The following is a 115,343-nucleotide window of genomic DNA, read 5'->3' as shown; positions in this document are numbered from 1 at the left end:
TCCGAGATCGCCGGCTGGCTCAGGTGCAGGTCATGCGCTGCGCGCGAGAAGCCGCCGGCAATGGCGACATGGTGGAAGGCGCGAAGCTGAACGTAGCGCATGGAGACATCCAAACTCATGCCGGCAGCAGCGAGCCTCTCGTCGCTTCGGGCAACACGCAATGTATCGATAAAATTTATATGTAGATACGAAATAGCGATTTTTCAGATGGCCGGAACTGGGTGATGGTGGCGTCTACAGGCCGGGGCGCGGCGCCTTTCGATGCCTTGCCCTCCATTCTCACGCAGGAGACCCGCATGTCCGCTGCCCTGGTCCATACCGAAGGCGAGTCGAACACGTCCGCAGCGCGGAGCGCCTGGTCGGCTCGCCTCGACGATTCCGCAACGCGCCAATTGTTGAAGCGGGACTCCGATGCCTTCCTGCACCAGAGCCTGTCCAGCCCCTGCGTCACGGCGATCGCCAAGGCCGAGGGCATCTGGATCGAGGATACGGCCGGGCGCCGCTACATGGATTTCCATGGCAACAGCGTCCATCATATCGGCTATGGCCACCCGCGCCTGAAAGAGGCGATCAAGGCGCAGATCGACGAACTCTGCTTCGCGCCACGCCGCTTCACCTGCGAACCCGCCGTTGAGCTGGCGGAAACGCTGGGACGATTGGCGCCGGGCGATCTCGGCAAGGTGCTGTTCACGACAGGTGGCTCGGATGCGGTCGAGGTCGCGCTGAAGCTGGCGCGCGCGGCGACCGGCCGCTTCAAGACCCTGTCCTTCTGGGACGCCTTTCACGGGGCGGGTTTCGGCGCCTCGAGCGTCGGCGGCGAGGCGACCTTCCGCTCGGGGATCGCCGGACCGCTATTGCCGGGAGCCGAGCATGTCGCGCCCTGGGCAAACCATCACTGCGCCTATGGCTGCAACAGCCTGGAGGATTCGGCGCGCGCCTGCGCCAGCATGATCTCCTATGTGCTGGGCCGTGAAGGCGACTTCGCCGCCCTTGTCGCGGAGCCGATGCGCGCCACGCCGAACCCGCCGGCGCCCGGCTTCTGGAAACTGGTGCGCGAGGCCTGCGACCGTCACGGAACACTGCTGATCTTCGACGAAATCCCGACCGGCCTCGGCAAGACCGGTAAGTTCTTCACCTGCGAGCATGACGGCGTCACGCCCGACATCCTCGTCGTCGGCAAGGCGCTGGGCGGTGGCATTCTGCCGATCGCGGCCGTCATCGCCCGGCGCGACCTCGATGTGGCCGGTGATTATGCGATCGGCCACTACACCCATGAGAAGAACCCGGTCACGACGCGGGCGGCCCTGACCACCATCGCCATCATCCGTGAGGAGGGACTGGCGGAGCGGGCGGCCGAGCTCGGCGCCTACGCCATGAGCCGCCTGAGCGATTTCGGTGCAGGTTCGCCCTGTGTCGGCGATGTCCGGGGGCGTGGCCTGATGTTCGGCGTCGAAATCGTGGCCGACAAGGCCGAGATGGCCCCAGACAACGCTCTAGCGGAGCGGGTCTATTATCGCTGCCTGGATGCCGGGCTCAGCTTCAAGATCAGCCAGGGCAACGTGCTGACGCTGTCGCCGCCGCTGACCATCTCCCATGCGGATCTCGACAGGGCTCTCGGAGCCGTCGAGACCGCGATCAACGCGGGCTGAGCATGACCGAAGCTTTTGGCCTACGGGGGAGAAACATGATGAAGGCGGTGCGCACGGACCGGGAGCTGGAATGCCCCGAGATCGATGCCGGCCTGCGGGCGCGCGGTGTCGAACTGGTGACGCTGCCGGATGGTATTCCCGAGGCCGATCTCATCGCGGCGGTCGCCGATGCCGACCTCCTGCTGATGTGCTACACGCCGGTCACGGCCGCCGTCATCGCGAATGCGCCAAAGCTCAAGGGCATCGTCAAATACGGCGTGGGTATCGACGCGATCGATATTCCCGCCGCGATCGAACGCGGCATTCCCGTCGTCAACGTGCCTGAATATGCCGAGGAGACGGTGGCCGAAGGCGCTTTCGCGCTGATGATTGCGCTGGCCAGGCGCATGCCGCAGATCGGGCGCGCCATGGCGGCGGAGGGCTGGATCTGGCCGGAGCAGCGCTGGCTCGGGCGCGACATCGCGGGCGCGACGCTGGGGCTGGTCGGGGCGGGCAAGATCGGCCGGAGCATGGCGCGGATGGCTGGGCAGGGCTTCAGGGCCTGTGTGCTCGGCTACGACCCCAGTCTCGACGCGGCGACGATGGTCGCCGCCGGTATCGAGAAGGTCGACAATCTTCACGCCATGCTGCGGCAGTGCGACTTCATCTCGTTGCACTGCGTGCTGAACGCGGCGACACGGGGCCTGATCGGGCGAGCCGAACTCGCATGCCTGAAGCCCTCAGCCGTGCTGGTGAACGTTTCGCGCGGGGCGCTGATCGATGAGCAGGCGCTGGTCGAAGCCATTCTCGCCGGGCGTCTAGGCGGCGTCGGGCTCGATGTCTATTCGGTCGAGCCCCTGGCGAAGGCCGGCCACATGCTGAGCCCGCTCTTTGGCCGCGACGACGTCATCCTCTTCCCGCACCTGACCTTCTTTACGGTCGAGGCGATGCGGCGGCTCTCGGAGGATACGCTCGCGCGCTGTTTCGAAATCCTTGAGGGGAGCCCCGTTCAGGTGCGATCGCATGATCCCCGCCTTCGCGCGCAACGGCAGAATGTCGTCTTCGCCTGAGCAGGCATTGCTTCAACCGCCTATCGCCTGTTCCCTCAGCCGACTTGGTCTCAGAACGCCGTTGCGCTCCAGCAGGTCGTGCACGGTTGCCGCGATATGCCCCTAGATCCGCTTGAGATCGCGGGTGACGTCGAGCTGGAAGGCGCTGACGATGATCCGCTCGGGTCGGCCGGAGCGCATTTCGTCGACATGCCGAAGGGTGGCCTCTCGTTCGAGTTCGCGGAACATCTCCTTCTCGCGGACCAGGCGCATCGCCGCATCTTCATCGCCCGAGATGAACACCGCGATGGCGAGCCGCAGATGCGCGCACAGGCTTTCATGCATGTCCTCGATCCGTCGCAGGGCCGTTTCCGGCAGCCGCCGCTGGTCCTTGATGCGTTTGGCCGCCATCTCCATGAGGTTCTTATCGACGATGTCGCCGATGTGCTCGAGGTTGATCGCCAAGGCGAGCACGCTCATCAGCCGCTGCCTCTCGCCATCGTCGAGCGCCCTATGGTCGATCGCTCCGACATAGAGCTGAATGCGGTTGTAGAGCGCGTCGAGCACGTCGTCGGCGCGGCACGTTTCGGCAACCTTGTGAGCGTCGTCCAGGCCGAAGGCCGCCTGCGAACCATGCAGCATCTCCTCGACGACATCGGCCATGCGCAACACCTCGCGTGAGGCGTTTGCAAGTGCAAGCGCAGGGGTCTTGAGCGCGGCTTCGTCGAGATAGCGAGGCTGCGAGGGATCGGCCGCGTCGGCCTGCTCCGGAAGCAGGCGCTTCAACAGGGCGGCGAGCCAGGGCAGGGCGCCGAGAAACAGAGCCGCCATCACGATGTTGAACAGCAGGTGAAAGGTGGCGGCGACCTCCGATGGCCGCAGGCCAGACTTGCCGAATGCGGCCGCGAGAAGCGGCAGGAGCATCAAGCCGATGACGCAACCGAGCAGGCGGTTCGCGAGATTGCCCAGCGGCGCTCTTTGCGCAGCCGGTTCGCGGCCGAAGGCTTGTAGGCACGGGTTGAGCGCGCTGCCGAGATTACAGCCGAGGACCATCGTCAGCGTTGTCTCGATCCCGATGACGCCTGCTCCGGCAAGGGACATGACGAACAGGATCGCCGCAACCGAGGAATGGGCCGCCCAGGCCAGCAGGGCGGCAAGCAGCAGCGTCATCAGGCTGTCCTGCGACAGCGAAGCCAGCAGCGAGCGCAGGATCTCGGAATGCTCGACGGGACGCATCGTCGCTTGCAGCAAGTGAAGCGTCAGCAGCATGAGCCCGAGACCCATGGCGGCTTGACCGCACTCGCGCAGTAGCAGGCTGCGCCCGCGCTTGATCGTCGTCAGGCCGACCAGCAGGAACAGCGGCACCACGTAGCTGAAATCGAACGTCATGATCTGCACGATCAGGGTCGTCCCGATATTGGCACCAAGCATCATCGCGAGCGCCGGGACGAGCGCCACAGCCCCGGCTCCCGACAGCGACGAGATCATCATCGCCGTTGCCGTGCTCGATTGCAGTCCCGTTGTCACGAGCAGCCCGGCCGAAAATGCGCGCCAGCGACTGGCAAGTCCGGTCGCCAGAAGATGGCGCAGGCGACTGCCGAAAGCACGCGTCACGGCGGCTGTGACGACCTGAATGCTCCACAGCAGCAGGGCGACCTCGCCTGCCAGCGTCAGCAGGGTATGCGTGGCGGAGGTGGGGCTCATCTCGACGGACCGTCAGCTCGCCGGCACGACCGCTCAGCGGTAGCGCCAACGCTGCAAGCGGCCGAGCACCATTCGGTCCAGGAAGAGATGCAGAAGCTTCACGCTGATCGCGGTCAGCATGATCACCGTCGCCATGCCCGCGGCCGATGCCACGGCGCCGGCCTCGTCCATATGGACGATCGCGATCGAGGCCAGCTTGGTGTCGGCGCCATAGAGGAAGATGACGGCAGAGACGGTCGTGAGCGCGTTCACGAAGATGTAGACCGCGATGTCGAGAATCGCCGGCAGGCAGATCGGCACGGTCACCCGACGGAATGTCGACCAGAACGGAACCTGGAGCGAGGCCGAGACGGTTTCGAACTCGCGGTCGATCTGCTTCAGGCTCGTCAGCGCGGTGATATGCCCGACCGTGTAGAAATGGGCGATCGTGTTGACGACGAGGATCGTCAGCGTTCCGTAGAACAGGCCGAGCGGGTTCCACGAGGCGTTGAAGAAAAACACGTAGCCAAGGCCAAGCACGAGACCCGGAACCGCCATGGGCAGCATCGCCAGAAATTGTGCGAAACCGCGCAGGACCGGAAAGAATTTGAGCTTCTCGATCAGGTAGGCGCCGGTGAAGATCAGTGCCGTGCCGATCGTCGCCGTCAGGAAGGCGAGTTGCAGCGACGTCCAGTAAGGTTCCCAGCCGCTCGGCTCGACCGCAGAGAAATCGTAGTTCTTGAGGGTCAGCGACAGGTTGTAGGGCCAGTAACGGACGAAGGAACCCCAGACCGCCGTGCCGTAGATCGCGATGATCGTACCTCCGATCGCCATGGCAAGCGTCAGGAGCGCGAGGTCGCGCTTGCGCTCGGGCTGCGGCACATAGGGAACGGCGCGCGCCGAGAGCAGGGCGGTCTGCCGCCGCTGGACCGCGCGGTCGACGAAATAGGCAACGACAGCCGGAACGAGCAGGATGATGCCGACGACGGCGCCCATTGGAAAGTTCTGCTGGCCGACCACTTGCCGATAGGCGTCGGTCGCGAGCACGCTGAACTGGCCGCCGATCACCTTTGGAATGCCGAAATCGGTGATGACAAGCGTGAAGACGACGAAGCCGGCGCTGATCAGGCCATAGCGCGCGCCCGGCAGGGTGATGGTCCAGAACATCCGGCGCCTGGTGGTGCCAAGCGCTTCGGCCGCCTCCCGCAACCGCCCATCCGACAAGGCGAGCGCCGTCACGAGGATCAGCACCGCATGGGGAAAGGCGTAGAGCGATTCCGCCACGACGATCCCGATCGGCCCGTAGAGCGGAGCTCCCATCATCCAGGATTTGAGCAATCCCTGATTGCCGAAAACATAGATCAGCGCGAGGCCCGACAGCAGCGACGGTGCGAAGACCGGCACGAGCGCGGCCGCGTAGAACGCGCCCTTCCACGGAATGCAGCTGCGGCGAAGGGCATAGGCGTAGAAGAAGGCGAGCGGGATCACGATCACCGTCGTGATGCTCGCAATCGTCAGGCTGTTGAACAGCGACGAGACGAGCGTCGGCGTCGTCGCATAGGTGACGAAATTGGCCAGTCCGACAAAGTGCCCGTCGCTGCTCTCCAGGCTCTTCGAGAGCAGCGCCCAGAGCGGCAGGGCGATGATCAGCACCAGGACGAGGCAGAGCGCGATGATCAGTGCGCCGGCGACATGGCGCTCGCCGACCACGAGGCGCTTCTCGGCGAAGGAACTCGTCGCCACGGACACGCGCTGAACCGCTGTGCTCACCGACCCACCTCCTGGAAGACGCGCAGCGCTTCCGGCGGAAAGGCGACCGGAAGGGTCTCGCCAGCCGTGATCGACAGATCACGCATGGCATTGGCCGAGAAATCAGCTGCGATGCTGGTGCCGCTGGACCCGACCGGCTCGAGCCTGGCGCGGCAAAAGGAGCCGAGGAACGATAGCTCGCCGATCCGAGCCTCGAAACGGTTTGGCGTATCCAGAGTGATCGAACGCGTCCGCACCTCTTCCGGCCGCATGGCGAGGCGGACAGCCGTGCCGATCGCCGCCGCCGAGGGCTCGGCGACGATCAGGTCGAGCGCGCCGACGCGAACGCTATTGGGACCGGTGACCACAGCGTCGAGGAAGGTCATGTGGCCGACAAAATCCGCGACGAACGGGGTTTCGGGACGGCGATAGATCTCTTCGGGCGTTCCGACCTGCTCGATCACGCCCTGGTTCATCACCACGATGCGATCTGCCATCGCCAGCGCCTCCTCCTGGTCGTGGGTGACCATGATGGTGGTGACGCCAAGCCGCTGCTGCAGCGCCCGGATCTCGTCGCGCAGGCGAACGCGGACCTTGGCATCGAGCGCAGACAAGGGCTCGTCGAGCAGGAGCAGGCCGGGCGATGTCGCAAGCGCCCGGGCCAGGGCGACACGCTGCTGCTGGCCGCCCGACAACTGGATCGGGAACTTGTCGCCCTGTTCCGGCAGGCCGACCATGGCCAGCAACTCGGCAACCCGCTTGGCGATGTCGCGCGACGGCATGCGGCGATTGACCAGCCCGTAGCCGACATTCTTCGCGACCGTGAGGTTCGGGAACAACGCATAGGATTGAAAGACGATGCCGAAATCGCGTTCCGACGGGGGGGCGCGCGTAACATCGCGGCCGCCGAGATGGATCGTGCCGCCATCCTGCAGGTCGAGCCCGGCGATGGCGCGCAGCAGGGTGGTCTTGCCGCAGCCCGACGGGCCGAGGAAACACACGAACTCGCCGTGCTTGACGTCCAGATCGACGTCGCGCAGCGCGCGAAACGTTCCGAAGCTCTTGTTGAGATTGCGGACGGTGAGAAGCGACGGATGGTTGGGCTGCTTCGACGACATGGCCGGCCTTTCGCTGATGAGCGTGGGGCGTGGAGACTCGGCGCCGTGGACTTGCGTTCCGCGGGCTTTCCGAAGAGGGACCGGCCTGCCTTGCAAGTGGCAGGCCGGGCGTAGCTAACCCCGTGATCCGGGGTGCCTCATCTCAGTTCTTCGGAGCCGCCTTGGACTCGTAGCGCTTGGACCATTCGGCCAGGACGCGGTCGCGATTATCGGCCATCCAGGACAGGTCGTTCTTGATCATGCCGGCTTCCGCACCTGCGGGATAATTCGGCGGGGTATTCTTGACGTTCGGCGAGGCGACGATCGCATAGGTCTGGGAGTAAAGCTTGTTGGCCTCCTCGGTGACGCCCCAATCGGCGATCTTCTTGGAGAGCGCCAGGTTCTTGGTGCCCTTGACGATGGCGCTCGCTTCCATCTCCCAGCCGACGCCCTCCTTGGGTACGATGACCTCGATGGGTGCGCCCTTGGCCTTCTCGGAGGCGCCACGCATGTCGAGGGCGAGGCCCACGACGCGCTCGCCGCGCGCCGCCTGCACGCAAGGTGCGGAGCCGGAGTGCAGATAGGCCGCGATATTCTGGTGCAGCCCGTCCATGAACTTCCAGCCTTCGGTCTCGCCCATGCTCTGGAGCCAGCCCGCGACCATGAGATAGCCGGTTCCCGACGAGGCCGGATGCGGCATCACGATCTTGCCCTGAAGCGCGGGGTTGAGCAGGTCCTTCCAGCTCGAGGGGACGGCGACGCCTTTCGCTTCAGCGGTGTTGAAGCAGACGACCCCGAGATAGGCGTCCATGCCGGTCCAGGTATAGGGCTCCTTGGGGTCGCGAAAGACCTCCTTGAGCTTGTCTACGCCAGCTGGCTTGTACGTCTCCAGCAAGCCGGCCTTTTCGAACATCAGCAGGCTCGAGGCCGCCAGTCCCATCACCATATCGGCCCGGGGATTGTCCTTTTCGGCAAGGAAGCGGGCCGTGATCACGCCCGTGGAGTCGCGGACCCAGACGACCTCCGCCTCGGGGACCGCCTTCTCGATCGACTGCTTGAAGGGGCCGAGCTGGTCATTCTCCAGCGCTGTATAGATCGTAACCTTGGTCTTCTGTGCCATGGCCATCGTCGGTGCCACCAAAGCAATGGCGCCGAAAACGCAGGAGGTAAACCAGCTCTTCATATTCTCATCCCCTATTATTGAATGGTTTGATACAGCAGGCGCCTCATCCCCGAATTTTCTTGGTTTTTTCAGGCGCTGCGCCGTTTCACGCAGTCCACGGCTGGGACCATGTCTTGACGTTTGTGAAGCTTTTCATGGCTTCGACGACGCCTTCCTTGTAGCCGAGGCCGGAATCCTTGATGCCGCCGAAGGGCGACATTTCGATGCGGTAGCCCGGGACTTCCCAGATGTTGACGGTGCCGACCTCGAGCTCGGCGACGAAGCGGCTGGCATAGTCCATCCGGTTGGTGCAGATGCCCGAGGACAGGCCGTAGGCGGTCGAGTTCGAGATGGCGATGACCGCGGCGATGTCGTTGGGGCAGCGCACGATCGGGATCACCGGGCCAAAGGTCTCCTCATGCACCAGCTCGCAATCATAGGGCACGTGGTCGACCACGGTCGGGTGGAACAGCGCGCCCTGGCGTGGGGCGCCGTGCAGCACCCGGGCGCCATGTCTCACCGCATCCTCGACCCGGGCCTCGAACAGCTGTGCCGAGCGCTCGTTGATGACCGTGCCGACATCGGTCTCAGGGTCCATCGGGTCGCCGCACTTGAGCTTGCGGGCCTTCTCGACCACGAGCTTCGAGAACGCATCGGCGACGCTCTCGACGACCAGGATGCGCTTGACCGCGGTGCAGCGCTGGCCGGAGTTCTTGGTCGCGCCGGTGACGGCGAGCTCGGCCGCCTTGTCGAGATCGGCATCCTCCATCACGATCAGCGGATCGTTGCCGCCGAGTTCGAGCACGATGCGCTTGTAGCCGGCGGTATTGGCGATGTGCTTGCCGACCCTGACCGAGCCGGTGAAGGTCACCAGATCGGCATCGGGATCGGTGATCATCGCATCGCCCATGGTCGAGGGATTGCCGGTGACGACCGAGAGCATCTCGGGCGGCAGGCCGGCCTCGTAGAGCACGTCGGCAAGCGCCAGCGCGGTCAGCGGCGTCAGCTCGGTGGGTTTCAGCACGAGGCGGTTATTGGTCGCGATCGCCGGCGCCAGCTTGTGGCTGACCATGTTGAGCGGGTGGTTGAACGGGGTGATCGCCGAGATCACGCCGAGCAGCGGCTGGCGCGTCGTGAAGATCTTGCGCGCCTTGCCGTTGGGCGAGATGTCGCAGGCGAACATCTCGCCATCGTCCTTGATGGTGAGCTGGGCGGCAAAGGACCAGACGTCATAGGCGCGGCTCGCCTCATAGAGCGAATCCTTCCAGCACAGCCCGGCTTCCGCCGTGATCAGCCGGGCGAACTCGTCCTTGCGGTCGCGCAGCAGTTCGGCCGTCTTCTGCAGGATCTGCTGGCGCTCGTAGCGGGTCAGCTTCGGCTTGAACGCCTTGGCCTTGGCGAAGGCGTCGCGGACATGTTCGGGCCGCGCCGCCGGGATCAGGCCGACGACCGTGTTGTCATAGGGGTTGCGCACCTCCAGCATGTCGTCGGTCGAGACGAGCTTGCCGGCGATCCGCATCGCTTCGCGGCGCACCGGCGGCTTGATGTTGACGGTCATGATCAGCGCACCAGGTTGAGGGCGACGTCGAAGACGTCGAAATTGCGCAAGGTCCGGCCGTCGGGCACGGCAATCGCGCCATTGGCGATCATCGGCACGACCTGCTCGGTCAGCCCGCCATGCGAGCGCAGCGGCTCGGTCAGGCCCGACAGATCGTGCTTCTCGGCTAAGGTGCCCAGAACCTTGTGGCGGGTCGAGACGACGACGACATCGCCGATCCGGTCGGCGGGCAGCTCGAAGCGCTCGCAGGCCTGCGGCGAGGTCAGGGCGACCTCGATGCCGTCGAGCCCCGCGATGCGGCCGGCGACCTCCTGCTGGCTGATGCCATCGGGCAGATAGATCGTGGCAAAGGAGCCGAGCGCGCCGTGATGCACGACATAAGGGTCGGTGATCGGCAGGATCACCCGCATCGTGCCGACGCCGTACCAATCGTCCATCAGCGTCTGCAGATAGATCACATCGGGCTCGCCATTGGCGAGATGCTTGTCGTTCATGCCGTGGTCGGCGGTGATGACGAGCGTGCAGCCGGCGGCGTCGAGCTGCCCTACGTAAGCGTCGAACATCGCGTAGAAGGCGTTGGCCGTGGCTGAGCCCGGCGCGGCCTTGTGCTGCACGTAATCGGTGGTCGAGAGATACATCACATCGGGCCGGAAGCTCTGCAAAAGCTTGACGCCGGCCGCGAAGACGAACTCCGAGAGATCGGCCGAATAGACCGACGGCAGCGGCTGCCCGACGAAATCGAGCACGTTCTCGATGCCGTTTTGCGCCAGATCCGCCTGGTCGGCCTTCTCCGAGGAAAAGGCGATCGCGGTGCCGCTGGTGAAGTCGAGCCCCTTGCCCAGAAGCGTCCTGAGCTTGTCCTTGGCGGTCACCATCGCGACCTTGAGGCCGGCTTTCTGGAATTCGGCGAGGATCGTCGGCGCGCGCAGGAAGCGGGCATCGTTCATCATCACCTCTTCCTTCGCCTCGCGATCGTAGAAGAAGTTGCCGGCGATGCCATGCACGGCCGGCGGCCGGCCGGTGATGATCGAGAGATTGTTGGGATTGGTGAAGCTCGGGATCACCGAGAGCGCCGTGGTGTTGGCGCCCGTCTTCATCAGCCGGTCGAGATTAGGCGCAAGCCCCGCCGCGATCGCCTGCTCTATATAGCCAGGTTCCGAGCCATCGACGCAGATCACGACCACAGGCCGCGAAGGACGACGATAAGACCGACCGTTCGCGACAACGTCAGAACCAATGGCGGCACGTATGTTCATGATGTCTCTCCTCACGCGGCCGATTTCAGGCCAACGCCCATCTGCGCCAGCACGTCGGAAACGGTCGCAACGAAGCTGCGCATGTTCTGGGCGTCGAGAGCGCCGATGCAGCCGATGCGGAAGCTGTCGGCCACGGTGAGCTTGCCGGGATAGATCACGTAGCCGCTGTCCTTGAGCGCGTCGTAGAAGCGCTGGAAGACGAAATTCTTGTCCTGCGGCATGTGGAAGGTGATGATGATCGGCGCCTGCCGCGCGGCCGGCAGCAGCGTGCGGAAGCCGAGTTCTTCCATGCCTTCGATCAGGATGCGCGCATTATCGCTGTAGCGCTCGCCACGGCCCGAAACGCCGCCCTCGGCCCAGAATTCCTGCAGCGCCTGGTGGAAGGCGACGATGACATGGATCGGCGGGGTGAAGCGATACTGGCCGGTGCGCTCGAAAACGGCGTGCTGGTCGTGCAGGTCGAGCACCAGCGTCGTGGCATTGCCCTTGGTCTCGGCCAGGGCGCTCTTGCGGGCGATCACGAAGCCCAGACCCGGCACGCCCTGAATGCACTTGTTGGAGGAAGCCGCGACAGCGTCGAAATAGGTTTCGCGGCTGTCGAGCGGCAGCGCGCCGAAGGCGCTCATCGAGTCGATCAGCAATCGCCGGCCATGGCGCTTCACCAGCCCGGCAATGGCTTCGATCGGGTTGCGGATACCGCTGGTCGTCTCGCAATGGACCGCGAAGACGTGGCCGATCGCGGGGTCGGCGACCAGCAGCTTTTCGACCTCGGTCAGGTCCGGAGGCGTGTCTTCCGCTGTTTCGTGGATGACGGGCTCGCGGCCTGCGATTTCCAGGATGCGTTTCGCACGCTGGCCATAGGCGCCGTTGATCAGGACGAGGATCTTGCTGCCGCGCGGCACGAAGGTCGTGAGCATGGCTTCGACGGCGAAAGTGCCGGAGCCCTGCATCGGCACGGTGACGAAATCGGCCTCGCCATGAATGATCTTGGGAAGCTCTTCCATCACCGCCCGGTTGATGGCGATGAAGGTCGCATCGCGCGAACCCCAATCATGCACCATGGCCTGCTTGACCGCCTTGCTGGTGGTCAAGGGACCGGGCGTCAGGAGCAGCGGATCGCCGGTTTCTGAGACGGCAGGGTTTCGAGCCTGGGACATGAAAATCTCGCCTTGCGCTGAAGCAGTTGCCTGACGCTAGGGCGCGGCTTGACATAGTACAAATACGTCATTTCCATAGAAGCTATAGATAGGATCTATAGCACATGGCGATCAGCTATTCCGGGCTTGCGGCTTTCCATGCCGTCGCGCAGGCCGAAAGTTTCACGGGCGCGGCGAGAGCCCGCAATGTCAGCCAGCCGACGCTGTCGGCGCAGGTGCGGGGGCTGGAAGACGCCTATGGCGTGCGCCTGTTCGACCGCATCGGCCGTCAGGTGAAGCTGACGCCGCTTGGCCAGAGCCTGTTCGTGATCACGGCGCGGCTCTTCACCGCCGAGGACGAGGCGCAGTCCTTGCTCGCGGGGACGCGAACCCTGATGCGCGGACATCTGCGGGTCGCGGCCGACAGCGCCAGGCATGTCATGGCCGCCCTGGCGCGCATTCGCGAGCGCTATCCCGGGCTGACCTTCTCGCTGACCATCGGCAACTCCTCGCAGGTCGTCGAGCAGGTGATGAACTACGCGGCCGATGTCGCGATCACCGCCCGGCAGAGCTCCGATCCGCGCCTGCATACGGTGAAGCTCAGGGCCGATCGCCTCGTCGCCTTCGCGCCGGCAGCGCATCCGATCTCCCGTCATGACGCCGTTCCGATCGAGGCCTTTGCCGGCCAGGACCTGGTGCTGCGCGAGCGCGGATCGATCACGCGCGAGGTCTTCGAGCAGCGCCTGTCGGAAGCCGGCATCAAGCCGGCCAATCTCCTGGAGGTTCAGACGCGAGAGGCTGTCCGCGAGGCCGTCGCGGCCGGGTTCGGCATCGGTGTCATCTTCGACAACGAATTCCAGCCTGATGACGGCCTGCATCGCCTCGTCGTGACCGGCGCCGATTTTTCCGTCGGCGAATATGCCGCCTGCCGCGAGGAGCGGCGCCGTATCCCGCTCGTTCGGACCTTCATCGAGGTTGTTCAAGGGCTCTTCGGCGAGGAGCATCCCTGAGCGTCGCCGTGAGAAACAGCACCGGCCAGCTCGGGGGGCCTAAGTCAAGAATCGGGCTATAGCGCCGTCCCGGTCAGCAGCGCGTGCGCCCATTCCGGGCGGCCGTTCTCGGCTGCGCGTTGCGCCGCGCGGGCCCAGTCATAGGTCACGGCATGATGCTCGACTGCGATCTCGCCGCCATGGATCGTCACGACCGCGAAACGCGCATGTGGCGATCCCGATTCCGAGACATGCGCGGGCGTCGTTGCGTCGTCATAGGCGGGGCAGCCGATGCTGCCGGGATTGACGATGACAGTGCCATCGGCGAGCTGCGCCAAACGTGGCTGATGGCTGTGTCCGCACAGGATCAGCCGGGCCGTCGCAGCGCCCAAGCGGCTTGCAATCTCGACAGGAGGTGCCGGCTGAAGCCGGCCGCCTGTAACCGTCTCCATCAGATAGGTTTCATCGCTCGCGGGCGTGGCGTGGAAACATGAAACGCCGTCCAGAACGAGGCTGAAAGGCAGGCTGCTGAGCCAGTGGCGCGCGTCCTGGTCGAGTGATTGCCAGGCGTAGGCATCCGAGAGCCCGAGACCGGTATCGGTCTGTGCTCCCATCGCGCGGTCGTGGTTGCCGCGAACATGCCGGAACCCGCTGTCGCGCAGGATTTTGGTGGCCTCGGCAGGCCAGAGCGGGCCGGAGGCGCAGTCGCCCAGATTGACCGTCATATCCAGGCTCAACCGGTCCATCCGGTCGAGCACGGCTTCGAGCGCCAGCGCATTGCCATGAACATCCGCGATCACACCCAGGCGCATGACTTCTTTCACCGGCAAATCGGGATGGAAGGAGAGGGGCGGCGCGCATCGCGAGCGATGCGCAGATGATCATCAGGTTCTCCGGAAGCCGCCGACATTGCAACAACTCGATTAGCCGGAGAAGCAGGCGCCCGGGCGTCTTACGCGTTTTGCATCGCGAGGGCTGTCATGGGCGCGGGTTCGGGCGGGCGCCGATCGAAAATGCGGTCGTTCTTGGGGTCGAAGAACGGCCTGAGAGAGGCCTGCGCCGAAACGATTTCTCCCGCGAGATCAAGCGTGACGGCCTGTGCGGCAAGCCACATCTGATCGAAGGCAAAGCCGGGTTTGATGTAGCCCAGGGCAATGATCCCTCCCAGCGCGGCCGAGTAAGCCGCCGAGGTCACTTCTCCAACGGGCTTGCCATCGATGGCGATCAGCTCTCCGCCCCAGGCCAGCGTCTGCGTTTCGCCGCGTGCGAGCAGGCTGACCAGTTGCCGGGTCCGAGGTGCGCCGCGCGCCGCCGCAAGGGCCTCGCTGCCGATGAAGGGACCCTTGTCGAGCTTGACTGCAAAGCCGAGCCCGGCCTCGTAAGGGTTGTAGTCGGGAGTCAGCTCGCGGCCCCAGGCGCGGTAACCCTTCTCGAGCCGGAGGGCCTCGATCGCGTAATAGCCGGCATCGCGCAGTCCGAAAGCGGCACCGCTCGTGTTCAGCCTGTCATAGACGGCAGCGGCGAATTCGACGGGGACATAGAGTTCGTATCCGAGTTCGCCGACATAGGAACGGCGCATGGCGAGGCATGTCGCATAGCCCAGACTGATCGGCTTGATCGCACCGAAGGGAAAGGCCTCGTCGCTGAAATCGGCATCGGAGACCGATGCCAGAAGTTCGCGCGAGCGCGGTCCCATCAGCGCCAGTACGGAGTGGCCCGCGGTTACGTCCGTGATGGTGGCGCGTGCACCGGCCGGCATGTTGCGGGTCATCCAATCGGCATCCCGCGTCGCCTGGCCGGAGCCGGTCACGAGCATGAAGGTCTGGTCGGCGAGCCGCGCTACGGTGACGTCGCTCTCATAGCCGCCGCGCGCATTGGCCAGAGCGGAATAGACCGTTCGCTCGACGGGAACGTCGATGTCGTTGGTGCAGAGATGCTGCAGCGTCGCCAGGGCGTCGGGGCCCTCGATCCTGAACTTGGCAAAGGACGTCATGTCGAACAGGGCCACGCTCTCGCGACAGGCATGCTGCTCGGCGACAACGGCATCGAACCAGTTCTGCCTGCCGAAGCTGTAGGCGATCTCGCGCTCGTCCGGGGTTCGGGCAAAGTAGTTCGGTCGCTCCCAGCCCATTTTCGAGCCGAAGACCGCGCCCTTGGCAGCGAGCCGGTCATAGAGCGGAGAGCGCCGGAACGGCCTGGCGCTTGCAAGTTCGCGGTTCGGCCAGGGCATCATGTAGTGCAGGCCGAGCGTCTCCTTGATGCGGTCATGCAGCCAGGCGCCATTGCCGTTGAACGCGGCGAAGCGGCGGATATCGACGGGCCAGAGATCCTGCGTCGGCTCGCCGGCGACGATCCATTCGGCCAGCGCCTGCCCGGCCCCGCCGGCCGAGGCGATGCCGGCCGAGTTGAAGCCCGCGCCGACAAAGACCCCGCGCGTTTCCGGGGCTTCGCCGAGAATGAAGTTGTTGTCGGGGGTGAAGCTCTCGGGGCCATTGACGAAGGTCTTGACCGGGGTGTTTTCCAGCGCGGGGACGCGGATCAGTGCGTTCTCCATCAGGATCTCGAACTGGTCCCAATCATCGGGGAGAAGCTGGAAGGCGAAGTCGCGCGGAATGCCTTTCATGCCCCACGGTTTGGCGTTGGGCTCAAAGCCACCCATCACCAGGCCGCCGACCTCCTCCTTGAAGTAGATATAGCCGTCGGGGTCGCGCATCACCGGCAGGTCCGGATGCACCCCCGCCATCTTTTCGGTGACGATGTACATATGTTCCGCCGAATGGAGGGGGACGGTAACGCCGCACATCCGCCCGACCTCGCGCGACCATTGCCCGGCACAGATGCAGACGATCTCGCACTCGATCCGGCCCTTGTCGGTCTCGACGGCCCGCGCACGGCCCTGGTGAACGTCGATGCCGGTGACATGAGTGTTCTCGAAAATGGCAGCCCCGCCCGTGCGCGCGCCGCGCGCCAGCGCCTGGGTGATGTCGCTGGGATTGGCCTTGCCGTCTCCCGGCAGCCAGACCGCGCCTTCGAGATCGTCGGTGCGCATGAGCGGCCATTTCTCGCCGGCCTGAGACGGGCTGAGCTCCTCGATCGCCACCCCTTGCGCGCGTGCGGCTGAAATCGTCCGGCGCAGCTGCACCATGCGCTCGGGCGTACGGGCCACCGATAGCGAGCCGCATTGCTTCCAGCCCGTCGCGAGACCGGTTTCCTGTTCGAGCCCGGCATAGATTTCGGTCGATCTGCGGATCATCCGGGTCATCCCGGAGTGGCTGCGCAACTGCCCGACCAGACCGGCGGCATGCCAGGTCGTGCCGCTGGAGAGGCGGCCCTGTTCGAGCAGCACGACATCCGGCCAACCGAGCTTGGTCAGGTGATAGGCAACCGAGCAGCCGACAATGCCGCCGCCGATAATGACGACGCGGGCGTGAGTTGGGAATGAGCGGGCCATTGCGAGATCCTCATCGAGAGCACTACGCTAAATCCGCAATCTCACATTTTCAAATTAAATATCACATTTTCGGTCATTATGTTGCCGCTCCACAAAGCTCCGGCATGCGGCCAGCCGGTCTTATCTCGCATGGATGGCGTTCACGCCCGCGGCAGCGAGGCTGTCGACTACGGGCTGTTCCACCGCGGCGTCCGTAATCCAGCCAAACCGCGCCGGGGGAGGGATGATCGCGGGGCAGACACGCCCGAGCTTGCCGTGATCGGCCACGACGTAACCCTGCCGCGCCGCCGCCAGCATCGCTCCGCGCTGCAACGCCGCAACCCGGGTGAAATCGGTGATCACGCCGTCGAGGCCGATGCCGCCGACACCGACAAAGGCGCAGTCCACGCTATAGCGGGCCAACGCCTCGATCACGTCGATGCCGGTCGTCGCCTCGTCATCGCGATCGACAGTTCCGCCGAACAGGGTGACGCGATGGCCCGCGCGCACCAGCACCTGTGCATTGGCCAGGGATGTCGTGCAGATCGTCAGCCCCTTCCGGCCTGACGCCGCGATCGCGCCGGCAAGCGCATGGGTCGTCGTCCCGGAATCGAGCAGGACCACCATGCCATCGGCTATCAGCCCGGCGCCGAGCGTTGCGATCCTGGCCTTGCCGGCAGCGTTGGCCCGCTGGCGCTCGGAATAGGGCGGCTCGACCGCATCAGGAATCAGCGCGCCGCCATGCACGATCTCGACGCGCCCCTGGCCGGCCAACACCTTAAGGTCGCGCCGGATCGTCTCATGCGAGACGTCGAACCGCTGCGCCAGCGCCTCGACGCTGACCGCTCGCGTTCCCTCGATCAGGCTCATGATGTCGCGATGTCGTTGGACGGCGATGGGGCGCGGCATGGCGCCTTCTAGCGCGAGAGCCAGGGGAAGACAAAATCGATCACGGTCCGCAAGGGACCGAGATCGTGGAACGCCAGTGTGAACAGATGCCCGCCTGAAATGCAGGCGGGTATCTGGAGCCTCAGCCGTCGGAGAGGCGGCTGAAACGGACGATCGCGTCCGCGCGTTTCTCGAGCCCGGGCAGCAGTTCGATTCCCAGGCCTGGCGCGTCTGAGACGGTGATCATGCCGTTCTCGACCTTCGGCAGCTCTGTGACGAGTTCGGTGTACCAGCCGGTGTAGAAAGCGCGCACGGATTCCTGGATCAGGGCGTTGCGGGCGTGCATCGAGAAATGGCAGGAGGCTGCGTAGACGACGGGCCCGGTGCAATCATGCGGCGCGACCGGCGTATGCCAGGCTTCCGCCATGCCGGCGATCTTGCGGGCCTCCGAAAGGCCGCCGCACCAGGACAGGTCCAGCATCACCACGCCAGCGGCGCCAGAACTGAGATAGTCCCGGAAGGAGTGGGTGTAGGCCAGTGTCTCGGAGGCGCAGACCCAGGCCTTGGAATGGCGCGCGTATTCGCCGAGGTCCTGGACATTGTCGAGCCGGAACGGGTCCTCGTGCCAGTAGGTGTCGAACTCGGCCAGCCGCTCGGCCAGCTTCTTGGCCATGGGCAGGCTCCAGAGCGAGTGGAACTCGACCATGATGTCGATCTTGTCGCCGACGGCCTTGCGGATCTTGCGGAACGGCTCGAGCGCCGTGTTCAGCTCCTGCGGACTGATGTCCCAGCCGGCGCTGCGCTCGGCGGCAATGTCGAAGGGCCAGATCTTCATGCCCGTGATCCCCTGCTCAAGCAGGGAATGGGCGAGCTCGTCGGCGCGGTAGAGGAAGCCTTCGAGATCCTCATAGGGGCCGCCCTGCTCGCCGACATGCCAATTGGCCACCGATTGCGAGCGGGAATCGCGGATGTATTTGTAACCCGCGCAGGTGTTGTAGGTGCGGATCGTGTCGCGCGTCTTGCCGCCCAGCGCGATCGAGACCGGCTGGCCGATCGCCTTGCCGTAGATGTCCCAGAGCGCGATGTCGACGGCGGAGTTGCCGCGCGTCTCGACGCCCGAGCCGCGCCAGCCGAGATAGTTGTTCAGGCTTGCGTTGCGCGCCTCGATCTGGAGCGGATCCGTGCCGAGCAGCTTCGGCGCGACGGTTTCGTGCAGGTAGGCCTCGACTGCGGCGGCCCCCATGAAGGTCTCGCCGAGGCCGATGGGACCCTGGTCGGTGTGAAGGCGGACCCAGATGATATTGCCGAATTCGGCCAGGCGGATCGTTTCGACGGCGGTGATTTTCATTTTCGAACTCAGGCCAGCGTCTCGGCGTAGCGGGAGAGGGCATCTGCCGTCGGCGTCGTGCCGGCGCCGGGATGCTGTGGCCGCAGAAAATACCCATCGGTCACGTCGGCGGGCTCCGCGAAGGCGTCCTTGATCCAGGGAATGTATTCCAGCAGCGGCGTCGCCTGGTGCCAGTAAGCGAGATGGACATGGACCTGGCTCATCTCGCCGGCATGCGGCGCGACCGGCAGCCGATGGGCGAGCGCCAGCTCCGCGACCTGGATATATTCGGTGATCCCGCCCAGCCGCGTCACGTCGGGCTGGACGTAGTGGATCGCATCGGCCGCGATGAAGCTGCGGAATGCGTCGACCGAATAGAGCTGTTCGCCCAGCGCCACCGGGATCGAGGTCGACCGCGCCAGCGCCGCATGCGAGCCGACATCGTCATACCAGAGCGGCTCCTCGAACCAGAAGATGTCGAGCGCCTCGGCGCGGGCGCAGAAGCGCTTGCAGGTCGGCAGGTCCCATTTGCCGTTGCCGTCGATCGCCATGGTGACATGGTCCCCGACTGCGCGCCGCACAGCCTCCAGCCGGTCGAGATCGGTGCCGATATCGGCATGCCCGACCTTGATCTTGATGCGGCGGAACCCGTCGCGCTCGACCGCCATGCGGGCGCCCTCGACGAGTTCGTCCTTCGGGATCGAGAGCCAGCCGATATCGGTGTTGTAGGCCTCGAGCTTCGGCTTGGTCGCACCACCGAGCAGATGCCAGAGCGGCACACCCGCCGCCTTGGCCTTGAGATCCCAGAGCGCGATATCGACGGCGGCGAGTGCGAGCTGCGTGATGCCGGCACGTCCGACCCATTGCAGCGCCGGGTGGCGGGCGAGCTTGATCCAGAGGCGCGTGGTCTCGGAGGCGTCCTCGCCAATCAGCAGCGGGGCGTAGCAGTCGCGGATACAGGCGGTGATCAGGCGGTCGGAGGCGATGTCGGCATGGGTGCCGGTGAAGCCGTAGCCTTCGAGGCCGTCCTCGGTGACGATTTTGGCGCCGACGACACCCCAATGGCTGATGCGGTGGGTCGAGTCGGAAATCGAGCCGCCGGTCACCGGGATGTGCAGGATGAAGGGTTCGATACGGGTGATGCGCATGGCGGGCGCCCTGGAGCCGCTTGCGCTGCTCCAGGGACTCTCCTGTTCAGTTGCTGCGGATCTTGGCGAGGTCGGCCTTGAGGCGCTCGATCGTCTCCTTGCCGATCGTGGCCTCGTGGCGCTGATACACGGCGGCCGTGGCCTCGCGCATCTTGGTCAGTTCTGCCGGCGCGACCTCCGCGACCTGCATGCCTTCCTTCTTCAGGTTGGCGAGCGACTTGTCGTTGAGCTCGCGCGAGACGCGACGCTCTTCGTCGCGGCCGACGGCTGAGCAATCCGAGAGGATCGTCTGCTCCTCCGGCGACAGCTGGTCCCAGAGCTTCTTCGAATAGAGCACCAGGAAGGGCGTATAGGCGTGGCGGGTCAGCGTCAGGTGCTTTTGAACCTCGTAGAGCTTGGAGGTATCGATCGTGACGAGCGGGTTCTCCTGGCCGTCGATCGCATGCGTCTCCAGCGCCGCGAAGACCTCGCCGAAGGCCATTGGCGTGGCATTGGCGCCCATGCTCTTGAAGCTGTCGAGGAAGATGTTGTTTTGCATCACGCGGACCTTGAGGCCGGTGAGTTCTTCCGCCTTGGAGACGGCGCGCTTCGAGTTGGTCAGGTTGCGGAAGCCGTTCTCCCAGTAAGAGAGATTGACGACGCCGAAGCCCGGCAGCTTGCCGGAGATGTACTTGCCGAAGTCGCCGTCGAGGATGGTGTCGGCCTCTTTCTCGTTGGTGAAGAGGAAGGGCAGGTCGAACACGCCGAGCTCTGGCATGATGCCGACCAGCGGCGAGGAGGAGGTGATCACCATCTCCTGCGTCCCGGCGCGGAGCGCCTGCGTCGCCTGCAGGTCGCCACCGAGCGCGCCGCCCCAGAAGGCCTGGAGCTTGAGCTTGCCGCCGGACTTCTCGGCCATGCAGGCGCGCATCTTGGCGACGCCGTTGCCGACCGGATGGTCTTCGTTGATGCCGTTGGAGACGCGGATGTTGCGCTCCTTGATCTGGGCCTGAGCCTGACCCGCGAGCGCTGCGAGCGCCACGCCGGCGAAGATCGAGACGAGACGTGTATTGAACATGGCTTTCTCCCTGTGCCTTTGTTGTGATTTGGGATCAGCGACCGCTCAGCCAGGCGAGCGGAACGGTCACGAGTTGGGGGAAGAAGACGAGAAGCAGCATGGCGAGGATCTGGGCGATCAGGAACGGCCAGACGCCCTTGATCACCAGGCTCATCGGGATGCGCGCCACGCCGCAGACGACGTTGAGCACGATGCCCACCGGCGGCGTTATCAGGCCGATGGCGTTGTTGATGATGAAGAGCACGCCGAAATAGATCGGGTCGATGCCGGCCTGCTTGATCACCGGCATCAGCACCGGCGTCAGGATCAGCACTGTCGGGGTGAAGTCGAGCGCGGTGCCGACGACCATGACGAGCGCCATGATGACCAGCAGCAGCACCGTCTTGTTGTCCATGAAGGGCGCGAGCAGGCTCGTCAGCTCGGCTGGAATGTTGGCCTGGGTGATGAGCCAGGCCGAGACCACTGCGGCTGCCACGAGCAGCATGACGGCGCTCGTGGTCTTCGCGGCCGTCAACGCGACGCGGTAGAGGTCGCGGGGCTTGAGCTCGCGATAGACGAACATGCCCACGACCAGCGCATAGACCGTCGCGACGACGGCGGCCTCGGTCGGCGTGACGATGCCGAAGCGAATGCCGCCGAGGATCGCGATCGGCATCAGCAGCGCCAGCGCGCCGTCCCATGTCGCCTGCAGCTTCTCCTTGCCGCTTCGCCGCGGCAGGACCGTGATCTTGTCATGGCGGCAGACGATGAACCAGGCGATGACCAGCGACAGGCCGATGAGCAGGCCGGGGAAGACGCCCGCAAGGAAGAGTTTCGTGATCGAGAGATTGGCTGCGACGCCGAAGACGATGAAGCCGATCGAGGGCGGAATGATCGGGGCGATGATGCCGCCGGACGCAATCAGGCCAGCGGAGCGGCCGGTATCGTAACCGGCCTGGCGCATCATCGGCAGGAGGATCGAGGCGAGCGCGGCGGTATCGGCTGCGGCCGAGCCCGAGAGCGAGGCCATGATGATCGAGGCGAAGATCGCGACATAGCCGAGGCCGCCATGCAGGTGGCCGACCAGCGAGAGCGCGAAATTGACGATCCGCTTCGAGAGGCCGCCCGCATTCATCAGCTCGCCTGCGAGCAGGAAGAACGGGATCGCGAGAAGCTGGAACGAATCCGCGCCGACGATCATGTTCTGCGCGATGATCTGGGTGTCGAAGACGCCGAGCCAGAGCATCAGCGCGACCGCGCAGACGATCAGCGCAAAGGCGATCGGCATGCCAAGCGCCATCGCCCCGCAGAGCGAGAAGAGAAAGACGGCGATCGTCATTCGAGGTGGCCCTTCAGGTTATGCGAAGGATTGCCGCTGTAGTCGCCGGCGAATTCGGCGAGTTCGTAGGGACCAAGCCGGCCGGTAAGGGCCCGGATCAGCCGGCCCAGCGTGATCAGGCCGACGCCGATGCCTGCGAAATACAGCACGCCATAGACGTAGCCCATGCTCAGCCCGGTCACCGGCGCGACAGCCGTCGCGTTGATCTCATGCTGGCTCCATGTGCCGTCGAGCAGCATGACGCAGCAGGCGAGAATGATGGCGTCGCTGAGGATCATGCAGATCAGCCGTCCGCGCGGGCCGATCGCGCCGACGAGCGTGTCGACGCCGAGATGACCGTTCTCGCGCATCACCACGACCGCGCCGATATAGGTCAGCCAGACGAAGAAATAGCGCGACAATTCCTCGGACAGGTCGATGCCGGAATTGAAGGCGTAGCGCAGGACGACATTGCCGAAGACCATCACGACCATCCCGGCGAGCAGGATGACCAGGATGGCTTCAAGCCCCCGTAGGATCCATCTTTCGGCTGTTGCGAGCATCGGGCGTTTCCTGTGGTTTTTTTGTTGTGCGGTGTATTGGGCCAACCGGAACGTTGCGGGTCGGGCCTTCGTGGATATCGAGCTGAGCGATCTGCAGCAGCGCGACCATCATTGCGCGCGCCTCGGCGGGCTGGCGTGCCGCAATCGCCACGGCGACGCGGCGGTGGATGGCGATCGACGCCTGGGCGCGGTCATGGTCATGCATCGACAGGCGGAATGAAGCCTTCAGCACCGCATGCAGGATTGGCATGAGCTGCAGGAGCAGGATGTTGCCGGATGCTTCGAGGATCGTCTCGTGGAAGCGGAAATCCGCCGCCTCATGCTCGGCCTTGCTCGGCGCGTTCACCATGGCCTCGAGCGCCCCGGTAATGGCGGCAATCTGGGCGTCGGAGCCGCGCTCGGCGGCGAAGCTTGCGGCCGCCGGCTCGATCATGCCGCGCAGTTCGAGCAGATCGCGCTCGAAGCCGCTCGCCATATCGGCATCGGTGATCCAGTCCATCACCTGCGGATCGAGCAGTCGCCAGGACGAGAGCGGTTGGACGCGCGACCCGACTCGTGGACCGGTCGTGATCAGGCCAAGGGCCTGAAGCGTCTTCGTGGCCTCGCGGATCACGGTGCGGCTCACCGCGAAACGCGCCGCGAGATCATCCTCCCGCGGCAACGTCCCATCCGCCCCGATCTGCCCGGCGACGATCAGGCGGCCGAGCTGGTCGACAAGATGGGCGTGAAAGTTCGATGGCCGTACCATACGATGATCATATCATCATATGAATGAGTCGCAAGCTTCAGAGAGCGATCCTCGTTCTTGGATGACTCGTCGAACGGCCGCGTCCGTCCGCAGGTGGGTGGAAGGATGAGGTTGATCGCCTACATGTCGCTGGCATGCGGCCGGACTGGACGCGATATGCCGGTTTGGGCAAGCGTGTCGCGACGGGGCGTCGCCAGCGCTGGACGCCCTCTGATCGCAGGGGTCTGGTCAGATGAGAGCCCCGATCGAGGTCAGCTTGCCCTTGATGTCGTCTATCGATCCCTCATACTCCCACGTCTGAACGGTGTCGTGTGGGCATTCGATGAAGATATAATCCTCGGTAAAAGACAATATTCGATCGAGTTTTATGATTTTTTCGACAAAATTCGCCGAGGGAACTGGATCTATGATCAGCTTTCCGTCCTCGTCGTAGCCGTGATAAACGGATTTTGCTCGAATCTTCAGGGCGATATACATTATATTCTCTCTCGCTTTGTGGATATGGATTGCGTCGATCTGCTGCTACAAAAGCTTGAATTCGGCGTAGATTGAGTTGTCCAGCGCCTTGCCGCGCAGTTCGACTCCGAAGCCGGGCGCGTCGCTGACAGGAATGACGCCGCCCCTGACAGAGGCTTCGATCGGATTTTCCAGGACTTCGACATGGCCGGGGATGCGCGCCCAATAGGGGAAATGCTCCTGGATGTAGAAATTCGGGATCGAGGCGGAAAAATGCATGCCGACCGCCGTAGACAGCGCGCTGGCGCAGATATGGGGCTGCACCTTCATGCTGTAGGCCTCCGCCATGGCCGCGATCTTGCGGGCTTCGAGCAGGCCGCCGGTGTTGCCGATATCGGGCTGGAGGATGTCGACGGCCCGGCTTTCCAGGATGTCTCGAAAGCCGTAGCGAGAATAGACGCGTTCGCCGACCGCTATGCGCTGGGATATCCCCTGGGCGATCTTCACGAGCGCGCCGACGTCGCCGGGCACTGCGGGCTCCTCGACATAGGTGATGTCGTAGTCCTCGACCGCGCGGCAGAACCTTATCGTGTCGTCGGGCGTCAGGCCGGCGGAGAGATCGAGCATGATCTCGACATCAGGCCCCACGGCGCGCCGGATCTCGCTGACGGTGGTGATTGCGCGCTTGACGACGCTGCGGTCGCTGGCGGCGCGGAAGGAAGGATGACGTAGCCGCCCCTCGGGCAGGATGGTGACGAAGGGATAGAATTTCAGCGCGTCATAGCCGTCCGCCACGGCCTTTTCCGCGGCCGCCGGAAGCTGGCTGTCCTGCGTGCAGCCGAAATACCAGCCATTGCAATAGGTCCGCAGCGAGTCGTGCACGCGCCCGCCGAGCAGTTCGTAGACGGGAATGCCGAGGCTGCGGGCCTTGATGTCGAGCATGGCCTGCTCGATCGCGCTCATCGCTGCATAGACGATCGGACCGCCGCCCTTGGCCCAGAAGCCGTGATCGTAGATCTCGGTCCAGAGCGCTTCGATGCGAAAGGGATCGATCCCACCCATCATATAGCGTTCGATGATGTCCTTGATCATCCCGGCCGAGGCCGTGCCGCCGATGCCATAGGCGATGCAGGCCTCGCCGAGGCCTACGATGCCGTCATCCGTGGTGAGTTCCAGAATGACCGGGCGGATACCGCCGCTCTCGACCAGATAGATGCGTGCCGATGTGATCTTCATGTCGCTTTCGCCATTGGGAACGACAGGCCGCGCTGCTTCACGGCCCGATATCAGATATACTTAGCCGGCTTTGTTAGATGTCTTTGCACAGCCGCATCGCATCCAGCATCGCGGCATGGATGTCGCGCGATGAGATCGAGTCCCCGATGCGGTGCAGTTCGTAGCGCCCGCCGGGGTTGAGCGAGAGTGCCTGGTGGCCGCCGGCGACGAGCGTGTCGAGATCGGTCACGCCGTCATTCACCGCGCCGGCGCGCAACTCGTGATAGAGTTCGTCCATCGGGATCGTGCCGCGCTCGATTACCATGCGATCGCAGGACATGGTCTCCTCGACCTCGGTGTACTCGTTGACGAAGGTCGCCTCGATGCGGTTGCCGTTGCGCGCGATCCGCTTGAGACGGCGGTCGGGATGCAGGGCTGTTCCGGCGCGGTAGAGTTCGCGCATGATGAAGGGGCGGTCGAGATAGCTGGTTTCGATGCCGGCCTGCTTGTCCGGCGTGACATAGACCAGATGCGCGCCCTGATCGGCCAGCATTTCGGCGCTGGCGGCGCCGGTGATGGTGCCGAGCCCGTCATAGAGCAGCACGGTGCCCTGCGAGACGCGCGGCGTCTCCAGCATCTCCCAGACCGTTTCCGCGAGGTCGGCGCCCGCCACCTCGTCTTCCATGCGGTCGGGAAGACCACCGGTTGCGATGATGACGACATCGGGGTTTTCGGCCTCGATCGTCGCCTGGTCGGCATAGCTGTTGTAGTGGAAGGTGACGCCGAGCCGCTCGGCCTCCGCCAGGCGCCAGTCGACGATGCCGATCAGATCGCGCCGACGCGGGATGCGCGTGGCGAGGAGCACTTGGCCGCCGGCCTGCGAGGCGGCTTCGTGGACGATCACTTCATGGCCGCGCTCGCCACAGATGCGCGCCGCCTCCAGCCCGCCGGGGCCTGCGCCGACGATGACGACCCGCCGCCTCGTTTCGGCCCTGGCGATCAGATGCGGCAGCGTCGCCTCGCGCCCGATCGAGACATTATGGATGCAGCGGCGCTGCCAGGAGCAATAGGTCGCCCCGACGCAGGGGCGGATGCGCTCTTCCTCTCCGCGCGCCAGCTTGTTGACGATATGGGGGTCGGCGATATGGGCCCGCGTCATGCCGACGAGCGAGAGCAGGCCTTCCTGCACGGCGTAGCGCGCCGTCGCCAGGTCCGTGATGCGCGCGGCGTGAAAGACCGGCAGCGAAAGCTGTTTCTTCACGGCTGCCACCGGTGCCAATTGCGGCGCCAGCCCGACATGCATGCCCGGCATGTAGTCGGCCAGGCCGACTTCCGTGTCGATGCGGCCGAAGGTGAGGTTGAAGAAGTCGATCAGGCCCGAGCGCTCGATCAGCTTGGCCATGTCGAGATATTCTCCCCCCGGCATGCCCTCCTCATGGCCTTCGCCCACCGCCATGCGCACGCCGACGAGGAAATTCTCGCCGACGCGACGGCGGATTTCCTCGAGCACCAGCAGGCCGAAGCGTGCGCGGTTTTCGAGCGAGCCGCCGAATTCGTCGGTGCGGCGGTTGACCATCGGGTTCCAGAACTGGCCGACGAGATGGCCATGGACATGGACCTCGCAGCCGTCGAGGCCGCCCTCCCTGCAGCGCCAGGCCGCATCGCCGAACTGGCGGACGATGCGCGCGATGTCGTGGCGATCCATCTCCTTGGTGAAGCCGCGATGCGACGGCTCGCGATAGCGCGAGGGCGACACGGTCGGCAGCCAGTTGTCGGAGCGCCAGTGGCTGCGCCCGCCAAGATGCGTGATCTGGCACATCAGTGCCGCGCCGTGCTGGTGCACCCGTTCCGAGAATTCCCGGAAATGCGCGATGATGCGATCGTCGCCGACGCTGAGCTGGCCGAAAACCGAGCCGGAATCGGGCGACACATTGGACGAGCCGCCGAACATGGTGAGCCCGATCCCGCCCTTGGCCTTCTCCTCATGGTAAAGCTGGTAGCGCTCCTTGGGCATCGCATCCTCGCCATAGCTGATGGCGTGGCTGGTGCTCATGATTCTGTTCTTGAGCGTCAGATGCTTGATCTTCAGCGGCTGCAGCAGCGGATCGGAGGACATGAGCGGGCTCGTTCTGGGAGCGGAAAAGGGAGTCAGCGGCGGTCAGTCGAGGCGAGGCGCCCCAGGAGATGGCTGGCAAGGAAGAGGTCGAGATGGCCGGCGCCGCCATTCTTGAACAGCGTCGGAGTGTCGTCGGGCACGGCTGGAATTTCGCCGCGACAGAGCGCGAAAAGATCACCGCGCACATCCGCCCGTGAGATCACCCCGGTGCGCAGCGGCTCGATGAACTCGCCCGACCGTTCGAGGCAGGCATAGTCGTCGACGAAGATGGCGGCGCGGCGCAGCAGAGCGTCGTCGCCCTCGCGCATGTCCGGGGTGAAGGAGCCGATCAGGCCGATATGAGCCGTTCGCTTGACGAGATCGCCCTTGACGAGTGGCTGGCTGGCCATGGTCGCAGCGATGATGATGTCGGCTTTGGGCAGCTCGGCGTCGAGGTCGAGACAGGCTTGCGCCGGCTTGCCCGCAGCCCGCAGCGTCTCCGCCAGAGCCTGGGCGCGCTCGGCTGTCCGGTTCCAGATGACGATCTGCTTCAGCGAGGGCCGAACGCTGAGCATCGCGTCGATGACATAGGGCGCCAGCGCGCCGGCGCCGACCATCAGCAGCCGTTCCGCCGCAGGCGGCGCCAAGAAGCTTGCGCCGAGCGCTGTATCCGAAGCGGTCTTGCGGAAGACCAGCGCTTCGCCGTCGATGACGGCCTGGGCCTTGCCTGTCTGCGGATCGAAGACGAGGTAGAGCGCGTCGACCGTCGGTAGACCGAAATCCTCGACGTTGCGGGGAAACGAGGTCACGACCTTGATGCCGAGCGCCTCACCCGCTTGCCAGGCCGGCACAGCCAGCAGCATGTCGGGGTGGCCGCCCTCGCGCGGTTGGTCGAGCGCAAGCCGCGCGATCTGCGGCCTGGCCTTGAGATGGCCAAGCCGCATGGCCTCGATGGCGCCTTGCCAGTCGAGCAGGCGGTGCACGGTCTGGGCGTCGACCATACGCATCAGGCGGCGACCTCAGAAGAGCCGGCCCGTGCCGCCAGCGCGCTCGGCTCGAAATTCTCCCCGACGAACCGGCGGTAGGCCTCGACTTCGGATGCGATCCGCGCTTCGTCCCAGCCGAGCAGGTCGGCGACGGTCTCGGCGGCCTGGCGCGCATCGGCAAGGCCCATCCCGGGTGTCCAACCGACGGGCACGCGGCGGAACAGCAGGTCGATCAGCGTCTCGACATGCTCGTTGGCGGCGGCGTGCCGTAGCCGCTCCGGCGAGAGCGGTCCGTCGCCGGGCATCGGCTTGGCGGCATAGGAGAGTGGCGTCGGCGTACCCGTGGGCTTGCCCATCTGCGCGACGCGCGCGGCTATCATCCGCCCGGCATGGCGGTGCGTCATGATCGGACATCCCGTGACGGTGAGGGCGCCGGGCATGCCTTCCGCCGCCATGTCGTGAATCGTCAGGGATTTCACGCCCGAGGCTTTTTCGCTCGTCGTGCGCGGACGAACGCCGGCCCAGAGATAGACAATGTCATTCGTCGTCAGATTGAGCGAAGGCAGCGCCCGATTGGCCTCGGAGATGATGAAATCCACCTCCTCCGGCAGGACGCGAACGGAATCCGGATCGCCCTCGAAGATCGTCTCGGTCGGGCCGAAGAAGTGATGATCGCCCCAGGGCATGCAGTAGAAGGGCTGTCCGATGCTGCTGATCATCTCGAAGCCGGTGCCGCGACATGAATCCGGCAGCTTGACGACGAGGTTGACGCCCTTGATGCCGACGAGATGCTTCTTCTGCGGCACCGGACCCGAGGTCTTCAGCAGCAGGCGGTCGGCCCAGGGACCGGCCGTGTTGACGAGCGTGCCTGCCTCGACAGTCGCCGTCTCGCCGGGGCATGCGGGATTCTCGAGCGTGACCCGCCAACCGCCTCCAGGAAGCGGATCGAGCCGGGTTACCGTGGTGTAGTTGCGGATCGTGGCGCCGCAGCGCTCGGCGTCGAGCATGGTATCGAGGCAGATGCGCTCGGCCCATTGGTACTGGTACTCGTCGAAGACGGCGACGCTGCTCAGCCGCGAGCGGTCCATCAGCCCGACCAGCCCGAACTGGCTGGCGGCCTCCGCCGCCGGCAGGCGCCGATAGGCCAGCGGCACCTTCGACGAGCCGAACAGGCCCAGCGCCCGATAGCCGAGATCGACCTTCCAGCCGGGATAGTCTCCGCCTTCGAAGACCGGGAAGAAGAAGGTGTGCCGGCTCACGCGCTCGGGCATCGTCGTTGCGAGTTCGGTACGGCACTGCATCGAGAGCCGCGCCATGCGCACGCGCTGAAGCAGGTCCATGGGACGATAGGCGAAGCGCCAGAGCGCGTGGTCGGGCGAGAAATAAGCCAGCCCCGAATAGAGCAGCCGGCTGGAACGGCTCGATGTACCCGCGCCGAAATCGCCCTTGTCGACGAGCAGGGTGGTCCGGCCGCTCGAAGCGATGTGCTGGGCCGCGCTGGCCCCGACGGCTCCGCCGCCCACCACCACGACGTCGAAGGAGCGCCGGTCGAGTTCCGCAAGAGGAGTGCGCATCAGGTTATCTCCGCTTTCGTCGCGTCACGCGGCGCCAGGCCGTGATGTTTCGAGTTCGGTAGCGAGGGTTGCGCGCATGGCCGCCGCATCCTCGAGCCAGCCCTGGCGCAGCTCCGGAACGGAGGCGACGAGCAGGCGCGTATAGGGATCCTTCGGCGCGCTCAGCACCTCGGCGCTCTCGCCGGCTTCGACGACGCGGCCATGGCGCAGCACCGTGACGCGGTCGGCGATCGAGGCGACGGTCGCTAGATCATGGCTGATGAAGATGATGGTGAGGCCGAGCTCGTCGCGCAGGCGCTTGACCAGCGCGATGATCTGCCCGGCCACGATGGTATCGAGCGCGGAAGTGATCTCGTCGCAGATCAGGATTTCAGGCTCGGCGGCCAGTGCACGGGCCAAATTGATGCGCTGCTTCTCGCCGCCCGAAATCTCTGTCGGATAACGGTCGAGATAGTGCGGCGGGAGGCTGACCATCGCCAGCAGCTCCAGCATGCGCGCCTCCGCTGCAGCGCCTTTGATTCCGTGGAAGAACGCCAGCACGCGTCCCAGGATCCGGCGTAGCCGGTGTTTGGGGTTGAGTGCGGTATCGGCCATCTGGACGGCGAGCTGAATCCGGCGCCGCTGGGCGGCCGTGCGTTGCGCGTCGAGGCCGGCGAGCGTTTCGCCGCTCATCGTGACCGCGCCTGAAGCGGGCGCATGCAGGCCGGCGATGACCCGAGCCAGGGTCGTCTTGCCCGAGCCCGATTCTCCGATCACCGCGACGATCTCGCGCTTGCGGACCTCGAGGTCGACGCCATGCAAGGTCGCGATCGAAGGCTTGCCGTTGCTGACCTTGCCGTAGCCGGCGACCACGCCTTTCACCGAAAGCGTTGCATCGGCGCTCGCAGGCAGGCGGGCCGGCCGCTGCGCCAGAGCGCCGAGCGAGAGATGCTGGCAGGCGGCGATGAGCTCGCGCGTATAGTCCTCGCGCGGCGCGTTGATGATCTGCTCGGTGTCGCCGATCTCGACGATTGCGCCGGCGCACATCACGGCGATGCGTGTGGCAATCTGGGCGACGACGGCGAGGTCGTGGCTGACGAACAGAGCCGCTGTGTCGTTGTCGAGTATGGCCTGCTTCAGCAGGCGCATGACCTCGACCTGCGTGGTGACGTCGAGCGCGCTGGTCGGCTCGTCGCAAACCATCAGCAACGGCTCCTCCTGCAGGCCCATGGCGATCATGAAGCGCTGCAGCTGCCCGCCCGAGACCTGGTAGGGAAAACGGGTTCCGATCCTGTCCGGGTTCGGCAGGCTGAGATAGCCGAACAGATCCTGCGCGCGGGCGCGGGCCTGCACGGCGCTCTGGCTGCGATGCAGCAGCGCCGACTCCACGACCTGGTCTCCCAGGCGCATGCGGGGATTGAAGGCCGCTGCCGCGCTCTGGGCGATATAGGACGCGACCCGGCCGCGCATGCGATTCAGGACCGGCTGCGGAGCTGTGAGCATCTCGACACCGTCGAGCCGCACGCTGCCGCCTGTCGCCCGCAGGCCCGGCCGCAGATGGCCGAGTGCGGCCAGGGCCAATGTGGTCTTGCCCGAGCCGGAGGCACCGATCAGCGCGAGCACTTCGCCACGGCAGACCCGCAGCGAAATGCCGTCGAGCACAGGCATTCCGGTCGTTGTTGCGATGCGCAGGTCATCGACGGTGAGGATGTTGGTGCTCATGACCGCCGCCTCAATGCCGTGCATCGCCGTCGAGCGCGTCGACGAGCAGGTTGAGCGCGATCGAAACCAGCGCGATCGCGAGTGCTGGTGCGACCGCGGCCAGAGGATTGGTCGAAAGCCCGCCGAGATTCTCGCGCGCCATGCCGCCCCAATCGGCCATCGGCGGCTGAACGCCGAGCCCAACAAAGCTCAGGCTGCTCATGAATAGGATCGCGAAACTGGCGCGGATGGCGAAATCGGTGGCGAGGGGGCGCACCACATGCGGCAGCATCTCCCCGAACAGGATCCAGCCCATGCCTTCGCCGCGCGAGCGCGCCAGCTTGATGTAGTCCATTTCCTTCAGATCGTTGCCGAGAGCGCGCGCGATCCGGAACACGCCGGCTGCATAGACCACGGACGCGATGCCGATGATGACCCAGACCGAGGAACCCAGCGCCGCCACGACCACGAGGCCGACGATGATCTTCGGCAAGGCGAGCACGATATCGACGATGCGGCTGAGGACGGTGTCAACGAAGCCGCCCCGCGTGGCGGCGAGCAGGCCGAGGGTGTCGCCGATGAGATGGGCCAGCAAAGTCGCCGTCAGCGCCATGAACAGCGTGATGCGCGTGCCATCCATCAGACGCGACAGCACATCCCGCCCGAGATAGTCGGAGCCGAGCCACATGCCCACAGCCGGCGGCATCAGGGGCTCGTCGGTGATGAAGTCGAACGGATCTTGCGGGAGGGCGACGAGCGAGACCAGCGCGATCAGCGCGAACATCGTCAAAACGACAGTGCTGAAGGCAAGCGTCGGCGACAGCCGGAGCGAGGTGGAAGCGCCGGTCATATCGTATCCATCGGGCGTTGCGGCAGGGAGCGCGGATCGAAGACGCGCGCCATCACGTCGGCCAGCAGGATCAGCAGGACATAGGTCGCGCAGAAGATCATGGCGCAGGCCTGCACCACCGGCAGATCGCGCGACTGCACGGAATCGATCATCAGCCGTGCCAGGCCGGGATAAGCGAAGATGGTCTCGACGACGACGATGCCGCTGACGAGATAGGCCGTGTTCAGCGCCACGACATTGGCGATCGGCCCCACCGCATTGCGCAGGGCGTGGCGCGCGACGATGCGGCGGTCGGGCACACCCTTGAGGATCGCCATCTCGATATAGGGCTGGGTCAGGATGTTGCCGAGAATGGCGCGCGTCATCCGCGCAATCTGCGCGGTGACGACCACGACCAGGCTTGCGGTTGGCAGCAGGAGCGCGCGTGCCGTCTGGCCTATGCCGGATCCCGTGCTGAGATAGGCGACGGCCGGCAGCCAGCCCAGATTGACCGCAAACAGCAGGACGAGAAGCGTCGCCAGCAGGAATTCAGGGGTGGCCGACAGGGCGAGGATCACGACGGATGCGCCCCGGTCCAGCGCGCGGCCGTTCCACATCGCCATGGCGACGCCGAGCAGGATGGCGAGCGGCACGGCGATGACCGTCGTGATGCCCGCCAGCAGCGCCGTATTGGCGACGCGCTCCGACAGCAGGGCGCTGACAGGCGATTTGGTCACCATCGACCGTCCCCAATCGCCCTGTACGGCGCCCGCCAGCCAGTGCAGGTAGCGCTGCGCCGCCGGTTCGTTCAGGCCCATCTCCAGCCGCAGCGCCTGCACGTTCTCGGGCGTCGCGTATTGCCCGAGAGCGACCTGCGCGACGTCGCCAGGCAGGATCTCGCAGGCCCAGAACACCAGCAGCGAGACGATGAACAGCAGCAGGAGCGTGGCGAACAAGCGCCAGATGATGAAGTTAACCACGCCCTGCGACCCCAACCGAACCCCGACCCTTCGTCATCGGGTCAGGCGTCGATCCAGATGCGGTCGGTGAAGTTGAAGCCGCCCAGGCTGCCGATAGGCAGCGGCGTCAAGCCCTTGATCTTCTTCGATACGCCATCGACATAGTTCAGGAAGGTCGGGATCATGATCGCTCCCGAATTATGAATGATCGTCTGGATCTCGCCGTATTGCTCCTTGCGCTTGGTAAGATCGAACTCGGCGCGGGTCATGTCGATCAGCTTTTCGAGCCGCTCGTTCTCGTAATGCGAGAAGTTCCAGACCGCCCCCTTCTTCCAGCTCAGGTTGAGCAGCATGTTGTAGGTCGGGCGCGGGTGAAAATTGGTCGCGAAGAACGGGCGCTTGCCCGCCACGGCCGTCCAGTAGCTTTCGGCCGGCTCGCGCTTGATCTGCAGATTGAGCCCGGCGCGCATGGCCTCGCGCTGCATTAGCTGGCCGATATCGACGCTGTAGAGCACGCCGTCGCCCATCGAGAGCTCGATCGGGCTCTTGCCGATGCCCGACTTACCGAAATGGAACTTGGCCTTGTCGATGTCGAGCTCGCGCTGCGGCAGCGCCGCATTGAAATAGGGGCTCGTCGCGCCGATCGGATGATCGTTGGCTATGGAGCCGTAGCCGCGCAGGACGGTATCGAGCACGCGCTTGCGGTCGATCAGATAGGATAGGCCGAGCGCAAGATCGGGGTTGTTGGAGGGCGCGCGGTCGACGGCGGCCTGGATCGCGGTGTAGCGCGTGCTCGGCGTGACGAAGACCTCGGCATTGCTGGATTTAGCGACCTGCTCGATGGCGTTGCCGCGCAGTTCGAGGATCATGTCCACATCGCCCGACAGCAGCGCATTGGCGCGTGCCGATGCGTCGGGGATCGGGAACATCTCGAATTGGTCGATATAGGGCTGGCCCTGTTTCCAGAAGTTCGGGTTGCGCACCAGCACTGTGCGGATGCCCGGCTGGAACTCCTTGACGGTGAAGGCGCCGGTGCCGATCGGCTTGGCGAAGTCATAAGTGCCGCTCTTGACCAGCGCGAACTGGAAGATGCCGACGAGGATCGGCAGATCGACATCGGGCTGCGCCAGCTCCATGACGATCTTGTTCGGCCCGTCTGCCGTGATCGAGGTGATATTGGCGATCAGCTGCTTGGCGGTCGATGCGACCTTGTCCTCGCGGTGGCGCAGCAGCGAGAAGATGATGTCGTCGGTCGTCAGCGGGGCGCCGTCGCTGAAGGTGACGCCCTTGCGGATCGTGAAGGTCCAGCGCGTGGCCTCCTTGTTGGCTTCCCAGGATTCGGCGACCTCCGGCTGGGCCTGCCCCAGTTCGTCCATGCGGGTCAGATAGCTGTAGACGCTGGTGCCGCGGATATAGTCGTTGCCCTTGTCGTAGCGCGCGGAATCGAAGGTGTCGCCCGTCGACTGCTGGAACAGCGCCAGCCGCACGGTGCCGCCGCGCTTGGGCGCAGTTTGCGCCAGGCCTCGCCCCGTGCCTGCGAGCAGCCCCGTGGTCAGCAGGCCTGCATTGAACGCGCGTCGCGAAAAGCCGCCGGCCGGCCGTGAATTGCCGGTCGTCATCGAACCGTCTGCCATTGCATTCACCCTCTATTGTTTGACGGCGTCTTTGACGCTCGCTTGCGGTCGCTTCATCCTGCCCGCCAGCGGCGGACTAAAAAGCAGAGTTGCCTCGCATGCGAGAGGCATGTCGCGAATTGGACTTCGGCGCCCAAGTCATACGAAGCTCTATTCTTGCGAATTCAATATTCGCCAAACGCTTTTGCTAATTAATCAAAATCAACGCCAAGGGATCATTAGAAAATCAGCGGCGGGCGGATACTCTCGCCTTGGACATTCAAAGTTCCCGATATGGACATCTGAGACGTTTGGGGAACAGGCGCCGGATATCCCGAACCTCAGACCATGCGCTTGGGATCGAGCTGGGTCTGGTAGGGGTGGAGGTCTGTCAGAGGAGAGACCCGGTCCGGCTGGGTCGGCTGAAGCAGTTCCGAGGCGCGGTCTTCCGAGGGGGAGACGCCATAGGCCTCGCGATAGCGCTCCAGGAAGCGCGGATAGGAGCGGAAGCCGCAGCGCATCGCTATGCTCGTGAGCTCGATTCCGGTCGCCTTCACCAGTTTGCGCGCGCGCGCAAGGCGGATCATCCGATAGTAGTCGAAGGTCGAGCAATTGAAGGCGATCTCGAAAAGCCGGTCGAGATGACGGCGCGACAAGGCGAGATGTTCGGCGATCGTCTCGATGTCGAGGGGCCGATGAATCGCCTCCTCCATCATGCGGCAGGCCTCGCGTACCGGCTGCGGAAAGCCGTTATAGGCCGAGGTGAACAGGTCGTCCTGATAGGCGCCGATTTCCCGCCGGTAGGGGAAGATGATGATGTTGGCGACGCGGGCCGCGACGGCCTTGCCGAGACGCTCGGAGACGAGATGCAGCATCATGTCGGTCGCTGCGGCGCCGCCCGCGCAGGTCATGCGCTTCTCGGTCCAGGTGTAGACCTTCTTGACGAAGCTCACTTCCGGAAACAGTTCGGCGAACATCGGCAGGTTGTTGAAATGCGCCGTTGCCACATGGCCATTGAGCACGCCGGCCCGCGCGATGTGATAGACGCCGCTCTCGATCGAGCCGATCGTCTTGCCATGCCTGTCGAAGCGCCGGATCAGGCTTTGCGTGTCGGTATTCTCATAGCTGTCATGGCGGAAGCTTGAGATGACGACGAGCGCGTCGAATGTCTTGAGGTCGCGGACATGCATGTCCGCCTGAAGCGGAATGCCCGAACTCGACACGACCCACGGCTGCGTGTCGTGCACGAAGAGATATCGGAAAGGCGCCTCGGGGTAGAGCGAGTTTGCAACCCTCAACGTCTCGGTCGCCGAGACGGCGCCAAGCAGTGAGAACTCCGGAAGCAGCAGAAAGGCTATGGTGTACATTCAAGGCTCTCGTTGACCGCTTGCAACGGTTAACGAGCGGATCCGTAAGTCAATGGCGCTCGGAGAAATCATGACACATGAGTGCTCGATCGCGCTTTGGCCTGAGCGAGCACCCCTCGTTCATCTCCGGATCGATGCAGGCCCCTGCCTGCATCTGCCGCGCCCGTTCTGAAAAAGCGCTCGCGGCTTTCTCAACCCGCCCGGGAATCCGAGCTGTCGACCTCGCCGGTCTGAGCGTCGTCTTGCTGAAGCTCCTGCGGACGCGGAACAGCTAGCCGTGCACCTATCACATCAAGCAGCTCACGCACCGTGGTGCATTGTTCGAGTTCGCTGTCGCCCAGCATGTCCCGGTCGAACTCACGCTCGATCGCATTGCCGATCAGGACGAGGTCGTCGGCGGAAACCCCGATTTCGTCGAGACGGGCATGGGGCTCCAGCTTGCCGCGATCGACCAGGCCTTCATCAGCGATGATCTGAAGAAGACGATCGATGATACCGGCCTCTTCAACGCTGAGTTCTGCCATCGCGGCGTCCTTTCCGTTTCAAAATCCAATGGGCGCTCGCGCACCGCCGATGAGCGGGCGCGAGCGTTAAACTCATCAGTAGCGATAATGGTTGCGTCGGCCGTAAGCCCGCGCGTGCGGAGGCGGCCCATGGTAGCGACGTCCATAACCGTTGCCGGGTCGGTCCCAATGGCGGCGGCTATAACGCCAGTCACGACGATACTCGCCGCGGCCATATTGTACCACCTCGACATCCGTCTGCGTCGTCATTGCGTTCTGGGTGGCGACCGGTGCTGCGATTGTCGCAGACGGCATCGCGGCGAACGCGCCGACGGCAATACCAGCGGCCATGATCAGTTTTCGCATGTGCGGTTCTCCCTGTTTAGCGTGCGTCCATTAAGACAGGGTCAGAGCGCAATCGCACGTGAACGAAAAAGACGGCTGTTGTTCATCTGGACGCACGTGCGGGCATGGCGCGATCCTCCGTCAAATGGGACTTGGCTTCGGCAGCGTTCATCGCACGATTGGCGGGGCAGACAGACCCTGTCGTAGTTTTGCCGCGACACCGCTAATGATGCGGCCGACGTTACCAGCCCCGGATCTTCGACATGACAGAGCCTGCAACGATCGTATTGAGCGCCGTCAATGGCCACGGCGCCTCGCCGGGCGGCAAGAACAGCTGCCTCGACCTGACCGACAGCAATGGGCGCCGCTTCATCCTTCACATTCCTCATCTGCTCGAAGGCGAATTCCTCTCACGCTTCGAAGGGGCCGCCATGCATGCCGCCGAGACCCGGGGCACAGTGTCGAAGGCTGACGTTCTGAGCGCCGTCATGGCCGAGCGGACAAGTTTCGCGATTGCGGATGACGGGACGTTGATCCTGAGGACCAAGACGCGAGCCGGGATAGACCTCGATATCAGCTTCGATGAAAGCATGGTTTCCGAGCTGCGCGCGATGTTGGATGCCCGAGCCTGAAACCGATCTCCACAGGGTCGAAAACCCGGCCTCCGCTCGCGCATGCGACGACGTGCCGGCAATCGCCGTCATTCTTTGTAAACCCTGCACGGTCCCTCTTGGCGGCGCCCGGCCCCGGTGGGGGAGCCAGAAGGAGAGAAGCATTGGATAGACGTTCGTTTTTGACGGCCCTGTTGGGCGGTATCGCCGCGAGTGCCGTGGGCGCCGTCGCGCTGAGTGAGACGGCGAAGGCCGAAGCCCTGCCGGCCGCCAATGCGGCAGCGCTGGACGAGACCGATGCGGAATTCTCGCAGTATCATCGCCTCCGCCGTCGTTATCGCCGGCCGTTGCCGCCACGCCATCGTCATCGCCGCCGTCACTATCGGTAATCGCGATGCGGCCCGCATCGGATGTCCGGGGCGGGCCGGGTACATGTCGTCCAGTTAATTCGACCGTAATCGGCGCGATTGCAGGCATTGCTTAAAAGATCGGCCGCTCGTCTTCCAACTTCGGAATGGGCCAGGCGGCACATGGCACTCGAAGGTAGGGGCCGAGCGCAGGCGGGTGCCTGCGGAGAGGGAGCCCGCTGTTGGGAGGCAGCGGCGCTCCCTCTCCATACCCTGCTCCGCGGGCTGAAGCTGATCGATAACCTCGGGGCGACATGCGGGAAACGCTGCCGCGCGCCTCTCGCTTCTCGCACCGATACGCGGTAGCCGTGGCTGCAGCATAGGCGCAGCCGGCGCCGCGCCGAGGTCATTCAGGAACTCGGCGCCCTCAACGCATATGTCGAGCGCAACCGCTGCCCGAGCGAGAGCCCCCGGCGGCGTTGATTCCCTGTCCCCGAGGGCTCGCGGCTTGCGTCAGGCATAGGCTGTCGAACCGTCGGGGCGGCGCGGCACCTTGCGCTCCCAGTGGACGTAGTCCTCCTTGGCGAGCACATCCATGTCCATCTCGACACCCCAGCCCGGACGATCGGGCCGCAGTTCGAGATGGCCATCCTTCGGCAGATAGGGGTCCTTGACGTACCAGGCTCCCTGCGAACGGTCGGGTTGCGCGTTGGCGTCGCCGCTGCCGTCGCCGAAGGCGTAGTTGGGACCATGCGGGAGCCTGTATTCGAGAATTCGGAAATTGGGCTGCGCGGCCGAGAAATGCAGGTTCACGGCGGTGGCCAGGGGGCCCATCGGGTTGTGGGGCGCGATGGTCACGTAGTGCGCCTCGGCGATGGCGGCGATCTTGCGCATCTCGAGCAATCCGCCGACGACGCAGATGTCGGGCTGGATGATGTCGCAGCCCTTGACCGAGAGCAGCCGCAGAAACTCGAACCGGCTGTAGAGCGACTCGCCCGTCGCCAGCGTGCAGGCGAGCCCGCGATTCAGCTCGCCCCAGGCCTCGATATTCTCGGGCCGGATCGGCTCCTCGAAGAAGAGCGGGTCGTAGGGTGCCAATGCATTGCCGAGCTGCATGGCCTGCTGGGGCTCGAAGATCTTGGCATGAGCGTCGAAGGCGATGTCGTAGTCTGATCGCACCGTCTCGCGCAGGCTTCGGAAATAGTCGGCGCTGGTGCGCACGACCTCGCCCCAGCGGTGCGCATGCATGTCAATTCGGTAGGGGCTGAGCTTGAACGCCGTCAGACCCCATTGCGCGTTCAGCGCATCGAACTGGTCGCGCGCGATGGCCGCGTCCGGCGCGGTATAGACGCCGGCATAGACGCGCACGCGGTCGCGCACATGGCCGCCGAGCAGCATGTAGACGGGTACGCCCAGCGCCTTGGCCGAGATGTCCCAGAGGCAATGATCGATCGCCGAGATCGCCGCCAGCCCGAGCGCTCCGGGCGGGAAGCGGCTCTGCTGGAGCAGATAGAGGATGAGATGCTCGATCCGCCGCGGGTCCTGTCCGCGGATGAACTCGAACAGATAGTCGAGCAGCGGCGGGAGCGCCTTGTCGGGGCCGTGATTGTAGCATTCGCCCCAGCCGGTCAGGCCGTCATCGGTGTCGATGGCGACGACGACGCGGGGCCGGTCCTTGTCGCGCGACATGTAGACTCGCAGGCGGTCGATCTTCATCGGCTCAGTCCTTCGGAAAATAGACGCCCCGCCGCCAGCGGGTCTGCACATAGACATGCTCGCGGAAGGTACCCTGCGCATAGGAGCCGGCCCCCTCGGTGACGGGGATCGAGACGTTCATCTCGCTTGGCCATTGCGCGACGAAATCCTCGTCGATCTCGACGCCGAGACCGGGAGCGTCGGGGACGTCGATATAGCCGTCGCGTGAAACCGGATGCGGGATGACAGTCTTGGCGCGGCCCTCCCAATCATCCTCGATGCGTTCGAGAACGAGCCCGTTCGGGCAGCTCGCGAGGAGATGGAGGGCGGCGTATTCCGCGACCGGCCCGAGCGAGCCGGAATGCGGCGCCAGCATGATGTGGTGCGCCTCCGCCATCGCCGCGATCTTCTTCATCTGCGTGATGCCGCCGGCGCGCCCGGTGTCGGGCTGCACCACATCGATCAGATCGCGCTCGATCAACTCGCGCTCGCCGAAGATCGTCGCCATACGTTCGCCCGCCGCCAGCGTCACGGAGGAATGGTTGCGGATGCGGGCATAGCCGTCGAGATTGTCGGGCGCGATCGGGTCCTCGACCCACATCATCCTGTACGGCTCGAGGGCGCGGCAGAACTGCGTCGCGTCCGCCGGTGTCAGCCATGGCGGGCCATGCAGGTCGATGGCGATGTCCATCTCCGCTCCAACAGCCTCGCGCAGGCTTGCAACTTTCCTGACGGGATCGGAGACGCCGCCGCATTTGATGGCGGTGACGCCGCGCTGTTTCAGCGAGAGCGCCGTCTCCGGCGTGTTGGCGTGGCCGTAGATGCGGATCCTGTCGCGCAGCTTGCCGCCGAGCAGATTCCAGACCGGCGTGTTCAACGCCTTGCCCTTGATGTCCCACAGCGCCATGTCGATGCCGGTCATCGCGCCGGCACCGACGACGCCGGTCATGCCGTGGCCCATGATGGCGATCTGCATCTTCTGCCAGAGCCGCTCGATATGCGTGGGATCCTCGCCGACGAGCAGCGACTTCAAATCCTCGACCGCCGTCCTGATGACGCGAGGCCAGCCCGAGCATTCGCCGATCCCGGTGATGCCCTCGTCCGTGACGACCTTGACGAACAGCCAGTTGCGGCTGCCGGTGAGGTTCTTCGAGAATTGCTGCGCGCCGAACGATCCGTCGGATGCCCAGCTCTTGAGGCTGGGCGCGCCCGCATGCATCAGGAAGGTCTTGATATCGACGATCTTCATGGGAGGTTCCGCGGTTTAATCAGCCGACATAGCGATGGCGCCGATGGATGCTGCGGGACCTGGGGTCCGGTCGCGGAATGGCTGAGAGCAGGGCCTGCGTATAGGCATGGGTCGGCGCATCGCAGACCTGTTCGGTCGGCCCAGTCTCGACCACCTTGCCGCGATACATCACCGCCACCCGGTCGCACATGTAGCGGATGACGCCGATATCGTGGCTGATGAAGACGTAGGACAGTCCGAGTTTGTCCTGCAGGTTCATCATCAGGTCGAGCATCTGCGAGCGCAGCGAGACGTCCAGCGCCGAGGTCGCTTCGTCGGCGACGATGACGCGGGGGTTGAGCGCGATGGCGCGTGCGATGCCGATGCGCTGGCGCTGGCCGCCGGAGAAGGCATGCGGATAGCGCTCTCGCCAGGAGGGCTCCAGCCCCACCTGCCGCAGCAATTCGGCAACCCGGTGGTCGAGCTCCCGACCCTCCGCGATCTTGTTGACGAGCAGCGGTTCGCCGATGATCTGGGCCACCGTCATGCGCGGGTTGAGCGAGCCGACCGGGTCCTGGAAGATCATCCGGATCTCGCGCCGGCAGGCCTTCAGGGTGTCCTTGTCGGCCTTGAGCAGATCGACGACATGGCCGTCTGCGCGGCGATAGTCGATCACTCCGGCATTGGGTTCGTAGACCCGCAACAGGCAGCGCCCCATCGTCGTCTTGCCAGAGCCGGACTCGCCGACGATCCCCAGCGTTTCGCCTGGCCTGACTTCCAGCGAGACGTCGTCGACGGCCTTGAGCGGGGCCTTGGGCGAGCCGAAGTGCATTTCCAGATTGCGGACCTGCAGGACAGGCAGGGCCTCTTGCTGGATCGGCGCGCGCTTAAGCCGGATCTCCGCCTTCTGCTCGAGCTTCAGCACGGAGCCGATCAGCATGCGCGTGTAGTTGTCCTGCGGCGCGTGGAAGATGGCGTCGACCGGGCCGGTCTCCTTCACCTTGCCATGGTGCATCACCAGCACGTCGTCGGCGATCTCCGCCACCACCCCCATGTCGTGGGTGATGAACATCACGGCCATGCCGTGCTGCTGTTGCAGCCGCTTGATCAGGTCGAGGATCTCCGCCTGGGTGGTGACGTCCAGCGCGGTCGTGGGCTCGTCGGCGATAAGCAGGGAGGGGTTGCAGGCAAGCGCCATCGCGATCATCACGCGCTGGCGCATGCCGCCCGAGAACTCGAACGTGTAGCGGTCCACCGCAGCGTCGGGCTTGGGGATCTCGACTTGGCCCAGCAGCTCGACACAGCGCGCGCGCGCCTCCTTCTTTCCCATCTTCAGGTGGAGCTGGAGCACCTCCATGATCTGGTCGCCGACCGTATGCACCGGCGATAGCGACGACATCGGCTCCTGGAAGATCATCGCGATCTCGCGGCCGCGAACCGCACGGATCTCGCGCCCCCGCGGGTTGAGCTTCGCCAGATCGACCGAGCTGCCATCGGGACGATGCAGGACCATCGCGCCGGAGACGATGCGCCCGGGCGCATCGACGATCTGCAGGATCGAGCGCGCGGTCACGCTCTTGCCCGAGCCGCTTTCGCCGACGATGCAGAGCGTCTTGCCGCGTTGGAGGGTGAAGGAGACGCCGTCGACGGCCCTGACGACACCGTTGCGCACCGGAAAATGCGTCACGAGCCCGGTGACTTCGAGGATTGTCGGGGCCAGCGCGGCAGCGCGCGTCTCAAGGCCGGTGGCGAGATCGATGACGCTCATTTGTTGTACGGATCGGCTGCGTCGCGCAGTCCGTCTCCCAGGAAGTTGAGGGCGATCACGGCGATCACCACGGCGACGCCGGGAGCAAACAGCCAGGGCGCGGTCGCGATGGAGCGGATGTTCTGGGCTTCGCGCAGCAGCACGCCCCAGGAGATGGTCGGCGGCTGCAGTCCCAGGCCGAGAAAGCTCAGCGAGGTTTCGGCCAGGATCATCGCGGGGATCGCCAGGGAGATCGACGCGATGATGTGGCTGGCGAAGCTGGGCAGCATGTGGCGAAAGATCACCCGCCCCTCCGAGGCGCCGTCGAGGCGGGCCGCGGTGACGAACTCCTCGGTGCGCAAGCTCAGGAAGCGGCCTCGCACGACCCGGGCAAGCTGGGCCCAGCCCGTGAGCGACAGGATCAGCGTGATCATGAAATAATTCAGTGTCGCCGGCCAATCCTGGGGCAGGGCGGCCGACAGAGCGAGCCAGATCGGGATGCTCGGCAGAGACAGCACGAATTCGATGACGCGCTGCACCGCGAAGTCGATCCGCCCGCCGAAATAGCCGGAGATGCCGCCGAGCAGGATGCCGATCGTCAGGGAGAGCAGGACGCCGACCAGGCCGACCGACAGGGAGATCTGGGCGCCCTGCATGATGCGGCTGAAGACGCAGCGGCCGAGGCGGTCGGCCCCGAGCAGGAAGATCGGCTGGGTCTTGTTCTCCGAGGCGATGAGGTGGGCTGTCGTGCTGAACAGGCCGAAGAGCTTGTATTCGTAGCCTTCGCCGAAGAACCTGACATAGCTCCGGCGGGTCTTGTCCTCGCTATAGACGGCCGAGAGCGTTTGCGGGTCGCGCTTGAACACGTTGGGGTGGATGAAGGGGCGAAACGACCAGCTCCCATCCGCCCCCCTGTCGATGAAATGGATCGTCTGCGGCGGATGAAAGGCTGCCCGCGCATTCTGTTGCGAGGGATCGTTGATGGCGAAGAAGCCCGGCGCGATGGCGATGATGTAGAGGAACACCGTGACGACAAGTCCGGCCATGGCGAGATGGTGGCGCTTGAATGCCCACCAGACGAGTTGCCATTGCGAGGCGACGGCCAGTCGCTTGCTGTCGATGGATGAAAGAGCGCTGTCGGTCATGGCTTATTCCAGCCTGATGCGAGGATCGACGAGGGCGAGCAGGATGTCGCTGATGAGCGAGCCGATCAGGGTCAGCGCGCAGATCAGCAATACGAAGGCGCCGGCCAGATACATGTCCTGGCTCATCAGCGACTGAAGCAGGAGCGGTCCTGCGGTCGGCAGGCTCAGCACGATGGCGACGATGATCGAACCGGAGACCAGGTTCGGCAGCAGCCAGGAAATCGTCGAGATGAACGGGTTGAGGGCGAGGCGAACCGGGTATTTCACCAGCAGGTGGAATTCGGAAAGGCCCTTGGCGCGCGCCGTCGTCACATAGGGCTTGTGCAGTTCGTCCAGCATGTTGGCGCGCATGACGCGGATCAGGCTGGCTGTGCCGGAGACGGCCAGGATGATGACGGGGATCCAGAGATGCTGGAGCAGGTCGATGACCTTGCCGATGCTCCACGGCGCCGTCAGGTACTGTTCGGAAAAGAGCCCGCCGACCTCCTGCCCGAACTCGACCGCCGCGACATACATGAGCACGAGTGCAAGCAGGAAACTGGGAACAGCGAGGCCTAGGAAGCTGAAGAAGGTGACGATGTAGTCGCCGATCGAGTATTTCTTGACCGCCGAGAAAATGCCGATCGGCAGCGCGATGCCCCAGGTGGCGAGCAGCGTCGAGAAGGTCAGCACCAGCGTCAGCGCCATCCGTTCCCAGATCAGGTCTCCGACCGGCTGCTGCCACTCGAAGCTCAGGCCGAAATCGCCCCTGAGCAGGATGTTGGTGATCCATTTGAAGTACTGGACGATCATGGGCTGATCGAGCCCGAACCGGGCACGCAGATCGGCCGCGGTGTTTTGATCGACGACTTCGTTCGAGGCTGCGAGCGTCGCGATATAGGTCGTGACGTAGTCGCCCGGAGGTAGCTGGATCAGCACGAACGCCAGAAAGCTGACGACGACCAGAGAAGGCACCATCCAGAGGAGGCGCTTTGCGATGAAGCGGAGCATGGCACTTCCTGTTTCGGAGGAGGAGCCCGATCACGCCCGAGGCGTAGCCGGGCTCCTGTCGCTCATGTCGCGAAGAAGAACTGCTGTGGCAGAGCCGGGCCGGGATTGGGCCAGGTCCAGGCGTTGGGGTATCGCGCCGGCACGTTCTGCAGGTTGTTCTTGCAGATGCCGAAGGCGTTGACCGCAAGGCAGATGCCGACGGTCTCGAATGCATCGGCCGTGAGGTCGAAGACCTGCTTCATCAGCGCGGCGCGCTTCTGCAGATCGGCCGTGGCGCGGGCCTGGTCGAACAGCTTCATCCGCTGCTTCTGGCTCTCCGGCGGCTCCTGGCCGTCCTTGCCGCCCGAAACATACCATTGCGCCCAGGGAACGGCGTAGCGCGAGCCCTGCGTATGCTGGGCAAAGTAGTCGCGCGGATCGAGCATGGGGTCGAGCCCGCCGGGCCCCGGCCACACCGCCGCGTCATGGTCGTTGTTGTCGCCCCGCGTGTAGTAGAGCGCGCGCTCGATCGTATTGACCTTGATGTCGACGCCGATCTCGGCCCAGTGGCGCTTCACCAGCTCGAGCGCGTCGACCTGGTCGGGATACAGGGTCGGGATCACGTCGATGGCGAAGAAGACCTTTTGTCCGTCCGGCCGCAGCCTGATGCCGCTGCCGTCCTTCTTGGCGTAGCCGAGCTTGTCCAGGATCGCGTTGGCCTGGGCCGGGTCGTGGTCGGTGAACTGCTCCGACAGGCCCGCATGATACCAGGGGTGCCCCGGACGCGGCCCGGTCTGGTGCGGCTGCGACTGGCCGAGATAGACGAGGTCGATGATCTCCTTGCGGTTCATGCCGAGCGAGAGCGCCTTGCGGAACTCCTTGTTGGCGAACATCTCCCTGACCTTCGCGTCCTTGTGGGTCATGTTCAGGTAGATCTGAACCTGCTGGGACGAGGAGCTGATCAGCTCGATCAGGCGGTAGCCGCCCTTCTGCATGTTCTGCGACAGCGTCGGCTTGTTCTGCAGCGTGTCGAGATGGCGTTCCTGGATGTCGAGACGCCCCGAAATCGCGTCGAGCATCAGCGACTCGACGTCCTGCGAGATGTTGAAGGTGAGCCGGTCGATATAGGGCAGCTGGTTGCCGGCGGTGTCGACCTGCCAGAAATAGGGATTGCGCTCCATCACGACGCGGGTTGCGCCGCCGGTATAGGCCTCCTTGACCACCCAGGGGTCGAGCGTCGGCTTGTCGACATTGCCCCAGCGCGAGGGAATTTCGATATCGCCGCATTTGTTGCGGAACAGCGTGCCCCAGTCGGACAGGTTCGCCGCCTTGACCAGATCCGCGATGCCGGAATTGTATTTGGGGTGGAACTGGCTGCAGTAATGCTTGGCAAAGAGCGTCGGATATTGGCCGAGCGGCGTCGCCATCTGCTCCAGGAACAGCGCATAGGGGCTGGCGAAGGTGAATTTCACCGTCGTTTCGTCGACCTTGGTCGCGGTGCACGACTTGTTGTCGATGACGATCGCCGAAGGCGCGGATTTGTAGAGTTCGGTGTTCTTGGCACAGTCCTCGATCGAGAAGACGACATCATCGGCCGTGAACGGCTTGCCGTCGGACCATTTCATGCCCTTGCGCAGGTAGAAGGTGAATTCGGTCGAATCCGGGTTCACCTCCCATTTGTCGGCGACATTGGGCAGGACTTCGGTAAAGGCGAGGTTCCAGCGCACCAGGCCCTGGTTGCCGACCATCCGCAGGATGCCGTTATGGTCGGAGGAGCCGCGCAGGCCGCGCCTAAGCGAGCCGCCATAGCGGCCGACCTTCTCGACCTTGATGACCAGGGGATTGGCCGAGATGCGCTCGGCCAGCGGCGGCAGCTTGCCGTCCGCCGCCAGTTTGGCGAGAGCCGGCGCTTCCTTGGCTGCCTGCGCTAAAGCCTGATGGGGCAGGGCCGAAAGCGCGGTTGCGCCGGCAAGCCCCTTCAGCATGTCGCGGCGGTCGAGACCTCGGCGCCGATACGGTCCTCGTTGGGTGTCCTTGCTCATGCCATCCTCCCTCTCTGAGATGTTGCCGGCCTTTTGGCCTTGTCGTTCAGGGTCGAAAGCTGTCGGGCGGCGGCTGGTGCGACCGCCCGGTTTGTTCACATCATGCCACTCCGATCCGCACCGTGGCCCGAAGGGCTTCGCCGGGGTTCAGCACGCGCATCCCGGTTTCCGGCTGTCCGGCTGCCGCGAGATTGAAGGCGTCCGCGACATGGCTCACGGGCTCGAGGCACAGATAACGCCCGCCAGCCGGCACGTGGAATACGAGATGGTCGAGCGGGGCGCTGGTCTGGATCGCAATCTGAGTGCCGTCATGACGTTGAATCCAGGCATTCCCGTCCCAGCCGGCATAGTAGCTCGTGATGTCCTTCTCGCCATGACCCGAGTCGTATTGGCGGGCGCTGCCGGAAAGCCGGAGACGCTGCTTTCCGCACCCGTCGGCATCGGCCTCCCATAAGGCGTCAGCGGTGAAGCGGATCCGGTCGCCCTGCGACACCGCGAAATAGGGATGAACACCCAGACCCATCGGCATGGCCGAGTCCGCGCGGCTTTCCACGCCGATCTCATGCGTCAGGCCCGACGGGCCAAGTGTGATCAATTGCACCGCCTCGAACGCCCAGGGCCAGCCACTGGGATCATTTTGCGGATCGTGGCGGTAGCGCATCTCGATCTGAGCTGCGGCCTGCCGGGCCACGGTCCAGGGTCGCATCTGGGAAAAGCCGTGCAGCGCATGCGGAGCCGCGGCCGGGTGCGGCGCCAGTTCGACCCTGGTCTCGCCGAAGCGGAAGGCGGCATCACGAATGCGGTTGGAATAGGGGACGAGCGGATAGCTGCCGGCCTTTGGCCAGATGGCAGGGTCGTACGCGGCTTCGGGCATCGGCACCAGCAGGTCGGTGCGATGGCCGCTGGGCTCCTCGCGCCAGAACGAGGCGATCCGGCCGCCGTCCAGAGGCCTCACTGTCGCTCTCATCGGCCCGGCCGCGAGAGCAAGGACAGACGGCGAGGCCTGCGCAGAACGAAGCTGTGCCGTCGTCGCGTCCGCCATAGTCACGTTTCGTCCCATGAGCCGGGATGTCCCCGATCTTGAGTGAAAGGCTAGGAGCGGTGTCGGGCTCTGTCAACGGCCGTTCTTACTATGTGTGAAACCATGCCTTATCTCGCAGTTGCAGCATCGATATTTCTTACATCGTGGTAATTCATCGTTGCGAGCTGCCGGGCGCCTGCGTAAGTTGCGGCCTTCGCCGCTTCATCTCGCTTCGACAGGCCCGGCTTCCTTTCATGCGCAATCGTGTCGCCAGCCTCGAGAAGGACGCCGGGCCCGACGATGAGGGCCCGCGCGACGAGGCCGTCGCCGAGGTTCGCGGCACGCGACTGGTCGGCAAGGCGCTGAACCTGATCGACCTGATTGCCGCCTCGCCCGGCGAGCACCGGGCACAGAGCCTGGCCGATGAATTGGGTCTGCCGCGCAGCACGGCCTACCGCATCATCAATACCTTGCAGCAGCGCGGCCTGGTTCGCGTCGATGCTGCCGGGCAGGGCTATTTCCCCGGTTTCAAGTTTCTCGAATACGCCCAGGCCGTCTGGCCGATCCCGGATCTGCCGATGCTCGCCATGACGGAGATCCGCTGGCTGCACGAACTCAGCGGGGAAACCGTCTATTTCGCCGCGCCCGGTGGCGCCAGCATGATCATCCTGCAGAAGATCGTGAGCCTGTATCCGATCAGTACGGGTGCGCCTTTGGGCAGCCTGCGGCCGTTCTACTGCTCGGGAATGGGCAAGGCTCATCTGGCAGCATTGGCCCCGGCCCAGCGCGAGGCCCTGATCGGCCGCATGAGCTTCGAGCGCGTCACGGACCGCACGATCACCGACCCGACCCAGCTACGCTCGCAGCTCGATGTCTTCCGGTTGCGAGGCTATGCCATCGACGACGAGGAGTTCATGGAGGGCGTGCGCTGCGTCAGCGCAGCCGTGCCCGGCGATGGCGACGTTCCGATCGGAGCCTTCACGGTATCGGGGCCCTGTTACAGGATGACGCTGGAGCGCGCTCATCAGCTCGGACCCGAGGTTGCAACCGCAGCCCGGCGGCTTGGCGAGGCCGTGAGGCGGCGCGGCGGCACGCGTCCACGTGGCCGGCCCGATGGCGGGGAGATGCCGCTCGCCTCGAGCGCCCGCTCGTTCCTGGGGAAGTCGCCGAGCTGGGATGCCGAGACCGGCTCCTTGCTCTGGCTGGACGCGCTTGCGCCCGCCATCATGCGTTCGCGCGACGAGGAGCCCACGGCTCCGCCCCGGTCGGAGGTGATGGCCCGGTTTACCTCGCCGGCGATGGCCCTGACTTCGATCGGCGAGGGCCGGTGGTTCGTCGCAACGGAAAAGGGCGCCATGACCGTCGACCGGGATGCGCGCTTGACCCCGTTGAGCCCGGAGCTGTCGCCGGAGGTGCTCGCCGGCATCACTTGCGCCTGCCACGGGCGCGATGGGCAGATCTGGCTCGGCGTCGGGGAAACATCGGCTCCCCAGATCCGCCCGGGGCTGTACCGTCTCATCGACGGTGAGGCCGTGCTGGAGGCCAAACTGCCCTCTGCTCCCACCGACATCCTGATCGATTCCTCCGGGCGCCATCTTTACGCCGCCCTCAGGGATGCCGGTGACATCGTCCGTTTCCGCATCGGGCCGCGCAACGGGCTCGGGAATCCGGAACTGGTCGCGCGCGTCGATGCCTTGCACGGCCGCCCCATGGCGCTGGCTCTGGAAGAGCCTGACCATCTGTGGGTCGCGTTGTGGGATGGCTGGAGCCTGGCGCGGCTGCGGCGCGACGGCTCCGACACGCGGCTTCTGTCCTTGCCCGTGCCGCGCCCGACAGGGCTGACATTCGGCGGCCCCGATGGCGACCTGCTCTACGTCACCAGTGGCCGGATCGGTTTGACTCCGCAGCAGATTGCCGAGGCTCCGACCTCCGGCAATGTCTTCGCCCTCGACGGCCGCCTTCGGGCGGCCTTGCTGCGCTGAGCCGGGGAGCCGCCAAGTCTATCGCCAAGTTCAGGTCTATCGCCAAGCTCAAGTCTATCATCTCGCTCAACGAAAAAAGCCGGGAGACGACGCATGGAAGAGCAACCGCCGACCGCCCTTCGCAACCTGCTGATCACGGGCGGGGCCGGCAATATCGGGCGGAAACTGCGCCGGGAACTGGGCGCCCGCTTCGCGCGCATCCGCATTCTCGATGCCGTGGCACCGGCTGAACTGGCTGCGAACGAAGAGGCCGTGCTGGCCGATATCGGCGACATCGCCGCCGTCGAACGGGCCATGGAGGGGATGGACGGGGTGATCCACATGGCGGGTGTCGTGCGCGAAGCACCGTTCGAGGACATCTTGCAGACCAATGTCATCGGCACCTGGAATGTCTACGAAGCGGCGCGGCGTCAGGGCGTGCGCCGCGTCGTCTTCGGCTCCAGCAATCACGCCGTCGGCTTCTATCCCCGCACGCAGCGCATCGACGAGACGGTCCTGCCGCGGCCCGACGGCCGCTATGGCCTGAGCAAATGCTGGGGCGAGGCGGTGGGCGCCCTCTATGCCGACAAATACGGCATCCGCAGCATGCATGTGCGGATCGGCAATGCCGCCGACATCCCCGGCAATGCCCGCACGCTCAAAATCTGGGTCAGCGGGCGCGATCTCGCCCAGCTCTGCCTGATCGGGCTGGAGCATCCCGACATCCACAACACCATCGTCTACGGCGTTTCGGACAATGCCGGCGGCTGGTACGACAATGCCGTCGCCCACGGGCTGGGCTACCGGCCCCAGGACCATGCCGAGGATTATACCGAGGAGGCGATGGCGGGAGAGGCCCAGCTGACGCATGAGCCGCCGGCGCTCTATTTCCAGGGCGGCGGCTTCTGCTCCATCGAATATGCCGGCGCACCGGTTCCGCCACCTGCCTGAGGCGCGGCTCCCTGTGCGATCCCGACTCTTCCCCTCCTGACCGTCACGAGGCCGCCGATGCGCATCACCGATGTCCGGGTCACCCCGATCGCCTTCCGGGATCCGCCGCTTCTGAATGTCTCCGGCGTGCACGAGCCTTGGGCTCTGCGCAGCATCATCGAAGTCGAAACAGCCGATGGCCATGTCGGGCTCGGCGAAAGCTATGGCGATCTCGAAACCCTCACCAATCTCGGCAAGGTGAAGCCTGGGCTGATCGGGCTCGATCCATTCGACCTGAACGGGCTGACGCGGGTCGTCTATGCGGCGGTCGGCGGAGATCCCGATCCCGGCCAGACCTTCGCGCCTGCCGGCGACAAAGCCCGTGCCTCGGCGCTTGCGGCCTTCGAAGTCGCCTTCCTCGATCTCCAGGGCCAGCTGACAGGCCGCCCGCTCTACGAAATCCTGGGCGGCAAGCTGCGTGACCGGGTGCCCTACAGCGCCTACCTCTTCTACAAGTTCGCTGGGCATAAGGACGATCCCGGCTATCCGGCCGATGATTGGGGCGAGGCGCTCAGCCATGAGCAGATGGTCGAGCAGGCGCGCCGGATGGTGACGGAGTTCGGGTTCGGCTCGATCAAGCTCAAGGGCGGCGTATTCGAGCCGGATTTCGAGATCGAGACGCTCCGGCACCTGCGCAAGGCGTTCCCGGATCATCCGTTGCGGATCGATCCCAATGGCGGCTGGTCGGTCGAGACGACGCGGCGCGTCATGCCGCAACTGGAGGGGCTGCTCGAATATCTCGAGGACCCCGCCCGGACGCTCGCCGAAATGGGGCAGATCGCGACATTCGCGCCGATGCCGCTCGCCACCAACATGGTCACCATCGCCTTCGGGCATATTCCCGAAACGATCCGGTTGAACGCCGTCCAGGTCGTCCTGTCAGACCATCACTATTGGGGCGGCTTGCGCGCGACCCAGCATCTGGCCCATCTAGGCCGCGTCTTCGGCTTTGGCATCTCGATGCACTCGAACTCTCATATGGGCATCAGCCTGGCGGCGATGACCCATGTCGGTGCCACCATTCCCAACCTCGCCTACGCCTGCGACACGCATTACCCGTGGCAGGTCGAGGATGTGATCGAGGGCGGCAAGCTCAGGATCGAGAATGGCTCCGTCGCGCCGCCGGAAGGGCCGGGCCTCGGCGTGCGGCTGGATCACGCGGCGCTAGCGCGCCTCCATCGGCAATATCTCGATTGCGGCATCCGGGTGCGCGACGACACCAAGGAGATGCGCAAATACCAGCCCGACTTCAATCCGGCGCGCCCACGCTTCTGAAGCCGGCTACAGCACAGGCTCGCCGCGCCCCCGGGGGCTGGCGGAGAGTGCCAGCAAAAAAACAGTTTAGACTCTGCTGTTCAGGCTCGGAACCACGCCGTCATCCTGGACAAGCGGCGAAGCCGCGCAGATCCGGGATCCATCGTAGAGCTTCGGAGCCCTCCGATGGATCCCGCGTCTCCGCTTCGCTACGCCCAGGATGACGGCGCGGTTCCCAGCCAATACAGCTCGGTTTAGCTCTCCAGCTCGACCATTTCCACCCAGTCCGGTCCGCTCCCGACTGCGATGCGGTCGGTCATGCTGAGCGCCCCGTCCGCGCCATCGATCGCATAGACCGTGACGTGGTCGGTCAGCTGCCCGAGCGCGAGCAGATAGCGCCCGGTCGGGTCGATGCCGAAGCCGCGCGGCTGGGTTTCGGTCGGGACGTTCTGCAGGGGCCGCAACCTGCCATCCGTCTCTACGCCGAAACTCGCCAGGGCCGAGCTGCGCCTCTCCGAGGCATAGAGAAAGCGGCCATCGGGTGTGATGTGAATATCCGAACCCCAGGCCGCTCCGTCGAAGCCGGCTGGCAGAGTGCTGACGCTTTGCTTGCTGTGGAGCGTGCCCTTTTCCGCATCGTATTCGAACACCGTAATCGAAGCGTCGAGTTCGCCCAGCAGATAGAGATACCGCCCGTTTGGATCGAAGACGAAATGCCGAGGGCCGGTACCCTTCGGCAAGGACGTGGTTCGAGGTTGCGCCAGGGCACCGCCGACATGGTCGAAATCGAAGCTGTAAACCAGGTCACCGCCAAGGCTTGTCGCCAGTACCCGACGGTTGGCCGGGTCGCTCATGATGCCATGGGCGTGCGGCGCGGTCGCAACGCGCTGCGTCACGTCCTGCGCCATGCCATCGGGTCCGATCGGGCCGACCGTGACGAGATTGCCGTCATAGGAGGCGCCGAACAGAAAGCGGCCGCTGCGATCGGTGTGGATATAGGCGACGCTTTCGGCCATCGCTGCGAAACCCAGAGCGGAAAGCGCGCCCGTGCTCGGGTCGATCGAAAAGCTTGCGATGCCTCGCGGCGTTCCACGCATGGCTGCGTAAAGGAACTCCCGCCCGGGCGACAGCGCCAAAGGCAGCGAGCGTCCGGGCTCCTCCAAACCGGGAAATGGCTGGCGCTGGACGAGGCTCAGCTTACCGTCGCCCACTGACAGCCTGAGGACATGGATATCGCCGCTCTGGCCATTGCCGATATAGACGGCGATATCGGCCTGACCGTTGGGATGATGAGACGACATGCTCGGCTCCAGTCGCTGTCAGGCTTCTGACGGGTATTTGGCTTGCCCCCACCGGCCATGGACGCTTGGACATAGCTGAGATTCCGCGCGGCAGCCAACCGGATAACGACCTGCTGCGCTAGCATTGAGCTGCCGACCCGTTGCTCTCATGCGATGTCGCCGGGCCGATCTGCCCGGCGGACCGCGGCATGAGCGCGGCCAACCGCGCCATATCGGCCTGTACGGTCGCTGGTGCGACACGCGAGATGCCAAAGACCAGCCCGGGCCGCGCGCGCCCCAGTTGGAAGCGCGACATCGGCTGCATCGCGAAACCATGCGCCTTCATGTTCCGGGCGATGGCCTGATCGTCGGCACGCAGGTCGCGGAACCATGTCGCCAGCTGGAGCCCGCCCGATCCGTCGCCGATATGCAGGACGTCGCCGCAATGGCGCTGAAGTGCGGTGACGCTTGCTGCCATGCGCGCTGCATAGAGGGCTTTCATCTTGCGGATATAGCCGCGCAGGCGGCCATCGCGAATGAAGTCGGCCAAGGCCGCCTGGATATGGATCGGCACGACGGCGCCTCGCAGCTGCAAAGCGGCCGAAACCTCCTGCAGCAGCCGCAGCGGCACGATCGCGTAGGCGACCCGAACCCCCGGGGCGAAGATTTTCGAGAAGGTGCCGAGATAGGCGACGATGCCGTTGCGGTCGATGCCCTGAAGCGCCGCGATCGGCCGCGAGCCATACTGGAACTCGCTGTCGTAATCGTCCTCGATCACGACAGCGCCGCTCGCCTGCGCGACCTCCAGCAGGGCAAGCCGCCGTTGCAGGCTCATCGTCACGCCCGTCGGATATTGATGCGAGGGTGTCACATAGATCAGTCGTGGCGGCGGCCCGCCGGCCTTCGCGACATCGATCCCGGCCTCGTCACAAGGCACCGGCACGATCTCCGCTCCGGCTGCGCGTAGCAGGGCCTGTGCCGTGGGATAGCCCGGCTCCTCCATCCAGGCGACGCTGCCATTCGCCTCTCCCGGCCGCAGCAGCACGGACGTCAGCAGGCTGATCGCGGCGCGGGTCGATGGCACGATCATGACCTGCTCGGGCCGCGCAACGACACCGCGCGTCTGCGCGACGTGATCGAGAATGGCCTCCTGCAGCTCCCGGATGCCGTCGGCATCGCCATATCCGAGATCGTGAATTCTCAGCGATCGCCCACGCGCGCCGAGATAGCGGGCCCAACTCGCATGCGGGAAAGCCGTGAGATCGGGAATGCCGGGCTCGAACAGCTTGGAAAGCGGGAGCTCCCTGGCCGGCACGGACAGGCCTGACGCCGGGCGTGGGGTGGCAGGGAGCGGCGCTGTCCCGACTTCGGCGACGCGTGTCGACGAGCCCGTTTGCGCAAGGAGATAGCCGTCTGCCTTGAGGCGCTCATAGGCTTGCACCACGGTCGAGCGGGCGACGCCAAGCGTGAGAGCCAAAGCGCGCGTGGACGGCAGGCTTTGCCCCGCCGCCATCGTCCCGTCGAGGATGCGTTCCCGCATCCCGCGATAGAGCTGTCCTTCGAGATCGCCGGTTGCCCGGTCCAGAGGCTGCCAGGCGAAGGCGCTTGCCGACATCATCAGGTCCCAAAGCGGTCTGATTAAAATGAAAGAAGTGGCAGTTTACGCCATACCATGAAATCCGCCAACGATGGGTTGATGCGGCCACAGCCGTACTTGCAACCGGATCGCGAAATCAGGGCGTTACCATGGATCTGTCGGATTGGAAGGGCGTCTCGCGCCCCGAGCGGATTGTGCTGGAAGGCCGCTATACGCGGCTCGAACCGCTCGATCCTGCCAAACATGGTGCCGACCTGCTCGCCTCCGCCCGCGAGCCTGGTGCCGACGACCGTTTCCGCTATCTGTTTGAGGAGACGCCCGCCGATATGGCGGCCTTCAGCGTCTGGCTGGAAAAGGCCTCGACCTCCGCCGATCCATTGTTCTTCGCCGTCATCGACAAGAAGACCGGGCGGGCCGAGGGGCGGCAGGCCCTGATGCGGATCGACGCCGTGCACGGTGTCATCGAGATCGGCAATATCCTGTGGGGGCCTGCCATCGCCCGCAGCCGCGTCGCGACGGAGGCGCTCTATCTTTTCGCGCGCTATGCCTTCGATGCGCTGGGATATCGGCGGTTCGAATGGAAGTGCAACAATCTCAACGAGCCGTCGAAGCGCGCTGCCCAACGTTTCGGCTTCACGCCTGAAGGCATCTTTCGGCAGCATATGGTGACGAAGGGCAGGAATCGCGACACCGCATGGTTTGCGATGGTGGATGCCGACTGGCCGCGCCTCAAAGCCGGCTACGAAGCCTGGCTGGCGCCTGAGAATTTCGACGAGAACGGCCAGCAGCGCGTCAGGTTGAGTTTCTGATCGGCCGGCTCAGGCGGCGGCGCGGAGCAACCAGTCGCGAAACGCCAGGACGGCAGGCCGGATGCGCGCCGTTCCCGGCGTGATCACATAGAACGACTGCTCTGATCTCAGCGTTTCGCTTGCCCCGAACGGGGCGACGAGCCGCCCGCGCTTGAGATCGTCGAGAACCAGCGGTGCCGGCGCGATCGCGATACCCTGGCCGTCAAGCGCGGCATCGAGCGCGAGCGCGGTCTGGTTGAAGCGCCGGCTTGTCGTCGAACTCGCGGCGAGTCCGGCCCGTTCGAGCCAGATCGGCCAATGCGAGTGCCCGTCATGCAGGAGCGTGACGCGCGCAAGATCCTGCAGCGTCGTGAGTTCAGCCGCAATTGCGGGCGCGCAGACCGGAAAGAGATCGACGCTCATCAGGAGCGTCGCCTCAGCCGGCGGCGCGAAGGGCGGGGCGGTCAGGCGCACCGCGAGGTCGGGCGCTCCGCGCACCCCGATCGCCTCGACGCGCTCCGACGCCAGCACGCGGACTTCGACATCGGGCATGCAATTCGCGAAATCGCCGAGGCGCGGGATCAGCCATTTCGTCGCGAAGGACGGCGTCACCGTCACGGTGACGCTTGGCTCATCGCGACCGCGCCCCGGCTCGACCGCGGCGACAGCACCCGCGATCAGCGCAAAGGCGCGCCTGACCGGGGGATGGAAGGTTCGCCCATTTGGGGTCAGCGCTAGCCCGCGCGCGTGGCGCTCGAAAAGCTTTACGCCCATCGCCGCCTCGAGCGCGCGGATCTGCTGCGCCACGGCGCCATGCGTCACGTTGAGCTCCTCGGCCGCCAGTCGCACGTTCAAATGGCGGGCGGCGGCATCAAAAGCGCGCAGGGTGACGAGCGGTGGCAGGCGGGACATGCAGGACTGTAGCAGCGCTACAGTCTGGCTGCATTGGAAATGATTGGACGGACCTCGCGGAACTCTATGTGTTCAACCGCAACACAAAAGCGGATGGGCAGATAATGACAGTCAAGGTCGCGATCGTAACGGCTGGTGGCAGCGGCATGGGAGCAGGCGCCGCCAGGAAACTGGCGAGCGAAGGCTTCAAGGTCGCTATCCTCTCCTCCTCCGGCAAGGGCGAGGCCCTGGCCAAGGAGCTCGGCGGTATCGGCGTCACCGGATCGAACCAGTCGAACGATGATCTGAAGCGCCTGGTGGACCAGACCATGGAGCGCTGGGGACGCATCGACGCTTTGGTCAACAGCGCCGGGCATGGTCCGCGTGCGCCCGTGCTGGAATTGTCGGATGATGACTGGCATCGCGGCATGGAGGTGTATTTCCTCAACGTCGTCCGACCCACGCGGCTGGTCACGCCGATCATGCAGCAGCAGCGCTCAGGCTCGATCGTCAACATCTCGACCTTCGCGGCTTTCGAGCCGGACCCGGTCTTCCCGACCTCGGGCGTCTTCAGGGCCGGGCTTGCCGCCTTCACCAAGCTGTTTTCCGATCGTTACGCGGCCGAGAACATCCGGATGAACAATGTCCTGCCGGGCTTCATCGACAGCCTGCCCGAAAAGCAGGAGTTCCGGCAGCGGATTCCAATGGGCCGTTACGGCACGGTCGACGAGGTCACGGATTTGATCGCCCTGCTGGCGTCAGAGCGTGGCGGCTACATCACCGGCCAGAACATCCGCGTCGACGGCGGCATCACGCGGGCGGTCTGAGCATTGAAGACCGAGCAGGCATAACTTCCCTCCTGATCAGGCGACGAGGTCGAGGGCCGGGACCGGCTCTCCGCGCGAGACGAAGGCGATGTTGTCGAACATCCGCTTCACGGTCGGTGCGAAATTATCGGCGGCGATGGCGGCCAGATGCGGGGTCACGACGAGGTTGTCGAGCGTCAGCAACTCGCTGTCGGCCGGCAGCGGCTCGACCGAGAACACGTCCATCGCCGCGCCCGCGATCTCGCCGGCGCGCAGGGCTTCGACGAGGTCGGATTCGACGACGACGCCGCCGCGCGCGACATTGATCAGCACTGCCGTTTTCTTCATCGCGGCGAAGGCGGCCTTGTCGATCATATCGGCGGTTTCGACCGTCAGCGGGCAGTGCAGCGAGACGATGTCCGACTGCGCCAGGAGTTCTTGCAGCGAGGCATGCTTGACGCCGAGCGCGGCTTCCTCAGTAGCGTCGAGCGGCTGGCGCTTGGAGTAGAGAATCTTGCAGCCGAAGCCCTGCAGCAGCTTGGCAACATTCTTGCCGATTGCCCCGAAGCCGACGATGCCGACCGTCTTGCCCGAGAGCTGAAAGGTCTCGCCCGGCAGCCTGCCGCCACGCCAGTCGCCCTTCTTGAGTTCGGCATGGCCGAAGGAGATATAGCGCAACGCGGACAGCATCAGGCCAAGCGTGAATTCGGCGACCGGCACGGCGTTGCTGCCGGTAGTGCGCGCGACCTTGATGCCGAATTCGCGGGCCGCGTCGACATCAAGATTGTCGACGCCGACGCCCCATTTATGCAGCAGCTTGAGCTTGCTGGCGGCCTGCAAGACCTCGCGGGAGACGCCGACCTGCCCGGCGATGGCGTAATCAGCCTTGGCGATGATCTGCTTCATATGCTCGTCGCCACGCGCCGTGCCATGGGTCAGTATGAAGCCCGGCGGCAGCAGCGCGCGCAGCTTGTCGGCCCGCTCCGGGGTCATCAGGTCGAGAACGACGATGGTCTCAGTCATGGTCAGGTCCAGTGCCTTGAAGGGTCAGTTTCGGTCGGGTCAGGTCAATTGGTCGAGAAGCTCACGCCGGCGCGCGCCAGCCCGCCGGAGATCGCGACCGGCGTGCCGTCGGCGCGCCAGCAGGCGGCCCCAGTCAGCGTGCCGTCGGCGTTGAAGGCGATGGCATTCATGCCTCCAGCGATGCGCGGTGAGCGGACGACTTCATGGCCGCGCGCGGCAAGTTCGGTCGCGACGCTGTCGGGGATCGCGGCTTCCAGTTCGAGCACGCCGCCTTCGGTCCAGATGCGGGGAGCCTCGACGGCCTCCTGCAGGCTCATGCCGTGGTCGATCAGGTTGACGATCGCCTGCAGCGCCGAGGGAAAGATGCGCAGAGCACCGGGCAGACCGAGGGCGAAGGCGAGCTTGCCGTCGCGCAACGCCATCATCGGCGCCATCGAGGTGAAGACGCGCTTGCCGGGCGCGATCGACAGGGCGCGGCCGGGATGCGGGTCGAAATTATACATGTAATTGTTGGTCAGCATGCCCGTGCCGGGGATCTGCGTGCAGGCGCCGAACAGGCCGTTGATCGTCTGCGTCGTCGTGATGACGTTGCCGTCATTGTCGGCGACCGTGACATGGGTGGTGTCGTTGGATTCCCCGCCCGAAATGCCTGCGCTCCAGGCTTTCGCCCTGTTCATGTCGATCAGCGCACGGCGCTTGTCGGCATAGGCCTTGTCGATCAGCTTCGCCACGGGCACGGGCACGAAAGCCGGGTCGGCGGTCGCGACGGCCCGGTCGGCAAAGGCGATCTTCAGCGCCTCGGCCAGCAGATGCACGGCATCCGCCGAGCCGAAACCGAGCGCGCCAATGTCGTAGCCTTCGAGGATGTTGAGCATCTGCGCGATGTGCACGCCAGATGACGAGGGCGGCGGCGGGCCGACGATCTCGTAGCCGCGATAGCTGCCCCGCACGGGCTCGCGCGTCGCGACCCTGTAGCCCGAGAGATCGGCCTGATCGATCAAACCGCCATTGCCGGCCATGAACTCGGCCAGCGCCTTGCCCAGCGGCCCGTCATAGAGCGCGGCGGGACCGTGCCTGGCGATCAGGCGCAGGCTCGCCGCATAGTCGCTCTGAACCAGCCGCGCCCCGGCGGGCAGCTGCTTCCCGCCCGACAGGAACAGCGCCGCCAGCCCAGGATCGCGCGAGAGATCGGCAACATGGTCGCCAATGCAGTTCGAGAGATAGGGGCTGATGACGAAGCCGCGTTCGGCCAGCGTGATCGCCGGCTGCAGGACGTCTTCCAGCGAAAGCGTGCCGAAGCGCGCCAGAGCCTCGCACCAGCCCGCCAGCGCGCCGGGCACCGCCACCGCCCTGGGGCCGATGGTGTTCAGCCGGTCGCGGACTTCGCGGGCCCGGCCGATCTCGTCCGAGATGCAATCAAACATTCCGGCCGTCGCCTTGCCCGGCGCGGTCGAGAGCCCGTCGAGCACGACATGGCGGCCATCGGCCATGCGGATATGGGCGACGCCGCCGCCGAGGATGCCCACCATCATCGGCTCAACCACGGTCAGCGCGAAAAGTGAGGCGATGGCCGCGTCGATGGCATTACCGCCAGCCAGCAGCATCTGCGATCCCGCTGCCGAGGCGAGGGGATGGTTGGTCACGACCATCCCGCGCGAACCTGTGGCGGGCCGCTTCTCGCAGGTGAAGGGAGCGATGCGCGGGGTGGGAGCGATCGCATTCATGGTCGAGGGCTCACCCTGTCATTCCGGGACGTCGCGCAGCGGCGGGCCCGGAACCCAGAGCCGATGCCGTTTGTGGATACGTCGTCACCGTTTCGCTTCGCTGGTTGCCTCACATCGGTTCTGGGTTCCAGGCTCATGCCTCCGGCATGCCCCGGAATGACGGAGGTGCGCTTCATCCTGCTCACCCCTTCGCCGCAGCGATGGCGTCGAGCACCATCTTCGTCGCGCCCGAGAGATCGCCGAGCTTCTCGCCGGCCCGGACGCGGTCTTGATTGCGTTCGCCGCGCTCCTGCCGGGCGATCGCCGCGTCGGCGATGGCTTCGGCCTCGTCGCGTGGTAGCACGAGCACGCCGGATTCATCGGCCAGGATGACGTCGCCAGCCTTGACCGGGACATTGCCGCAGGAGATCGGCAGGTTCAGCGTGCCGCCGAGATTGTAGAGCCGCGTGGTGATGGGCGACATGCCCCGGCACCACATCGGGAAATCGCTGTCCTCGATCTCGGTGAGATCGGTGCAGGGGCCGTCGACGATGCCGCCGATCGCGCCTGCGGCCTTGGCCGCGACGGTCACGCCGCCACCCCAGCAGGCATGCTTGTCATCGCCGAGCCGGTCGATGACGAGGATGTCGCCGGGTCGCAGGAGGCCCAGCGTATGATGCAGCAGGGTCGAATCCTGCCCGGGAATGGCGAGCGTCACGGCTGCCGCCGCAATGCGCTTGCCGCGCAAGAGCGGCTGGATGCGCCGGTCCATGAAGCCCCAATGCTGGGAATGGCCGACGGTCGCGGTCTCGACGCGCTGGAGCTTCTCGACCAGAGCGGGAGAGAGCTGCGGCGGCATCGCCTCGATACGGTAGTCGGGCATGGTGTTCTCCTATTTTCCAACGGCGCGCGCGACGCCGACAAGACGTTCCACGACGACAACGACGATCAGCGTCGCCACGATCAGCAAGACGGACAGGGCGGCGATCAGCGGGTCCGTGCGCCCCTCGACATAGCGCACCATTTCGACAGGCAGCGTCGCTGCGCGCGGTCCCGACAGGAACAGCGAGATCACCGTTTCGTCGAAGGACAAAAGGAAGGAGAGGCAGGCGCAGGCGATCAGTCCCGGCGTCACCAGCGGCAGGGTCACCCGCCAGACGACGCGCCAGGGCTTGGCACCGAGCGTGGCGGCGGCGGCTTCGATGTCATCGGGCAGCGTCTGGAACGCCGTGGTCATCATCCGGATGACGAAGGGCACGGTGACGGTCATGTGCCCGAGCACGAGGCCGGGCAGCGTCGCGGTCAGTCGCAGCGGCGTGAAGAACAGCAGCAGGGCGAGACCCGCGATCAGCGTCGGCAGCAGCAGCGGCGCGAGGAAGAAGTTCGTCAATGCATCGCGCCAGGCGAAGCGACCCTTGGCGAGCGCGAGCGCCGCCGGCACGCCGACGGCCAGCGACAGGAGCGTGACGACGCTGGCGATCTGCACGCTGAGCCAGAGGGCGTTGAGCAGCGGCGCATGGCCGGCCAGCTGGCGGAACCAGCGCAGCGAATAGCCGGATGGCGGGAACAGGATGAAGCTGTCGGCCGAGAAGGCCAGCGCCACCACGACGACGATCGGCGCCAGGATCAGCGCATAGACGATGGCCGCAAGGCCCGACAGCACGCGTCCTGCCCCGTTCATCGCTGCAGCCTCCGCGCCGCGATGTTGGAGATGGCCAGCAGCAGGAGCAGGAGGCCGAGCGTATAGATCGCCAGCATGGCCGCGACCGGCCAGTTGGTGTTCGTCGTCGCCTGTTCGAATATCTCCGTCGCCAGCACGAAGACGCGCCCGCCGCCGAGCAGTTTTGGCGTGATATAGGCCGACATCGACAGCACGAAGCCGAGCCCCGCCGCCAGAGCGAGCGCCGGCAGGCTGAGCGGCAGCGTCACCCGCAGGAAGGTCCTGAACGGCGTCGCGCCGAGGCTGCGCGAGGCCTCCTCCAGCGTCCGGTCGAGCTGGCCGAAGCCTGCGAGCAGCGCCAGGATCATATAGGGCATGATGCTTTCGGCGAGGCCGATGGTGACGCCGGTCCAGTTGAAGACGAGCCGCATCGGCGTCGAGATCAGCCCGAGCGATTGCGCGAGCGTGTTGACGAGCCCGCGATCGCCGAGGATCGCGAGCCAGCCGAAGACCCGCACGACGCCCGAGATCAGCATCGGCATGATCGCGATGACCGCGAGCAGCCCGCGAAAGCGGGAATTGGTGCGGAACAGGAACAGCGATACCGGATAGGACAGCACAAGTGCGATCAGCGTCGATGTCAGCGAGAGCCAGAGCGAATTCAGCGTCAGCTCGAAGGTGAAGCCGTCGGCGAACACCTCCGCCCCGGTCTTCAGCGACCAGGCCTCGACCATCGCGCCGGTCGGGCCGACCTCGTTAAAGGCGTTCCGGAACAGGCCCAGCGTCGGCCAGACATAGACCGCCAGCAGGAACAAGACCGCCGGCAGGACGAGCAGATTGAGACGCGTCGAGCCGGTCATGCCGCCTCGCGGGCGAAGGGCAGGGTGTCGCTGAGCGGCCAGGCCACGGCGACCTCGGTGCCCTCGGCTGGCGCAGCGGAGCCCGACTGCATCTCGACGGTGAGCTGGCCGCCCACGCCCTCGATCAGGACCTCGACATGATCGCCGACGAAGACGCTGCGCAGGACGCGCCCGTGCACGCGCGCCATGCCAGGCGAGACCGGCTCCGAGACCGGCAGGATCCGCATCCTCTGCGGCCGCACGAAGAGGTCGAATTCGCCGCTGGCGGGAACCGCGACCGGCAGGGTTTCGCCCCACAAAACTGCGCGGCCTTCCGCATCGCGCGTTGCCGGCAGCACATTGGAGCGGCCGACGAAGGAGGCGACGAAGCGGGTCGCAGGGCGCTCATAGATGTCCTCGGCCGAGCCGATCTGCGCGATCCTGCCGCGATCCATCACCGCGATGCGATCGCACATGGTCAGCGCCTCGACCTGATCGTGGGTGACGAACAGGGTGGTGATGCCCAACGAGCGCTGGATGGAGCGGATTTCGTGGCGCATCGTATCGCGCAGCTTGGCGTCGAGATTGGACAGGGATTCGTCGAGCAGGAGAACCGAGGGCCGGATCACCAGCGAACGCGCCAGCGCAACGCGCTGCTGCTGCCCGCCGGAGAGTTCGCGCGGGCGGCGCTGGTCGAGGCCGGCCAGCCGTACCAGCGCCAGCGCCTCCTCGACCTGCCGCGCGATCTCAGGCTTGCCGACGCCGCGCTCCTCGAGGCCGAAGCCGACATTGCGGGCGACGCTGAGATGCGGGAACAGCGCATAGGACTGGAAGACATAGCCCATATTGCGCTTATGCGCCGGCAGCCGCGTGATCTCTGCCCCGTCGAGGCGGATCGCGCCGCGATCTGGATCGACGAGGCCAGCCAGCATGCGCAGCGTCGTCGTCTTGCCGCAGCCGGAAGGGCCGAGCAGCGCAACCGCCTCACCCTGCTCGACGGAGAGCGAGACGTCGTCCACCGCGACGGAATCGCGATAGCGTTTCTGCAGGCCCGATAGTTCGAGATAGCTCATGGTTCTGCTCAGCGCGCCGCCGAAATCACCTCGCGCCGCCAGCGGTTGTTCCACTGGTCGCGCAATTTGATGACCTCGTTCCAGTCGACCCCGATCATGCGGGCGCGGCTCTCGGGCGCTGCGGCGGTCCGCGCGATCGCCTTGGGCTCGATTACGGCCTTGCCGTTGGTCGGTGCATAGAACATCCGCTCGGTGAAGGCCTTCTGCGCACCCTGCGACAGCGCGTGGTTGATGAAGGCGATGGCGGCAGCGCGGTTCTTCGAGCCGGCGGTGAGGTTGATCGTATTGATCTGGAAGACCGAGCCTTCCGGCGGCAGCAGCGTGCCGATCTTGCCGCCGGTCTGGTCGGCAAAGAGCTGCGAGCGCGCGTTCCAGCCGGTCGCGACCTTCACCACGCCATTCAAGATCAGCGAATAGCCGTCCGGATTGGGGTCGAAGGTCTGCACGGAGGGCGCGAGCGCGCGCAGCTTCTTGATCGCGGCGTCGATCGATTTGCGGTAGTCGCCGCCCTCCATCTTCTCGACCATGGCGGTGAGCGCCAGGCCCTGGATATTGGGTGGGGCGGAAACGGCGAGCTGCCCTTTCAGGTCGGGCCGCCAGAGATCGGCGAGCTTCGTGATCGGGGGCGTGAGGTTCTGGGTGTCGTAGACCAGCACGAGATGGTCGAAGGTGACGGCGGGGCCGAACTCGCCGCCCGCCGCGCGGGCCTCCGGCAGCAGCTCCGCAAGCACTGGAACCTCGGCCGGCGTCAGCTTGTCGAACAGCCCCTCGGTATTGCCGATGCTCGACGTCGTCACATCCATGATGGCGATGTCGACCTGCGGATCGGCCTTCTGAGCCCGCACGGAGCCGACCATCTGGGCCGAGGAGCCGCCCGGCACATAGTTCACCTTCACGCCCGGATTGGCCTGCTGGAACGGCTCGATGACCGTCTTCACATAGTTGTCCTGGAAGATGCCGGCATAGGACATCAAGGTGATCTGGCCGCTGAGCCCTTGCGCCCGGACGATCGCCGGAGCTGCGATCGTCGCGAGGCCGGCCTGGATGACGAGACGCCGTGTGGGCATGGGAACATCTCCTGCTGGACGCTGCTGCTGGACAGCCGTGCATGTGGTGATCGCCGCGAGGCGGATATTATGATCGGCGTCGTCTGGCCGGCGCGTCGGGACAAGCCGGCCATCTTTGGATAGGATCGCTCAGGCCGCGACCTTGCTGGCGAAATGCGCGACGAAGCGGGCGCAGATATCGGTCAGCTTCTCGGTCAGTGCGGCGCCGGTCTCGGCCGAACAGAGCCTCGGATCGCCCTTGGCGACGCCCAAATTATAGACCTCGTCATATTCGTTGGGCATCGCCACTTCCGCGCCCTCGAAGCTCGCCGTGCCGAGCCCGGTGAAGGGCAGGCCGAGCAGCGGGTCGCGCTTCAGCGGCTTGCCGTCCGGGATCAGGTCCTTGCGGATCAATTCCGGGAACAGGTGCAGCCCGATGCTGGTCAGCGGATCGGAGCCGTGGCCGGCGACGGCGGCGGCCTTCTCGGCGCCGACGATGCCCGGCAGCAGCCCGTAGCCGATGCGCCAGAGATAGAGGCTCGGCAGCACGATCTGCTCGCGCAGATAGAGTTCGCGCGCGACTTCGGCGATCGGCCCGACATTGCCGCCATGGCCGTTGATGACGATGATGCGGGTCAGGCCGTTGCGATGCAGCGAGTCGACCATCTCGGAGATGACGGCGGTCAGCGTTCCCTGCGAGATCGCGATGCCGCCCGTCATGGAGCCGAACCAGTCGGCACCGCCGAAGGGCAGCACGGGCGCGACGAGCGTGCGCACGCCGGCCTTCGAGGCGCGGATCGCGGTCAGCTCGGCGATCTTCTCGGCCAGCAGATAATCGCCCATCGGGGCATGCGGACCCTGATCCTCATGGCTGCCCATCGGCAGCAGGATGACGGGATTGTCGGCGAGGATCTTGCGCGCTTCGCCACCGGTGATCGTTCCCATATGGACGAGCGGGTCGGTCTTTGTAGCCATCGGTCGGGTTCCTGGGTCGGTTGGGTGGAGGAAAGGGCGGGGGGCTTACGTCATCGCCCCGCCGTGCGTGGATCGACGGCGTCGCGCAGCGCGTCGCAGAGCAGGTTCATCGCAAGGATGGTCAGGGTCAACGCGGCGCAGGGCCAGACCAGCAGCAGCGGCGCCTGTTCCATGGTCGTGCGTGCGCCACGGATCATCAGTCCCCAGGATGGGGCGGGGGGCACGACGCCGAGCCCGAGGAAGGACAATCCGCTTTCGAGCACCACGGCTGCCGCGACCGCCAGCGACAATTGCACCAGCACCGGCCCGGCGATGTTGGGCAGCACGGTGCGCAGCAGGATGTACCAGGTGGGTGCGCCGAGCGCGCGGGTCGCCTCGACATAGTCGCGCCCGCGCACGGAGAGGACTTCGGAATAGGTGACGCGGGCGAAGCCCGGCAGATAGAGCACGGAGAGGACGAGGATCAATGTCGCTGCACCCGGCCCGAGCAGGGTCACGACCAGCAGGGCCAGCAGCACCGGCGGGAAGCACAGGATGATGTCCATGCTGCGCACCGAGAGAAAGGCGGCAGTGCCGCGCGACCAGCCGCCGATCAGCCCGAGCAGGACGCCCACGATTCCGGCCGTCAGGGCCGAAGCGAAGGCGACGCCCAGGCTCGTGCGTGCGCCCCAGATCAGGCGCGAGAGCACGTCGCGGCCGAATTCGTCGCGCCCGAGCCAGGAGCTTGCGGTCGGCCCGGCGAGGCGCTGCGCGATGTCCTGCCGGATTGGGTCGGGCAGGCCGAACAGCGGCGCGGCGATGGCGCAAAGGATGATCAGCGCGACGAGCGCGCCGGGGAACAGGAGCCGCTTCATCGCGCCGTGACCCGCGGATCGAGCGCCGCATGGATGAGTTCGACGATCAGATTGATCAGCAGGAACAGCACCGAGATCGTCAGCACGATTCCGACGACCATCGGATAGTCGCGCGCCTCGACGGAGCGCAGCAGCGGCGTCGACAGTCCCGGCCAGTTGAAGACGTATTCGACCAGCACGGTGCCGCCCAAAAGCGTGCCCATATGCAGCCCGAGCACGGTGACGACCGGGTTCAGCGCGTTGCGGAGCACATGGACGATGAGCACGCGGGCCGGGCCCAGGCCCTTGGCACGGGCAGTGCGGACATAATCGTTTGCCAGCGCGTCGAGCATCGAGGCCCGTGTCATCCGGAACAGCACCGCCGCCAGCCCCTTGCCGATCGCGATGGCCGGCAGGGTCAGAAGCTTCAGATGCAAGGTGGGGTTCTCCGTCAGCGCGACGAACCCGCCGGCCGGCATCAGCCGCAGCGTCTGCGCGAACAGCAGCACGAGCAATGTACCGACCACGAAGACCGGCACGGCCAGCAGCAGGGCCGTGATGCCGGACGCGATCCGGTCGAAGCGCCCGCCGCGATGCAGCGCGGCATAGATGCCCGCGGGCACGCCGACCGCGATCGCCAGCAGCGTCCCGGCAAAAATCAGTTCCAGCGTGCGCGGCAGCCTGAGCGCGATCTCGCTCAGCACCGGATAGTCGTCGACCAGCGAATTGCCGAGATCGGCCCGCAGCAGCCCGGCCAGAAACGAGCCGTATTGCACCAGGATCGGCCGCTCCAGCCCGAGCTTCTCGCGCAGTTCCGCAACCGAGGCCGGGTCCGGAGAAATCCCGCCGGTCGAGAGCAGCAGCTCGGCCGGGTCGCCCGGCACCATGTGCAATGCGAGAAAGACAATCGTCGCGACCAGCCAGGCCAGGACCAGGGCGATCGCGAGGCGGTGTGCGAGCCAGACTAGGCTCATCCGAAGAAGGTCTCTTCGAGCATGCCGCCCGAGGATGTCGTCAGCGCGCCCGGCAGATTGGTGAAGCCTTTGACGCCCTTGTCCATGCCGTAGCCCTGCGAGCGCCAGGCGAGCCCGACGAGCGGGACCTCCTCCAGCGCAGCGCGCTGCATGTCCTTGTAGATCTCGACGCGCTTGGTCTGGTCGAATTCGGCACGGCCTTTCGCAAGCGCGGCGATCGTGCGCGGCGCCTCGACCTTGAAAGAGCGGCCATGGGTCGGCGACAGCGAGGTGTCGAGCACCACGGTCAGCCCGTCCGGATCGTTATTGTCGGCGGAGACGCCGTGGATCGCCATGTCGTACTGGCCGCGCGAACCGCGGCTGACGCGGGTCGACCAATCCGGCAGCTGCAGCTCGCACTGGATGCCGACGGCGGCGAGATGCTGCTGCACCACTTCCGCCGTGTCCTTGTGCATGCCGAACTGCGCCGTCGAGAGCAGCGTGGTCTGGAAGCCGTTGCCGAAGCCGGCCTCGGTCAGCAGCGCCTTGGCGCGGGCGGGATCGTAGTTCCAGCCATGCGCCAGATCCTTGTCCCACCACGGCGTGCCCTCGACGATGGGCAGGCCCTCGAGCGGCTTGCCGCGGCCGAAGAAGGCTGCCTTGACGATGTCGTCGCGCTTGATCGCATGCGCCACGGCCCGGCGCACGCGCGGATCGTTGAAGGGCGGCTTGGTGCCGTTGAACAGCACGTCCATGAACGGCCCCTCGACGGAGTCGAGCTTGAGGCGCGGATCGGCCTCGACGGAGGCCATCGACTGCCACGGCACATATTCGATCATGTCGACATCGCCGGACTGGAGCGCGGCGTTGCGGAGGTTCTCGTCGGCATAGACGACGAATTTGATGCCCTTGAGCTTGGGGAAGCCGGGCTTGTAGAACTTGTCGAAGGCGGCAAGCTCGATCGAGGTGCCGCGCTCCTGGCCCACAACGCGGAAAGGACCGGCGCCGATCGGCTCGTTGGCTGTCGATTTCCGGGAGATCACGAAGGTGTTGTAATTGCCGAACCAGGTCGGCAGCGTCGCCTGCGGCTCCTTGGTGATCAGGCGGATCGTGCGGGGATCGGGAATTTCGATCCGTTCGATGCCCTGGAACTGGGTCCGCATATAGGCGGTCGACTTCTCGCCGGCGATCTGCTCGATCGACCATTTCACGTCCTCGGCCGTGACCGGATCGCCATTGTGGAAGACGCAGCCCGGGCGCAGCTTGAAGACCCAGGCGCCATCCGTGTCGATGGCCCAGGATTCCGCCAGTTCGCCCCGCAATTCGCCTTTGCTGTCATAGGAGACGAGGCTGCGATGCGTCAGGAGCTTCACGGTGCCGGCGGAGGCGCCGGTCGAGACCCAGGGCTGCAGATTGGGCGGGAAGGCCGACAGGCCGTAGCGCAGGATGCCGCTGGCGCGTTGCGCCAGTGCGGGCCGCGACAGGAGGGGCGAACCCAGTAGCGGCGCGGCGAGACCGGCTCCAAGAATGGCGCGGCGTGTAATGGTGCGGCGTGAGATCGTCATCGGCTGATCCTCCCCTTCTGGCCGGCTGGATCGCGGCGTCCCAATGGCGAGCAAGAAGAGCGCCATTTCGCCTCGGTTGCCACCCATTAAATGCATGCGTGCTATGCGTCGTGTATACGTGGCGGATGTTTTGCTGTCTACGCGCTTGCTCGCTATAGATCGGGATTGAGAACTGAAGGCGGGTTCGAGCGATGAAACGGCGCGAGGCGCAGGAACCTGCCGCAAAGCCTGCCCGAGAGCGGGTCTACCTGCATGTGCGCGAGCAGATTCTGCGCGGCCGTTTCGTCGGCGGCTCGTTCATCGAGGAGGAGCAGATTTCCTCGGTGATGGGCGTGTCGCGCACGCCGGTCCGCGAGGCCTTCCATCGGCTGGAGGCCGAACGCTTCATCGATCTGCTCCCGCGCCGCGGCGCTCTGGTCCGGCAGGTGACGGCGCAGGAGCTGGCCGATCTCTACGAGACCAGGCGGATGATCGAGGGCTATGCCGTCGCCCGGATCTGCCAGCAGAAGATCGCCGTTCCCGTGGAAATGGCGGTGATCCTCGACGAGATCGAGAATGTCGCCGGCGGTGATCATTTCGAGCGCGTCGAACTCAACCGACGCTTCCACTTCACGATGATCGCTGCGCTCGGCAACGACGTTTTGTCCGAACTCTACCAGTCGCTCGGCTCCCGGCAGCAGCGCGTCGCGATGACGGCGCTGAGCGCCGATCCCAACCGGATCGACCGGATCAGGATCGAGCATCACGCGCTTCTCGCGGCCTTGAACGAGCATAACGAGATCAAGGCGCGCGCGGTGCTGGAACAGCATCTCCGGCCCGTGGTCGGCGTGGTCTCGCGCCTGCCGGGCTATGCCTTCGCTGCCGGAGATGACGACGCCGCCTGATAAAGCGGGCACTGACACCAGCGGCCTTGATGTCGATCGGTACTTCGCTGTTACGTCATTGCGAGCGCAGCGAAGCAATCCAGAGAGGCAGTGCTCGACGACCCCTGGATTGCTTCGCTGCGCTCGCAATGACGAGAGGGCAGCCTCAAAAGCCGTTGGTATGATGTCCCGGAACCGTTCGCCTCGTCATGGGCCGGCCCCGAAGAAGGCCAGCCGGGTGAAGAGCGTGTAGTTCGACTCCGACACCATGATGCCGAGGAAGATCAGCAGCAGCAGCGGCGGCAGCAGGATCGCATAGCTAAATGCCAGCCGCTCCCAGGCCATGTGCATGAAGATCGCGACGATCAGCCCGGCCTTGAGCGCCATGAACATCAGGATCAGCGACCATCTGAGATAGCCGACCAAGCCGAAGTAATCGACCAGATAGGAGCAGGCGCTGAGGACGAACAGCCACCCCCATGCCACGAGATAGAGGCGGATCGGATGCTGCTGCGTCTCGGTATGGCCTGTCGGTCCCGCCATGTCGGCCTCCCCTACCAGAGATAGAACAGCGCGAAGATGAACACCCAGACGAGATCGACGAAGTGCCAGTACAGGCCCATGATCTCGACAGCCTCGTAATGTCCCTTCCGGCTCGTGAAGAAGCCGCGCCGGGCATGGTCGTAATCGCCGCGCCAGACCTTGCGGGCGATGATGACCAGAAAGATCACGCCGATCGTGACATGCGTGCCGTGGAAGCCGGTGATCATGAAGAAGCTCGAACCGAACTGGGCCGCGCCCCACGGGTTCTCCCAGGGCCGGACGCCCTCGGCGATCAGCTTCGACCACTCGAAGGCCTGCATGCCGACGAAGCTTGCGCCGAGCAGAGCTGTCGCCAGCATCAGGGCCGCCGTTTTCCGGCGGTCGCGGCGATAGCCGAAATTGACGGCCATCGCCATCGTGCCGCTGCTGCTGATCAGGACGAAGGTCATGATCGCGATCAGGATCAGCGGCAGGTGATGGCCGGCGATGGTGAGGGCGAAGACCTCGCTCGGATTGGGCCAGGGCACGACCGTCGACATCCGGACCGTCATGTAGGACAGCAGGAAACAGGCGAAGACGAAGGTGTCGCTGAGCAGGAAGACCCACATCATGGCCTTCCCCCAGGAGACGTTCTTGAACGCCCGCTGATCCGACGACCAGTCCGCGACGATGCCGTGCCAGCCGGTGGAGGGGGCGGTCTCGGTATGGGCCGTGGCGGGCAGGGCTTCCTTCATGGCCGTGTCGTTCATCGTCCTTACCTCGCTAGCTCAGCAGCCCCCGGCAGATTTCGATGAGATCGTCGGTCCAGCGCATCAGCAGGCTGAACAGGACGAGCCAGACGAAGAGCAGGAAATGCCAGTAGGTTGCGCAGAGCTCCACGCTCAGCCGCAAGCGGCCCAGCGCCTGCGGCGCACTAGCCGCCGACAGGTCGAACGCCCTGGTCGCAGTCCGGTAGAGCACCGCGAGCCCGCCCAGCATGTGCAGGCCGTGGATCGCGGTGACCAGGTAGAAGAAGGCGGCGGCTGGATTGCCCGCGCTGAAATAGCCGGCGGCGGCAAGCTCCCGCCATGCCAGCAACTGGCCGGCGAGGAAGGCGAGCGAGGTCACGCCTGCCGCAAGGAGGCCGGATCTGATGCCGTCGAGTTCGTCACGCCGGGCGGCGATCACGGTTGCCTGCAACGCGATGCTGCTGAGGATCAGCAGGCCGGTGCTGAACCACAACACGGTCGGCATCGGCAGCGAACGCCAGTCCGGCAGGCCCATGCGCATGGAATAGGCACTGACGAGGAGCGCAAACAGCGAGCCGGCTACAGCGAGGAAGGCGCCGAGGCCGATTTTCTCGATCGGGCGGGGGGAGGGGGGCGCGCCAGTCGCCTCGCCGGCCACGCCGGTTTCCAGCCAGGGCTTGGCCATCAATCCCTGGCGCGACAGCCACCAGCCCGCGAAGGCCGCCAGAACCACCATGAAGACGACGATCACGATCATGACTGCCCCTCCTCACGCCGGCTGTGGATCGGGAGGCTGGTTTTGCGGCAGGAAATCCTGAGCGGCGCCGGGCACGCTGTAGTCATAGGCCCAGCGATAGACCACGGGCAGGCTCTGGCCCCAATTGCCATGGGCAGGCGGCGTCTGCGGCGTCTGCCATTCCAGCGTGGTCGCACGCCAGGGATTGCCGCCGGCCGGGCGGCCTTTCCTGAGGCTCCAGGCGAGGTTGAACACGAAGACGAGTTGTGCCGCGCCGACGATCAGGGCGACGATCGTGATGAAGGCATTCAGGGTTACGGTCGATGGCGGGACGAAAGCCATCTCGCCCATCTCGTGATAGCGGCGGGGCACGCCCATCAGCCCGATATAATGCATCGGGAAGAAGATCAGGTAGGCGCCCAGGAACGTCACCCAGAAATGCAGCTTCGCCATTGCATCATTGAGCATTCGCCCGGTGATCTTCGGATACCAGTGATAGATCGCGCCGAAGATCACCAGAATCGGCGCGACGCCCATCACCATGTGGAAATGAGCGACGACGAACATCGTGTCGGATAGTGGCACGTCGACGACGACATTGCCGAGGAACAGGCCGGTCAGCCCGCCATTTACGAAGGTCACGATGAAGCCGAGCGCAAACAGCATCGGCGGCGTGAAATGAATGTCGCCGCGCCAGAGCGTCAGCACCCAGTTGTAGACCTTGATCGCGGTGGGAATGGCGATGATCAGCGTCGTCGTTGCGAAGAAAAACCCGAAGCTCGGATGCATGCCGCTGACATACATGTGGTGCGCCCAGACGACGAAGCTCAGCGCCCCGATCGCCACCAGCGCCCACACCATCATGCGGTAGCCGAAGATGTTCTTCCGCGCATGGGTGCTGATCAGGTCGGAGACGATGCCGAAGGCCGGCAGCGCGACGATGTAGACCTCCGGATGGCCGAAGAACCAGAACAGGTGCTGGAACAGGATCGGGCTGCCGCCCTTGTAGGCGAGCTGCTCGCCCATCGCCACGATGGCGGGCATGAAGAAGCTCGTTCCGATGAGCCGGTCCAGGAGCATCATCACGGCACCGACGAAGAGCGCGGGGAAGGCCAGGAGCGCCATGATCGTGGCGGTGAAGATGCCCCAGATCGTCAATGGCATCCGCATCAGAGTCATGCCCCTGCAGCGTCCCTGCAGCACGGTCACGACATAGTTCAGCCCGCCCATGGTGAAGCCGATGATGAACAGCATCAGCGAGACCAGCATCACGATGATGCCCCATTGCTGGCCCGGCGTGTTGGCGAGAATTGCCTGCGGTGGATAGAGCGTCCAGCCCGCGCCCGTCGGCCCGCCCGGCACGAAGAAGCCGACGACGAGAACCAGGACCGCGAGAAAATAGATCCAGAAGCTCAGCATGTTCACATAGGGGAAAACCATGTCCCGCGCGCCGAGCATGAGCGGGATCAGGTAGTTCCCGAAGCCGCCGAGAAACAGGGCGGTCAGCAGATAGATCACCATGATCATCCCATGCATGGTGATGAGCTGGTAGTAGTGGTCCGCGTCGATGAAGGAGATCAGGCCGGGAAAGGCGAGCTGCATGCGCATCAGCCAGGACAGCACCAGTGCGACGAGCCCGATCGCCAGCGCCGTCAGCGAGTATTGAATGGCGATGATCTTGGCGTCCTGGGAGAAGACGTATCTAGTGATCCAGCTATGCGGGTGATAAAGCTCGACATCGTCGGTTTCGCTGGCCGATAGCGGTGGCAAGGTACCGTGTGTCACGTCAGCCATCAGGACACCCTCCTACTCCCCTGGACGAGACGGCCCGCTGTCGGGTTCGCGCCGTAATCGTCCCTAGTTCCTTGCCTGCGCCCTGGCCGGTGGCTGGAGTTGGGCGAAGGTTTTCTGTTGCTGCAGCCAGGCCTGACGCTTGCTCTCGGACTCGACCACGACGCCGCCACGCATGAAGCTGTGGCCGGTGCTGCAGAGTTCGGCGCACAGCGCCTCGAAGGTTCCGGCTCGCGTCGGCGTGAACCAGTAATAGGTGACGACGCCCGGGATCATGTCCATCTTGGCGCGGAATTCCGGCACGTAGAAATCATGCAACACGTCGAGCGAGCGCAGCAGCATCTTCACCGGCTTGCCGAGTTCAAGATGAAGCTGGTCGCCCTGGATGATGACGTCGTCCTGCCCGTGCGGGTCGTTGGGGGCGAGACCCAGCGGGTTCTCTGCGGAGACATGGGCGATGTCGGTTGCGCCGAGCTTGCCGTCCGCCCCGGGAAGGCGGTAGCTCCACTGCCATTGCTGGCCGACGACCTCGACCGTGGCGGCATCGGCGGGCACTGTCACGAACTGGCCCCAGACCACGAGGCCGGGCGCAAGCATGGCGGCGACCCCGACCCCCGTGCCGATCGCGAGCCACCATTCGAGCCGCTTGTTCTCGGGCTCATAGGCGGCCCGGCTGCCCTCGCGATGGCGGAAGCGGAAGACGCAATAGGCCATGAACAGCACGACCGCCGCGAAGACGGCGCCGGTGATCCAGAAGGTGACGATGATGGTGTCGTCGATATAGCGCCAGTTGGACGCGATCGGCGTCCACCACCACGGGCTCAGGAAGTGGAACACCACCGAGCCGACGACCACCAGAGCCAGTGCGACCGCGATACCCATCCTCTGTCATCCTTGCCCAAGGCGGCGATGAACAGGAACCAATCAGCGCCACGGCGCGAAAGCTTTGCGTCGCAGCGTTACGAAACCGAGTTCTCCCTCGGAAAGTTTTTGCTCGGCCAGTTTTTGCTCGGCAAGTTCTCGCTCGGCAAGTTCTCGCTCGACATGAAAACGACGAAACGGCCCGGATAGCGTCCGGGCCGGCAATAAGAAGCGCAGGAACCGATGAAGCGGGGCGCGGCGGTACAGGCAAGCCTTGGGGCGCGGGCTCGGTCGAGCACGCTCTCAGGCTTCAGGCGTTGCTGTCTTCTAGCCATCGCCGAACCTCAGGTTCGCCTGGACGACCGCGCGCCGAACCCGGCGCAAAACCTTCATATGGGCTGCAAGGCATTCAAGCCTCCGGCCCCTGATCGTTCAATGTTGTCGTCCTGCTCGCGATGGTTGTCAATTGATGCCGGATGAATGCAGGTGGCACCCACGATGCATTCATCCAGAAATCGGGCTATTTTTTCTTTCCGTCAGCGTCGAATTGCTTGAGGAAGGCAACGACGTCGTCGATTTCCTGGTCGGGTTTGAGGCCGGGGAATACCATCTTGGTGCCCGGGATTTTCGCCTGCGGCGCCCGGATGTAGTCGCGGAACGTGGCTTCGTCCCAGGTGATGCCGGAATTCTTGTTGGCGGCCGAATAGCTGTAGCCTTCGATCGAGCCTGCCGTCCGGCCAAACAGCCCGTTCAGCTTCGGTCCGACGGCGTTCTTCGCGGTCTCGCCGACCTGGTGGCAGGCGCGGCATTTCAAAAAGATCTTCTCGCCCGCGGCGGGGTCGCCGGCTGCCTGGGCTGCATGGGGTAGTGCCGCGACAATCAGGGATGCGATCAGGGTCCAGCGCGCCATCGAAGGTCCTCCCTCCAACTCGGAAGGCGACCGTTCCGCCGGACTGGCGGCCGAGCCGCGCAACCTTTCACAGGCGAATACTTATACCATCCCGGCCCGCTCTCCAATTCGGGCGATGTCGCTGAGGTTTCTGGGAACGGGCGAAGTCGCGGTCACGACTTCGCCCGGCATCGTCGCGCGGAGGCCGACCAGGCCCTTCGAGCTACGCCGCAAGGGTGGCGCTGTCCTTCGCGGCGGAACTGGCTCCGAGATAGCTTGCCTCGAACGTCTCCATCACGGTCGCGACCATGTCGCGCGCGACATGGAGCTGGTCCTCCTGGAAGGCGAGCGCGCGCGGCGAATTCAGCACGATCTCGTAGCTCGGGAAGTAGTCGATATAGTCGAAGCGCCGATAGAGCTCCTCGGTCACCGTGCGCAGCAGGGATTTCGAGGCGCTGTTGGCGACGATGACGTCGGTATCCTTGAAGGTGGCGCCCAGCGGCACGGGCGAGACGGTGACGATGAAACGCATCTCCGGATGGCAATGCTCGCGGATCAGCGCGATCGAGGCGAGCATGTCGTCGAGCGTCGCCTGAAAGCCGTAATCGACGAAGCGAAAGCGCTCCGGCATCCGCGCCAGCCAGGCCGGGCCCGGATGCATGTTCATCGCGATGCCGGTCTCGGAATCGAGCCAGGTCTCGGTCAGGCCGAGCGTGAAGAAGCAGATCCGCGCCTCCTTGATCCGGGCGGTTGCCGCCGTCAGGCGCTTGCGGTTGGCGAGCGCGGTCTCCTTGTCGAGCAGCTTGAGGCCGCTGGCATGAGGGTCGAACCACTGGTCGGGAGCAAGCTCGATCAGCCCCTCATTCGGATAGGTCTCGTTCAGCAGCACGCGCTTCAGCTCATGCGTCATCGAGCGCACGGAGTATTTGTTGAGCGCACCCCGGCTCACCTCGCCGCCGGCCGCGCCGCCGCCGCGCTGGGTCGTCTCGTTCCAGGTCTCGAAATGTTCGGCCGGGACGCCATGGCCTTTGAGCAGAAGCGGCAGCCCGCGCATCATCAGCACGTTCTCGACCTCGCGCGCGAAGCAGGAACCCATGGTGAAGATCGGCCAGGACGGATCGATCTGGAATTTCGGCTTGTGTTCGACCTGCAGGTAAGCCCCCGTGGTCAGGCGCTCCTTGGCCTGATGATCGGCCTTGCCGGACATCCAGCCGCGCACCGGGTTGCCGCGCATGATGGAGAGCGCCGTGCCTGCGTCGTATTCGATCTTCATCGTCGACTCCTGCCGCTGTTGACTGGCCGTCGGCACCTCGCCGCGGTCTTCTTCGAAAGGGTGAAATCCCGCCCGCTCACATCCGGTGCGGAACGCCGTTCGCATCGAGAAAATCCCTCATGCGGTCGTAGGATTGGGCATAGCTCTTCGCGAGCGCGTTGAGCGGCGCCTCCTGATAGACGGCGCGCCAGCCGCCATTGGCCAGGGCGGCCTCGGGCACGACAGGGATCTTCAGGGTTTCGGCCAGTTCCTGGCTGCGCGTGTCATAGGCGACGAGCACGCCTGGCACGCCCTGGGCGACCGCCGGCAGCACACCGTGCACGCGGTAGCCGACGGCGAGGTCGAGGCTGCGCGCGAACTCGTCATAGCGCTCGACATCGAAGAAGCTGAACAGCTTCTTCTCGTAGATCGCGCGCATCTGCGCGTCGTCGGGCCCGCTCCACCAGCCGGTCCGCACGAACTCTTCCACCGCCTTGGCCATGGCCGCCTCGTCGCGCAGGAAGAAGGCTTTCTCCTCCTGCTCGCCATGAGAGCTCATCACCATCTCGCTCTGGCGATCGACCTTGAGCAGCGCCGCCTTCTGGTTGCGCAGATAGGCTTCCGGGTCGGCCGTGTAGCTTGCATCGGCCTCCCGCCTCAGGCTGAAGGCGACCTTGCGAATCTCGCGCTGGTCGGGGACCTTGATCGCAAGATCGCGCTTGCGGGTGCGGAAGATCGAGGGGCAACCGACGATTTCGACATTGCCGATGCCGTTATGTCGCAGCGTTTCCGCGCTGAAGGCACCGCGCACGCCGATGGCGGCGCAGCGATCGGCGACGATCTGCCAGAACCGCTTCGAGCCCTCGGGCAGGTTGATCGCGCGGTTCTGGCTCGCCTGCGCACCGACGCCGATGGCGTAGACCGGCAGCTTGACCCGCTCCAGCACCTCCACGGCGCGAAACCACTCCATCTTCTCATGGATGAAGTTCGAGCCGCGCACGAAGATGTAGTCGAAATCGCGGGCATAGCGCTCGATATCGGCTTCCGTCGGATTCATGATCTTCATCGGCTCGAGATGCGCGTAGCGCAGCAGCTTGAGCGTCGAATCGAAGACGATCATGTCGCCGATGTTGAAGTAGTCGGAGAGCAGCTTCTCCATCGGCGCGCGATACCAGCGCACCTTGTCGTGGTCGTAGACCTCGCCGGCGGGATAGATCACCAGCGCGCGCAGCTTCTTTTCCGTCGCGATCGGCGCAAGGCCCGAACCTGGCGCGACCTTCCCGGTATGGCTGTCGAGGACGGTGATCTCGCGCAGCCGGCCATCGCCGAGCCGCGGCAGCGGGATCGTCAGCTCTGCCTTCGCCGCATCGCCGGCGATGATTGAACCGGGGTGGATCGTCGCATAATCCTGCCCGTCGAGGCGCAGGTTGAGGGACGGCCAGGCGCCGCCCGGCGGCCGGGACACGGACACGACGATTTCATTGGTTGTGGCGCGCAGGATCTTCAAGGCTGGTCCTTTACGATGCGGACCTTGATCCGGACGAGATCGCGGTCTGGCCCGATCTTGCAGTCCTTCACCCGTATCTTGGTCATGAACAGGAAGGCTTCATCGCCGGTCGTCTCGAAATTGCGGGACTTCGAGTCCGGATCGGCGATCGCGCCATAGGCGTAGCGGTTGAGATCGCCGCAATTCTTGCTCCACATCGTCGGCTGGACGACGAGGGTCTTCAGCGGCGACCAGTTCCTGAGGTCGCTCGACCAGCTATAGGCGACCCGGCCGCCCGTAATGCCCTGGCCCGGATCGGGGCCGAGATGGAAGATCGCGAGATACTGGCCGCTCGCCTCATGGCGCGTGACGGAGCCGACCGTCGTCGGCAGCACCTTCAGCGGCTGGCAGGGCTTCGCCTGCGCGACATCCTCGCGATAGGGATCGACCGCGCGCAATGTGAAGTCGGCGCCGTCGAAGGCCCGCCAGGAGGTGGGGTCCTCGATATTCGTGCTGCGGAACAGGCAGACGCCGCGCTTCTGGGCCTCGCCGCCGGTCGTCGAGATCAGCGTGTACCAGGCGCCGTCGCGCTCGATGATGTTGGAGGGGTTGAAGAAGCCGCGATGGCGCCCCTGTCCGACATCCTGCCGGAAGCCGGGCGCGGCCACCAGCGTCGGCGGCGTGGCGCTGCTGAAACTGTGGCCGCCATCCGAGGAGCGCGCTGCCGAGACGACATTGTACCAGCAGCTCATCGCATCCTTGAAGAGGCAGGCGCCGGCATGCTTGTCGGCATGGTATTCGTCATGCATGAGCGCGAAGACGTCGCGGCCATTGCGGGTCCAGGTCGCGGCGATCCAGCTCTTGTCGCTGAACTGGCTGGGATCGGCGCTGTTCTTGGCCTCGAAGGAGACCGCGCAGGAGGTCTTGATCCGGTCGAGCCCGCTGCCGATCATCGCGCGGTTGCGATAATGGCTGGCGAAGGCGACGACCTCGCCGGTCTCGTCGCGGAAGGCGCGCAGCGGGGCGTCGGGAATGTGCCATTGCTCGCAGCGCTGGCTTGCCCAGGAATAGACGGTCTCCTCCATGGCATCGGGCACGATCTCGACGCGATAGCCCGGCGCCTGCGCGATGGCGGCGCTGGGCGAGGACAGCAGCAGCAAGGCGGCAAGGCGCGACGCCAATCGTCCCCCTCCCCCCGCTTGCGGTGGGGAGGGAAGGGGTGGGGGGCAGCGCCGCTTGGCATCAGGCTGAAAGGACATGCTCGCCTGGCTTTGCGGCCCCCCATCCCAGCCTTCCCCACCGCAAGCGGGGGGCAGGAGAAGGGCGGAGCGCTTGATGAGGCGGGACAGCATCCTCATGCGACCTTACGCTCCGGCTGCACTGCCGGCCCGACCATCTTGGTGTCGACCTTGTTCTCGACCAGGAAGTCGCGCATCGCGCCGTAGACGCGGGCATAGGTCGCGTTGAACCTGTCGAACAGCGACTGGTCCCAGTACTCTTCCAGCCTGAAATCCTTGCCGGAGAACACGTCGAAGCTCGGGATCTTGAAGGTCTCGGCGAATTCGACGGTGCGGCTGTCATAGGTGAAGTAGATCGACGGCGTGCCGTTGGCGAGCGCCATCAGATTGCCGTGCAGCCGGTAGCCGAGCACGAGGTCGAGCCTGCGCACGAGCTGCTCGTATTCAGCGACGACGTCCGAATAGAACATGCGGCTGCGGTAGAGCGCCTCCATCTCGGCATCGAGATACCATTCATTGGCCCAGCCGTTTTCACGGAGCGCCGCGATCGCCTCTTCCTTCTGCTGGGCCGTGCCGAGCGCGAGCTTCTTCTCCTCGATCTCGCCCTGCGCCATCAGCGTGGTGTCGAAGCGCCCCGCCAGCGATTTCACCAGATCGCGATGGAAGGTGAGGTAGCGCTGAATGTCCTGCGCATAGGTCGGCGAGACTTCGCGCCGCAGCGTGACGCCGACCTTCCTGACCGTGTCGAGGGCGGGCAGGCGGATCGCGAGGTTGGGGTTGTTGGCGCGGAAGGCCGTCGGGCAGCCGATGATGCGGACATTCTTGATGCCGATCTCGTTCAGGATCTCGGCGGAGTAGACGCCGCGCACGCCAATCGAGGCGGTCGAATCCGCCATCAGCCGGAGCACCGTCTTGGTGTCCTCGCTGAGCTCGAGCTTGCCGCTGACGGGCGCCTGCGCGCCGATGCCGAAGGCGATGACAGGAATCTTAAGCCGGCGCAGAACTTGAACGGCCTGCTCCCATTCCATCTGCGAATGGACGTAGTTCGAGCCGCGCAGGAAGACGTAGTCATACTCCGCGTTCAGCCGGTCGATCATCGCCATGTCCGGATTGGCGATGGGCAGGACGTCGAGCTTCTCGAAATTCAGCAGCTTGAGCGAAGAGTCGAAAACGAAGGCGTCGCCGATATTGTGGTAGTGATCCATATGGCTGGCGAGGTTCGCGTGGTCGTACCAGCGCACATTGTCGTGGTCGTAGACCTCCCCGGATGGGCTCAGGACGAGGATGCGGGCCATGGCGTTGTTTCCCCTGGTTTTCGCGTTGGTTTCTTGTTGCATCAGGCGATCATCGGCGTCGCCGTGCGGCTGGCGGGCATCGGCATGCCCCGCTGCTCGATCAGGCGCTGGTAGAGCTGGATATGCTGGGCGGCGCATTGCACATGGTTGAGCGGCGGCGTGATCCCTGAGCGCAGCCGCGACCACAGATCGGGTTCGCTCAGGGCCCGCGTCATGCAGTCGACCAGGTCCTCGGGGCTCGACGAGCGGAAATGCAGCCCGTTGACCTCATCGACGATCTTCTCGGCCATGCCGCCGATATTGCTCGAAAGGATGGGGCGGCCATGGAAGAAGGCCTCCTGGATCACGATCGGCGAATTTTCCCACCAGATCGAGGGCATCACCACCCAGTCGACCGAGCGCATCAGGTTCGGCATCTCGTGGTTCTGGAAGGCGCCGCAGAAGCGGACGCGGCGGCCCGCACTCTCGACCAGCTCGGCGAACTTCTTCTTGTAGGCCTCGGGCTGGCGATCGAGATTGCCGCCATAGACCAGCAGGATCGCATCCTCGCCCCAGACTGAATCGGGGATGCGTGTCACCGCGTCGATCAGCACGTCGGCGCCCTTATAGGGCGTCAGCTGGCCGAAATAGGCGAAGCGCGAGCGCCGCGAGGTCTTGTCGGGCAAGGGCCGGGGCGGGGCGGTCTCGGCGACGTCGATGCCGTTCTCGATCACGCTGAAGCGCTCAGGCGCCAGACCCCAGTCCTGATAGCGATCTGCCAGGAACTGGCTCGGCGACACGAAATGGTCGGCGAGGTTGAGCATGCCTTTGATGAAGGTCTCGCGCGCGAGGAAGCGGCCGGGCGAGATTTCCGGGAAACAGGCGTTGCAGTCGGTCGGCGAGGCCCGGTAGCAGAGCTTGAAGGCGCCGGTCTTCACCATCTGGCCGTGGTGGTGGCAGATGCTGAGATATTCGTGGAAGGTCACGACGATCAGCGCGTCGGGCAGCGTGTCGCGCACCGCAAACAGGCATTCGAGCCCGAGCCCGATGAAATGGTGGAAATGCACCACATCCGGCTTCAGATCGCGCAGCACGCGCACGAAATCGCGCTCGATCTCCTCGGTGTTGCGGTTCGAGAGCAGGAAGTGGTCGTATTCCTCGGCGTAGTACAACAGCTCGCCGCCGCGCTGGCGCAGGCTCATCAGGGCCGTGCCGGCATGGCGCGGCGTCGGGGCGCCAACACGCGCGAGGTAATGCGTGTCGATGCCCTCGGCCGCCTGCAGGCCCTTGTGCAGGTTGTAGGAGGCGATTTCGGCGCCGCCGAGAGACATCGTCGGATGCCCATGGGATACAACGAGTACGCGCATCATCACCCTCGCATGTTCGAAACGGCCAGCGACCAACGGCGATCGAAACTGGCGCGATCGGCGAGCTGGGCCAGAGAGACCAGATGAGGCCGCGCCATCTCGCCATCGTCGACGACATAGATTTCGACCTCCGGCACCCAGATCGACGGCGCACCGTTCATCCTGAGCTTCAGGCAGAGATCGAGGCCCTTCTCGGCCGTCGTGAAATAGTTGCGTGCAAAGCCGCCGGCTTCGATGAAGGCAGCGCGGGACAAAACGCAGCATTCGGTCGCTCCGGCCGCGACCTCCATCGGGCCGAGATTGCCGATCGCTTCAAGTGGATAGCCGACGAAGCGGTTGAAGACGCGCCGGCTCGCGCCTTCGCCCTCCATCCACGCACCGGCCCAGCGGATCGAATTATCCTCGAACAGCAGGGTCGGGCTCGCCACGCACTGGCCGCCGCGCGCCTTGAAGGCGCGTTCCAGCCGGCCGAGCCAGCCCGGCATCCGGATCTGCGCCGCGCCCGAGAGCATGGCTATGGTCTGGAAGCGACAGGCTCGCGCGCCGGCCTCCATTGCATCGCAGGCATCCTCGACCCCTTCGACGAGGGCCAGCCGCACGGCAAGCCCGTAGAAGCGCGCCAGCCGGCGCGCCTCGGCACCGATCCGGTCGAAGCTTTCCCCGGGGATCGCCAGCACGATCGGCACCGGGCGCACCTCGGGGTCTATCGCCAGCAGGGCGAAGAGCGAAGAGAGTTCGCGCTGGCGATGGTCGAGGCCGATCACCAGGCCAAGCGGCGCATCGGCTGTGAAGGCGCCGAGGTCGAAGGTCTCGATCACGCGCGGCGGGGCGATTTCGGCGGCCTGGAGTGCCGGCGCGATCTGGCGCTCGACTACCGTCGCGGCGGTCGAGGATTTCGGATCGAGCAGACCGAAGATGCGTTCGAGCGTCCGGCGCGGCTGGCCCCGTCCGGCTTCGAGCGGCAGGAAGGCTGGCCCCGAGCCTTCGATCTCGAATTCGAGATAGAGCGGCTGGCCGGGTTCGGGCGTCAGCTTCGGCGCGAAGACGATGAAGCCGTGGCTGTTGCGGCGCGCACCCAGCATATGTGAGAAGCGCGGGTCCTCGGCGAAGGCCGACGCCACGTCGGGGCGCGATACGCGCGTCCAGAGTCGGTCGATGACGCAGGACTGGGTGCCCGAGCGCAGCGTCACCGCGCTGACATGGCGGTCGGGATCGAACAGCCAGCCGATGATCAGCGTGCCGGAGCTCTCGACGATGGTCGCGTCGTCGATGCCGGCGCGCACGGGCGCATCGAGCAAGGCAACGGTGTCGCGGCCGTCGAAGCGCTGCGAGGCGCGCCGGAGCTTGTCGGTGGTCGCCTGCGGGGCGCTGCCCCTTTGCAGGCCGTCGCGCAGATGGCCGGGAACGGTGATCGGCTCGAGCAGGACATGGCGCTCATAGACGTCGAGCGCGCGCCAGCCGTCATTGGCGCGGAAGAACAGCCGCTCGATCTCGCTGGGGTGGCGGATCTCGCATTCTTCCAGCAGGCCGAAGAAGCCGCGCGCCCCGTCGCCCAGATCGTCGCGCTCGAAGGTGCCGGCTTCGAGCACGGCGAAGGACAGCCCGCTATGGGCGATCAGGAGCTTGGTCCGTCCTGCAGAGAAATTCGAGGTCCAGCCCTGGATGAAGACGCCGTCATCGAGCGGCCCCATCACCTCGACGAAGCCGCCGGGCTTGGCGATCGATTGCAGCAGCATCGCCGCGGCGCGCAGGCGGCGCGGGTTCGGCTTGCTCGCCAGCAGGATTTCCAGCAGGCCGTCGACCACGGTCGGGAAGGCCTGCCCGGCCTCCTCGGCGAGCGCTGCAAGGAAGGATTGCAAGGGCATCGGCTTCGGCGACAGGACGAGCCGCAGCGGCCGGCCGGGGCGGCCCAGCAGCAGGGCGCCGGAGCCGGCACGGTCCGTCGCCGGGGCAGGCGCCAGGCACAGGAAGCCGACGGCCGCGGCGGCCTCGGCCTGAGGCCGGCGCCAGGTCAGGGCCATCGTCTCGGCCTTGTTGCGCGGATTGCCGTCGACCGCGATCGGCACCTTGCCGGGCATGGCGTCGCAGACGCTCATGATCAGGATCGCGTTTTCGCCCAGCGGCGTCCAGGCGACTGTCGGCGCCGGGCTGATCTTCGTCTGATCGGGGATGATCACCTCGCTCATTTTCGTCACCGATGCACCAGCATCAGCGCCAGCGTCACGAAGGACAGCAGCGCTGCGAGGCCTGAGAGGGAGCCGAGGATGACGGTGACCTGCCGGAGCGGTCGCTGCGCTTCCTTCCTGATTGTGATCAGGCGTTCATCGAAACTGCGCAGCGTCGTGTCGAAACGCAGCTGGAAGACGTCGAGATCGGCGAGGTGCCGGGCAATGCGCTCCTCGCGCTCGTCGGTCGAGGCCGTGTCGCGCGGCGCGGCCTGCTCGGCCATGCGGGCCGACAGGGCGTCGAGCTTCTCGACCATGTCCTTCTGCGCGAGCTGGCCGCGCCGGTTCAGCGCGATCAGCGCCTCGACCCGGTCGAAGAAGCGCGCGAGCGGCACCGCGATGGCGGCCTCTGCGGCAAGTTCGGCCGGCGGCGGCAGCCTGAGTTCGAGCTCCGCTCCCGTGCTGGGGGACACGCCGACGATCGTCAGCCGGCCGCGCGCCGCAACGGTCTCGTCGTCGAGTTCCATCGAGAAGGCGTGGCGCCCGTCGCCGATGCCGTTGCGCCGCAGGTCGATGCGGCTCTGATCCGCCTGCGCCTCCATGGCGATGCGCCCGTCCAGCTTCAGCCGGATCGTCAGCCGTTCCTCGGGGCGGGCCTCGTCCCAGATCCAGCCATGCAGGCGGTTGCCGTCGAGCGCGTCGACGCGGCCATTCAGCCGCGCGGGCACGATATTGGGCAGCCGCTCGGTACCATCGGGTTCGCGCAATGTGGTCATGCCGCCTCCGCGAGTTTGAGTCTGTCGAAGAGCGCGAGATGCGCGCTGGCGCAGTCTGAAATCGTCGGCTGGGGCGCGATGCCCTCGACCAACCGTTCCCAGAGGCCCTTTTCCTCGATCGCGCGCCGCATCACGCGGGCGAGCTGCGTCGGGTCGCCGGGGCGGGCATGGAGCCCGTCGACGCCGTCGCGCACCATCTCGGCCATGCCGCCGATACCGCTGGCGATGACCGGCCGGCGGTGCTGGAACGCTTCCTGGATGACGAGCGGCGCGTTTTCCCACCAGATCGAGGGCATCACCACCCAGTCGACCTCCGCCATCAGCGCCGGCAGTTCCTCGCGCTGATAGGGGCCGCAATGGCTGACCGCCGCGCCGGCCGCGACCAGCGCCGTCTCGAAGGCGGCGACGAAGGCCTCGCTCTGGAACGGCGCGCCGCCATGGATGCGCAGCTCGAACCCGCGCAGGCCCGAAGCCTGCAGCAGCGTTGCGGCCTTGATTAGCTCGAGCACGCCCTTCCAGGGATTGACGTTGCCGAAATAGCCGAAGCTGGCGCGAGGCCCGCGCTTGGCCCGGTGCGGTACGGGCTCGCAGGCCGGGCGGGCATTCGCGATCACCTCGATCCGGTCGCCGGCGAGCCCCCAATCGACATAGCGCTGGCGCAGGAAATGGCTCGGCGCGACGAACTGGTCGACTGCGGCGAGATGCGTCTTCAGGAAGCGTTCGCGCAGCAGGAAGCGGTCGGCGCTGATCTCGGGGAAGCAACTGCGGCAGTTGGTGGGGGAGGCGCCCATGCAGCGTTGCTTGTCTGAGGGACGCGCCATCAGCCCGTCATTGTGGCAGATCGGGTAATAGTCGTGCAGCGTCATCACGATCTTGACCTGCGGCAGGAGGCGGCGCGCCAGCGTCAGGAACTCGGCGCCGATCAGCACGAGATGGTGGACATGGACCACGTCCGGCCGGAATTCCTGAAGCAGGCCGGCGAGATCCTGCAGCGTGCCGTAATGGTCGATCTGGCTCAGATAGAAGCGGTCGAAATGGCCGCTCCAGAGCAGGACGTCGCCATCCACCCCCGTCGCCTGCAGGGCCGTGCCCGGATGGGCCTCGCGATGGATCTGGTTGGTCGCGCCCAGAAACAGGACCTCGCAACCCTCGGCGCGGTAGCCGGCGGCAAGGTCATGGGCCAGAATCTCGGTCCCGCCCGGATGCAGGTCCGGGTGGTTGTGCGCGACGACGAGGATGCGGCGCGTCATCGGCCGTTCTCCGGTTTGGTGGCGATCAGCAGGTCCTGGTAGTGCGGCGCGTTGATGCCGCGCCAATGCCCGCGCCCAAGGCTCTCGACGAGCAGCCCGGCGCCTTGCGTCTGCGACAGCAGGAACTCTTCCTCGATGCCGGCAGCCGCGAGCGGGGCTTCCTCGATGGCATACCAGCCCGGCCCTTCGCGCCAGCGTTTGAACTTCAGGCGTTCCTGTCCGGTCGGCTCGCCGGTGATGGTGAAGGCTGTGAGAAACAGTCGTCCTCCCGGCGCGAGCAGGCGCGATGCCTCGTTGAGATAGACGGTGAGCTCCTCGGGCGGCAGATGGGTCGCAACCGAGATCATCGTGATGAAGTCGAAGCTCTGGTTGGGAAAGCCGAACTGCACCTCCGTGCCCGGCAGCGAGCCCTGCGGATTGTAGAGCGGGTGGGCGATGTCGAGCCGCTGGAAGCGGAAGCGCGGATAGACCGGCGTGATCGTCTGGGCGCACCAGAGGATGCCGTCCATCACGGGATCGACGCCGTCATAGCTGCCGCGCGCAGGGTCGAGATATTGCGTCAGCGGCACCGCCATCCGGCCGATGCCGCAGCCGATGTCGAACACTCGCTCAGTCGGCTTCAGCCGGCCGATCCGGACGAAATGACCGAGGAACTCCGCACCGATCGCGCGATAATCTCCATCGCCGACGAAGATGTTCTCGGCCGGCGGGTGCGGCATGAAACGGTTGGTCCGGACCTGATCGAGCAGCCAGTCGAGCTGTTGGCCGGGGTCGTTAGGGGGCGTGGGGAGACTGGGCTCGGCCGGTCGCAGCGCTAGTGTCGCCGTCATGCAGCGGTTGCCCTCCTGAGGACCGTATGGGTGAGGGTTTCGGGTTCGCGGGTCGCAACGGCCGCCTTGCGCGGCAGCGCGGCGCCCTCGTTCATCAGCGCCTCGATCTCGCCGTTCCAGCGCTTGGTCTGCAGCCAGGCATTATGCTGCGAGGCGACACCGCGGGTGTAGTCGAGGCTTTTCGAGATCGACTGGCGTTCGAGATGGTAGAGCGAGACGCCAGGCACGTATTTGATGCCGAAGCCGGCCTGCCTGATCTTCAGGCAGAGGTCGCTATCCTCGTAATCGCCGATGACATAGCGCTCGTCGAAGCCGCCGATCTCCTTGAAGAGCGCGCGCGGCAGCACGATGCAGGCGCCGGTGACGCCGGGCACCAGCCGCTCGACATTGGCGGGCTTGTAGTTGCCGGGCATGCCCTTGAAATAGTGGTGGTTGAGCCAGCAGCCATTGCGGTCGCGCTTGAAGAACAGGCCGGCATGCTGCAGCGAGCCGTCGTCATAGAGCAGCTTGGGACCCACGGCGCCGACGCGGCCGCGCCGGTCGAGCTTGCGCACAAGCGCGGGCAGCCAGCCGGGTTCCGCTGGAATGATGTCCGAATTCACCAGCGCCAGCGTGTCGCCGCGCGCCGCTTCCGCGCCGGCATTGCAAGCCGCCGAGAAGCCGCCATTGCGCCCCATCACCACCAACTGGATCGGCAGCCCATAAGCGAGATGCAGCCCGCCGAGGAGATGGGCGACCTCGGCCTCGTGCTCGGGAGAATCGAGCACATAGATCAGCTCGGCCTTCTCCACGAACCAGGGATCGCTCGCGAAGGCCGAGACCTGGACACGCAGGAATTCATAGACCCGGTAGAGCGGGATCACGACGGAGACGGCCGGTCGCTCCGGCTGCGTGCCGATCGGCCTTAGCCGCGGGTCGGGCAGGCTTGCGCGCAGCTCGCTCTGGCAGGCGGCGAGCATCGGCGCGAGGCTGCGCTCCAGAATGTCGGCCGTGAGATGCTGCGGCGGGATCGACGCCAGTGCGCGGGCGCGGATCGTCGCCGCGTCGGCCGGCTGGGGGCTCGGGCGCAGGAAGATCGACGTGCCTGATTTGAACTTCAGTTCGCAGCGCGGCTGCAGGACGGGCGCTCCCGATGCGTAGCCGGGGACGAGGCTGAGAAAGCCCATCGCCGCCTTGTGCTCGCCGCCATCCTCGGCCGCCAGCAGGGCCGGAAAACGCTCGGTGCGGTCGAGGATCGGGGTCGGCTCGCCCTCGCCGTGATGAACCAGGATCTGTTCGAGCAGCCCGTCGGGGTCGCGATACCAGCCACCCAGCAGCAGCCCGGCGGAATTGCAGATCGCCAGATCGAGTTCGGCCGAAGGCAGGTCGTCGCGGCGCCGCACGCTCTGGACGGGCAGGGGCAGCCGCCGCTGCATCTCTATGGCGAGCAGGCGCCCCTGTTCGGAAAGCCCCGCCAACTGCTCGACGAGCCAGCTGCGCAGATCGTCGCGTTCGCTTGCCTTGCTGGCCCACCAGCGCGCAAGCGTCGGCGTTGCCGTGCGCTCCGGCATGGCGCGCACGATCAGCCCGATATCGGTCTGCAGGACGAGCAGCCCCGCGCCGCGCGGTTGCGGTTCGTCGAGAATGAGGTGAAGCGAGCGCCGGCTGCTCCGGTCGGGTTTGCCCAGCCTTGGGCGCGAGGCGATGCGGGCGAGGCCGGCTTGGCCGAGCCAATAGGCCGCCTTGATCGTGGCGAGGCGCCCGGGCAGCGACGACTCGAGCAGAATCCGTCCCTCGGGCAGGGCCGCGACCGGCAGGGCCGGAGCTGGCTTGCGCGACAAAGCGAGCAGGAATTGGCGCAGAAAGGTGAGATAGGCGGTGGTTTCACGCAGGCCGAACAGGGTCGGCCAGGTGCCGATCAGCGCGTTCGCCAGCGCGAGCCGGGACGACGAGGTCAGGTCCCGCACGATCTCGGCTGCATCGGCCATCGCGTGCACGAATTCGGGGTCGAATATGGCGGTCTGGTCCGGGCCGAGATTGCCGCCCGACAGGGTCGCAGTGATCTCGTCATGGCCGGCATGCCGAAAAGCGGAAATGATGCGGGTGCGTCCGTCGCTCAGGCCAAGCGTCAGCGACGCCGACGAGGCCCGCCGTTCCCCGCTCGCGAGCGAGACCATCTGCCTGTCTGCGAGCGGCCCGTCGACGGTCCAGCTCAACAGGAACACCGAACCGCAAACGCGCAGCAGGTCCGGATTGGACGCATGATCGCCAGCCATCTGGGCTGGTGTGATTGTCAGCATGGCGCAACTTCCGACTCAAGGGGGATGCGACGCCGGCGGGAGGGCCGGCGTCGCAAAGGTCGTCAGGCGACGGTGAAGTAGGAGTTCGGGTCGCTCTGGATGTCCTCGGCGGTGACGCCGACAACCGTGATCGTGTCGCCATGGCCGAGGTCGATCACGGCATTGCCGCCGACCGTGGTGGCGCGTGCGGCGACGTCGTCGGCCGAGGCCACGCCGGTGCCGTTGATGTCGGAGGCGATCTGCATCATGTCCGAGCCGGCATCGAAATCGAGCACGAGATCGTTGCCGCCGCCGCCATGGAAGACGAAGACGTCGTTGCCGGCACCGCCAGCGAGGATGTCGTTGCCTTGTCCGCCGAAGAGCACGTCGTCACCGGCGCCGCCCTGGAGGATGTCGTCGCCACGGCCGCCCGTGAGGACATCGTTGCCGTCGCCGCCCTGCAGCACGTCGTTGCCGTTGCCGCCCTCGAGGATGTCGTTGCCGGCCCCACCTTGCAGGATGTCGTTGCCATTGCCGCCCTGAAGGACGTCGTCGCCGGCCCCACCCTGCAGGGTATCGTCGCCGTTCCCTCCGAGCAGGACGTCATTCCCTGCGCCGCCGGACAGGATATCGTCTCCATTGTCGCCGGAGAGGACGTCGTCGCCCTCGCCGCCGAAGAGCGAGTCATGGCCTGCGCCGCCGAAGAGCACGTCGTTGCCCTCGCCGCCGAAGATCGAATCGTCACCCTCGTCGCCGAAGAGCAGGTCGCTGCCGTCTTCGCCGTAGATCGTATCGGCTCCATGGCCGCCCTTGACGAAATCGTCGCCGGCGCCTGCGTGAACCACGTCACTGAAACGACTGCCGATCAAGAAGTCGTCGAATGCACTGCCTTCGATTGTGGCCATTGTCACCTCCTAGGCGATCTGGATGCGCCCGCGGGCCGGCGATCTCGCCATCACCCGACAATGGGCGCCGTTCCGGTGACAGACAGCAAAGGTCCGTCACCGCTCGACGTCTACGAGAGTAGCTAATATGTGCACCGCAGCAAGCTATTTATTGTGACCATTTTGCGATGCAGCAAGCTTTAAATTATATACATCCATATTACGAGTTTGGTTTGGCTGCGATATACTTCTAAATTCGAAATATACGGTCAGGCGACATTCAAATTTCTAATTCTTACGATTTTATCAATACTTAAATATCCGGTGAATCTGGTTCATTTTTCTCTGAAAGCCCGGTTGAAGCTCTCGGTGAACGGCTGCAACAGGTAGTCCACGGCCCGGCGCGAACCGTTGACGATGAGCACCTCGGCTGCCAGCCCGGCATGTAGGGTGATCTTGTTTTCGGCCAGGCTCTCGGGCGTGATTTCAGCGCGCACGATGAAATAGGGCACGCCGGTTTTCTCGTCGACGAGCTGGTCGGCCGCCACATATGTGACCTTGGCGAGCAGCGGCGGCATCAGCCTTGCGTTGAAGGCGGTGAGCCTGATCCGGGTCTCGGCGCCGAGCTTGACGGAATCGATGTCGCGCGGGTCGATCTTGGCCTCGACGATCAGCGGCTCGCGTTCGGGGACGATGTCGAGGATAGGCTCGCCGGCGGCGATCGCGCTGCCAGCCGTGCGCATCCGGATATTGGCGACGATGCCCTCCTGGGGCGAAAGGACGACGAGACGGCGCAGCACATCCTCGGCCTGGACGATGCGCTCCACCACCTCCGACAGCAGCAACTGGCTGTCCTGCAGGTCCTTGGCGACTTCGCCCTGACGTTCGAGGCTGATCGAGATGATCTCGAGATTGGCTCCTGCGACGGCCTGTTCCGCTTTGGCCTTGCGGGCGGCGGCCTCGCCGGCGCGGCCTGCAAGCTCGCTCTGCTTGGTCTGAAGCTCGACGAGCTGGGTGCGCTTGGCGTAGCGCTTCTCGTAGAGGTCGGCGACCGTGCGGACCTCCTCGTCGATAAGGCTGCGCTGGAACTTCGTCGCCTCGATTTGGGCCTGCAGCGCCTCAGTCTCGGCCTGGTGCTGCTCGATGACGCGCTTCTGGATGCTGATGCGCCCCTCATAGACCTGCATGCGGGCCTGGAAGAGCTTGCGCTCGGCCGTGATGACCACATTCGAAATCGGCGTTCCCGCCATTTCCAGGCTGTCGGGGAATTCGATCTCTTTGGCGTTGTTCTGCTCTGCCCGGAGCCGCGCGAGCTTCGCCTCCAGGCCGACGCGCTTGCCATGGAGCTGCTGGAGTTCGGCGCGGGCGCGTGCGTCCTCCAGCCGCAGCAGGGGCTCGTCCTTGGTGACGCGGTCGCCTTCGAGCTTCAGCAGCATCTTCAGGATGCCGCCTTCGAGATGGCTGACCGTCTTGCGCTTGCTGTCGACCACGACGGTGCCGGTGGCGACGGCCGCATTGTCGAGCTTTGCCGTCATCGCCCAGGCACCGAAGGCACCAAAGCCGATCGCGATCGAGCCGACGCCGGCCAGAACCAGATTGCGCAGCGATGGCATGCGCTCTTCGGGTTCGTCCGTGGGAGTGACGGGCACCAGCGCACGGTTAGAGCGCAAGACGGGAATCTTGCTCATGCCGTCACCTCGCGAGGCTTGGGAGCCTGATCCTGGCGCTTGTTCGGCTCGATCTCGACGAGGCCGCCGGGCGTGATCATGCCGGCAATGGCCGAACGGGGCCCGAACTGGGCGATTCGGCCTTCGCGCAGCACCAGGATCTTGTCGACGACCTGCATGATCGACGGGCGATGCGCGATCAGCACGACCATAGCGCCGCTGTCGCGCGCGGCATTGACGGCGCGGACCAGGCTCTGTTCGCCCTCGGCATCGAGATTGGAGTTGGGTTCGTCCAGCACCAGGAGCCGCGGCAGGCCATACAGCGCCCGGGCCAGCCCGATCCGCTGGCGCTGGCCGCCCGAAAGCTTGAAATCGCCGTCATTGACGTTCGTGTCGTAGCCGAGCGGCATCCGCCCGATCAGCTCGTGGACGCCGGCGATGCGCGATGCTTCGAGGATCGCCTGCGGGTCGGGCGTGCGCATGCGGGCGATGTTTTCGGCGATGGTGCCGTTCAGAAGCGATACCGATTGCGGGAGGTAGCCGACCATGGCGCCGAAGGAGGCGCGCTCCCAGAGATAGACGTTGTGGCCGTCGAGATAGACGCCGCCGACATTGGGCTTGAGCACGCCGACCAGCAGGCGCGCCAGTGTCGACTTGCCGGCGCCCGAGGGGCCGACGATGCCGAGCACTTCGCCCGGCGCAAGCGAGAACGAGATGCCCTTGATCACGGTCTGCTCGGAGCCCGACGGCGCGAAGACGACGCGGTCGATCACGAGATCGCCTTCGGTCGGGGGAGTTTCTGTGGTCTGGCGCAGCGACGAGCGCAGCAGCAGGAGCTCGCGCACCCGCTTCCAGGCCGCCGCCGCCAGCACCCATTGCCGCCAGTCGGCGATCATCGAATCGAACGGAGCGAGCAGGCGTCCGAGCAGGATGCTCGCCGCCATCAAGGTGCCGACGGAGACCTCGTTCTTGATGATCAGCGTTGCGCCGGTGGCGTAGATCGCCAGCTGCATCGTCATGCGCGAGGTGCGGGTGAGGGCTGCGATGAACTTGCCCCGGCGGGTCCCGAGATCGAGATGTTCGATCATGGCGACCTGTCGGATGCGCCAGCGCTTGGCCAGCGCCGGGAGCATGCCCATGGCCTCGATCGTCTCGGCATGCCGCAGGCTGGCGCCGACATCGTTGATGCTGGCGACGCCCTCCTCATTGGCCTCCTTCAGCACGCGCCGGGTCAGGACATCCGAGAGCACGCCCAGCAGCAGCAGGACCAGCAGCGAGGCCGCGCCGACGAGCCCGTAGATCGGATGGAAGGCGAACAGGACCGCCAGGAAGATCGGCGACCACATCGCTTCCAGAGGGGTCGCGATCGCTGAGCTGGCGATGAAATAGCGGATGTCGTTGAGGTCGCGAATCGCCTGCGTCGCCTGCGCCGAGCCCTGCTCGAGCGAGGAGCTGACCGCGGCTTCCAGCGCCGGCAGATTGAGCCGGCGCGCGAACAGGCTCGCCATGGTCTGGAAAGTCAGCGAGCGGATGAATTCGACCACGCCATAGAGCGCGAGACCGCCAAAAGCGATCACCAGCAGCATGGTCAGCGTGTCGAAGCTGCGGCTGACGATGACGCGGTCCTGCACCTGAACCATGAACAGCGGCACGGTCAGCAGCAGGACGTTGACGCAGAAGCTCAGGAAGGCCGCGTAAGCGAGGCCGCCGGCAAAAGAGCGCTGCAATTCACGGATCAGACCATCGGGCGCCAGGGCTGCGACCTTCATTCAGAGCTCCGTCAAAGGCGAGGCGGGAGTGGCACGCGAGGCGCGGCATCACTTAAGGTAAGATAGTTAATGGTGATGGGGCTGTATTGGAAACATACCATCAAGTTGGTGTCGTTAGTGTGACATATAGATTGGGCAACACTGGCCCTTATCTTATGAGAATATGGCAGGATGATGCAATATTTTGAATTTTGAAACAGTTTTATACTTATCTCAAAATCGCTACAATTGTAGTTTTAACATTTGCCGTGTGGCATGTGCTTTGCGTACACGCTATTTAGCTCCAGAAGGAGTGTTGGACGGGCGGGGTGCCCATTTTCAAGTCAGGCGGAGCAGAGAATGCATTCGAAACCGCAATACGGCGCCCATTCCCTGGGCCCGGCCCTTAACGGCCATAATGGCCGGGCGGAAAAAAGGGTTGATTCGGGCAATGGAATTTCGAACGGAATTTCGCGACATTCGGTCACCCAGCTCGATCTGGCGCGCCTGATCGACCGGGTTCACAGGCGCTTTCTGGATTATCTGCGGCTGGAATTGACCCGGTTGGGCGTCGATGACGTCTCGCCGTCGCAGGTCATGGTGCTGCTGAATATCGGCACCGGGGAGATCGCGGTGCGCGACCTGCTCGACCGCGGCTACTATCTTGGCTCCAACGCCTCATACAATCTCAAGCAGCTGGTCGAGAGCGGCTATCTCGATCGCGGGGCCTCGCCGCGCGACCGTCGCCTGGCGCGAATCTCGCTGTCGACCAAGGGCCAACTGCTGTGCGAGCGGCTGAAGATGCTCGACGAGACCAACCAGTTCGGGCCGGGTCAGGATCTCGACCTCGAGCCGGAGATGCAGACCACCTACGACACATTGCGCCGCCTCGAACAATTGTGGAGCGACGCTCTGCGCTATGGAGGAGTTCTGCTGGCGTCATGCGCGTCCTATTCGTTCATCGTTCAGGATCTGGTCAATTCGCTCACCTGATCGGACGTCTCCTCGGCGAGGGCGCCGAGGTCACGCTCGTGACGGAGCATGTCGAGACGCAGCGTCCCGGCCTGCGCCAGATTCCCTACGCTGTCAGCGGCAGCGTGACGGCGAGCCCCAATCTCGCCGCGACGGATTATCATGTCCGCACCGGCGAGGCCGTGGCCGCCATCCTGAAGCGGCTGCATCGCGACGAACGGCCGGACGTCATCGTCGGGCATACCGGCTGGGGCGGGCTTCTCTTCGCCAAGGATGCGCTGCCCGACACCCCCGTGCTCGGCTATTGCGAGTATTATTATAACGGCCAGAACTCGGATCTCGATTTCGGCTCCGATGCCGGGGTGTCCGATTCGGAGCTGATGCGGCTGCGGATGCGCAACGCCGCGCAATTGCTGACGTTGCAGGCGGTCGACGCGGCCTATACGCCGACACGCTGGCAGCACCGGCAATATCCACAGAGCATTCGCGACCGCATCGCGATCTGCCATGACGGCATCGACACGCGGCTCTGTCGTCCCGATCCAGAGGCTGTGTTTGTCCTGCCGGACGGCCAATCGCTCCGCCGCAGCGACGAGGTGGTCACCTTCGTGGCACGCGATCTCGACCCCTATCGCGGCTATCCACAGTTTATCGCGGCCGCAGCACGGGTTGCGCAGGCGCGCCCCGACGCGCGCTTCGTCGTTGTCGGTGGCGATGGGGCGGGTTACGGCCGGCCGCGCCTGGACGGCCGGCCTTGGCGCGAGGTGATGACGCAGGAAGCGGGCCTCGGCGAACGACTTATCCACATCCCCTGGCTGGCGCATGACACCCTGCGCCGCCTGTTCCAGGTCTCGGCGGCACATGTCTATCTGACCGTGCCGTTCGTGCTCTCCTGGTCGTTGCTGGAGGCGATGGCCTGCGGCTGCCTGATCGTCGGCTCACGCACGCCGCCGGTGCAAGAGGTGATCGCCGATCGCCGCAACGGCCTGCTGGCGCCGTTCCATGACGAATCGGCTATCGCCGGCACGATCATCGAGGCGCTCGAACGGCAGGGCGAAGCCGAGGGCCTGCGCCGTGCCGCCCGCGCCACGGTGCAGGCGCGCTTCGAGCTCGAAACCTGCCTCGATCGCCAGATCGGCTTCATCGAGCGGCTCGCGGCGCAAAGCGATCACCACGCCGCGCAGGCAGCCTGGGTCGACGTCGCCTAGGAGGGGTCGGAAGCTTGGAGCCCTCATCAAGGGACCGCTACGCATCTGCTGCCGATGCTAGGAAACACGCCGTCATCCTGGGCGACCGCAGGTCGTCCCGGGATCCATCGGAGGGCCCAGTCATTGCAGAAATATGGCGCCTTACGATGGATCCCGGAGCTGCGCGGCTTCGCCGCTTGTCCAGGATGACGGAGTGTTTCCGATGCAAGCCTGTGCACTCAAGCCTGTGCATCCAAGCCTGTGCGTTCAAGCCTGCACGTTCAGGTGCAACCGCCCCTGATCACCTGATCGCGGCAGGTGATCGGGCCTGCGTTGATCGCCCTCAGTCGACGACGCGCACCGCGCCCTTGGCGGCGCTGCTGGCGTGGGCGGCATAGGCCCGCAGCGCCGTCGTGATCTTGCGCTTGCGCGGGGCGGCCGGCTTCCAGCCGTCCTTGCCCTTGGCGTCCATGGCGGCACGCCGGCGCGCCAACTCCTCGTCGCTGACCTGCAGCGAGATGCTGCGATTGGGGATGTCGATCGCGATGATATCGCCGCTCTCGACGAGGCCGATCGCGCCGCCCTCGGCGGCTTCCGGCGAGACATGGCCGATCGAGAGACCCGAAGAGCCGCCCGAGAAGCGCCCGTCGGTCACCAGCGCGCAGGCCTTTCCGAGGCCCTTCGATTTCAGATAGCTCGTCGGGTAGAGCATTTCCTGCATGCCCGGCCCGCCGCGCGGACCCTCATAGCGGATCAGCACGATCTCGCCGGCCTTGACCTTGTTGTTCAGGATGCCCTCGACTGCCGCGTCCTGGCTCTCGAAGATCACCGCTGCGCCGGAGAAGGTCAGGATCGAGGCATCGACGCCGGCCGTCTTCACGATGCAGCCGTCGAGCGCGATATTGCCGTAGAGCACGGCCAGCCCGCCATCCTGCGAATGCGCATGAGCCTTGTTGCGGATCACGCCGTTTTCGCGGTCGAGATCGAGTTCCTCGTAGCGGCGATCCTGGCTGAAGGCGACCTGAGTCGGCACGCCGCCTGGTGCTGCGCTGTAGAAGGAATGCACGCTTTCGCTCTTGCTGCGCACGATGTCCCAGCGCTCCAGCGCCTCGGCCAACGTCGTGCTGTGCACGGTCGGGAGATCTGTGTGGATAAGCCCGGCGCGGTCGAGTTCGCCCAGGATCGCCATGATGCCGCCGGCGCGGTGGACGTCCTCCATATGCACGTTGGCGACGGAAGGCGCGACCTTGCAGACCACGGGAACGCCGCGCGAGAGCCGGTCGATATCGGCCATGGTGAAGGGGATTTCGGCCTCATGCGCGGCAGCCAGCAGATGCAGCACGGTGTTGGTCGAGCCGCCCATGGCGATGTCGAGCGTCATCGCGTTCTCGAATGCCCGGAAGCTCGCGACATTGCGCGGCAGCACCGAGGCGTCATCCTGCTCGTAATAGCGCTTGGCGATATCGACGATCAGGTGGCCGGCCTCGACGAAGAGGCGCTTGCGATCGGCATGCGTCGCCAGCACCGAGCCGTTGCCCGGCAGCGCCAGGCCCAGCGCCTCGGTCAGGCAGTTCATCGAATTGGCGGTGAACATGCCCGAGCAGGAGCCGCAGGTCGGGCAGGCCGAGCGCTCGATCACGTCGACTTCGGCATCCGAGAGCGAGCTGTCGGCGGCGGCGACCATCGCATCGACGAGATCGACCTTCTTGAGCACGCCCTCGGCGATGTATTTGCCGGCCTCCATCGGCCCGCCCGAGACGAAGACGGTCGGGATATTCAGGCGCAAGGACGCCATCAGCATGCCCGGCGTGATCTTGTCGCAGTTGGAAATGCAGACCATCGCGTCGGCGCAATGCGCATTGACCATGTATTCGACGCTGTCGGCGATGATCTCGCGCGAGGGCAGGCTGTAGAGCATGCCGTCATGGCCCATGGCGATGCCGTCATCTACCGCGATGGTGTTGAATTCCTTGGCGACGCCGCCGGCCTTCTCGATCTCGCGGGCCACGAGCTGGCCGAGATCCTTGAGGTGGACATGGCCGGGCACGAACTGCGTGAAGGAGTTCACCACCGCGATGATCGGCTTGCCGAAATCGCTGTCCTTCATGCCGGTGGCGCGCCAGAGACCGCGGGCGCCGGCCATGTTGCGGCCATGGGTGGTTGTGCGCGAGCGATAGGCGGGCATGAGCAGGGTCCGTTGACGGTTTTGGGAATGTGAAGGGGTCGTCAAACCGCTGACGACACTTAAGATGCGTTCCAGTGTATTTTCCCGCCGTCGGACGGGATCGTCAACGCCGTAGAAAGCGCTATCGTTATGCGCCGCGAGATGCCCGGCTTTGGAAACGCGCAGCCCACGATCATGTCCCAGACGCCCATTGCCGCCGAGCCTGCCGTCTCTTCAGTCGAGGCCCAGCCTTCGGAGCCCCATCACGTCGTCGTCGTGGGCGCAGGGTTTGCCGGCCTTCAGATCGTCCTTGGCTTGAAACGCGCCGGGGTCAGGATCACCCTGATCGACCAGCGCAACCACCACCTCTTCCAGCCGCTGCTATATCAGGTGGCGACCACGATCCTCGCCACCTCCGAGATCGCGTGGCCGATACGCCGGCTGTTTCGCGATCGGCCGGATGTGACGACGCTGCTGGGCCAGGTCACGGGCATCGACCCGCAGGCGCGGCTGGTCCAGCTCGAAGGCGGTGGCTCGATCGGCTACGACACGCTGGTGCTGGCGACTGGCGCCCGGCACTCCTATTTCGGCCGCGACGAATGGGAGGAGGTCGCGCCGGGCTTGAAGACGCTCGAGGACGCGACGACGATCCGCCGCCGCATCCTGCTGGCCTTCGAGCATGCGGAGCGCGAGACCGATCCCGCCAAGCGGCAGGCCCTGCTGACCTTCGCGGTCATCGGCGCGGGGCCCACCGGCGTGGAACTCGCCGGCATCATCGCCGAACTCGCCAAGCAGACCCTGTGGCGCGAATTCCGCAATATCGACACACGTCAGGCCCGCATCCTGCTGATCGAGGCCGGGTCGCGCGTGCTGGCCGCCTTTCCCGAGGAGCTGTCGGACTACGCCAGGCGCGCGCTCGAAAAGCTCGGCGTGGAACTGCTCCTGGGCACGCCGGTCTCGGAATGCACGACTGAGGGGCTGACGATCGGCACGCAATTCGTCGCTTGCCGTACCATCGTCTGGGCTGCCGGCGTGGCGGCATCGCCCGCCGCCGCATGGCTCGCCACCGAGGCCGACCGCGCCGGCCGTGTCATGGTCGATGAGCATCTCAATGTGCCCGGAAATCCCGACATCTTCGTCGTCGGCGACACCGCTTCGGTCAAGATGGCGGACGGCAAGCCCGTGCCTGGCGTAGCTCCTGCCGCCAAGCAACAGGGCGCCTATGTCGCCCGGGTGATCAAGGCCCGCCTCGGCGGCAAGGCCCGATTCGGCGACAAGCCCGCGCCGCCACCGTTCCGCTATCGCAATCAGGGCAACCTCGCCACCATCGGCAAGCGGGCCGCAGTGGTCGATTTCGGCTGGATGCGCCTGCGAGGCGCCATCGCATGGTGGGTCTGGGGCATTGCCCACATCTTCTTCCTGATCGGAACCCGCAGCCGCGCCGCCGTCGCCTGGAGCTGGCTCTGGAGCTACATCTCAGGCCAGCACAGCGCCCGCCTGATCACCCAGGGACGCAAGACCGGCGACGGGCGAAAGGGCTGAGCGACAATGGCAAAGGGCCTGCGCAAGGGACTGACGAGCTATGGTGACGAGGGTTTCGCGCTGTTCCTGCGCAAGGCCTTCATCAAGGCGATGGGTTATTCCGACGATGCGCTGGATCGGCCGATCGTCGGCATCACCAACACCTGCAGCGACTACAACCCTTGCCACGGCAATGCCCCGGCCTTGATCGAGGCCGTCAAGCGCGGCGTCATGCTGTCTGGCGCCATGCCGATGGTGTTTCCCACCATCTCGATCCATGAAAGCTTCGCCCACCCGACCTCGATGTTCCTGCGCAACCTGATGGCGATGGACACCGAGGAGATGATCCGCGCCCAGCCGATGGACGCGATTGTCGTGATCGGCGGCTGCGACAAGACGCTGCCGGCGCAGATCATGGCGGCCGCCAGCGTCGACCTGCCCACGGTCGTGGTTCCCGTCGGGCCGATGGTCGTGGGCCATCACAAGGGCGAGGTGCTGGGCGCCTGCACGGATTGCCGGCGCTTGTGGAGTGCGCACCGCGCAGGCGAGATCGATGAGGCCGAGATCGAGACGGTCAACGGCCGCCTCGCGCCTTCGGTGGGCACCTGCATGGTGATGGGCACGGCCTCGACCATGGCCTGCATCACCGAAACGCTGGGCCTGTCGCTTCCGATGAGCGCGACGATTCCCGCGCCTCATGCCGAGCGCATCCGGCTGGCCGAGGCGAGCGGCGCGGCCGCTGCCCGCATGGCGGTCGATGGTGGCCCGCGCCCCAGCCAGTTGCTGACGCCGCGCGCCTTCCGCAATGCGACAGTGGTGATGCAGGCGATCGGCGGCTCGACCAACGGCATCATCCATCTCACCGCGATCGCCAACCGTACGCCGCATCGCTTCGATCTCGACATGCTCGACGAACTCGGCAGGCAAGTGCCGGTGCTCGTCGATCTCAAGCCGTCCGGCGCGCATTACATGGAGCATTTCCACCATGCCGGCGGCGTGCCCAGGCTACTGGCGCAGCTCGGCGATCTGATCGATCTCGATGCCGGCACCGTCACGGGGCGCACGCTGCGGGAGATCGTTGCCGAGGCCGAGGATGTGCCGGGGCAGGACGTGATCCGACCGCGCTCCGCGCCGATCAAGGCGGAAGGATCGATGGCGGTGCTCTACGGCAATCTCGCCCCGGGCGGGGCCATCATCAAGCAGGCGGCGGCCTCGGCCCGGTTGCTGCAGCATACCGGCCGCGCGGTCGTGTTCGATTCCGTCTCGGACATGGCAGCCCGCATCGACGATCCCGATCTCGACGTCGCCGCGGACGATGTCCTCGTCCTCCGCAATACCGGCCCGAAGGGGGCGCCGGGCATGCCCGAAGCCGGCTATCTGCCGATCCCCAAAAAGCTTGGTCGCCAGGGCGTCAAGGACATGGTGCGGATTTCCGACGCCCGCATGAGCGGCACGGCTTTCGGCACGATCGTGCTGCACATCACCCCGGAATCGGCGGTTGGCGGGCCGCTTGCGCTGGTCGAGAGCGGCGACATGATCCGCCTCGATCTCGCTGGCCGCCGCATCGACCTCCTGATCGACGACAGCGAATTCGCGCGCCGCCAATCCCTGCTGAAACCTTCGACCTCCGCGCCCATGCCCAGGCGCGGCTACGCCCGGCTGTTCCAGCAAACCGTGCTGCAAGCCGATGAAGGCTGCGATTTCGACTTCATGGTGCGCCCGCCCGATACGGACTGACCCAGCGCGCCCTGCGGCACAAAGCTTGCTAGGCCGAAAACATACAGTTTTTGGGGGTCCTATGCGCCGTTTTGTTCTGAAAGCCGCCTTCGCACTCGCCGTCCTGCCCGCCTTTCATCACGCCGCCGCCGCCCAAGGTACGCTGCGGATCGGCATGACCGCCTCCGACATCCCGCTGACCACGGGCCAGACCGACAATGGCGGCGAGGGCCAGCGTTTCATGGGCTATACGGTCTATGACGCGCTGATCAACTGGGACCTGTCGAGCGCGACCAAGCCCTCCGATCTCACGCCGGGGCTTGCTTTGAGCTGGGCGCTCGATCCCGCTGACCCCACCAAGACCAAATGGCTGTTCAAGCTGCGCCCGGATGTGAAATTCCATGACGGCTCGGCCTTCACCGCGGAATCCGTCGTCTGGAACCTCGACAAGCTCCTGAAGAACGACAGCCCTCAATTCGACCAGCGCCAGTCGGCGCAGGGGCGCTCACGCATTCCCGCTGTCGCCTCCTATCGCGCCGTCGATCTGCTGACGCTCGAGATCACGACGAAGTCGCCCGATGCGACGCTGCCCTATCAGATGGCGTGGATCCTGATGTCCTCGCAGGCCAATTGGGAGAAGCTCGGCAAGAGCTGGGAAGCCGTCGCCAAGACCCCGTCCGGCACCGGTCCCTGGAAGCTCACCGGCTTCGTGCCGCGCGAGCGCGCCGAACTCGTTCCCAATGCGGATTACTGGGACAAGGCGCGCGTTCCCAAGCTCGACAAGCTGATCCTGATCCCGCTGCCCGAGGCCAATGCCCGCGTCGCCGCGCTGCGCTCGGGGCAGGTCGACTGGATCGAGGCGCCGGCGCCCGATGCCGCGAAGTCGCTGACATCGGCCGGCTTCAAGATCGTCACCAACGCCTATCCGCATAACTGGACCTGGCATCTCTCGCGCGCCGAGGGCTCGCCCTGGAACGATATCCGCGTGCGCAAGGCCGCCAATCTCGCTGTCGACCGCGAGGGCATGAAGGAGCTGCTGGCGGGCATGATGATCCCGGCCGAAGGCTTCTACCCGCCCGGCCACCAATGGTTCGGCAAGCCGAGCTTCAAGCTGGAATACAAGCCCGACGAGGCCAGGAAGCTGCTGAAGGAGGCCGGTTACACGCCCGAGAAGCCTGTCGTCACCAAGGTCCTGATCTCGCCCTCCGGCTCGGGCCAGATGCAGCCGCTGCCGATGAACGAGGTCATCCAGCAGAACCTCGCCGAGGTCGGCATCAAGGTCGAGTTCGAGGTGGTCGAGTGGAACCAGCTCATCAACATCTGGCGCGCCGGCGCCAAGGATGCGAGCGCGCGCGGCGGCACGGCGATGAACTACACCTACTTCATCCAGGACCCCTTCACCGGGTTCATCCGTCATCTCCAGTGCAATCTGGCGCCGCCGGCCGGCACCAATTGGGGCCTCTATTGCGATCCCGAGATGGACAAGCTCTTCGACCAGGTCCGCACCACCTTCGATCCGAAGGAGCAGACCGCGATCCTGCAGAAAATCCACGAGAAATACGTCAACGAGGCGCTGTTCCTGATGGTCACGCATGACGTCAATCCGCGTGCCATGAGCGCCAAGGTGAAGGGCTTCGTGCAGGCCCAGAACTGGTTCCAGGACTTCTCGCCGATCACGATGGACAAGTGAGACCGCTGCCCTCGATGAAGAACTCCCGTCATTGCGAGCGTAGCGAAGCAATCCAGGGAGGCTCGCTCGACGGCTCCTGGATTGCTTCGCTTGCGCTCGCAATGACGGTGGTGTGCGCGCAGAAGGGCTGATCCATGCTGCGCTATGCCCTCCAGCGTCTGCTCTACGTGATGCCGGTGGCTTTCGGCGTCAGCATCGTCTGCTTCCTGCTGGTGCATCTGGCGCCGGGCGACCCGCTCACCGCGATCATGCCGATCGACGCCACGGCGGACCAGCAGGCCGAGATGCGCGCGGCTTATGGCTTCGACAGGCCCTTGCCGGTGCAATACGGCATCTGGCTCTGGAAGGTCTTCCACGGCGATCTCGGCAACTCGATCGCGTCGGGACGCCCTGTCGTCTCCGAGGTGGCGCGCGCGGTCGGGAATTCGCTGATCCTGGCTACGCTCGCCACGCTCATCGGCTTCGGCTTCGGCACCTTCTTCGGCTTCGTCGCCGGCTATTTTCGCGGCAGCGTTCTGGACCGGCTGGCTTCGCTGGTCTCGATCCTGGGCGTCAGCGTCCCGCATTACTGGCTGGGCATGGTGATGGTGATCGTCTTCTCGGCGATCCTCGGCTGGTTGCCATCGACGGGGGCGGGGCCTGGCGGCTCGACCGATTGGCGGCCCGATTTCGACCATCTGCGCTACATCATCCTGCCCGCGCTGACGATGTCGGCCATTCCCATGGGCATCATCTCGCGCACCGTGCGCGCGCTCGTCGCCGACATCCTCTCGCAGGATTTCGTGCAGGCCCTGCGGGCCAAGGGCATGGGTGAGTGGGACGTGTTCAAGCATGTCGTGCGCAATGCCGCCCCGACCGCGCTGGCGGTGATGGGCCTCCAGCTCGGCTATCTGCTCGGCGGCTCGATCCTGATCGAGACGGTGTTCGCCTGGCCCGGAACCGGCTTCCTGCTGAACACCGCGATCTTCCAGCGCGACCTGCCGCTGCTGCAGGGCACCATCCTCGTGCTCGCCTTCTTCTTCGTCGGCCTCAACCTGATCGTCGATGTCCTGCAATCGGCGCTCGATCCGCGCATCCAGCGAGGCTGACGGAAATGACCGCCATCGATGCAGGCTCGCTCGCCGTCGTCGTCCCCGTCAGGAGCGACGGCTATTGGACCAGCGTCGGCCGCCGCCTCATCCGCGATCCCGTCGCGATGGCCGCTCTCGCCGTCATCCTGATCATCGTGCTCGCCGCGATCTTCGCCCCCTATATCGCGCCTGCCGACCCGTTCCGGAGCTCGATCGTCCGGCGCCTGCGCCCCATCGGCACGCCCGGATACTGGCTCGGCTCGGACGAGCTCGGCCGCGACATGCTGAGCCGCCTGATCTATGGCGGGCGGCTCTCGCTGTTCATGGGCGTCACGCCGGTCATCCTCGCCTTTGTGGTCGGGTCGACCATCGGCATTTTCGCGGCCTATGTCGGCGGCTGGGTCAACACGGTGGTGATGCGCATCATCGACGTGTTCTTCGCCTTTCCCTCGGTGCTGCTCGCCATCGCGCTCTCGGGCGCGCTCGGCGCGGGCATCCTGAACTCCATCGTCTCGCTCACCGTGGTCTTCGTGCCGCAGATCGCGCGCATCGCCGAATCCGTGACGACCCAGACCCGCAACCGCGATTTCGTCGAGGCTGCCCGCATTTCCGGGGCGGGCACGTTGACGATCGTGCGGGTGCATGTGCTCGGCAACGTGCTCGGCCCGATCTTCGTCTACGCGACGAGCCTGATCAGCGTTTCGATGATCCTGTCCTCGGGCCTCTCCTTCCTTGGGCTCGGCGTGAAACCGCCCGAGCCGGAATGGGGGCTGATGCTGAACACGCTGCGCACGGCGATCTATTCGCAGCCGCTGATCGCGGCCCTGCCGGGCGCGATGATCTTCATCACCTCGATCTCCTTCAACCTGTTCTCGGACGGGTTGCGCACCGCCATGGAGGTGCGCCAGTGAGCGGGACCGCAGCAGAACTCGATCCGCGCGACCGCGGCGGCGCCGGCACGCCGCTTCTCGACGTGCGCGGGCTGGTCAAGCATTTCGGCGGAAAGGGCGGTTTCCTTGCCAAGAAGACCGGCGTGGTGCGGGCCGTCGACGGCGTCGATTTCTCCGTCGCCAAGGGCGAGACGCTCGGCATCGTCGGCGAATCCGGCTGCGGCAAATCGACGACGGCGCGGCTGGTGATGCAGATCATTGCGCCCGATGCCGGCGAGATCCTGTTCGACGGTGAGGCCGTGGGCTCGGCGGCGCTCGATCTCAAGGCTTTCCGCCGCCAGGTCCAGATGGTCTTTCAGGACAGCTACGCCTCGCTGAACCCGCGCCTGACGGTGGAGGATACGGTCGCCTTCGGCCCGCGCATCCATGGCGCCTCGGCAGCCTCCTCGATCGCGAAAGCCCACGATCTGCTCCACCGCGTCGGGCTGGAGCCACGCCGCTTTGCCGGGCGCTATCCCCACGAGATTTCCGGCGGCCAGCGCCAGCGCGTCAACATCGCCCGTGCGCTGTCGCTGGAGCCGCGCCTGCTGATCCTCGACGAGGCCGTCTCGGCGCTCGACAAATCCGTCGAGGCGCAGGTGCTGAACCTGCTGCTCGACCTGAAGCGCGATTTCGGCCTGACCTACATGTTCATCACCCACGACCTCAATGTCGTGCGCTTCATGTCCGACCGGATCATGGTGATGTATCTCGGCAAGGTCGCGGAGGTCGGCCCCTCCGATCCGATCTTCGAGAGGCCGGGGCACCCCTACACAGCCGCGCTGTTGTCCTCGATGCCGTCGATGGATCCCGACAACCTCACCCTGGAAGCGCCACTGACCGGCGATCCGCCAAACCCGATCGACCCGCCGAGCGGCTGTCGCTTCCACCCGCGCTGCAAGATGGTCTCGGCGATCTGCAGCCATGCCGAGCCGCCCCTGTCCGATGTCGGGGCCGAACATCTTGCCGCCTGCCATCTCGCCAACCCGAATTCGGGTCATCCGAGGCTCGCCGCAGTATGAGCAGCCCATCATCCTCAATCGTCGAGGCCAGAAACCTCACTGTCGATTTCGCGGCGGGGCGCGGCTCGTTGCGTGCCGTCTGCGGCGTCGACCTCTCGTTGAAGCCCGGCGAAACCGTCGCCCTGCTCGGCGAATCCGGCTCCGGCAAGAGCGTGACCCTGCGGGCGTTGATGCGGCTGCATCCGAACTCCGCCAAAATCGGTGGCGCGATCACGGTCGACGGTCAGGATGTGCTGGCCCTGTCACCGGCGCAATTGCGCGCCTATCGCGGGCGCATCGTCTCGATGATCTTCCAGGATCCGGGCCTCGCCTTCGATCCGGTCTACAGGATCGGCGATCAGATCGCCGAGACCGTCATGCGGCATGAGGGCTGTTCGCATGCGCAAGCACGCAAGCGCGGGCTCGAACTGTTCGAGCGCGTGCGCATTCCCTCGCCTGAGCGCCGGCTCGACAACTACCCGCACGAAATGTCGGGCGGCATGCGCCAGCGCGCCATGATCGCGCTCGCGCTCGCCTGCCGCCCGAAAGTGTTGCTGGCCGACGAGCCGACAACCGCGCTCGACGCCACCGTACAGATCCAGGTCCTGCTGCTGCTGCGCGAATTGCAGCGCGAATTCGGCCTCGCGATCGTCTTCGTCACCCACGACATCGGCGTCGCCGTCGAAATCGCCGATCGGATCGCGGTGATGTACGCCGGCCGCATCGTCGAGAGCGGTTCCTGCGCCTCGGTCATCCGCAACCCCTCGCATCCGTATACGCGCGGCCTGCTGGCGTCGCGGGCCCATGCCACCCTGGCCAAGGGCGAACGACTCTATGCCATTCCCGGCTCGCCGCCCGATCTTGCGGCCCCGCCGCCCGGCTGCGCCTTCGGCCCGCGCTGCGACAGGTTCATTGACGGTTGCGCGGCCGATGTGCCGGAAAACATCGCGATCGAGGCCGGTCACGAGGCACGCTGCTTCCGGCTGAGCGCGTTGGAGCACGGCAGCAACGCGGCATAGAACTCTGTTTCTTGATAGAGTTTGCCGTCCTGGCGCGAACCGCTGCGTCATCCTGGACAAGCGGCGAAGCCGCGCAGCTCCGGGATCCATCATAGAATTCGTCGACGTCCTAAGATGGATCCCGGCGCTCCGCTTCGCTGCGGCCAGGATGACGCGGCGGTTCCGGTTGAATCATCATGCTCTTGAAGCGTCAAAGCGGGTTTCTGAGCCGCGTCATCTGGTTTACCTTCATTCCAGAGTGAAATAACTTGGAAATGGAGGCGAAATGGCCAGACCCTCTGACGGCAGGAAAGATCAGGAGCTCATCAACATCCTGACGGCCAACGCCCGGATTCCCCTGGCGGAGATCGCCAAGACGCTCGGCGTATCCCGCGCGACCGTGCAGGGACGATTGACTCGCCTGGAAAGGGAAGGCGCGATCGTCGGCTATACGACAGTGCTCGGCAAGGATGATGCGCATAATACGGCGCTGTCGGCAATCATTCTGATCGAACTTGAGGTCAAGCAGCAGGGTAATGTTATCGCGTTGTTGCGTAAAAAATCAGAGATCATCCAGTGTTATACGCTGAATGGGCATTTTGATCTCTTCGTCAAAATAAAATGCGCCACATCTACGCATCTCGACGAGATCATCGACTGGATCGCCGAGATGGATGGCGTGCGTCGGACGACGTCCTCGATTCTTCTCGCGCGCAAGTTCGAAAGATGAGCAGGAATCGCGCAAAGCCGCCTTCGGAGATAGGCACCGCGCCGGATTTCTATGCATATTTGTCAGTTTTACTTCGAAATTACGCGTTAACCTACCAAAAGCACTAATACACCGCTTATGGCCGGCGATATGAATATTTATGTCGCGCTTATGCTCCGGGATAACAGAAAGGAACCAGGGAGCCGCCGGGATGATCGAGTGCAGCGAGAGACGGCGTGCTGTCGCCATGCTGCGCAAACCCGCGCGTCCTTGCATTGGCCAGGTGGCTGGCCGGTCGCCGCAGAGCACGACGCCCGACCCCTGTCTGGGCAATTGCCGCGAGGACCTACGCAAAGCGCCATTTACCTTCAGATCGGAGCGCAACGACGCCGCTTGTCGTCCTCAGGGGCGCCCGCCGGGACATCGGTCCCGCGCTTGCCGCCATAGGCTTTGCGCCGCACCGGGTGCGCCTGATCTAACCGCCTTCGCCAAACCTCCCCGCCTTCGCCAGATTGCCGGCCCGAGATCCGCCGGCCACGGCCTTCGCAGGGTCGCGATACGGCGGCCGCTCCTTTCCGCGCCGGCAGCTTCGGCTGGAGCCTCGCCCCTCAACGCCATCGGGCGGGGCAATCGCATGCCGCCGCCGCGTGACGCCTTCACAATCTACGGTCCAGGAGTACTGCAATGACCATCGAACACAAGCGTATCGCCGTCCTCGGCGCCGGCCAGATCGGGGCGATCATCGCCGGAATGCTGGCCGATCAGGGGCATCACGTTACCCTGGCCGACGCCTCGCAGGCGCAGCTGGCCCTCGCTGCCGGGCGCCACTTCGAAACCGAGATCGTCGATGCCTCCGATCTCGACCGGCTGCGCGTCTTCCTCGCGGACCGCGACATCGTCGTCAGCGCCTGCCCCTACTTCCTCAACAAGGGCATCGCGCGCATCGCGGTTGAAACCGGCACGCATTATTTCGATCTGACCGAGGATGTCGCGACGACCGCCTACATCAAGCAGATCGGTGCCGCCGCCAATGTGGCGCTGGTGCCGCAATGCGGCCTGGCGCCGGGCTTCATCTGCATTTTGGGCGCCGACATGGCGGCACGCTTCGATACGGTGAAGACGATCAAGATGCGGGTCGGTGCATTGCCGCTCTACCCGACCAACGCCTTGCGCTACAATGTCACCTGGTCGGTCGACGGCCTGATCAACGAATACTGCAATCCTTGCGAGATCGTCTTCGACGGCCAGCCCATTCTGGTGCCGGCGCTCGAAGGCATCGAGAGCGTCATGATCGACGGTGTCGCCTATGAGGCGTTCAACACCTCGGGCGGCCTTGGGACCCTGACCGAGACCCTGGCGGGGAAGGTGCGGGACATGAGCTACAAGACCTTGCGCTATCCCGGCCATGCCGAGATCATGAAGCTCCTGCTGCGCGGCCTCGAACTTGCAGACGACAAGGAGACCATGCGGCGCATTCTCAGCCGCTCGGCCCCCTTCACCCACAAGGACGTGGTCATCATCTTCGTCACCGGCATCGGCGAGAAGGCAGGCCGTCTTGAGGAGGACAGCATCGTGCTGCGCTATGACGGCAACGAGGCGCTGGGCGCCATCCAGCTGACGACGGCTGCCGGCTGCGTCGCCATGGTCGAGCTGTTCCTTGCCGGCAAGCTGCCCGCCAAGGGCTTCGTGCGTCAGGAAGATGCCGCGCTTGCCGATTTCCTCGCCACCAAGGCAGGCTCGCGCCTGACCAAGGAAAGCCGCGGCGCCGATGCGGCCCAGGCCGTTTATCTCCAGGACACTCGAAATGCCGCTTGATTGCTAAGGGCTTCCAATCGAGAAGGCAGGCGCGGCGTTTCACGCCATAAAAAATGACGAAGCACCGATAGAGGGGATTACCATGATATCGCGCAGAAACATTGCCACCGCCATCGGCGCCACCGCTGCCGGGCTTGCTGCTTCAGGCTTCGTCTCGTCCGCACAGGCCCAGACCGCCGCGCCGGGGACTGAGACCACCTTCGACCGCATCCGCCGCACCAAGAAGCTGCGGATCGGTGCGGTCGCGGGCGCCGCGCCCTATTACAACAAGGATATCGCCACCGGTAAGTGGGGCGGTTTCTACATCGACCTGTCGAAGGCGCTGGCCGACGAACTCGAGGTCGAGCTCGAGATCACCGAGACGACCTGGGGCAATTCCGTGCTCGACCTGCAATCGGGCAAGACCGACATCTTCTTCGGCCTGAACCCGACGCCCAAGCGCGCTCTGGTGATCGATTTCTCGGTGCCGGTCTTCAACAATGCCTTCACGATGATCACCAAGAAGGGCCTGGGCAAGAAGACCTGGGACGACTTCAACAACCCCGACGTCAAGATCACCGTCGATGCCGGCTCCTCGCAGGATCAGGTCGCGACGCGCCTGTGCCCGAAGGCGCAGATCCTGCGCTTCAAGGCCGTCGACGAGGCCGCCACGGCGGTGATGACCGGCCGCGCCGACGCGCAGTGCATCGTGATGATGCTGTCGCTGACGATGCTGAAGAAGAACCCCGCGCTCGGCGAGCTCGTCGTTCCCACCCCGGTCTTCGCCACCACCTCCAATGCCGGCTTCCGCCGCGAGGCCGACAAGACCTGGCGCGACTACGTCAACACCTGGCTCGAGTTCAACCGTGGACTGGGACTGATCCGCAGCGTCATCATCAAGAACATGGAATCGGTCGGCGTGACCGAGGCCGACATGCCGGCCGGCGTCCAGCTCTGAGGTTCGCGCCGGCGCCATCGGCAGACGCTGACGGCGCCGGCTGACGTTCCCCGGCAAGCCGCTTCGTCATCCCGGGCTTGACTCGGGATCCATCGGAGGGCCGACACTTTGACGAGTTTGGCTCTACGATGGATCCCGGATCTCCGCTTCGCTGCGTCCGGGATGACGGTGTGGTTCCCCGCAAAGCCGATGACGCGCCGTCGGGTCGTCGTGGCGTAGCCTTCGGGCATTTCGTGGACCTCGCCTCATGTATCAATGGGATTTCGCTTTCCTCTGGAGCTATCGCTGGCTGTTCCTGAACGGACTTGGGGTCACGGTCGGCTTCACCGTCGCCATCGTCGCGCTCGGTCTTGTCGTCGGCCTTGCCGGCGCGCTCGCCAAGCTGTCGAGCTTCGCCCCGCTGCGCTGGCTCTCTCTGGCCTATGTCGAGGTTTTCCGCTGCACGCCCGTACTGGTGCAGCTGGTCTGGTTCTACTATGCGCTGCCGATCCTGAGCGGCATCGAAATATCCGCGATCACGGCCTCCATGCTGGCCCTGTCGCTCTATGGCGGCTCGTTTTATGCCGAGATCATCCGGGGCGGCATCGTCTCGATCGACCCCGGCCAGACGGAAGCCGGCGCAGCGCTCGGCATGACGCCGTTCCAGACGATGCGGCGCATCATCCTGCCGCAGGCGCTGAAGCGCATGATCCCGCCGCTGATGAACCAGTCGATCATCCAGTTCAAGAACACTTCGCTGGTCTCGGTGCTGGCGGTGCCCGATCTGCTCTATCAGGGGCAGATCGCCGCCCATGACAGCTATCGCCCGCTCGAGGTCTATTCGGCCGTGGCGGTCGCCTATTTCGTGCTTCTCTTCCCGCTGACCATCATCGTGCGGCAGGGCGAGAAGAAGCTGTCCACCAGCGATTGAGGCCGGCGATGAACCCGCAACCCAAAATCGAGATCGCCGCGCTGCGCAAGCAGTTCGGACAGCTCGTGGTCCTCAAGGACATCAATCTGACGGTCGAGCAGGGCAGCGTCGTCGCGCTGATCGGCCCGTCCGGCTCCGGCAAGTCGACCCTGCTGCGTTGCATCAACCTGCTCGTCACGCCCAATGGCGGGAGCGTGCGGGTGGGAGGCGACAGTTTCGTCTTCGGCACCGGCGCGAAGCTGCCGGGCACGCGCGAGCTTGCCCGCTTCCGCGCCAATACCGGCATGGTCTTCCAGCACTTCAACCTGTTCCCGCATATGACGGCGCTCGGCAACGTCATGGAGGGGCCGGTCACGGTCCGCGGAAAGTCCAAGCGCGAGGCGCGCGAGCTCGCTTTGACGCTGCTGGCGAAGGTCGGCCTCTCCGACAAGGTCGACGAATACCCAAGCCGGCTCTCGGGCGGCCAGAAGCAGCGCGTCGCGATTGCCCGCGCGCTTGCCATGGAGCCCGACGTCATGCTGTTCGACGAGGCGACCTCGGCGCTCGACCCGGAGCTCGTCGGCGAGGTGCTGAGCGTCATGCAGAAGCTCGCCTCGGAGGGGATGACGATGGTGATCGTCACCCATGAGATCGCCTTCGCTCGCGAGGTCGCCGACCGCGTCATCTTCATGCGCGACGGTCTTGTCATCGAGGAAGGCCCCGCCCGTCAGGTGATAGACGCACCGCGCGAGGCGGCGACGCAAGCCTTCCTCAGCCACTTCCACAGGGGCGGGGCGGCGACGCCTCCGGCCGAAACGGCGCTCTGATGGCCAGCTTGCATCGCGTCTATCTGGTCACCGGTGCGGCCAGCGGAATCGGCCGCGCCACGGCTCGGCATCTTGCTGCGCCTGGCATCGGCCTCATGCTGCATACCCGCGCCAATCAGGCGGGGCTCGACGAGGTCGCGGCCTATGCGAGGGCGCAGGGCGCGGAGGTCGCGACCTGTCTTGGCGATCTCGCGGAGGAGGGGCTGGCGGCGCGCTGCGTGGCTCTTGCAACCGAGGCGTTCGGTCGTCTCGACGCGCTGATTCCGGTGGCCGGCGCTGCCTATCGCGGCGGCGCGATGGCGCTGTCGACAGCCGATTTTCGCCGGGTGCTGGATGAATCCGTCATCGCCTTCACCAGCCTCGTCCAGGCGGCGCGTCCCTGGCTGAAGGCGGGGCAGGATGCGCGCATCGTCGCGATATCCTCCTTCACCGCCCATGCCTTCCGCTCTGATCTCGATCCCTTCGCGGCGACCGGCGCCAGCCGCGCCGCGCTGGAGGCGCTTGTCAGGCTGATGTCACGCGAGCTCGCAGTCGATGGCATCACCGTCAACGCGGTCGCGCCCGGCCTGATCCGCAAGGATGAGGGCAGGGGCAGCAAGCTCGCGCCCGAGGCGATCGCCCGCACGGAGGCAATCATCCCGCTCGGGCGGCGTGGCCTGCCCGACGAGGTTGCCGCGGTCATCGCCTTCCTGGCTTCGCCGGCGGCATCCTACGTCACAGGCCAGATCTGGCACGTCAATGGAGGGCTCCTATGAGCCAGGTGGTCATGAACCAAGCCGTCATGAACCAGGCAGTCGTCGAGCGGATCAGGCTCTTCTTCATCGAGAGCCCGATCAAGATGGCGCGGCTGCAGGGCGTCGGCAACGTCAAGGGCACCGTCAAGCGCGTTCTCGTCGAGCTTACAGCCAGCGACGGCGTGGTCGGCTGGGGCGAAGCCGCGCCCTGGGAGGTCTTCACCGGCACTGCGGAGGGAGCGCTCGCCGCGATCGACGTCTATCTGCGGCCCGTCCTGATGGGGCGTCCGGTCAAGCGCATCCGCGAAACCATGGCCCTGCTCGACCGCGCGCTGGTCGGCCATGCCGAGGCCAAGGTCGCCATCGAGATGGCGCTGCTCGACATTGTCGGAAAGGCCGCGAACCTCTCGGTCGCCGACCTGCTCGGCGGCCGCGTCCGCGATACGATCCCGCTCTCCTTCTCGATCGCCGATCCCGATTTCGCCGCCGATCTCGACCGGATGCGCGCCATGGTCCCGGCCGGCAACGTGATCTACAAGGTCAAGACCGGCGTGAAGCCGCATAAGGAGGATCTCGCCCATTTGGAGGCGATGCGCTCCGAATTCGGCGATACGATCGATCTCAGGCTCGACTACAATCAGGCGCTCGAACCCTTCGGCGCCATCAAGATTCTGCGCGATGTCGACCAGTTCGCGCCGACCTTCATCGAGCAGCCGGTTCCCCGGCACAATCTCGATGCGATGGCTTCCTTCGTCGCGGCGCTCGATACGCCCATCCTGGCCGATGAAAGCTGTTTCGACGCCCGCGATCTCGTGGAGATCATCCGCCTGAAGGCGGCCAATGCGATCTCGGTCAAGCTGATGAAGGCCGGTGGCCTGCTGAAGGCGCAGGGCATCATGGCCATCGCCGACACGGCAGGCCTGCCCGGCTATGGCGGGACGCTGTGGGAGGGCGGCATCGGCCTTGCCGCCGGGACACAGCTGATCGCCGCGACGCCAGGCATTTCGCTGGGCTGCGAGTTCTACATGCCCCATCACGTCCTGACCGAGGATGTGCTGGAGGAGCGCGTCGCCAACCGCAACGGCCATGTCGTGGTGCCCGAGGGGCCGGGCCTCGGCATCCGCGTCACCGAGCAGTCCGTGCGGGCCAATGCGCGCGTGCTGGCGGAGCGCTGATCGCGCAGCCCCGAGCAGAAAGAAATATCGTCGATGTCACTGCATGTGGTGGTCGTCGGGGCGGGCATCGTCGGTGCCGCGACCGCGCTGGAATTGCTGAAGGACGGACATCGCGTCACCATCCTCGATCCCGGCCCGCCGGGTGGTTCGCAGGCGGCAAGCTTTGGCAATGCCGCCTGGCTCAGCCCGGCCTCGATCATCCCGATGTCGATGCCGGGATTGTGGAAGAAGGTGCCGGGCTATCTGCTCGACCCCGGAAGCCCGCTGACGATCCATTGGCGCATGCTGCCGCGCCTCGCGCCCTGGCTGATCCGCTTCCTGCTCGCTGGGGCAACCGTTGCGAAGGTCGAGCGGACGGCGCGCATCCTGTCCTCGCTGCTGCATGACGCGCCCGCGCGCCATGTCGCGCTGGCGGCCGAGATCGGCCAGCCCGATCTCATCCGGCGGGAGGGGCTACTCTACGCTTATCCGGATCGTTCGGATTTCGAGGCCGAAGCGCTGTCTTGGCGGCTGCGCCGCGACAATGGCGTGCGCTGGCTCGAACTCGATGCTGCCGAATTGGCCCGCCGCGAGCCGTCGTTGGCGCCGCGCTATGCGTTCGGCGTGCTCGTGCAGGAGGGCGGCCATTGCGTCGATCCCGGCGGCTATGTCGCCGCGCTTGTCGACCATGCAGTGAGCAGGGGCGCAGTGCTGACGCAGGCCAGCGCGACGGGTTTCGCGGTCAGCCAGGGCCGGTTGAGCGGCGTGCTCACGGATGCGGGCCGGATCGATTGCGACCGGGCCGTCGTCGCGGCCGGCATCCGCTCGAAGGCACTCGCGAAGCTCGCCGGCGATGCCGTGCCGCTCGAAAGCGAGCGCGGTTACCACGTCGTCATTGCCGACCCCGCTGCAGCGCCGACAACGCCGATCATGCCGAGCGACGGCAAGATGGGAAACACCCTGACCCGGCACGGCCTGCGCGCCGCCGGTCAGGT

Annotated in this window: 98 protein-coding genes (2 of these 98 only partly in view); 29 read left to right on the top strand and 69 right to left on the bottom strand. The window is 65.3% G+C overall.

The features are described 5' to 3' along the window. Positions 1-101, bottom strand: partial view of a LysR substrate-binding domain-containing protein gene (locus tag C4S73_RS22580; protein ID WP_103874840.1) — the 5' portion only. Its footprint begins 778 nt before the window's first position; the window shows 101 of its 879 coding nt (coding positions 1-101); the start codon lies at positions 99-101; the stop codon falls past the left edge of the window. Between the two features lie 195 nt (positions 102-296). Here C4S73_RS22580 and pbfA point away from each other — a divergent pair, with 195 nt between their 5' ends. Continuing rightward, positions 297-1,649, top strand: a complete 1,353-nt coding sequence (gene pbfA, locus C4S73_RS22575; RefSeq protein ID WP_103874878.1) for a (R)-1-hydroxy-2-aminoethylphosphonate ammonia-lyase — start codon at positions 297-299, stop codon at positions 1,647-1,649. 38 nt (positions 1,650-1,687) lie between these two features. Continuing rightward, positions 1,688-2,698: a 2-hydroxyacid dehydrogenase gene (locus C4S73_RS22570; RefSeq protein ID WP_103874877.1), complete on the top strand. Its 1,011-nt coding sequence runs from the start codon at positions 1,688-1,690 to the stop codon at positions 2,696-2,698. Positions 2,699-2,800: 102 nt separating this feature from the next. On the opposite strand, the gene C4S73_RS22565 is transcribed toward C4S73_RS22570, so the two are convergent. From C4S73_RS22565 to C4S73_RS22535, 7 genes are all read right to left on the bottom strand, one after another. Further along, positions 2,801-4,381: a Na/Pi cotransporter family protein gene (locus C4S73_RS22565; protein ID WP_244595731.1), complete on the bottom strand. Its 1,581-nt coding sequence runs from the start codon at positions 4,379-4,381 to the stop codon at positions 2,801-2,803. 33 nt (positions 4,382-4,414) lie between these two features. After that, complete coding sequence (locus C4S73_RS22560; protein ID WP_103874839.1) at positions 4,415-6,130, bottom strand: putative 2-aminoethylphosphonate ABC transporter permease subunit; 1,716 nt, start codon at positions 6,128-6,130, stop codon at positions 4,415-4,417. Next, on the bottom strand, positions 6,127-7,227 hold the full coding sequence (locus C4S73_RS22555) for a putative 2-aminoethylphosphonate ABC transporter ATP-binding protein (protein ID WP_103874838.1): 1,101 nt from the start codon (positions 7,225-7,227) through the stop codon (positions 6,127-6,129). The genes C4S73_RS22560 and C4S73_RS22555 overlap by 4 nt, the downstream gene beginning before the upstream one ends. Before the next feature lie 142 nt (positions 7,228-7,369). Then, on the bottom strand, positions 7,370-8,389 hold the full coding sequence (locus C4S73_RS22550; RefSeq protein WP_244595730.1) for a putative 2-aminoethylphosphonate ABC transporter substrate-binding protein: 1,020 nt from the start codon (positions 8,387-8,389) through the stop codon (positions 7,370-7,372). Positions 8,390-8,474: 85 nt separating this feature from the next. Further along, positions 8,475-9,926, bottom strand: a complete 1,452-nt coding sequence (gene phnY / locus C4S73_RS22545) for a phosphonoacetaldehyde dehydrogenase (protein WP_103874837.1) — start codon at positions 9,924-9,926, stop codon at positions 8,475-8,477. 2 nt (positions 9,927-9,928) lie between these two features. Beyond that, positions 9,929-11,182 (bottom strand): phosphonoacetate hydrolase, encoded by a 1,254-nt coding sequence (gene phnA / locus C4S73_RS22540; protein WP_103874836.1) that lies wholly within the window; start codon positions 11,180-11,182, stop codon positions 9,929-9,931. 11 nt (positions 11,183-11,193) lie between these two features. Then, on the bottom strand, positions 11,194-12,339 hold the full coding sequence (locus C4S73_RS22535; protein WP_103874835.1) for a 2-aminoethylphosphonate--pyruvate transaminase: 1,146 nt from the start codon (positions 12,337-12,339) through the stop codon (positions 11,194-11,196). Positions 12,340-12,443: 104 nt separating this feature from the next. Between C4S73_RS22535 and C4S73_RS22530 the strand changes: the two genes are divergently transcribed. Then, the gene (locus tag C4S73_RS22530) at positions 12,444-13,328 is read left to right on the top strand and encodes a LysR substrate-binding domain-containing protein (protein ID WP_103874834.1); all 885 of its coding nucleotides are present in this window, start codon (positions 12,444-12,446) and stop codon (positions 13,326-13,328) included. A 56-nt stretch (positions 13,329-13,384) separates the two neighbouring features. On the opposite strand, the gene C4S73_RS22525 is transcribed toward C4S73_RS22530, so the two are convergent. The 9 genes from C4S73_RS22525 to C4S73_RS22485 all read right to left on the bottom strand — a co-directional run bounded on the left by C4S73_RS22525 (position 13,385) and on the right by C4S73_RS22485 (position 23,765). Beyond that, positions 13,385-14,119 (bottom strand): metallophosphoesterase family protein, encoded by a 735-nt coding sequence (locus tag C4S73_RS22525; RefSeq protein WP_103874833.1) that lies wholly within the window; start codon positions 14,117-14,119, stop codon positions 13,385-13,387. Between the two features lie 140 nt (positions 14,120-14,259). After that, positions 14,260-16,758, bottom strand: a complete 2,499-nt coding sequence (locus C4S73_RS22520) for a GcvT family protein (RefSeq protein WP_103874832.1) — start codon at positions 16,756-16,758, stop codon at positions 14,260-14,262. Positions 16,759-16,878: 120 nt separating this feature from the next. Continuing rightward, entirely contained in the window at positions 16,879-17,646 is a 768-nt protein-coding gene (locus C4S73_RS22515; protein WP_103874831.1) for a DeoR/GlpR family DNA-binding transcription regulator, read from the bottom strand. Positions 17,647-17,767: 121 nt separating this feature from the next. Further along, a complete protein-coding gene (locus C4S73_RS22510) occupies positions 17,768-18,973 on the bottom strand; it encodes a mandelate racemase/muconate lactonizing enzyme family protein (protein ID WP_103874830.1) in 1,206 nt (401 codons plus the stop codon). Positions 18,974-18,981: 8 nt separating this feature from the next. After that, positions 18,982-20,100, bottom strand: a complete 1,119-nt coding sequence (locus C4S73_RS22505) for a mandelate racemase/muconate lactonizing enzyme family protein (RefSeq protein ID WP_103874829.1) — start codon at positions 20,098-20,100, stop codon at positions 18,982-18,984. Between the two features lie 46 nt (positions 20,101-20,146). After that, positions 20,147-21,157, bottom strand: a complete 1,011-nt coding sequence (locus C4S73_RS22500) for a TRAP transporter substrate-binding protein (RefSeq protein WP_103874828.1) — start codon at positions 21,155-21,157, stop codon at positions 20,147-20,149. 34 nt (positions 21,158-21,191) lie between these two features. Continuing rightward, a complete protein-coding gene (locus tag C4S73_RS22495; RefSeq protein ID WP_103874827.1) occupies positions 21,192-22,475 on the bottom strand; it encodes a TRAP transporter large permease in 1,284 nt (427 codons plus the stop codon). Then, positions 22,472-23,017 (bottom strand): TRAP transporter small permease, encoded by a 546-nt coding sequence (locus tag C4S73_RS22490; RefSeq protein ID WP_103874826.1) that lies wholly within the window; start codon positions 23,015-23,017, stop codon positions 22,472-22,474. The genes C4S73_RS22495 and C4S73_RS22490 overlap by 4 nt, the downstream gene beginning before the upstream one ends. Beyond that, the gene (locus C4S73_RS22485) at positions 22,977-23,765 is read right to left on the bottom strand and encodes a FadR/GntR family transcriptional regulator (protein WP_103874825.1); all 789 of its coding nucleotides are present in this window, start codon (positions 23,763-23,765) and stop codon (positions 22,977-22,979) included. The genes C4S73_RS22490 and C4S73_RS22485 overlap by 41 nt, the downstream gene beginning before the upstream one ends. Before the next feature lie 111 nt (positions 23,766-23,876). On the opposite strand from C4S73_RS22485, the gene C4S73_RS28040 reads away from it, so the two are divergent. Then, entirely contained in the window at positions 23,877-24,317 is a 441-nt protein-coding gene (locus C4S73_RS28040) for a hypothetical protein (protein WP_146071466.1), read from the top strand. Here the strand turns inward: C4S73_RS28040 and C4S73_RS22475 are convergent. The 11 genes from C4S73_RS22475 to C4S73_RS28035 form a co-directional block, all read right to left on the bottom strand. Next, positions 24,288-25,457, bottom strand: coding sequence for a mandelate racemase/muconate lactonizing enzyme family protein (locus C4S73_RS22475; RefSeq protein ID WP_103874823.1), 1,170 nt, complete (start codon positions 25,455-25,457; stop codon positions 24,288-24,290). The two genes, C4S73_RS28040 and C4S73_RS22475, sit on opposite strands and share 30 nt — an antisense overlap. Before the next feature lie 73 nt (positions 25,458-25,530). After that, positions 25,531-27,552: an oxidoreductase gene (locus tag C4S73_RS22470; RefSeq protein WP_103874822.1), complete on the bottom strand. Its 2,022-nt coding sequence runs from the start codon at positions 27,550-27,552 to the stop codon at positions 25,531-25,533. Positions 27,553-27,584: 32 nt separating this feature from the next. Further along, positions 27,585-28,538: an ornithine cyclodeaminase gene (locus C4S73_RS22465; RefSeq protein WP_103874821.1), complete on the bottom strand. Its 954-nt coding sequence runs from the start codon at positions 28,536-28,538 to the stop codon at positions 27,585-27,587. After that, positions 28,538-30,091, bottom strand: a complete 1,554-nt coding sequence (locus C4S73_RS22460) for an FAD-dependent oxidoreductase (RefSeq protein ID WP_103874820.1) — start codon at positions 30,089-30,091, stop codon at positions 28,538-28,540. Before C4S73_RS22460 ends, C4S73_RS22465 begins: the two co-directional genes overlap by 1 nt. 24 nt (positions 30,092-30,115) lie before the next feature. Beyond that, entirely contained in the window at positions 30,116-31,792 is a 1,677-nt protein-coding gene (locus C4S73_RS22455; RefSeq protein WP_160115877.1) for an ABC transporter ATP-binding protein, read from the bottom strand. Positions 31,793-31,802: 10 nt separating this feature from the next. Next, positions 31,803-32,621, bottom strand: a complete 819-nt coding sequence (locus tag C4S73_RS22450) for an ABC transporter permease (protein ID WP_103874818.1) — start codon at positions 32,619-32,621, stop codon at positions 31,803-31,805. Beyond that, positions 32,618-33,580, bottom strand: coding sequence for an ABC transporter permease (locus tag C4S73_RS22445; protein WP_103874875.1), 963 nt, complete (start codon positions 33,578-33,580; stop codon positions 32,618-32,620). The genes C4S73_RS22450 and C4S73_RS22445 overlap by 4 nt, the downstream gene beginning before the upstream one ends. Positions 33,581-33,621: 41 nt before the next feature. Then, on the bottom strand, positions 33,622-35,193 hold the full coding sequence (locus C4S73_RS22440; RefSeq protein ID WP_103874817.1) for an ABC transporter substrate-binding protein: 1,572 nt from the start codon (positions 35,191-35,193) through the stop codon (positions 33,622-33,624). A 320-nt stretch (positions 35,194-35,513) separates the two neighbouring features. Next, entirely contained in the window at positions 35,514-36,539 is a 1,026-nt protein-coding gene (locus C4S73_RS22435; protein WP_103874816.1) for a GlxA family transcriptional regulator, read from the bottom strand. A 191-nt stretch (positions 36,540-36,730) separates the two neighbouring features. Then, complete coding sequence (locus C4S73_RS22430; protein ID WP_103874815.1) at positions 36,731-37,063, bottom strand: phosphopantetheine-binding protein; 333 nt, start codon at positions 37,061-37,063, stop codon at positions 36,731-36,733. A gap of 75 nt (positions 37,064-37,138) precedes the next feature. Beyond that, positions 37,139-37,408 (bottom strand): hypothetical protein, encoded by a 270-nt coding sequence (locus C4S73_RS28035; protein WP_146071465.1) that lies wholly within the window; start codon positions 37,406-37,408, stop codon positions 37,139-37,141. Positions 37,409-37,650: 242 nt separating this feature from the next. Here C4S73_RS28035 and C4S73_RS22425 point away from each other — a divergent pair, with 242 nt between their 5' ends. Both C4S73_RS22425 and C4S73_RS22420 read left to right on the top strand, forming a co-directional pair. Further along, the gene (locus C4S73_RS22425; RefSeq protein ID WP_146071464.1) at positions 37,651-38,019 is read left to right on the top strand and encodes a hypothetical protein; all 369 of its coding nucleotides are present in this window, start codon (positions 37,651-37,653) and stop codon (positions 38,017-38,019) included. Between the two features lie 143 nt (positions 38,020-38,162). Further along, a complete protein-coding gene (locus C4S73_RS22420; RefSeq protein WP_146071463.1) occupies positions 38,163-38,387 on the top strand; it encodes a hypothetical protein in 225 nt (74 codons plus the stop codon). Positions 38,388-38,858: 471 nt separating this feature from the next. Here the strand turns inward: C4S73_RS22420 and C4S73_RS22415 are convergent, their stop codons facing one another. From C4S73_RS22415 to C4S73_RS22385, 7 genes are all read right to left on the bottom strand, one after another. Then, the gene (locus C4S73_RS22415; protein WP_103874812.1) at positions 38,859-40,061 is read right to left on the bottom strand and encodes a mandelate racemase/muconate lactonizing enzyme family protein; all 1,203 of its coding nucleotides are present in this window, start codon (positions 40,059-40,061) and stop codon (positions 38,859-38,861) included. Between the two features lie 4 nt (positions 40,062-40,065). Continuing rightward, complete coding sequence (locus tag C4S73_RS22410) at positions 40,066-41,289, bottom strand: mandelate racemase/muconate lactonizing enzyme family protein (protein ID WP_103874811.1); 1,224 nt, start codon at positions 41,287-41,289, stop codon at positions 40,066-40,068. A gap of 19 nt (positions 41,290-41,308) precedes the next feature. Then, positions 41,309-43,036 (bottom strand): ABC transporter ATP-binding protein, encoded by a 1,728-nt coding sequence (locus tag C4S73_RS22405; RefSeq protein WP_103874810.1) that lies wholly within the window; start codon positions 43,034-43,036, stop codon positions 41,309-41,311. Then, positions 43,033-44,160: an ABC transporter permease gene (locus C4S73_RS22400; RefSeq protein ID WP_103874809.1), complete on the bottom strand. Its 1,128-nt coding sequence runs from the start codon at positions 44,158-44,160 to the stop codon at positions 43,033-43,035. The genes C4S73_RS22405 and C4S73_RS22400 overlap by 4 nt, the downstream gene beginning before the upstream one ends. 3 nt (positions 44,161-44,163) lie before the next feature. Continuing rightward, positions 44,164-45,150 (bottom strand): ABC transporter permease, encoded by a 987-nt coding sequence (locus C4S73_RS22395; RefSeq protein ID WP_103874808.1) that lies wholly within the window; start codon positions 45,148-45,150, stop codon positions 44,164-44,166. 62 nt (positions 45,151-45,212) lie between these two features. Continuing rightward, complete coding sequence (locus tag C4S73_RS22390; RefSeq protein WP_103874807.1) at positions 45,213-47,171, bottom strand: ABC transporter substrate-binding protein; 1,959 nt, start codon at positions 47,169-47,171, stop codon at positions 45,213-45,215. Positions 47,172-47,271: 100 nt separating this feature from the next. After that, on the bottom strand, positions 47,272-48,126 hold the full coding sequence (locus tag C4S73_RS22385) for an aldose epimerase family protein (RefSeq protein WP_160115876.1): 855 nt from the start codon (positions 48,124-48,126) through the stop codon (positions 47,272-47,274). Positions 48,127-48,446: 320 nt separating this feature from the next. Here C4S73_RS22385 and C4S73_RS22380 point away from each other — a divergent pair, with 320 nt between their 5' ends. From C4S73_RS22380 to C4S73_RS22370, 3 genes are all read left to right on the top strand, one after another. Beyond that, complete coding sequence (locus C4S73_RS22380) at positions 48,447-50,174, top strand: IclR family transcriptional regulator domain-containing protein (protein ID WP_103874805.1); 1,728 nt, start codon at positions 48,447-48,449, stop codon at positions 50,172-50,174. 93 nt (positions 50,175-50,267) lie between these two features. Then, positions 50,268-51,104, top strand: a complete 837-nt coding sequence (locus C4S73_RS22375) for an NAD-dependent epimerase/dehydratase family protein (RefSeq protein WP_103874804.1) — start codon at positions 50,268-50,270, stop codon at positions 51,102-51,104. Between the two features lie 57 nt (positions 51,105-51,161). After that, on the top strand, positions 51,162-52,418 hold the full coding sequence (locus C4S73_RS22370) for a glucarate dehydratase family protein (protein ID WP_103874803.1): 1,257 nt from the start codon (positions 51,162-51,164) through the stop codon (positions 52,416-52,418). 233 nt (positions 52,419-52,651) lie between these two features. Here the strand turns inward: C4S73_RS22370 and C4S73_RS22365 are convergent, their stop codons facing one another. Next, entirely contained in the window at positions 52,652-53,698 is a 1,047-nt protein-coding gene (locus tag C4S73_RS22365; protein ID WP_103874802.1) for a lactonase family protein, read from the bottom strand. Positions 53,699-53,816: 118 nt separating this feature from the next. Then, on the bottom strand, positions 53,817-55,292 hold the full coding sequence (gene pdxR, locus C4S73_RS22360; RefSeq protein WP_103874874.1) for a MocR-like pyridoxine biosynthesis transcription factor PdxR: 1,476 nt from the start codon (positions 55,290-55,292) through the stop codon (positions 53,817-53,819). A 131-nt stretch (positions 55,293-55,423) separates the two neighbouring features. On the opposite strand from pdxR, the gene C4S73_RS22355 reads away from it, so the two are divergent. Then, positions 55,424-56,083, top strand: coding sequence for a GNAT family N-acetyltransferase (locus C4S73_RS22355; RefSeq protein WP_103874801.1), 660 nt, complete (start codon positions 55,424-55,426; stop codon positions 56,081-56,083). A 9-nt stretch (positions 56,084-56,092) separates the two neighbouring features. Here the strand turns inward: C4S73_RS22355 and C4S73_RS22350 are convergent, their stop codons facing one another. Continuing rightward, positions 56,093-56,974, bottom strand: coding sequence for a LysR substrate-binding domain-containing protein (locus tag C4S73_RS22350; protein ID WP_103874800.1), 882 nt, complete (start codon positions 56,972-56,974; stop codon positions 56,093-56,095). Positions 56,975-57,075: 101 nt separating this feature from the next. Between C4S73_RS22350 and C4S73_RS22345 the strand changes: the two genes are divergently transcribed. Next, positions 57,076-57,780 carry an SDR family oxidoreductase gene (locus C4S73_RS22345; protein WP_103874873.1) on the top strand — a complete coding sequence of 235 codons (705 nt, stop codon included), beginning with the start codon at positions 57,076-57,078 and terminating at the stop codon, positions 57,778-57,780. Between the two features lie 36 nt (positions 57,781-57,816). Here C4S73_RS22345 and C4S73_RS22340 read toward each other — a convergent pair whose 3' ends face one another. The 11 genes from C4S73_RS22340 to C4S73_RS22290 all read right to left on the bottom strand — a co-directional run bounded on the left by C4S73_RS22340 (position 57,817) and on the right by C4S73_RS22290 (position 69,429). Then, positions 57,817-58,782: a 2-hydroxyacid dehydrogenase gene (locus C4S73_RS22340; protein WP_103874799.1), complete on the bottom strand. Its 966-nt coding sequence runs from the start codon at positions 58,780-58,782 to the stop codon at positions 57,817-57,819. A gap of 44 nt (positions 58,783-58,826) precedes the next feature. After that, entirely contained in the window at positions 58,827-60,506 is a 1,680-nt protein-coding gene (gene ggt, locus C4S73_RS22335) for a gamma-glutamyltransferase (RefSeq protein WP_103874798.1), read from the bottom strand. 181 nt (positions 60,507-60,687) lie between these two features. Further along, on the bottom strand, positions 60,688-61,368 hold the full coding sequence (locus tag C4S73_RS22330) for an RraA family protein (RefSeq protein ID WP_103874797.1): 681 nt from the start codon (positions 61,366-61,368) through the stop codon (positions 60,688-60,690). 9 nt (positions 61,369-61,377) lie between these two features. Then, entirely contained in the window at positions 61,378-62,166 is a 789-nt protein-coding gene (locus C4S73_RS22325) for an ABC transporter permease (RefSeq protein WP_103874796.1), read from the bottom strand. After that, positions 62,163-63,005, bottom strand: a complete 843-nt coding sequence (locus C4S73_RS22320) for an ABC transporter permease (protein ID WP_103874795.1) — start codon at positions 63,003-63,005, stop codon at positions 62,163-62,165. Before C4S73_RS22320 ends, C4S73_RS22325 begins: the two co-directional genes overlap by 4 nt. Further along, positions 63,002-64,057, bottom strand: coding sequence for an ABC transporter ATP-binding protein (locus tag C4S73_RS22315; protein ID WP_103874872.1), 1,056 nt, complete (start codon positions 64,055-64,057; stop codon positions 63,002-63,004). Before C4S73_RS22315 ends, C4S73_RS22320 begins: the two co-directional genes overlap by 4 nt. 8 nt (positions 64,058-64,065) lie before the next feature. Next, positions 64,066-65,124: an ABC transporter substrate-binding protein gene (locus C4S73_RS22310; protein WP_103874794.1), complete on the bottom strand. Its 1,059-nt coding sequence runs from the start codon at positions 65,122-65,124 to the stop codon at positions 64,066-64,068. 129 nt (positions 65,125-65,253) lie between these two features. After that, positions 65,254-66,078 carry a creatininase family protein gene (locus C4S73_RS22305; RefSeq protein ID WP_244595729.1) on the bottom strand — a complete coding sequence of 275 codons (825 nt, stop codon included), beginning with the start codon at positions 66,076-66,078 and terminating at the stop codon, positions 65,254-65,256. Between the two features lie 50 nt (positions 66,079-66,128). After that, positions 66,129-66,932 (bottom strand): ABC transporter permease, encoded by an 804-nt coding sequence (locus C4S73_RS22300; RefSeq protein WP_103874793.1) that lies wholly within the window; start codon positions 66,930-66,932, stop codon positions 66,129-66,131. Next, positions 66,929-67,885, bottom strand: coding sequence for an ABC transporter permease (locus tag C4S73_RS22295; protein ID WP_103874792.1), 957 nt, complete (start codon positions 67,883-67,885; stop codon positions 66,929-66,931). Before C4S73_RS22295 ends, C4S73_RS22300 begins: the two co-directional genes overlap by 4 nt. Continuing rightward, entirely contained in the window at positions 67,882-69,429 is a 1,548-nt protein-coding gene (locus C4S73_RS22290; RefSeq protein ID WP_103874791.1) for an ABC transporter substrate-binding protein, read from the bottom strand. Before C4S73_RS22290 ends, C4S73_RS22295 begins: the two co-directional genes overlap by 4 nt. A gap of 191 nt (positions 69,430-69,620) precedes the next feature. Between C4S73_RS22290 and C4S73_RS22285 the strand changes: the two genes are divergently transcribed. Next, positions 69,621-70,313, top strand: coding sequence for a GntR family transcriptional regulator (locus tag C4S73_RS22285; protein WP_103874790.1), 693 nt, complete (start codon positions 69,621-69,623; stop codon positions 70,311-70,313). Between the two features lie 186 nt (positions 70,314-70,499). Here the strand turns inward: C4S73_RS22285 and C4S73_RS22280 are convergent, their stop codons facing one another. The 19 genes from C4S73_RS22280 to C4S73_RS22190 form a co-directional block, all read right to left on the bottom strand. Then, positions 70,500-70,835: a cytochrome C oxidase subunit IV family protein gene (locus C4S73_RS22280; protein WP_103874789.1), complete on the bottom strand. Its 336-nt coding sequence runs from the start codon at positions 70,833-70,835 to the stop codon at positions 70,500-70,502. 11 nt (positions 70,836-70,846) lie between these two features. Next, the gene (locus C4S73_RS22275; RefSeq protein ID WP_103874870.1) at positions 70,847-71,569 is read right to left on the bottom strand and encodes a heme-copper oxidase subunit III family protein; all 723 of its coding nucleotides are present in this window, start codon (positions 71,567-71,569) and stop codon (positions 70,847-70,849) included. A 28-nt stretch (positions 71,570-71,597) separates the two neighbouring features. Then, positions 71,598-72,320 (bottom strand): cytochrome c oxidase subunit 3, encoded by a 723-nt coding sequence (locus C4S73_RS22270; RefSeq protein ID WP_103874788.1) that lies wholly within the window; start codon positions 72,318-72,320, stop codon positions 71,598-71,600. A gap of 12 nt (positions 72,321-72,332) precedes the next feature. Next, positions 72,333-74,093, bottom strand: a complete 1,761-nt coding sequence (locus C4S73_RS22265) for a cbb3-type cytochrome c oxidase subunit I (protein ID WP_103874787.1) — start codon at positions 74,091-74,093, stop codon at positions 72,333-72,335. Between the two features lie 63 nt (positions 74,094-74,156). Continuing rightward, the gene (locus C4S73_RS22260; protein WP_103874786.1) at positions 74,157-74,972 is read right to left on the bottom strand and encodes a cytochrome c oxidase subunit II; all 816 of its coding nucleotides are present in this window, start codon (positions 74,970-74,972) and stop codon (positions 74,157-74,159) included. 499 nt (positions 74,973-75,471) lie between these two features. Further along, complete coding sequence (locus C4S73_RS22255; RefSeq protein WP_103874785.1) at positions 75,472-75,861, bottom strand: c-type cytochrome; 390 nt, start codon at positions 75,859-75,861, stop codon at positions 75,472-75,474. A 202-nt stretch (positions 75,862-76,063) separates the two neighbouring features. Then, positions 76,064-77,113: a GSCFA domain-containing protein gene (locus C4S73_RS22250; RefSeq protein WP_160115875.1), complete on the bottom strand. Its 1,050-nt coding sequence runs from the start codon at positions 77,111-77,113 to the stop codon at positions 76,064-76,066. A 76-nt stretch (positions 77,114-77,189) separates the two neighbouring features. Beyond that, positions 77,190-78,599 carry a polysaccharide pyruvyl transferase family protein gene (locus C4S73_RS22245; RefSeq protein ID WP_103874783.1) on the bottom strand — a complete coding sequence of 470 codons (1,410 nt, stop codon included), beginning with the start codon at positions 78,597-78,599 and terminating at the stop codon, positions 77,190-77,192. Further along, on the bottom strand, positions 78,596-79,759 hold the full coding sequence (locus tag C4S73_RS22240) for a hypothetical protein (protein ID WP_103874782.1): 1,164 nt from the start codon (positions 79,757-79,759) through the stop codon (positions 78,596-78,598). Before C4S73_RS22240 ends, C4S73_RS22245 begins: the two co-directional genes overlap by 4 nt. Before the next feature lie 173 nt (positions 79,760-79,932). Then, on the bottom strand, positions 79,933-81,111 hold the full coding sequence (locus C4S73_RS22235) for a polysaccharide pyruvyl transferase family protein (protein WP_103874869.1): 1,179 nt from the start codon (positions 81,109-81,111) through the stop codon (positions 79,933-79,935). A 41-nt stretch (positions 81,112-81,152) separates the two neighbouring features. After that, a complete protein-coding gene (locus C4S73_RS22230; protein WP_244595728.1) occupies positions 81,153-82,457 on the bottom strand; it encodes a glycosyltransferase family 4 protein in 1,305 nt (434 codons plus the stop codon). A gap of 2 nt (positions 82,458-82,459) precedes the next feature. After that, positions 82,460-84,643, bottom strand: coding sequence for a glycosyltransferase family 2 protein (locus tag C4S73_RS22225; RefSeq protein ID WP_103874780.1), 2,184 nt, complete (start codon positions 84,641-84,643; stop codon positions 82,460-82,462). A gap of 5 nt (positions 84,644-84,648) precedes the next feature. Next, positions 84,649-85,398, bottom strand: coding sequence for a hypothetical protein (locus C4S73_RS22220; RefSeq protein ID WP_103874779.1), 750 nt, complete (start codon positions 85,396-85,398; stop codon positions 84,649-84,651). Then, positions 85,395-86,648, bottom strand: coding sequence for a glycosyltransferase family 4 protein (locus C4S73_RS22215; RefSeq protein WP_103874778.1), 1,254 nt, complete (start codon positions 86,646-86,648; stop codon positions 85,395-85,397). The genes C4S73_RS22220 and C4S73_RS22215 overlap by 4 nt, the downstream gene beginning before the upstream one ends. After that, a complete protein-coding gene (locus C4S73_RS22210; protein WP_103874777.1) occupies positions 86,645-87,478 on the bottom strand; it encodes a class I SAM-dependent methyltransferase in 834 nt (277 codons plus the stop codon). Before C4S73_RS22210 ends, C4S73_RS22215 begins: the two co-directional genes overlap by 4 nt. Next, entirely contained in the window at positions 87,475-89,757 is a 2,283-nt protein-coding gene (locus C4S73_RS22205) for a glycosyltransferase (RefSeq protein WP_103874776.1), read from the bottom strand. The genes C4S73_RS22210 and C4S73_RS22205 overlap by 4 nt, the downstream gene beginning before the upstream one ends. A gap of 62 nt (positions 89,758-89,819) precedes the next feature. After that, positions 89,820-90,641 carry a calcium-binding protein gene (locus C4S73_RS22200; RefSeq protein ID WP_103874775.1) on the bottom strand — a complete coding sequence of 274 codons (822 nt, stop codon included), beginning with the start codon at positions 90,639-90,641 and terminating at the stop codon, positions 89,820-89,822. Positions 90,642-90,955: 314 nt separating this feature from the next. Then, a complete protein-coding gene (locus tag C4S73_RS22195) occupies positions 90,956-92,308 on the bottom strand; it encodes an HlyD family type I secretion periplasmic adaptor subunit (RefSeq protein ID WP_103874774.1) in 1,353 nt (450 codons plus the stop codon). Next, the gene (locus C4S73_RS22190; RefSeq protein ID WP_103874773.1) at positions 92,305-94,056 is read right to left on the bottom strand and encodes a type I secretion system permease/ATPase; all 1,752 of its coding nucleotides are present in this window, start codon (positions 94,054-94,056) and stop codon (positions 92,305-92,307) included. Before C4S73_RS22190 ends, C4S73_RS22195 begins: the two co-directional genes overlap by 4 nt. Before the next feature lie 339 nt (positions 94,057-94,395). On the opposite strand from C4S73_RS22190, the gene C4S73_RS22185 reads away from it, so the two are divergent. After that, complete coding sequence (locus C4S73_RS22185; RefSeq protein ID WP_103874772.1) at positions 94,396-95,028, top strand: MarR family transcriptional regulator; 633 nt, start codon at positions 94,396-94,398, stop codon at positions 95,026-95,028. Further along, positions 94,977-96,215 carry a glycosyltransferase gene (locus C4S73_RS22180; RefSeq protein WP_103874771.1) on the top strand — a complete coding sequence of 413 codons (1,239 nt, stop codon included), beginning with the start codon at positions 94,977-94,979 and terminating at the stop codon, positions 96,213-96,215. The genes C4S73_RS22185 and C4S73_RS22180 overlap by 52 nt, the downstream gene beginning before the upstream one ends. 322 nt (positions 96,216-96,537) lie before the next feature. On the opposite strand, the gene ilvD is transcribed toward C4S73_RS22180, so the two are convergent. Further along, the gene (ilvD, locus tag C4S73_RS22175) at positions 96,538-98,379 is read right to left on the bottom strand and encodes a dihydroxy-acid dehydratase (protein WP_103874770.1); all 1,842 of its coding nucleotides are present in this window, start codon (positions 98,377-98,379) and stop codon (positions 96,538-96,540) included. A gap of 174 nt (positions 98,380-98,553) precedes the next feature. Here ilvD and C4S73_RS22170 point away from each other — a divergent pair, with 174 nt between their 5' ends. The 15 genes from C4S73_RS22170 to C4S73_RS22100 all read left to right on the top strand — a co-directional run. Next, positions 98,554-99,900 (top strand): NAD(P)/FAD-dependent oxidoreductase, encoded by a 1,347-nt coding sequence (locus C4S73_RS22170; protein WP_103874868.1) that lies wholly within the window; start codon positions 98,554-98,556, stop codon positions 99,898-99,900. A gap of 6 nt (positions 99,901-99,906) precedes the next feature. Further along, the gene (locus tag C4S73_RS22165; protein ID WP_103874769.1) at positions 99,907-101,616 is read left to right on the top strand and encodes an IlvD/Edd family dehydratase; all 1,710 of its coding nucleotides are present in this window, start codon (positions 99,907-99,909) and stop codon (positions 101,614-101,616) included. Between the two features lie 61 nt (positions 101,617-101,677). Beyond that, positions 101,678-103,285, top strand: a complete 1,608-nt coding sequence (locus tag C4S73_RS22160; RefSeq protein WP_103874768.1) for an ABC transporter substrate-binding protein — start codon at positions 101,678-101,680, stop codon at positions 103,283-103,285. Positions 103,286-103,419: 134 nt separating this feature from the next. Beyond that, a complete protein-coding gene (locus C4S73_RS22155; protein ID WP_103874767.1) occupies positions 103,420-104,373 on the top strand; it encodes an ABC transporter permease in 954 nt (317 codons plus the stop codon). A 5-nt stretch (positions 104,374-104,378) separates the two neighbouring features. Further along, positions 104,379-105,266, top strand: a complete 888-nt coding sequence (locus C4S73_RS22150; RefSeq protein ID WP_103874766.1) for an ABC transporter permease — start codon at positions 104,379-104,381, stop codon at positions 105,264-105,266. Further along, the gene (locus C4S73_RS22145; protein ID WP_103874765.1) at positions 105,263-106,306 is read left to right on the top strand and encodes an ABC transporter ATP-binding protein; all 1,044 of its coding nucleotides are present in this window, start codon (positions 105,263-105,265) and stop codon (positions 106,304-106,306) included. Before C4S73_RS22150 ends, C4S73_RS22145 begins: the two co-directional genes overlap by 4 nt. Then, entirely contained in the window at positions 106,303-107,304 is a 1,002-nt protein-coding gene (locus C4S73_RS22140; protein WP_103874763.1) for an ABC transporter ATP-binding protein, read from the top strand. Before C4S73_RS22145 ends, C4S73_RS22140 begins: the two co-directional genes overlap by 4 nt. Positions 107,305-107,569: 265 nt before the next feature. Continuing rightward, positions 107,570-108,013: an Lrp/AsnC family transcriptional regulator gene (locus C4S73_RS22135; RefSeq protein WP_103874761.1), complete on the top strand. Its 444-nt coding sequence runs from the start codon at positions 107,570-107,572 to the stop codon at positions 108,011-108,013. A 663-nt stretch (positions 108,014-108,676) separates the two neighbouring features. Further along, the gene (locus C4S73_RS22130; RefSeq protein ID WP_103874760.1) at positions 108,677-109,807 is read left to right on the top strand and encodes a saccharopine dehydrogenase family protein; all 1,131 of its coding nucleotides are present in this window, start codon (positions 108,677-108,679) and stop codon (positions 109,805-109,807) included. Positions 109,808-109,889: 82 nt separating this feature from the next. After that, positions 109,890-110,744, top strand: coding sequence for a transporter substrate-binding domain-containing protein (locus C4S73_RS22125; protein ID WP_103874758.1), 855 nt, complete (start codon positions 109,890-109,892; stop codon positions 110,742-110,744). A 247-nt stretch (positions 110,745-110,991) separates the two neighbouring features. Next, positions 110,992-111,654, top strand: a complete 663-nt coding sequence (locus C4S73_RS22120) for an amino acid ABC transporter permease (RefSeq protein WP_103874756.1) — start codon at positions 110,992-110,994, stop codon at positions 111,652-111,654. Between the two features lie 8 nt (positions 111,655-111,662). Continuing rightward, complete coding sequence (locus tag C4S73_RS22115) at positions 111,663-112,460, top strand: amino acid ABC transporter ATP-binding protein (RefSeq protein WP_103874754.1); 798 nt, start codon at positions 111,663-111,665, stop codon at positions 112,458-112,460. Beyond that, positions 112,460-113,215: an SDR family NAD(P)-dependent oxidoreductase gene (locus C4S73_RS22110; protein ID WP_103874752.1), complete on the top strand. Its 756-nt coding sequence runs from the start codon at positions 112,460-112,462 to the stop codon at positions 113,213-113,215. Before C4S73_RS22115 ends, C4S73_RS22110 begins: the two co-directional genes overlap by 1 nt. A 26-nt stretch (positions 113,216-113,241) precedes the next feature. After that, the gene (locus C4S73_RS22105) at positions 113,242-114,369 is read left to right on the top strand and encodes an enolase C-terminal domain-like protein (protein ID WP_103874867.1); all 1,128 of its coding nucleotides are present in this window, start codon (positions 113,242-113,244) and stop codon (positions 114,367-114,369) included. 33 nt (positions 114,370-114,402) lie between these two features. Next, positions 114,403-115,343: the 5' portion of an NAD(P)/FAD-dependent oxidoreductase gene (locus tag C4S73_RS22100; RefSeq protein ID WP_103874750.1), read on the top strand. Its footprint extends 319 nt past the window's final position; only the first 941 of its 1,260 coding nucleotides appear in the window; it begins with the start codon at positions 114,403-114,405; its stop codon lies beyond the right edge, outside the window.

This window comes from Allobosea lathyri (assembly GCF_900108245.1).
GTDB classification, from domain to species: domain Bacteria; phylum Pseudomonadota; class Alphaproteobacteria; order Rhizobiales; family Beijerinckiaceae; genus Allobosea; species Allobosea lathyri.
The sequence above is the reverse complement of the archived record's forward strand: the minus strand, read 5'-3'. Positions and strand labels throughout refer to the sequence as shown.

Bases quoted from the DNA above. Each gene is read 5' to 3' on its own strand.
- C4S73_RS22115 (WP_103874754.1), top strand. From the start codon at position 111,663: ATGAACCCGCAACCCAAAATCGAGATCGCCGCGCTGCGCAAGCAGTTC.
- C4S73_RS22440 (WP_103874817.1), bottom strand. From the start codon at position 35,193: ATGGCAGACGGTTCGATGACGACCGGCAATTCACGGCCGGCCGGCGGC.
- C4S73_RS22290 (WP_103874791.1), bottom strand. From the start codon at position 69,429: ATGACGATCTCACGCCGCACCATTACACGCCGCGCCATTCTTGGAGCC.
- C4S73_RS22190 (WP_103874773.1), bottom strand. From the start codon at position 94,056: ATGAAGGTCGCAGCCCTGGCGCCCGATGGTCTGATCCGTGAATTGCAG.
- C4S73_RS22120 (WP_103874756.1), top strand. From the start codon at position 110,992: ATGTATCAATGGGATTTCGCTTTCCTCTGGAGCTATCGCTGGCTGTTC.
- C4S73_RS22220 (WP_103874779.1), bottom strand. From the start codon at position 85,398: ATGACCACATTGCGCGAACCCGATGGTACCGAGCGGCTGCCCAATATC.
- C4S73_RS22365 (WP_103874802.1), bottom strand. From the start codon at position 53,698: ATGTCGTCTCATCATCCCAACGGTCAGGCCGATATCGCCGTCTATATC.
- C4S73_RS22315 (WP_103874872.1), bottom strand. From the start codon at position 64,057: ATGAGCTATCTCGAACTATCGGGCCTGCAGAAACGCTATCGCGATTCC.
- C4S73_RS22135 (WP_103874761.1), top strand. From the start codon at position 107,570: ATGGCCAGACCCTCTGACGGCAGGAAAGATCAGGAGCTCATCAACATC.
- pdxR (WP_103874874.1), bottom strand. From the start codon at position 55,292: ATGTCGGCAAGCGCCTTCGCCTGGCAGCCTCTGGACCGGGCAACCGGC.
- C4S73_RS22160 (WP_103874768.1), top strand. From the start codon at position 101,678: ATGCGCCGTTTTGTTCTGAAAGCCGCCTTCGCACTCGCCGTCCTGCCC.
- ilvD (WP_103874770.1), bottom strand. From the start codon at position 98,379: ATGCCCGCCTATCGCTCGCGCACAACCACCCATGGCCGCAACATGGCC.
- C4S73_RS22450 (WP_103874818.1), bottom strand. From the start codon at position 32,621: ATGACCGGCGCTTCCACCTCGCTCCGGCTGTCGCCGACGCTTGCCTTC.
- C4S73_RS22455 (WP_160115877.1), bottom strand. From the start codon at position 31,792: ATGAGCACCAACATCCTCACCGTCGATGACCTGCGCATCGCAACAACG.
- C4S73_RS22105 (WP_103874867.1), top strand. From the start codon at position 113,242: ATGAACCAGGCAGTCGTCGAGCGGATCAGGCTCTTCTTCATCGAGAGC.
- C4S73_RS22375 (WP_103874804.1), top strand. From the start codon at position 50,268: ATGGAAGAGCAACCGCCGACCGCCCTTCGCAACCTGCTGATCACGGGC.
- C4S73_RS22515 (WP_103874831.1), bottom strand. From the start codon at position 17,646: ATGCCGCGCCCCATCGCCGTCCAACGACATCGCGACATCATGAGCCTG.
- C4S73_RS22185 (WP_103874772.1), top strand. From the start codon at position 94,396: ATGCATTCGAAACCGCAATACGGCGCCCATTCCCTGGGCCCGGCCCTT.
- C4S73_RS22320 (WP_103874795.1), bottom strand. From the start codon at position 63,005: ATGACCGGCTCGACGCGTCTCAATCTGCTCGTCCTGCCGGCGGTCTTG.
- C4S73_RS22330 (WP_103874797.1), bottom strand. From the start codon at position 61,368: ATGCCCGACTACCGTATCGAGGCGATGCCGCCGCAGCTCTCTCCCGCT.
- C4S73_RS22530 (WP_103874834.1), top strand. From the start codon at position 12,444: ATGGCGATCAGCTATTCCGGGCTTGCGGCTTTCCATGCCGTCGCGCAG.
- C4S73_RS22470 (WP_103874822.1), bottom strand. From the start codon at position 27,552: ATGTCCTCCGATCCGCTGCTGCAGCCGCTGAAGATCAAGCATCTGACG.
- C4S73_RS22325 (WP_103874796.1), bottom strand. From the start codon at position 62,166: ATGAACGGGGCAGGACGCGTGCTGTCGGGCCTTGCGGCCATCGTCTAT.
- C4S73_RS22490 (WP_103874826.1), bottom strand. From the start codon at position 23,017: ATGCTCGCAACAGCCGAAAGATGGATCCTACGGGGGCTTGAAGCCATC.
- phnA (WP_103874836.1), bottom strand. From the start codon at position 11,182: ATGAACATACGTGCCGCCATTGGTTCTGACGTTGTCGCGAACGGTCGG.
- C4S73_RS22380 (WP_103874805.1), top strand. From the start codon at position 48,447: ATGCGCAATCGTGTCGCCAGCCTCGAGAAGGACGCCGGGCCCGACGAT.
- C4S73_RS22110 (WP_103874752.1), top strand. From the start codon at position 112,460: ATGGCCAGCTTGCATCGCGTCTATCTGGTCACCGGTGCGGCCAGCGGA.
- C4S73_RS22460 (WP_103874820.1), bottom strand. From the start codon at position 30,091: ATGCGCACTCCTCTTGCGGAACTCGACCGGCGCTCCTTCGACGTCGTG.
- C4S73_RS22285 (WP_103874790.1), top strand. From the start codon at position 69,621: ATGAAACGGCGCGAGGCGCAGGAACCTGCCGCAAAGCCTGCCCGAGAG.
- C4S73_RS22520 (WP_103874832.1), bottom strand. From the start codon at position 16,758: ATGGCCCGCTCATTCCCAACTCACGCCCGCGTCGTCATTATCGGCGGC.
- C4S73_RS22555 (WP_103874838.1), bottom strand. From the start codon at position 7,227: ATGTCGTCGAAGCAGCCCAACCATCCGTCGCTTCTCACCGTCCGCAAT.
- C4S73_RS22210 (WP_103874777.1), bottom strand. From the start codon at position 87,478: ATGACGGCGACACTAGCGCTGCGACCGGCCGAGCCCAGTCTCCCCACG.
- C4S73_RS22565 (WP_244595731.1), bottom strand. From the start codon at position 4,381: ATGAGCCCCACCTCCGCCACGCATACCCTGCTGACGCTGGCAGGCGAG.
- C4S73_RS22275 (WP_103874870.1), bottom strand. From the start codon at position 71,569: ATGAAGGAAGCCCTGCCCGCCACGGCCCATACCGAGACCGCCCCCTCC.
- C4S73_RS22390 (WP_103874807.1), bottom strand. From the start codon at position 47,171: ATGAGCAAGGACACCCAACGAGGACCGTATCGGCGCCGAGGTCTCGAC.
- C4S73_RS22525 (WP_103874833.1), bottom strand. From the start codon at position 14,119: ATGCGCCTGGGTGTGATCGCGGATGTTCATGGCAATGCGCTGGCGCTC.
- C4S73_RS22355 (WP_103874801.1), top strand. From the start codon at position 55,424: ATGGATCTGTCGGATTGGAAGGGCGTCTCGCGCCCCGAGCGGATTGTG.
- C4S73_RS22340 (WP_103874799.1), bottom strand. From the start codon at position 58,782: ATGACTGAGACCATCGTCGTTCTCGACCTGATGACCCCGGAGCGGGCC.
- C4S73_RS22395 (WP_103874808.1), bottom strand. From the start codon at position 45,150: ATGCTCCGCTTCATCGCAAAGCGCCTCCTCTGGATGGTGCCTTCTCTG.
- C4S73_RS22405 (WP_103874810.1), bottom strand. From the start codon at position 43,036: ATGAGCGTCATCGATCTCGCCACCGGCCTTGAGACGCGCGCTGCCGCG.
- C4S73_RS22270 (WP_103874788.1), bottom strand. From the start codon at position 72,320: ATGATCGTGATCGTCGTCTTCATGGTGGTTCTGGCGGCCTTCGCGGGC.
- C4S73_RS22225 (WP_103874780.1), bottom strand. From the start codon at position 84,643: ATGAGCGAGGTGATCATCCCCGATCAGACGAAGATCAGCCCGGCGCCG.
- C4S73_RS22165 (WP_103874769.1), top strand. From the start codon at position 99,907: ATGGCAAAGGGCCTGCGCAAGGGACTGACGAGCTATGGTGACGAGGGT.
- C4S73_RS22265 (WP_103874787.1), bottom strand. From the start codon at position 74,093: ATGGCTGACGTGACACACGGTACCTTGCCACCGCTATCGGCCAGCGAA.
- C4S73_RS22295 (WP_103874792.1), bottom strand. From the start codon at position 67,885: ATGAGCCTAGTCTGGCTCGCACACCGCCTCGCGATCGCCCTGGTCCTG.
- C4S73_RS22475 (WP_103874823.1), bottom strand. From the start codon at position 25,457: ATGAAGATCACATCGGCACGCATCTATCTGGTCGAGAGCGGCGGTATC.
- C4S73_RS22310 (WP_103874794.1), bottom strand. From the start codon at position 65,124: ATGCCCACACGGCGTCTCGTCATCCAGGCCGGCCTCGCGACGATCGCA.
- C4S73_RS22400 (WP_103874809.1), bottom strand. From the start codon at position 44,160: ATGACCGACAGCGCTCTTTCATCCATCGACAGCAAGCGACTGGCCGTC.
- C4S73_RS22200 (WP_103874775.1), bottom strand. From the start codon at position 90,641: ATGGCCACAATCGAAGGCAGTGCATTCGACGACTTCTTGATCGGCAGT.
- C4S73_RS22410 (WP_103874811.1), bottom strand. From the start codon at position 41,289: ATGAAGATCGTCGATATCAAGACCTTCCTGATGCATGCGGGCGCGCCC.
- C4S73_RS22305 (WP_244595729.1), bottom strand. From the start codon at position 66,078: ATGGCTACAAAGACCGACCCGCTCGTCCATATGGGAACGATCACCGGT.
- C4S73_RS22495 (WP_103874827.1), bottom strand. From the start codon at position 22,475: ATGACGATCGCCGTCTTTCTCTTCTCGCTCTGCGGGGCGATGGCGCTT.
- C4S73_RS22510 (WP_103874830.1), bottom strand. From the start codon at position 18,973: ATGAAAATCACCGCCGTCGAAACGATCCGCCTGGCCGAATTCGGCAAT.
- ggt (WP_103874798.1), bottom strand. From the start codon at position 60,506: ATGAATGCGATCGCTCCCACCCCGCGCATCGCTCCCTTCACCTGCGAG.
- C4S73_RS22140 (WP_103874763.1), top strand. From the start codon at position 106,303: ATGAGCAGCCCATCATCCTCAATCGTCGAGGCCAGAAACCTCACTGTC.
- C4S73_RS22535 (WP_103874835.1), bottom strand. From the start codon at position 12,339: ATGTCCCAGGCTCGAAACCCTGCCGTCTCAGAAACCGGCGATCCGCTG.
- phnY (WP_103874837.1), bottom strand. From the start codon at position 9,926: ATGACCGTCAACATCAAGCCGCCGGTGCGCCGCGAAGCGATGCGGATC.
- C4S73_RS22255 (WP_103874785.1), bottom strand. From the start codon at position 75,861: ATGGCGCGCTGGACCCTGATCGCATCCCTGATTGTCGCGGCACTACCC.
- C4S73_RS22170 (WP_103874868.1), top strand. From the start codon at position 98,554: ATGTCCCAGACGCCCATTGCCGCCGAGCCTGCCGTCTCTTCAGTCGAG.
- C4S73_RS22435 (WP_103874816.1), bottom strand. From the start codon at position 36,539: ATGTACACCATAGCCTTTCTGCTGCTTCCGGAGTTCTCACTGCTTGGC.
- C4S73_RS22250 (WP_160115875.1), bottom strand. From the start codon at position 77,113: ATGAAGATCGAATACGACGCAGGCACGGCGCTCTCCATCATGCGCGGC.
- C4S73_RS22485 (WP_103874825.1), bottom strand. From the start codon at position 23,765: ATGGTACGGCCATCGAACTTTCACGCCCATCTTGTCGACCAGCTCGGC.
- C4S73_RS22180 (WP_103874771.1), top strand. From the start codon at position 94,977: ATGCGCGTCCTATTCGTTCATCGTTCAGGATCTGGTCAATTCGCTCAC.
- C4S73_RS22155 (WP_103874767.1), top strand. From the start codon at position 103,420: ATGCTGCGCTATGCCCTCCAGCGTCTGCTCTACGTGATGCCGGTGGCT.
- C4S73_RS22550 (WP_244595730.1), bottom strand. From the start codon at position 8,389: ATGAAGAGCTGGTTTACCTCCTGCGTTTTCGGCGCCATTGCTTTGGTG.
- C4S73_RS22125 (WP_103874758.1), top strand. From the start codon at position 109,890: ATGATATCGCGCAGAAACATTGCCACCGCCATCGGCGCCACCGCTGCC.
- C4S73_RS22370 (WP_103874803.1), top strand. From the start codon at position 51,162: ATGCGCATCACCGATGTCCGGGTCACCCCGATCGCCTTCCGGGATCCG.
- C4S73_RS22465 (WP_103874821.1), bottom strand. From the start codon at position 28,538: ATGCGTATGGTCGACGCCCAGACCGTGCACCGCCTGCTCGACTGGCAA.
- C4S73_RS22195 (WP_103874774.1), bottom strand. From the start codon at position 92,308: ATGAGCAAGATTCCCGTCTTGCGCTCTAACCGTGCGCTGGTGCCCGTC.
- C4S73_RS22415 (WP_103874812.1), bottom strand. From the start codon at position 40,061: ATGAAGATCGACCGCCTGCGAGTCTACATGTCGCGCGACAAGGACCGG.
- C4S73_RS22215 (WP_103874778.1), bottom strand. From the start codon at position 86,648: ATGACGCGCCGCATCCTCGTCGTCGCGCACAACCACCCGGACCTGCAT.
- pbfA (WP_103874878.1), top strand. From the start codon at position 297: ATGTCCGCTGCCCTGGTCCATACCGAAGGCGAGTCGAACACGTCCGCA.
- C4S73_RS22505 (WP_103874829.1), bottom strand. From the start codon at position 20,100: ATGCGCATCACCCGTATCGAACCCTTCATCCTGCACATCCCGGTGACC.
- C4S73_RS22130 (WP_103874760.1), top strand. From the start codon at position 108,677: ATGACCATCGAACACAAGCGTATCGCCGTCCTCGGCGCCGGCCAGATC.
- C4S73_RS22500 (WP_103874828.1), bottom strand. From the start codon at position 21,157: ATGTTCAATACACGTCTCGTCTCGATCTTCGCCGGCGTGGCGCTCGCA.
- C4S73_RS22300 (WP_103874793.1), bottom strand. From the start codon at position 66,932: ATGAAGCGGCTCCTGTTCCCCGGCGCGCTCGTCGCGCTGATCATCCTT.
- C4S73_RS22280 (WP_103874789.1), bottom strand. From the start codon at position 70,835: ATGGCGGGACCGACAGGCCATACCGAGACGCAGCAGCATCCGATCCGC.
- C4S73_RS22205 (WP_103874776.1), bottom strand. From the start codon at position 89,757: ATGCTGACAATCACACCAGCCCAGATGGCTGGCGATCATGCGTCCAAT.
- C4S73_RS22150 (WP_103874766.1), top strand. From the start codon at position 104,379: ATGACCGCCATCGATGCAGGCTCGCTCGCCGTCGTCGTCCCCGTCAGG.
- C4S73_RS22430 (WP_103874815.1), bottom strand. From the start codon at position 37,063: ATGGCAGAACTCAGCGTTGAAGAGGCCGGTATCATCGATCGTCTTCTT.
- C4S73_RS22230 (WP_244595728.1), bottom strand. From the start codon at position 82,457: ATGCGCGTACTCGTTGTATCCCATGGGCATCCGACGATGTCTCTCGGC.
- C4S73_RS22425 (WP_146071464.1), top strand. From the start codon at position 37,651: ATGACAGAGCCTGCAACGATCGTATTGAGCGCCGTCAATGGCCACGGC.
- C4S73_RS22235 (WP_103874869.1), bottom strand. From the start codon at position 81,111: ATGGCCCGCATCCTCGTCCTGAGCCCATCCGGGGAGGTCTACGACCAC.
- C4S73_RS22570 (WP_103874877.1), top strand. From the start codon at position 1,688: ATGAAGGCGGTGCGCACGGACCGGGAGCTGGAATGCCCCGAGATCGAT.
- C4S73_RS28035 (WP_146071465.1), bottom strand. From the start codon at position 37,408: ATGCGAAAACTGATCATGGCCGCTGGTATTGCCGTCGGCGCGTTCGCC.
- C4S73_RS22350 (WP_103874800.1), bottom strand. From the start codon at position 56,974: ATGTCCCGCCTGCCACCGCTCGTCACCCTGCGCGCTTTTGATGCCGCC.
- C4S73_RS22260 (WP_103874786.1), bottom strand. From the start codon at position 74,972: ATGGGTATCGCGGTCGCACTGGCTCTGGTGGTCGTCGGCTCGGTGGTG.